Source organism: Pasteurella dagmatis (assembly GCF_900186835.1).
Taxonomy (GTDB): Bacteria; Pseudomonadota; Gammaproteobacteria; order Enterobacterales; family Pasteurellaceae; genus Pasteurella; species Pasteurella dagmatis.
On sequence record NZ_LT906448.1, the window covers coordinates 1 to 114285 of the forward strand.

The 114285-nt window shown below is 37.2% G+C and carries 120 protein-coding genes, 5 tRNA genes and 1 pseudogene (1 of these 126 only partly in view); 87 read left to right on the plus strand and 39 right to left on the minus strand.

Annotation, left to right across the window (positions count from 1 at the left end; genetic code table 11):
* The 3 genes from dnaA to recF are packed head-to-tail and all read left to right on the plus strand — an operon-like array spanning position 1 to position 3567.
* Positions 1–1362, plus strand: a complete 1362-nt coding sequence (gene dnaA, locus CKV78_RS00005) for a chromosomal replication initiator protein DnaA (protein ID WP_005765004.1) — start codon at positions 1–3, stop codon at positions 1360–1362.
* 12 nt (positions 1363–1374) lie between these two features.
* Entirely contained in the window at positions 1375–2475 is a 1101-nt protein-coding gene (gene dnaN / locus CKV78_RS00010) for a DNA polymerase III subunit beta (RefSeq protein ID WP_005765005.1), read from the plus strand.
* A gap of 15 nt (positions 2476–2490) precedes the next feature.
* Complete coding sequence (recF, locus tag CKV78_RS00015) at positions 2491–3567, plus strand: DNA replication/repair protein RecF (protein WP_005765008.1); 1077 nt, start codon at positions 2491–2493, stop codon at positions 3565–3567.
* Between the two features lie 2 nt (positions 3568–3569).
* Here recF and CKV78_RS00020 read toward each other — a convergent pair whose 3' ends face one another.
* The 6 genes from CKV78_RS00020 to coaBC all read right to left on the minus strand — a co-directional run bounded on the left by CKV78_RS00020 (position 3570) and on the right by coaBC (position 7663).
* Positions 3570–4325, minus strand: coding sequence for a class I SAM-dependent methyltransferase (locus tag CKV78_RS00020; protein ID WP_005765010.1), 756 nt, complete (start codon positions 4323–4325; stop codon positions 3570–3572).
* Between the two features lie 135 nt (positions 4326–4460).
* Entirely contained in the window at positions 4461–5102 is a 642-nt protein-coding gene (gene crp / locus CKV78_RS00025; protein ID WP_005765014.1) for a cAMP-activated global transcriptional regulator CRP, read from the minus strand.
* Between the two features lie 39 nt (positions 5103–5141).
* The gene (locus CKV78_RS00030; protein WP_005765015.1) at positions 5142–5360 is read right to left on the minus strand and encodes a YheU family protein; all 219 of its coding nucleotides are present in this window, start codon (positions 5358–5360) and stop codon (positions 5142–5144) included.
* A gap of 21 nt (positions 5361–5381) precedes the next feature.
* Positions 5382–5981 (minus strand): nucleoid occlusion factor SlmA, encoded by a 600-nt coding sequence (gene slmA / locus CKV78_RS00035; protein ID WP_005765017.1) that lies wholly within the window; start codon positions 5979–5981, stop codon positions 5382–5384.
* 2 nt (positions 5982–5983) lie between these two features.
* Entirely contained in the window at positions 5984–6439 is a 456-nt protein-coding gene (gene dut, locus CKV78_RS00040; protein ID WP_005765021.1) for a dUTP diphosphatase, read from the minus strand.
* A gap of 18 nt (positions 6440–6457) precedes the next feature.
* Positions 6458–7663, minus strand: coding sequence for a bifunctional phosphopantothenoylcysteine decarboxylase/phosphopantothenate--cysteine ligase CoaBC (coaBC, locus tag CKV78_RS00045; RefSeq protein ID WP_005765024.1), 1206 nt, complete (start codon positions 7661–7663; stop codon positions 6458–6460).
* A 175-nt stretch (positions 7664–7838) separates the two neighbouring features.
* Here coaBC and radC point away from each other — a divergent pair, with 175 nt between their 5' ends.
* The 4 genes from radC (at position 7839) to mutM (ending at position 10034) form a co-directional block, all read left to right on the plus strand.
* On the plus strand, positions 7839–8504 hold the full coding sequence (gene radC, locus CKV78_RS00050; protein ID WP_032855667.1) for a RadC family protein: 666 nt from the start codon (positions 7839–7841) through the stop codon (positions 8502–8504).
* A gap of 233 nt (positions 8505–8737) precedes the next feature.
* Positions 8738–8974 carry a 50S ribosomal protein L28 gene (gene rpmB, locus CKV78_RS00055; protein WP_005717521.1) on the plus strand — a complete coding sequence of 79 codons (237 nt, stop codon included), beginning with the start codon at positions 8738–8740 and terminating at the stop codon, positions 8972–8974.
* A gap of 11 nt (positions 8975–8985) precedes the next feature.
* Positions 8986–9156: a 50S ribosomal protein L33 gene (gene rpmG / locus CKV78_RS00060; protein WP_005733905.1), complete on the plus strand. Its 171-nt coding sequence runs from the start codon at positions 8986–8988 to the stop codon at positions 9154–9156.
* A 65-nt stretch (positions 9157–9221) separates the two neighbouring features.
* A complete protein-coding gene (mutM, locus tag CKV78_RS00065; RefSeq protein WP_005765027.1) occupies positions 9222–10034 on the plus strand; it encodes a bifunctional DNA-formamidopyrimidine glycosylase/DNA-(apurinic or apyrimidinic site) lyase in 813 nt (270 codons plus the stop codon).
* 2 nt (positions 10035–10036) lie between these two features.
* Here the strand turns inward: mutM and CKV78_RS00070 are convergent, their stop codons facing one another.
* From CKV78_RS00070 to rpmE, 3 genes are all read right to left on the minus strand, one after another.
* Positions 10037–11068, minus strand: a complete 1032-nt coding sequence (locus CKV78_RS00070) for a glycosyltransferase family 9 protein (protein ID WP_032855705.1) — start codon at positions 11066–11068, stop codon at positions 10037–10039.
* Between the two features lies 1 nt (position 11069).
* Positions 11070–11738 (minus strand): glycosyltransferase family 25 protein, encoded by a 669-nt coding sequence (locus CKV78_RS00075; RefSeq protein ID WP_005765032.1) that lies wholly within the window; start codon positions 11736–11738, stop codon positions 11070–11072.
* A gap of 72 nt (positions 11739–11810) precedes the next feature.
* Positions 11811–12023, minus strand: coding sequence for a 50S ribosomal protein L31 (gene rpmE / locus CKV78_RS00080; protein WP_005757276.1), 213 nt, complete (start codon positions 12021–12023; stop codon positions 11811–11813).
* Positions 12024–12233: 210 nt separating this feature from the next.
* Here rpmE and CKV78_RS00085 point away from each other — a divergent pair, with 210 nt between their 5' ends.
* The 4 genes from CKV78_RS00085 to CKV78_RS00100 all read left to right on the plus strand — a co-directional run bounded on the left by CKV78_RS00085 (position 12234) and on the right by CKV78_RS00100 (position 16125).
* On the plus strand, positions 12234–13079 hold the full coding sequence (locus tag CKV78_RS00085) for a glycosyltransferase family 25 protein (protein WP_155811620.1): 846 nt from the start codon (positions 12234–12236) through the stop codon (positions 13077–13079).
* Positions 13080–13093: 14 nt separating this feature from the next.
* Positions 13094–14098, plus strand: a complete 1005-nt coding sequence (locus CKV78_RS00090; RefSeq protein ID WP_005765037.1) for a glycosyltransferase family 2 protein — start codon at positions 13094–13096, stop codon at positions 14096–14098.
* 109 nt (positions 14099–14207) lie between these two features.
* On the plus strand, positions 14208–15215 hold the full coding sequence (locus tag CKV78_RS00095) for a glycosyltransferase family 2 protein (RefSeq protein WP_032855668.1): 1008 nt from the start codon (positions 14208–14210) through the stop codon (positions 15213–15215).
* Between the two features lie 7 nt (positions 15216–15222).
* Positions 15223–16125: a glycosyltransferase family 8 protein gene (locus tag CKV78_RS00100; RefSeq protein WP_005765044.1), complete on the plus strand. Its 903-nt coding sequence runs from the start codon at positions 15223–15225 to the stop codon at positions 16123–16125.
* Here CKV78_RS00100 and CKV78_RS10565 read toward each other — a convergent pair.
* Positions 16122–17297, minus strand: coding sequence for a glycosyltransferase (locus CKV78_RS10565; protein ID WP_005765047.1), 1176 nt, complete (start codon positions 17295–17297; stop codon positions 16122–16124). The genes CKV78_RS00100 and CKV78_RS10565 overlap by 4 nt on opposite strands.
* A gap of 107 nt (positions 17298–17404) precedes the next feature.
* On the opposite strand from CKV78_RS10565, the gene priA reads away from it, so the two are divergent.
* From priA to acrB, 6 genes are all read left to right on the plus strand, one after another.
* Positions 17405–19618: a primosomal protein N' gene (priA, locus tag CKV78_RS00110; protein ID WP_005765049.1), complete on the plus strand. Its 2214-nt coding sequence runs from the start codon at positions 17405–17407 to the stop codon at positions 19616–19618.
* Positions 19619–19690: 72 nt separating this feature from the next.
* Entirely contained in the window at positions 19691–20533 is an 843-nt protein-coding gene (gene ftsN / locus CKV78_RS00115) for a cell division protein FtsN (protein WP_005765052.1), read from the plus strand.
* A gap of 160 nt (positions 20534–20693) precedes the next feature.
* On the plus strand, positions 20694–21257 hold the full coding sequence (locus CKV78_RS00120) for a TetR/AcrR family transcriptional regulator (protein WP_005765054.1): 564 nt from the start codon (positions 20694–20696) through the stop codon (positions 21255–21257).
* Positions 21258–21287: 30 nt separating this feature from the next.
* Complete coding sequence (gene acrA / locus CKV78_RS00125; protein WP_005765055.1) at positions 21288–22499, plus strand: multidrug efflux RND transporter periplasmic adaptor subunit AcrA; 1212 nt, start codon at positions 21288–21290, stop codon at positions 22497–22499.
* A 27-nt stretch (positions 22500–22526) separates the two neighbouring features.
* On the plus strand, positions 22527–22958 hold the full coding sequence (locus CKV78_RS00130) for a GAF domain-containing protein (RefSeq protein WP_005765058.1): 432 nt from the start codon (positions 22527–22529) through the stop codon (positions 22956–22958).
* Between the two features lie 21 nt (positions 22959–22979).
* Positions 22980–26114, plus strand: coding sequence for a multidrug efflux RND transporter permease subunit AcrB (gene acrB / locus CKV78_RS00135; RefSeq protein ID WP_005765059.1), 3135 nt, complete (start codon positions 22980–22982; stop codon positions 26112–26114).
* 74 nt (positions 26115–26188) lie between these two features.
* Here acrB and CKV78_RS00140 read toward each other — a convergent pair whose 3' ends face one another.
* Positions 26189–27256: an AI-2E family transporter gene (locus CKV78_RS00140; protein WP_005765062.1), complete on the minus strand. Its 1068-nt coding sequence runs from the start codon at positions 27254–27256 to the stop codon at positions 26189–26191.
* A 79-nt stretch (positions 27257–27335) separates the two neighbouring features.
* Here CKV78_RS00140 and arsC point away from each other — a divergent pair, with 79 nt between their 5' ends.
* The 9 genes from arsC (at position 27336) to CKV78_RS00185 (ending at position 31976) form a co-directional block, all read left to right on the plus strand.
* Entirely contained in the window at positions 27336–27686 is a 351-nt protein-coding gene (gene arsC / locus CKV78_RS00145; RefSeq protein ID WP_005765064.1) for an arsenate reductase (glutaredoxin), read from the plus strand.
* A gap of 74 nt (positions 27687–27760) precedes the next feature.
* Positions 27761–28039, plus strand: coding sequence for an alternative ribosome-rescue factor A (locus tag CKV78_RS00150; protein ID WP_005765066.1), 279 nt, complete (start codon positions 27761–27763; stop codon positions 28037–28039).
* A 4-nt stretch (positions 28040–28043) separates the two neighbouring features.
* A complete protein-coding gene (locus tag CKV78_RS00155; RefSeq protein WP_005765068.1) occupies positions 28044–28337 on the plus strand; it encodes a DUF5377 family protein in 294 nt (97 codons plus the stop codon).
* Between the two features lie 244 nt (positions 28338–28581).
* Positions 28582–28905, plus strand: coding sequence for a hypothetical protein (locus CKV78_RS00160; RefSeq protein WP_005765071.1), 324 nt, complete (start codon positions 28582–28584; stop codon positions 28903–28905).
* Between the two features lie 362 nt (positions 28906–29267).
* Entirely contained in the window at positions 29268–29489 is a 222-nt protein-coding gene (locus CKV78_RS00165; RefSeq protein ID WP_005765073.1) for a YceK/YidQ family lipoprotein, read from the plus strand.
* Positions 29490–29497: 8 nt separating this feature from the next.
* Positions 29498–31513 (plus strand): DNA helicase Rep, encoded by a 2016-nt coding sequence (gene rep, locus CKV78_RS00170; RefSeq protein ID WP_005765076.1) that lies wholly within the window; start codon positions 29498–29500, stop codon positions 31511–31513.
* Between the two features lie 106 nt (positions 31514–31619).
* Positions 31620–31712, plus strand: a tRNA-Ser gene (locus CKV78_RS00175).
* A gap of 46 nt (positions 31713–31758) precedes the next feature.
* Positions 31759–31835, plus strand: a tRNA-Arg gene (locus tag CKV78_RS00180).
* Between the two features lie 64 nt (positions 31836–31899).
* Positions 31900–31976, plus strand: a tRNA-Arg gene (locus tag CKV78_RS00185).
* A 151-nt stretch (positions 31977–32127) separates the two neighbouring features.
* On the opposite strand, the gene CKV78_RS00190 is transcribed toward CKV78_RS00185, so the two are convergent.
* Entirely contained in the window at positions 32128–32508 is a 381-nt protein-coding gene (locus CKV78_RS00190; RefSeq protein WP_005765079.1) for a PRD domain-containing protein, read from the minus strand.
* 121 nt (positions 32509–32629) lie between these two features.
* Here CKV78_RS00190 and CKV78_RS00195 point away from each other — a divergent pair, with 121 nt between their 5' ends.
* The 4 genes from CKV78_RS00195 to purT all read left to right on the plus strand — a co-directional run bounded on the left by CKV78_RS00195 (position 32630) and on the right by purT (position 35666).
* The gene (locus CKV78_RS00195) at positions 32630–33229 is read left to right on the plus strand and encodes a beta-phosphoglucomutase family hydrolase (RefSeq protein ID WP_005765081.1); all 600 of its coding nucleotides are present in this window, start codon (positions 32630–32632) and stop codon (positions 33227–33229) included.
* A 28-nt stretch (positions 33230–33257) separates the two neighbouring features.
* Positions 33258–33737 carry a YqaA family protein gene (locus CKV78_RS00200; protein ID WP_005765083.1) on the plus strand — a complete coding sequence of 160 codons (480 nt, stop codon included), beginning with the start codon at positions 33258–33260 and terminating at the stop codon, positions 33735–33737.
* Positions 33738–33928: 191 nt separating this feature from the next.
* Complete coding sequence (gene luxS / locus CKV78_RS00205; protein ID WP_005765086.1) at positions 33929–34435, plus strand: S-ribosylhomocysteine lyase; 507 nt, start codon at positions 33929–33931, stop codon at positions 34433–34435.
* Positions 34436–34484: 49 nt separating this feature from the next.
* Positions 34485–35666, plus strand: a complete 1182-nt coding sequence (gene purT / locus CKV78_RS00210; RefSeq protein ID WP_005765088.1) for a formate-dependent phosphoribosylglycinamide formyltransferase — start codon at positions 34485–34487, stop codon at positions 35664–35666.
* 69 nt (positions 35667–35735) lie between these two features.
* On the opposite strand, the gene bcp is transcribed toward purT, so the two are convergent.
* Positions 35736–36203 carry a thioredoxin-dependent thiol peroxidase gene (gene bcp / locus CKV78_RS00215; protein WP_005765090.1) on the minus strand — a complete coding sequence of 156 codons (468 nt, stop codon included), beginning with the start codon at positions 36201–36203 and terminating at the stop codon, positions 35736–35738.
* Between the two features lie 174 nt (positions 36204–36377).
* On the opposite strand from bcp, the gene dapA reads away from it, so the two are divergent.
* The 3 genes from dapA to ppiD all read left to right on the plus strand — a co-directional run bounded on the left by dapA (position 36378) and on the right by ppiD (position 40493).
* Positions 36378–37274 (plus strand): 4-hydroxy-tetrahydrodipicolinate synthase, encoded by an 897-nt coding sequence (gene dapA, locus CKV78_RS00220; protein WP_032855669.1) that lies wholly within the window; start codon positions 36378–36380, stop codon positions 37272–37274.
* Between the two features lie 113 nt (positions 37275–37387).
* Entirely contained in the window at positions 37388–38395 is a 1008-nt protein-coding gene (gene bamC, locus CKV78_RS00225; protein WP_005765094.1) for an outer membrane protein assembly factor BamC, read from the plus strand.
* Positions 38396–38615: 220 nt separating this feature from the next.
* Positions 38616–40493, plus strand: coding sequence for a peptidylprolyl isomerase (ppiD, locus tag CKV78_RS00230; RefSeq protein WP_005765096.1), 1878 nt, complete (start codon positions 38616–38618; stop codon positions 40491–40493).
* A gap of 160 nt (positions 40494–40653) precedes the next feature.
* Here ppiD and CKV78_RS00235 read toward each other — a convergent pair whose 3' ends face one another.
* Positions 40654–41358 carry a 7-cyano-7-deazaguanine/7-aminomethyl-7-deazaguanine transporter gene (locus CKV78_RS00235; RefSeq protein ID WP_005765097.1) on the minus strand — a complete coding sequence of 235 codons (705 nt, stop codon included), beginning with the start codon at positions 41356–41358 and terminating at the stop codon, positions 40654–40656.
* Between the two features lie 187 nt (positions 41359–41545).
* Here CKV78_RS00235 and CKV78_RS00240 point away from each other — a divergent pair, with 187 nt between their 5' ends.
* The 3 genes from CKV78_RS00240 to CKV78_RS00250 all read left to right on the plus strand — a co-directional run bounded on the left by CKV78_RS00240 (position 41546) and on the right by CKV78_RS00250 (position 44547).
* Complete coding sequence (locus tag CKV78_RS00240; protein ID WP_005765100.1) at positions 41546–42016, plus strand: DMT family transporter; 471 nt, start codon at positions 41546–41548, stop codon at positions 42014–42016.
* An 83-nt stretch (positions 42017–42099) separates the two neighbouring features.
* Entirely contained in the window at positions 42100–42312 is a 213-nt protein-coding gene (locus tag CKV78_RS00245) for a heavy-metal-associated domain-containing protein (RefSeq protein WP_032855670.1), read from the plus strand.
* Between the two features lie 75 nt (positions 42313–42387).
* The gene (locus CKV78_RS00250) at positions 42388–44547 is read left to right on the plus strand and encodes a heavy metal translocating P-type ATPase (RefSeq protein ID WP_005765104.1); all 2160 of its coding nucleotides are present in this window, start codon (positions 42388–42390) and stop codon (positions 44545–44547) included.
* 55 nt (positions 44548–44602) lie between these two features.
* On the opposite strand, the gene folA is transcribed toward CKV78_RS00250, so the two are convergent.
* Genes folA through CKV78_RS00265 form a run of 3 tightly spaced genes read right to left on the minus strand, consistent with a single transcriptional unit; the run spans position 44603 to position 46376 of the window.
* Positions 44603–45088: a type 3 dihydrofolate reductase gene (folA, locus tag CKV78_RS00255; protein WP_005765106.1), complete on the minus strand. Its 486-nt coding sequence runs from the start codon at positions 45086–45088 to the stop codon at positions 44603–44605.
* Positions 45089–45124: 36 nt separating this feature from the next.
* Complete coding sequence (locus tag CKV78_RS00260; RefSeq protein ID WP_005765107.1) at positions 45125–45586, minus strand: threonine/serine exporter family protein; 462 nt, start codon at positions 45584–45586, stop codon at positions 45125–45127.
* 1 nt (position 45587) lies between these two features.
* Positions 45588–46376, minus strand: a complete 789-nt coding sequence (locus tag CKV78_RS00265) for a threonine/serine exporter family protein (protein WP_005765109.1) — start codon at positions 46374–46376, stop codon at positions 45588–45590.
* A 156-nt stretch (positions 46377–46532) separates the two neighbouring features.
* Here CKV78_RS00265 and proB point away from each other — a divergent pair, with 156 nt between their 5' ends.
* Both proB and CKV78_RS00275 read left to right on the plus strand, forming a co-directional pair.
* Positions 46533–47645, plus strand: coding sequence for a glutamate 5-kinase (gene proB / locus CKV78_RS00270; RefSeq protein WP_032855706.1), 1113 nt, complete (start codon positions 46533–46535; stop codon positions 47643–47645).
* Between the two features lie 146 nt (positions 47646–47791).
* Complete coding sequence (locus tag CKV78_RS00275) at positions 47792–48118, plus strand: hypothetical protein (RefSeq protein WP_005765112.1); 327 nt, start codon at positions 47792–47794, stop codon at positions 48116–48118.
* A 50-nt stretch (positions 48119–48168) separates the two neighbouring features.
* Here CKV78_RS00275 and CKV78_RS00280 read toward each other — a convergent pair whose 3' ends face one another.
* Positions 48169–48801, minus strand: coding sequence for an FKBP-type peptidyl-prolyl cis-trans isomerase (locus CKV78_RS00280; protein ID WP_005765114.1), 633 nt, complete (start codon positions 48799–48801; stop codon positions 48169–48171).
* A 41-nt stretch (positions 48802–48842) separates the two neighbouring features.
* Positions 48843–49730: an archaetidylserine decarboxylase gene (gene asd, locus CKV78_RS00285; protein WP_005765116.1), complete on the minus strand. Its 888-nt coding sequence runs from the start codon at positions 49728–49730 to the stop codon at positions 48843–48845.
* A 152-nt stretch (positions 49731–49882) separates the two neighbouring features.
* Here asd and bioA point away from each other — a divergent pair, with 152 nt between their 5' ends.
* The 6 genes from bioA to CKV78_RS00315 all read left to right on the plus strand — a co-directional run bounded on the left by bioA (position 49883) and on the right by CKV78_RS00315 (position 55308).
* Positions 49883–51190: an adenosylmethionine--8-amino-7-oxononanoate transaminase gene (gene bioA / locus CKV78_RS00290; RefSeq protein ID WP_005765118.1), complete on the plus strand. Its 1308-nt coding sequence runs from the start codon at positions 49883–49885 to the stop codon at positions 51188–51190.
* Positions 51183–52346 (plus strand): 8-amino-7-oxononanoate synthase, encoded by a 1164-nt coding sequence (gene bioF, locus CKV78_RS00295; protein WP_005765120.1) that lies wholly within the window; start codon positions 51183–51185, stop codon positions 52344–52346. The genes bioA and bioF overlap by 8 nt, the downstream gene beginning before the upstream one ends.
* Positions 52343–52990 carry a pimeloyl-ACP methyl esterase BioG family protein gene (locus tag CKV78_RS00300; RefSeq protein ID WP_005765122.1) on the plus strand — a complete coding sequence of 216 codons (648 nt, stop codon included), beginning with the start codon at positions 52343–52345 and terminating at the stop codon, positions 52988–52990. Before bioF ends, CKV78_RS00300 begins: the two co-directional genes overlap by 4 nt.
* Positions 52991–52992: 2 nt before the next feature.
* Entirely contained in the window at positions 52993–53748 is a 756-nt protein-coding gene (gene bioC, locus CKV78_RS00305) for a malonyl-ACP O-methyltransferase BioC (RefSeq protein WP_032855671.1), read from the plus strand.
* A gap of 20 nt (positions 53749–53768) precedes the next feature.
* Positions 53769–54413, plus strand: coding sequence for a dethiobiotin synthase (bioD, locus tag CKV78_RS00310; RefSeq protein ID WP_005765126.1), 645 nt, complete (start codon positions 53769–53771; stop codon positions 54411–54413).
* Positions 54414–54549: 136 nt separating this feature from the next.
* A complete protein-coding gene (locus CKV78_RS00315; protein WP_005765128.1) occupies positions 54550–55308 on the plus strand; it encodes a carbonic anhydrase in 759 nt (252 codons plus the stop codon).
* Positions 55309–55419: 111 nt separating this feature from the next.
* On the opposite strand, the gene oppF is transcribed toward CKV78_RS00315, so the two are convergent.
* The 5 genes from oppF to CKV78_RS00340 all read right to left on the minus strand — a co-directional run bounded on the left by oppF (position 55420) and on the right by CKV78_RS00340 (position 61022).
* Positions 55420–56409 carry a murein tripeptide/oligopeptide ABC transporter ATP binding protein OppF gene (gene oppF / locus CKV78_RS00320; protein ID WP_005765130.1) on the minus strand — a complete coding sequence of 330 codons (990 nt, stop codon included), beginning with the start codon at positions 56407–56409 and terminating at the stop codon, positions 55420–55422.
* Positions 56409–57398: an ABC transporter ATP-binding protein gene (gene oppD / locus CKV78_RS00325; RefSeq protein ID WP_005765132.1), complete on the minus strand. Its 990-nt coding sequence runs from the start codon at positions 57396–57398 to the stop codon at positions 56409–56411. The genes oppF and oppD overlap by 1 nt, the downstream gene beginning before the upstream one ends.
* A gap of 21 nt (positions 57399–57419) precedes the next feature.
* Complete coding sequence (gene oppC, locus CKV78_RS00330) at positions 57420–58331, minus strand: oligopeptide ABC transporter permease OppC (RefSeq protein WP_005765134.1); 912 nt, start codon at positions 58329–58331, stop codon at positions 57420–57422.
* Positions 58332–58358: 27 nt separating this feature from the next.
* On the minus strand, positions 58359–59279 hold the full coding sequence (gene oppB / locus CKV78_RS00335) for an oligopeptide ABC transporter permease OppB (protein ID WP_005765136.1): 921 nt from the start codon (positions 59277–59279) through the stop codon (positions 58359–58361).
* Positions 59280–59375: 96 nt separating this feature from the next.
* Positions 59376–61022 carry an ABC transporter substrate-binding protein gene (locus tag CKV78_RS00340; RefSeq protein ID WP_005765138.1) on the minus strand — a complete coding sequence of 549 codons (1647 nt, stop codon included), beginning with the start codon at positions 61020–61022 and terminating at the stop codon, positions 59376–59378.
* 286 nt (positions 61023–61308) lie between these two features.
* Here CKV78_RS00340 and yceD point away from each other — a divergent pair, with 286 nt between their 5' ends.
* The 8 genes from yceD (at position 61309) to CKV78_RS00380 (ending at position 67912) form a co-directional block, all read left to right on the plus strand.
* Positions 61309–61833, plus strand: a complete 525-nt coding sequence (gene yceD, locus CKV78_RS00345; protein WP_005765140.1) for a 23S rRNA accumulation protein YceD — start codon at positions 61309–61311, stop codon at positions 61831–61833.
* 17 nt (positions 61834–61850) lie between these two features.
* Positions 61851–62021: a 50S ribosomal protein L32 gene (rpmF, locus tag CKV78_RS00350; protein WP_005765142.1), complete on the plus strand. Its 171-nt coding sequence runs from the start codon at positions 61851–61853 to the stop codon at positions 62019–62021.
* A 29-nt stretch (positions 62022–62050) separates the two neighbouring features.
* Complete coding sequence (plsX, locus tag CKV78_RS00355; protein WP_032855672.1) at positions 62051–63073, plus strand: phosphate acyltransferase PlsX; 1023 nt, start codon at positions 62051–62053, stop codon at positions 63071–63073.
* A 75-nt stretch (positions 63074–63148) separates the two neighbouring features.
* On the plus strand, positions 63149–64102 hold the full coding sequence (locus CKV78_RS00360; protein ID WP_005765146.1) for a beta-ketoacyl-ACP synthase III: 954 nt from the start codon (positions 63149–63151) through the stop codon (positions 64100–64102).
* 66 nt (positions 64103–64168) lie between these two features.
* On the plus strand, positions 64169–65107 hold the full coding sequence (gene fabD / locus CKV78_RS00365; protein ID WP_005765148.1) for an ACP S-malonyltransferase: 939 nt from the start codon (positions 64169–64171) through the stop codon (positions 65105–65107).
* Positions 65108–65129: 22 nt separating this feature from the next.
* Positions 65130–65858 carry a 3-oxoacyl-ACP reductase FabG gene (gene fabG, locus CKV78_RS00370; protein WP_005765150.1) on the plus strand — a complete coding sequence of 243 codons (729 nt, stop codon included), beginning with the start codon at positions 65130–65132 and terminating at the stop codon, positions 65856–65858.
* A 257-nt stretch (positions 65859–66115) separates the two neighbouring features.
* Entirely contained in the window at positions 66116–66346 is a 231-nt protein-coding gene (gene acpP, locus CKV78_RS00375; protein ID WP_005725021.1) for an acyl carrier protein, read from the plus strand.
* A 225-nt stretch (positions 66347–66571) separates the two neighbouring features.
* Positions 66572–67912 carry an anaerobic C4-dicarboxylate transporter gene (locus CKV78_RS00380; protein WP_005765152.1) on the plus strand — a complete coding sequence of 447 codons (1341 nt, stop codon included), beginning with the start codon at positions 66572–66574 and terminating at the stop codon, positions 67910–67912.
* Positions 67913–68048: 136 nt separating this feature from the next.
* Here CKV78_RS00380 and rho read toward each other — a convergent pair whose 3' ends face one another.
* The gene (gene rho / locus CKV78_RS00385) at positions 68049–69311 is read right to left on the minus strand and encodes a transcription termination factor Rho (RefSeq protein ID WP_005765155.1); all 1263 of its coding nucleotides are present in this window, start codon (positions 69309–69311) and stop codon (positions 68049–68051) included.
* A 213-nt stretch (positions 69312–69524) separates the two neighbouring features.
* Here rho and rhlB point away from each other — a divergent pair, with 213 nt between their 5' ends.
* The 11 genes from rhlB (at position 69525) to CKV78_RS00440 (ending at position 82251) form a co-directional block, all read left to right on the plus strand.
* A complete protein-coding gene (gene rhlB / locus CKV78_RS00390; RefSeq protein ID WP_032855673.1) occupies positions 69525–70799 on the plus strand; it encodes an ATP-dependent RNA helicase RhlB in 1275 nt (424 codons plus the stop codon).
* A gap of 55 nt (positions 70800–70854) precedes the next feature.
* Positions 70855–71166, plus strand: coding sequence for a ribosome silencing factor (rsfS, locus tag CKV78_RS00395; RefSeq protein ID WP_005765158.1), 312 nt, complete (start codon positions 70855–70857; stop codon positions 71164–71166).
* A gap of 27 nt (positions 71167–71193) precedes the next feature.
* A complete protein-coding gene (rlmH, locus tag CKV78_RS00400) occupies positions 71194–71661 on the plus strand; it encodes a 23S rRNA (pseudouridine(1915)-N(3))-methyltransferase RlmH (RefSeq protein ID WP_005765160.1) in 468 nt (155 codons plus the stop codon).
* A gap of 1 nt (position 71662) precedes the next feature.
* Positions 71663–73588: a penicillin-binding protein 2 gene (gene mrdA, locus CKV78_RS00405; protein WP_005765162.1), complete on the plus strand. Its 1926-nt coding sequence runs from the start codon at positions 71663–71665 to the stop codon at positions 73586–73588.
* Positions 73588–74703: a rod shape-determining protein RodA gene (gene rodA, locus CKV78_RS00410; protein ID WP_005765164.1), complete on the plus strand. Its 1116-nt coding sequence runs from the start codon at positions 73588–73590 to the stop codon at positions 74701–74703. The genes mrdA and rodA overlap by 1 nt, the downstream gene beginning before the upstream one ends.
* A gap of 43 nt (positions 74704–74746) precedes the next feature.
* Positions 74747–75631 carry a septal ring lytic transglycosylase RlpA family protein gene (locus CKV78_RS00415; RefSeq protein ID WP_032855674.1) on the plus strand — a complete coding sequence of 295 codons (885 nt, stop codon included), beginning with the start codon at positions 74747–74749 and terminating at the stop codon, positions 75629–75631.
* Positions 75632–75659: 28 nt separating this feature from the next.
* On the plus strand, positions 75660–76847 hold the full coding sequence (locus tag CKV78_RS00420) for a serine hydrolase (protein WP_005765168.1): 1188 nt from the start codon (positions 75660–75662) through the stop codon (positions 76845–76847).
* 108 nt (positions 76848–76955) lie between these two features.
* The gene (ybeD, locus tag CKV78_RS00425) at positions 76956–77252 is read left to right on the plus strand and encodes a DUF493 family protein YbeD (protein WP_005765170.1); all 297 of its coding nucleotides are present in this window, start codon (positions 76956–76958) and stop codon (positions 77250–77252) included.
* A gap of 5 nt (positions 77253–77257) precedes the next feature.
* Positions 77258–77914, plus strand: coding sequence for a lipoyl(octanoyl) transferase LipB (gene lipB, locus CKV78_RS00430; RefSeq protein ID WP_005765171.1), 657 nt, complete (start codon positions 77258–77260; stop codon positions 77912–77914).
* 67 nt (positions 77915–77981) lie between these two features.
* A complete protein-coding gene (gene lipA / locus CKV78_RS00435) occupies positions 77982–78944 on the plus strand; it encodes a lipoyl synthase (protein WP_005765173.1) in 963 nt (320 codons plus the stop codon).
* Positions 78945–79197: 253 nt separating this feature from the next.
* Positions 79198–82251, plus strand: a complete 3054-nt coding sequence (locus tag CKV78_RS00440; RefSeq protein WP_005765175.1) for an autotransporter domain-containing protein — start codon at positions 79198–79200, stop codon at positions 82249–82251.
* Positions 82252–82334: 83 nt separating this feature from the next.
* On the opposite strand, the gene CKV78_RS00445 is transcribed toward CKV78_RS00440, so the two are convergent.
* From CKV78_RS00445 to CKV78_RS00455, 3 genes are all read right to left on the minus strand, one after another.
* Positions 82335–82757 carry a DUF417 family protein gene (locus CKV78_RS00445; protein WP_005765177.1) on the minus strand — a complete coding sequence of 141 codons (423 nt, stop codon included), beginning with the start codon at positions 82755–82757 and terminating at the stop codon, positions 82335–82337.
* Positions 82758–83076: 319 nt separating this feature from the next.
* Positions 83077–83153: transfer RNA gene (locus CKV78_RS00450), tRNA-Arg, on the minus strand.
* A gap of 32 nt (positions 83154–83185) precedes the next feature.
* A tRNA-Pro gene (locus CKV78_RS00455) sits at positions 83186–83262 on the minus strand.
* A 158-nt stretch (positions 83263–83420) separates the two neighbouring features.
* Here CKV78_RS00455 and folD point away from each other — a divergent pair.
* The 9 genes from folD to CKV78_RS00500 all read left to right on the plus strand — a co-directional run bounded on the left by folD (position 83421) and on the right by CKV78_RS00500 (position 90635).
* Positions 83421–84269, plus strand: coding sequence for a bifunctional methylenetetrahydrofolate dehydrogenase/methenyltetrahydrofolate cyclohydrolase FolD (gene folD / locus CKV78_RS00460; protein WP_005765179.1), 849 nt, complete (start codon positions 83421–83423; stop codon positions 84267–84269).
* A 130-nt stretch (positions 84270–84399) separates the two neighbouring features.
* Entirely contained in the window at positions 84400–85533 is a 1134-nt protein-coding gene (locus CKV78_RS00465; protein WP_005765183.1) for a patatin-like phospholipase family protein, read from the plus strand.
* 152 nt (positions 85534–85685) lie between these two features.
* Positions 85686–86690, plus strand: coding sequence for a DUF4332 domain-containing protein (locus CKV78_RS00470; RefSeq protein WP_032855675.1), 1005 nt, complete (start codon positions 85686–85688; stop codon positions 86688–86690).
* A gap of 38 nt (positions 86691–86728) precedes the next feature.
* A complete protein-coding gene (locus tag CKV78_RS00475; RefSeq protein ID WP_005765187.1) occupies positions 86729–87403 on the plus strand; it encodes a hypothetical protein in 675 nt (224 codons plus the stop codon).
* Between the two features lie 31 nt (positions 87404–87434).
* Positions 87435–87947 (plus strand): hypothetical protein, encoded by a 513-nt coding sequence (locus CKV78_RS00480; protein ID WP_005765188.1) that lies wholly within the window; start codon positions 87435–87437, stop codon positions 87945–87947.
* A gap of 82 nt (positions 87948–88029) precedes the next feature.
* On the plus strand, positions 88030–88626 hold the full coding sequence (locus tag CKV78_RS00485; protein ID WP_005765190.1) for a hypothetical protein: 597 nt from the start codon (positions 88030–88032) through the stop codon (positions 88624–88626).
* A gap of 154 nt (positions 88627–88780) precedes the next feature.
* Positions 88781–89554: a hypothetical protein gene (locus tag CKV78_RS00490; RefSeq protein ID WP_005765192.1), complete on the plus strand. Its 774-nt coding sequence runs from the start codon at positions 88781–88783 to the stop codon at positions 89552–89554.
* A gap of 20 nt (positions 89555–89574) precedes the next feature.
* Positions 89575–90024, plus strand: coding sequence for a hypothetical protein (locus tag CKV78_RS00495; protein ID WP_005765194.1), 450 nt, complete (start codon positions 89575–89577; stop codon positions 90022–90024).
* Between the two features lie 14 nt (positions 90025–90038).
* Positions 90039–90635 (plus strand): tetratricopeptide repeat protein, encoded by a 597-nt coding sequence (locus CKV78_RS00500; RefSeq protein WP_005765197.1) that lies wholly within the window; start codon positions 90039–90041, stop codon positions 90633–90635.
* A 197-nt stretch (positions 90636–90832) separates the two neighbouring features.
* Here the strand turns inward: CKV78_RS00500 and CKV78_RS10710 are convergent.
* Positions 90833–90967 (minus strand): annotated as a pseudogene (locus CKV78_RS10710) (type VI secretion system tube protein Hcp); the annotation flags it as partial.
* Positions 90968–91105: 138 nt separating this feature from the next.
* Here CKV78_RS10710 and CKV78_RS00510 point away from each other — a divergent pair.
* The 10 genes from CKV78_RS00510 to CKV78_RS00555 all read left to right on the plus strand — a co-directional run bounded on the left by CKV78_RS00510 (position 91106) and on the right by CKV78_RS00555 (position 95667).
* On the plus strand, positions 91106–91324 hold the full coding sequence (locus CKV78_RS00510; protein ID WP_005765199.1) for a hypothetical protein: 219 nt from the start codon (positions 91106–91108) through the stop codon (positions 91322–91324).
* Positions 91305–91961: an HNH/endonuclease VII fold putative polymorphic toxin gene (locus CKV78_RS10665; RefSeq protein ID WP_005765202.1), complete on the plus strand. Its 657-nt coding sequence runs from the start codon at positions 91305–91307 to the stop codon at positions 91959–91961. The genes CKV78_RS00510 and CKV78_RS10665 overlap by 20 nt, the downstream gene beginning before the upstream one ends.
* 4 nt (positions 91962–91965) lie before the next feature.
* Complete coding sequence (locus CKV78_RS00520; protein WP_032855676.1) at positions 91966–92367, plus strand: Imm50 family immunity protein; 402 nt, start codon at positions 91966–91968, stop codon at positions 92365–92367.
* Positions 92363–92503, plus strand: a complete 141-nt coding sequence (locus tag CKV78_RS00525) for an RHS repeat-associated core domain-containing protein (RefSeq protein WP_081442250.1) — start codon at positions 92363–92365, stop codon at positions 92501–92503. Before CKV78_RS00520 ends, CKV78_RS00525 begins: the two co-directional genes overlap by 5 nt.
* Before the next feature lie 235 nt (positions 92504–92738).
* Entirely contained in the window at positions 92739–93167 is a 429-nt protein-coding gene (locus tag CKV78_RS00530; protein ID WP_005765208.1) for an RHS repeat-associated core domain-containing protein, read from the plus strand.
* Between the two features lie 4 nt (positions 93168–93171).
* A complete protein-coding gene (locus tag CKV78_RS00535; protein WP_005765210.1) occupies positions 93172–93468 on the plus strand; it encodes a hypothetical protein in 297 nt (98 codons plus the stop codon).
* Between the two features lie 13 nt (positions 93469–93481).
* Positions 93482–94057, plus strand: a complete 576-nt coding sequence (locus CKV78_RS00540; RefSeq protein WP_005765212.1) for a hypothetical protein — start codon at positions 93482–93484, stop codon at positions 94055–94057.
* A 137-nt stretch (positions 94058–94194) separates the two neighbouring features.
* The gene (locus tag CKV78_RS00545) at positions 94195–94422 is read left to right on the plus strand and encodes a hypothetical protein (protein ID WP_005765214.1); all 228 of its coding nucleotides are present in this window, start codon (positions 94195–94197) and stop codon (positions 94420–94422) included.
* Positions 94423–94536: 114 nt separating this feature from the next.
* The gene (locus tag CKV78_RS00550) at positions 94537–95025 is read left to right on the plus strand and encodes a hypothetical protein (protein WP_155811621.1); all 489 of its coding nucleotides are present in this window, start codon (positions 94537–94539) and stop codon (positions 95023–95025) included.
* Between the two features lie 9 nt (positions 95026–95034).
* Positions 95035–95667 (plus strand): hypothetical protein, encoded by a 633-nt coding sequence (locus CKV78_RS00555; protein ID WP_005765218.1) that lies wholly within the window; start codon positions 95035–95037, stop codon positions 95665–95667.
* Between the two features lie 630 nt (positions 95668–96297).
* On the opposite strand, the gene CKV78_RS00560 is transcribed toward CKV78_RS00555, so the two are convergent.
* Positions 96298–96813: a single-stranded DNA-binding protein gene (locus tag CKV78_RS00560; RefSeq protein ID WP_005765219.1), complete on the minus strand. Its 516-nt coding sequence runs from the start codon at positions 96811–96813 to the stop codon at positions 96298–96300.
* A 168-nt stretch (positions 96814–96981) separates the two neighbouring features.
* Here CKV78_RS00560 and uvrA point away from each other — a divergent pair, with 168 nt between their 5' ends.
* Both uvrA and sodC read left to right on the plus strand, forming a co-directional pair.
* Entirely contained in the window at positions 96982–99813 is a 2832-nt protein-coding gene (gene uvrA / locus CKV78_RS00565) for an excinuclease ABC subunit UvrA (RefSeq protein WP_005765221.1), read from the plus strand.
* Between the two features lie 46 nt (positions 99814–99859).
* Positions 99860–100447, plus strand: coding sequence for a superoxide dismutase family protein (gene sodC / locus CKV78_RS00570; protein ID WP_005765223.1), 588 nt, complete (start codon positions 99860–99862; stop codon positions 100445–100447).
* Between the two features lie 92 nt (positions 100448–100539).
* Here the strand turns inward: sodC and rlmB are convergent, their stop codons facing one another.
* Together rlmB and rnr are read right to left on the minus strand one after the other, a co-directional pair.
* On the minus strand, positions 100540–101277 hold the full coding sequence (rlmB, locus tag CKV78_RS00575; RefSeq protein ID WP_005765225.1) for a 23S rRNA (guanosine(2251)-2'-O)-methyltransferase RlmB: 738 nt from the start codon (positions 101275–101277) through the stop codon (positions 100540–100542).
* Positions 101278–103671: a ribonuclease R gene (rnr, locus tag CKV78_RS00580; RefSeq protein ID WP_005765227.1), complete on the minus strand. Its 2394-nt coding sequence runs from the start codon at positions 103669–103671 to the stop codon at positions 101278–101280.
* A gap of 269 nt (positions 103672–103940) precedes the next feature.
* On the opposite strand from rnr, the gene CKV78_RS00585 reads away from it, so the two are divergent.
* The 3 genes from CKV78_RS00585 to mreD all read left to right on the plus strand — a co-directional run bounded on the left by CKV78_RS00585 (position 103941) and on the right by mreD (position 106644).
* Positions 103941–104996, plus strand: a complete 1056-nt coding sequence (locus CKV78_RS00585) for a rod shape-determining protein (protein WP_005765230.1) — start codon at positions 103941–103943, stop codon at positions 104994–104996.
* Between the two features lie 74 nt (positions 104997–105070).
* The gene (mreC, locus tag CKV78_RS00590) at positions 105071–106156 is read left to right on the plus strand and encodes a rod shape-determining protein MreC (RefSeq protein WP_005765232.1); all 1086 of its coding nucleotides are present in this window, start codon (positions 105071–105073) and stop codon (positions 106154–106156) included.
* The gene (mreD, locus tag CKV78_RS00595; protein WP_005765234.1) at positions 106156–106644 is read left to right on the plus strand and encodes a rod shape-determining protein MreD; all 489 of its coding nucleotides are present in this window, start codon (positions 106156–106158) and stop codon (positions 106642–106644) included. Before mreC ends, mreD begins: the two co-directional genes overlap by 1 nt.
* Before the next feature lie 171 nt (positions 106645–106815).
* Here mreD and leuD read toward each other — a convergent pair whose 3' ends face one another.
* From leuD to ulaR, 7 genes are all read right to left on the minus strand, one after another.
* On the minus strand, positions 106816–107421 hold the full coding sequence (gene leuD, locus CKV78_RS00600; protein WP_005765236.1) for a 3-isopropylmalate dehydratase small subunit: 606 nt from the start codon (positions 107419–107421) through the stop codon (positions 106816–106818).
* 167 nt (positions 107422–107588) lie between these two features.
* Positions 107589–108995: a 3-isopropylmalate dehydratase large subunit gene (gene leuC, locus CKV78_RS00605; RefSeq protein ID WP_005765238.1), complete on the minus strand. Its 1407-nt coding sequence runs from the start codon at positions 108993–108995 to the stop codon at positions 107589–107591.
* Positions 108996–109212: 217 nt separating this feature from the next.
* A complete protein-coding gene (leuB, locus tag CKV78_RS00610) occupies positions 109213–110292 on the minus strand; it encodes a 3-isopropylmalate dehydrogenase (protein WP_005765240.1) in 1080 nt (359 codons plus the stop codon).
* Positions 110293–110478: 186 nt separating this feature from the next.
* Positions 110479–112038, minus strand: a complete 1560-nt coding sequence (gene leuA, locus CKV78_RS00615) for a 2-isopropylmalate synthase (RefSeq protein WP_032855677.1) — start codon at positions 112036–112038, stop codon at positions 110479–110481.
* A 511-nt stretch (positions 112039–112549) separates the two neighbouring features.
* Positions 112550–113242, minus strand: a complete 693-nt coding sequence (gene araD, locus CKV78_RS00620; protein WP_005765621.1) for an L-ribulose-5-phosphate 4-epimerase — start codon at positions 113240–113242, stop codon at positions 112550–112552.
* Positions 113236–114096 (minus strand): L-ribulose-5-phosphate 3-epimerase, encoded by an 861-nt coding sequence (locus CKV78_RS00625; RefSeq protein WP_095075274.1) that lies wholly within the window; start codon positions 114094–114096, stop codon positions 113236–113238. The genes araD and CKV78_RS00625 overlap by 7 nt, the downstream gene beginning before the upstream one ends.
* 18 nt (positions 114097–114114) lie before the next feature.
* Positions 114115–114285, minus strand: the 3' end of a protein-coding gene (ulaR, locus tag CKV78_RS00630) for an HTH-type transcriptional regulator UlaR (protein WP_005765244.1). The gene runs 576 nt beyond the window's last position; the window shows 171 of its 747 coding nt (coding positions 577–747); its start codon lies beyond the right edge, outside the window — the gene reads right to left on this strand; the stop codon is at positions 114115–114117.

Below are 114285 nucleotides of genomic sequence, written 5' to 3' on the forward strand. Positions count from 1 at the left end.
ATGAAACCAGACCTGTCTTCTCTCTGGCAGCAATGCCTTTTACAGCTTCAAGACCAAATTTCACTAACAGATTTTAGTACGTGGTTACGTCCTTTGCAGGCCGATTTTAATACGCCAAATAGTATTATTTTATATGCTTCTAATGTTTTCATTAAACAGAAAGTGGATGAAAGCTATCTAGAACAATTAACTAAGATCGCACAAGAATTGAGTGGTAATAGTGACTTAGTCGTACAGGTTAGAGTGGGGGTGAAACCTGAGGAAAAAACTGTTCAACAAGGTATTAATCAAACAGCAGTAACAGAGGATAAAGTAGGAAGCAAGCCACAGATGGTAGTGCGTTCTTATTTGAACCCAAAACATGTGTTTGAAAACTTTGTAGAAGGTAAATCAAACCAATTAGCTCGTGCAGTGGCGCAAAAAGTGGCTGATAATCCAGGGGAAACAAGCTCAAATCCGCTTTTTCTTTATGGTGGTACAGGTTTAGGTAAAACTCACTTATTACATGCAATAGGTAACGGTATCTTAGCTAATAAACCGAATGCGAGAGTGCTTTACATCCATGCAAATAACTTTATTCAACAGCTTATCAATGCGATTCGTGATAATAAAATGGATGAATTTAAAAAATTCTACCGCTCTTTAGATGCATTGTTAGTAGATGATATTCAATTCTTTGCGGAAAAAGAAAAAACGCAAGAGGAGTTTTTCCATATTTTCAATAATTTATTTGATGCTGGTCGTCAGATTATTTTGACATCGGATCGTTATCCGAAAGAAATTGAAAAGTTAGAAGAGCGCCTAAAATCACGCTTTGGTTGGGGATTAACAACAGCAATTGAGCCACCTGAACTTGAAACTCGTGTAGCAATTTTATTGAAGAAAGCGGAAGAGAAAAATATTCATTTACCTGAAGAAGTAGCCTTTTTTATTGGTCAGAAACTACGTACTAATGTGCGCGATTTAGAAGGTGCGTTAAATCGTGTTGGTGCAAATGCAGAATTTATGGGAGCGCCAATAACCATTGATTTTGTACGCGAAACCTTAAAAGATATGTTAGCGTTACAAGATAAATTGATTACTGTTGAAAATATTCAGAAAACGGTAGCTGAATATTACCGCATTAAAGTATCTGATTTAAAAGGAAAAAGTCGTTCACGCTCAATTGCACGACCAAGACAGCTTGCAATGGCGCTGTCAAAAGAATTAACTAACCGCAGTTTGCCAGAAATTGGTAAAAGTTTTGGTGACAAAGATCATACGACTGTATTACATGCTTGTCGTAAAATTGCAGAACTCAGAGAGCAAGAACATTCTTTGGAAGAAGATTGGTCAAATTTAATCCGTACACTATCTGTGTAAAAAGGGGAAAATATGCAGTTTATTGTTTCAAGAGAAAATTTATTAAAGCCATTGCAACAAGTGTGCGGTGTGTTAAGTAGCCGTCCAAATATACCAGTGCTTAATAATGTGCTATTACAAATTAATGGCGATTGTTTAGTCATTACTGGTACAGATTTAGAAGTTGAGCTTTCAACTCAAAGTGCTTTATTAAGTACTGACGTAAAAGGTAATTTCACTATTCCTGCGAAGAAGTTTTTAGATATTTGCCGCAGTTTGCCTGAAAATGCTGAGATCTCTGTGAGTTTTGAAGAAGATCGTGCGATTGTGAAATCGGGACGTAGTAAATTTAATTTATCCACATTGCCTGCGGAAGAGTATCCAAACTTAACTGATTGGCAGTCAGAAGTGGATTTTACGATTGAGCAAAGCACGTTGCGTCGCTTGATTGAAGCGACTCAGTTTTCAATGGCAAACCAAGATGCTCGTTATTTCTTAAATGGAATGAAGTTTGAAACGGAAGGCAATTTATTGCGTACCGTAGCGACTGACGGCCACCGTTTAGCAGTTTGCACCATCGCATTAGAGCAAGATTTACAGACCCATTCTGTAATTTTACCTCGTAAAGGTGTATTGGAATTAGTGCGTTTGTTAGAAAATACAGATTTACCGGCGCGTTTACAAATTGGTACGAATAATTTGCGTATCGAATTGGGTAATATTATTTTCACTTCAAAATTGATCGATGGTCGTTTTCCTGATTATCGTCGTGTGTTGCCACGTAATGCAACACGTATTTTAGAAGCGGATTGGGACGTGTTAAAACAAGCGTTTGTGCGTGCAGCGATTTTATCGAATGAACGTTTCCGTAGTGTTCGTTTACAATTAAGTGAAAATCAGTTAAAAATCACGGCAACCAACCCTGAGCAAGAGGTTGCAGAAGAAATTATTGATGTGTCTTACATTGGAGAAGAAATGGAAGTAGGTTTTAACGTGAGTTACATTTTAGATGTGTTGAATGCGTTAAAATGCCAACGTGTGCGTATGCGCTTGACTGATGCATCTTCAAGTTGCTTAATTGAAGACTGTGAAGATGCAAGCGCTGAATATGTTATTATGCCAATGCGTTTATAATTTATTTTTTCGTGTATGGCAATTTCTCGTTTACTGATTGAGAATTTTCGTAATTTAACAGCCGTTGATCTTGAATTTGATCGCGGCTTTAACTTTTTAGTAGGTAATAACGGTAGCGGTAAAACCAGTTTGCTGGAAGCTATTTTCTATCTCGGCCACGGTCGCTCTTTCAAAAGTGCGGTCAGTAATCGCATAATTTCTTACGAACAACCTCATTTTATTCTTCACGCCAAAATTCAAGAACAAAACCACCAATGGTCTGTTGGTCTACAAAAGTTACGTCAGGGTAATTCCCTCGTTAAAGTCAATGGTGAGGATGGCAATAAAATTTCGGATCTTGCCCATTTGTTACCAATGCAGTTAATTACACCCGAGGGCTTGATCTTATTGAATGGGGGGCCAAGTTATCGTCGTGCGTTTTTGGATTGGGGATTATTTCATCATCATAATCATTTCCATTTAGCGTGGGTAAACTTAAATCGCCTTTTAAAGCAACGTAATGCGGCATTACAACAAGTAACACATTATTCTGAGCTTGAAATTTGGGATCGTGAGCTAGTCAAATTAGCTCAACAAGTGAGTGAATGGCGAAAAGAATATGCGGAAGCATTACGCCCTGAAATTGAGCAAACTTGTCGATTATTTTTACCTGAATTAGAGATTAGTGTGAGTTTTCATCAAGGTTGGGAGAAGGATCGTGATTATGCAGAGTTATTAGCCACTAACTTTGAACGTGATCGTGCTATTGGTTATACGGTTTCAGGACCACAAAAAGCAGATTTTCGTTTTAAAGCCAATGGGTTACCAGTGGAAGATGTGCTTTCTCGTGGGCAATTAAAATTATTGATGTGTGCTTTGCGTTTGGCGCAAGGGGAGCATTTAATGAAGCAAAAACAACGCCATTGTTTATTCTTGATTGATGATTTTGCTTCCGAGCTTGATGAACATAAGCGTGCACTTTTGGCAGAACGCTTGAAACAAAGTGGCTCACAGGTGTTTGTGACTGCAATTACTGAATCGCAGTTAAAACAAATGCAGCCAGAAAAACACCGCACTTTTCGGGTGGAGAATGGCTGCATTTCTGTGCTTTGATCTTATTTTTGGCTACATACCGCAATAAAATTCAATTTATCTTTTGGATCATTAAATGTTTTGAACATTTTTTTAAACTGTTTGCGATTTTCTGACTTCAATGCGTTTTTAATGATTTTGAATGTGCCAAGAACGCCTTCATCGTAAATCAACCCTTTTGGAGAAAGTAAGGTCATTTCACCTGAATAAGTCTCCACATTGCGGAAACCACATTCACTAAATAAATTTTTCCAGCCTTCTTTTGTGAGAGGAGTTACTGTCACATTAATTGCATCACGAATATTTTCTAAGATTTGTTGCTGGTTATCAGTGACTAACATCACATCGTGTGTAAGTAAGAAACCGTTGGGTTTTAATACACGTAAATATTCTGCAATAGCTTTTTTTTTGGCTTCGATAGGCAACATTGTTAACATTGCTTCATTCACAACAATATCAAAACTATTGTCAGGAAATGGTAATTTCATTGCATTTGCACGTTGTACGTGAATGAGGTCTTGTAGCCCTTCATTGACGATATTCTCTTTTGCTTTTTCTAGTGCGTGTTCGTCTAAATCAACACCTTCAATATGACAACCATATTGTTTTGCTAAACCAATGGCGGTTGTTCCCATATTACAGGCAACCTCAAGCACTTTTTTATCTGCACTAAAATCACCATTTGCGATAAGCCAATCAGTGGCTCTTTTACCGCCTGGACGCAAACGGGTTTTCCCTAAACGAGCGAGAAAATTGTGTCCAACTTCTTCTTTACTCATAGTTTACTCCTTAAGGTTAGTCAATTTTCCTTTAGCTTATCATTTTCAAATGAAAATAAGAATGATAATTAGTCTATTATTTTTAAATAAAAAATGCGGTCATAATTGACCGCACTTTCCTGATATTAAAATAGATTATCTTGTACCATAAACGACAATGGTTTTGCCGTGTGCAGAAATCAAATGTTGATCTTCTAGCATTTTTAGGATTCGTCCGACAGTTTCACGAGAGCATCCCACCATTTGCCCAATTTCTTGACGAGTAATTTTAATTTGCATTCCATCAGGGTGAGTCATCGCTTCGGGCATTTTTGCTAGATTTAATAAGGTCTGTGCAATACGCCCTGTTACATCTAAGAATGCTAAGTTACTCACTTGTCTGGAGGTGTTTTGTAGGCGACGTGCTAGTTGTGCTGATAAATGCATTAAAATTTCAGGGTTTACTTGGATAAGTTGACGGAATTTTTTATAAGAAATTTCAGCAATTTCACAAGGGCTTTTAGCTTTAATCCACGCAGAACGTAGCTGGCCTTCGTCGAAAAGACCTGCTTCACCAAAAAAATCACCTTGACTTAGATAAGTTAAGATCATTTCTTTACCATCTTCGTCTTTTACTAACACTGCAACTGATCCTTTAATGAGATAATACAGTGTTTCGGCTTTTTCTCCTGCATGAATTAACGTGCTCTTTGACGGATATTTATGAATGTGGCAATGAGATAAAAACCATTCCAACGTAGGATCCATTGAGAGTGTTGACTGTATTTGTTCTTGCATGGAAGACCTCCATAATTACATTTTCCGACAAAGTAAAAATTATTTTAAAAAATCCATTTTATCTTTTATATCGATAGATTCGTGCAGTTCTGACCAAACTATTACGGCACTTCCTTTTTGTATTTTTAATCGTAAGTTTTCTTTTTTTTGTTCTAAGGAAAGTTCTTGTGAACCATAATCCGTTCCTTCACGTAGGATAAAACTTTCTATGATGTTATCTAAAGTTTCACTTTCCAATTCTTGCCAAGGAATGAGCATATTTTCACCTAAATTGATTAATTATGCAAATAAGGTTTCTAACAAGCGCCATTGCTGCTCAAAACCTTGGTTTGGTGCGTGACGAAAATTAGAACGTACATAGCGCATAAATTGCCCTTCACAGACATTTACAAGGTGAGATGCAAGTATGCGTTCATCATACGCAAAAGATCGTCCTTCTCGTAGTTTACGCATTTGTAAAATGTTCACAAATTGTAGCTCTAAGCGATCGAAGAACTGTGCGACTCTGGCTTGTAATTGGGCTTCTTCAAACATCAATGCGTGACCTGTCAATATGCGTGTTAGGCCGGGATTCTTACGGGCAAAATCTAAAATCATCTGCAAAATGTTATGCACACGTGTTTGCGTATTGGTTTCATTTTTGACAACTTGACTAATGCGTGTGAAAAGATGGCTTTCAAGGTTGTCTATGAGAGCCTCAAACATTTTGGTTTTACTTGGGTAATAACGATAGAGCGCTGCTTCTGATACTCCGACTTCCTCGGCAATACGTGCGGTTGTCATACGTTCCATTCCACGTTCAGAATGGAGCATATGAGTCAGTACAGTAAGAACTTGTTGGCGTCTTTCCTTGAGGCTACGTTTTACTGGTTGTTGCATATTTAGTTTTTACCTGAATGTCCAAACCCACCTTCGCCACGATCTGTTTGTTCAAACTCGCTTACGATATTAAATTCTGCTTGTACGACAGGTACAAAAACGAGCTGTGCAATACGATCGCCAACTTCTACTTTAAATGGCTCTGTGCTACGGTTCCACATTGATACCATCAATGGGCCTTGATAATCTGAATCAATTAAGCCCACTAAATTGCCTAATACAATCCCATTTTTATGACCTAAACCAGAACGAGGTAAAATCACCGCCGCTAAGTTTGGATCGCCGATATAAATGGATAAACCCGTAGGGATTAATTTGGTTTCACCTGGTTGTAATTCAAAACCTTCGTCAATACAAGCACGCAAATCTAAGCCCGCTGAACCGCTAGTGGCATAAGCAGGAAGAGGAAATTGGCTACCAATACGTTGGTCGAGAATCTTTACATCGATTTTTTTCATTTGAGTATCCTTTACAGATTATTTGGATTGACGAAAACGGTCAAAAATGTGTTTAACTACTTGTTTTGCTATATTTTTCTTATCATCTAACTCTAATATAATGTTGCCATTTCGCCAGAATAAGTGAAGGCTGTTTTGATCTTTACCAAAGACTTTCCCGCTGGACACATCGTTTGCACAAATCATATCTAAATTTTTGCGTTGTAATTTATCTTGCGCATATTGCTCAATATTTTGCGTTTCAGCTGCAAATCCCACGGTAAAAGGGCGTTTAGATTGTAAATGAGCTACATCAGCAATAATGTCAGGATTTTTGATTAATGTGAGTGTGATCTCATCACTCGATTTTTTGATTTTTTGTTCTGCTACTTGAGTAACACGATAATCGGCAACTGCTGCACAGCCAATAAATATTTGATTTTCGACCGCACTTTTGAGTGCTTGTTGATGCATTTCTTGTGCGGAAGTCACATCAATTCGATGTACATTTGCCGGTGTTGCTAAATTAACAGGGCCTGAAATTAGGGTGACATTTGCACCACGTTCAGAAAAGGCTTGAGCAATCGCAAAGCCCATTTTGCCAGAACTGTGGTTACTTATATATCGCACTGGGTCAATAGCTTCTTGTGTTGGTCCCGCAGTAATTACGACGGATAGGCCCTTCATATCCTGCTTCTGAGCAAAAAGATCTTCAAGTGAGGCATAAATTTCTTTTGGTTCGGACATACGTCCAAATCCCATATCTCCGCAAGCTTGCTCACCTGAGTTTGGACCAACAAACCGATACCCTCTATTTGAAAGTGCGGTTAAATTTTGTTGAGTTATGCTTTGGGCAAACATCTGTTGGTTCATTGCTGGTGCAAGAAGAATGGGGGCTGCTGTAGCTAGACAAATCGTAGCAAGCAAATCATTCGCCATTCCGACAGTCAATCGAGCGAGAAAATCAGCACTTGCGGGTACAATCACAATCGCATCTGCCCATTTGGCAAGTTCAATATGCCCCATTGCGAGCTCTGCTTGAGGATCTAATAAGGAATGCGAAACAGCGTTGCCTGAAATGGCTTGTAAGGTTAATGGTGTGACAAATTCAGCTGCTGCTGGTGTGAGAACAACACGCACTTCAGCGTGACTTTTACGTAATAAGCGAATGAACTCAATGGCTTTATAAGCGGCAATACCACCTGTGATACCCACGATAATGCGTTTGTGTTGAAGAATTGTCATTGTGAATCCTTGCGCTGAATTTTTACACAAAATAACTAAGGGGACTATTCTACTTTAATTTTGTGCAATAAAGAATGGTATTTTTGCGATCCTCTTTCCAAAACTAGCCAGACTCTTTTGGCAAAGTAAGAAAATTTTGCTTCACTTTTATTTTTTGTATTGAATAGGGTGTTATATGTCAGAACATCATTCGTTGATGCCACGAGAAAAGTTGCTTACATTTGGGGCAAACACATTAACAGACAGTGAGTTACTCGCTATTTTTTTACGCACAGGGATAAAGGACTGCCCTGTAATGCAATTATCGACTAAGGTACTTGATCATTTTGGATCTTTACGTGGACTTCTTTCAGCAAACCAACAGTCTTTTTGCCAAGTAAAAGGTATTGGTATTACTCAGTTTATTCAGCTACAAGCTTGTATCGAAATGACGAAACGTTACTTACAAGAAGAATTACATCAAATGCAGGTGTTTGATAATCCCAACAGTGTCAGATTATATTTACAAGCATCATTACAACATAAAGAAAGGGAAGTTTTCCTTGTCCTTTTTTTAGATAATCAACAGCGTTTAATTAAACAAGAAGAAATGTTTTTAGGTACTATTAATATGGCAACTGTTCATCCTAGAGAAATCATAAAAGCGGCATTATATTGTAATGCGGCAGCGTTGATCCTTGCGCATAACCATCCTTCGGGTATTGCGGAGCCGAGTGAATCAGATAAACGTATTACGCAAAAAATTAAAAATGTAGCAGAATTAATGGAGATCCGCATTTTGGATCATTTTATCATTGGTAAAGGTTGTTATACCTCTTTTGCTGAAAATGGACTGCTATAAAATTTTCCGCTACAATCCTTCGTTGTTGTGCAAAATATTTGCATTTATTTGGTGAAATGTTGTATTTAGTCTTGAGAATAAAACATAAAGTGAGTATAATTCACCACCTTTAATATAGTATGCGGGTCGGTTACAGCGACCTGACGAGGTAGCTATCAAAATTACCATTTATTTAATTTTGAAGTAATCCGAACCCTAAGCTCGAGCTTATATTTGATTTATTGGAGATTAATATGTCTAGAGTCTGTCAAGTAACAGGCAAGCGTCCGGCAGTTGGTAACAACCGCTCACACGCAATGAATGCGACTAAACGTCGTTTCTTACCAAACCTTCATACCCACCGTTTCTGGGTTGAAAGCGAAAAACGTTTCGTAACTTTACGCTTAACTGCGAAAGGTATGCGTATCATCGATAAAAAAGGCATTGATGCAGTTTTAGCTGATATCCGTGCTCGTGGCGAGAAAATCTAAGGAGCTAAAAAATGGCAGCTAAAGGACCTCGTGAGAAAATCAAATTAGTTTCAACAGCAGAAACTGGTCATTTTTACACTACAACTAAAAACAAACGTAATATGCCTGAAAAAATGGAAATCAAGAAATATGATCCTGTAGTGCGCAAACACGTTGTTTATAAAGAAGCTAAAATCAAATAATTTTAGTAATATTTTGAAAGCCCGACTTTGTTCGGGTTTTTTTATAACAGAAATTTGAGGATCTTATGCCAGAGTTACCGGAAGTTGAAACAACAAAAAATGGGATTAGCCCTTATCTGGAGGGTTTTATCATTGAAAAAATTGTTGTTCGCCAACCAAAATTACGCTGGATGGTGAGTGAAGAATTAAAACAGATTACTCAGCAAAAAGTGACAGGACTGAGTCGCAGAGCAAAATATCTTATTATTCACACAGAACAGTGTTATATCATTGGACATTTGGGTATGTCTGGCTCATTGCGTATTGTATCTCCTCAAGATACGGTCGATAAACACGATCATTTAGATATCGTGATGAACAATGGTAAGATCTTACGTTATAACGATCCTCGTCGTTTTGGTGCGTGGTTGTGGACAGATAATTTAGAAGAATTTCATCTGTTCCTAAAATTAGGACCTGAACCTCTTTCTGAGGAATTTAATGCCGATTACCTTTGGAAAAAAAGTCGCAAAAAACAGACCGCACTTAAAACCTTTTTAATGGATAATGCAGTGGTGGTGGGCGTAGGCAACATTTACGCCAACGAAACTTTATTTTTATGTGGATTACACCCTGAAAAAGCAGCAGGAAGTCTCACGAAAGCACAATGTTCACAACTTGTTGAGCAAGTCAAACAAGTACTAACAACTGCAATCCAGCAAGGTGGCACAACTTTAAAAGATTTCTTACAACCTGACGGACGTCCAGGCTATTTCTCACAAAAATTGTTAGTATATGGCAACAAAGACAAACCTTGTCCAAAGTGCGGTACAAAAGTTGAAAGTTTAATGATAGGACAACGGAATAGTTTCTATTGCCCTAAATGTCAGAAGAAATAAACCTATTTTACTAGCCAATCGGGATTAATCTGTGTAGGTGACAGTTCATTTATATTTTCTTTATAAAAAAGAATATGTGTGTCTGCTTGGCTTTTTGGCTGCCAGTTCGTAAAATTGGCTTTTTCTTTCTTATAGAATGCAATGATAGGTTTATTAAAACCTGATGCGATATGAACAGTTGATGTATCTGGTGAAATTAGCTGATCACAATATTTAATAAGCTCTATTGTATGGAATATATTTTTAGTTGGATATAAAAAAACGCTACTCTGTTGACTTATTGTTTCTTTCAGAGTTTCATATATGCTAGGGTAGTTGAGCAATATAATAGGCTTATTATTAGTTATTGTACTTATTCTTGATAAGAATGCTTTAATATTTTCATTATTAAATCTTCTCGAACTAGATGCGCCATGAAAATTTATAGCAATATAATTTTGTAGTCTATTTTCTCTTAAGAATTGAGCGATTTCAGTTGCACTTTGATTATCAAATGGAACATCGTAACTTATATCTTTCACCGGAATATTCGCTTTCTCTAAAGCTAATTGATATAACTCAGAAAAGTGAAATTCTCCTTCAAGATTAATGTTGAATAGACCATAATTTGCTTTTTGGTAGCCAATATAATTTTTAGCATTAATTAAACGTAGAAGTAATAAGTCACGGTTACGAATCATTACTGTTGGATCTATAACAAGATCGTATTTTTCTTTAGCTACGCTCAAGCCACATTTAATATAGTTAATAATGCTTCTTTGCTTTACATAGTAAAGTTGGTCAATATACTGATTTTGCTGAAAAAGGTAAGCATTTTTCTTAGTACAAATCACCCCTATTTTGATTTGAGGGTTAAATTTTTTAATTTCGCGAAAGACAAATGAGCTGACAATATAGTCACCAATTTTTCCATCTTGACGTAGAAATAAGATGCTTTTTATAGCTTTTTCAGCTTGATGTGGAGCTATTTTTTTATCAAAAAAAACAGCTCCAATTTGTAATCGTAGATGGCGTAATTTGTCTTTGATTTTCATCTTAACGAGGTTCCATTGCATCTATTTCAGAAATAGTTCCTTTGAATACGCAAGGAGGTTCTACTCCATAAGCCTTAAGTTTAGTTAACTGTAATGCACCAGTTAAGTAGTCTGCAGGCATTCGAAGCGGATAAGCTACCTTGAGTAGTTTTTGTGCTCCAGATAATGTGATTAAATATGCTGTTGCACATATAATGACACGCTTAGAGTTTTTGGAAGGTCTTCTATAATGTACTAACCTGTAATTTTCAGATATAGTTTTTCTCCAACAATAGCTTTTGGCCTTACCATGATCATAAAAGATAATTTCAGTATTATCTGGACTTTTTCTGATAGAGTCTTTAACAAGTGATTCGAAAACTTGTGATACAATAGCATCATCTTCCAGAATGATTGCTTTTTCTATCTTATTTTGAACAATCATTTCATAAATTGATAAGTGGCTTAGAGCACAGCCAACTTCTCCTATAGTTAATGGTTTACGGCTATTAAATCGTTTGAGATAAAATTCATAATCAACTTTATTTAATTCATCTTGTGTAAGCTCTTTTCCATTAATTCCATCAATGAATCTAAAGTTTAAGTTTAAACCATTTAAACGTTGAGAAATAACATCTCGTCTAGGTGATCCTTTTAAGCTAATCACGAAGATTGGTGGCATTTGTTCCATACTTTAACCCTTTTATACCCCTATATAGAATTAAACCCTGTAAAAAACAGGGTTTAATTCTATTCCGTCAACTTATTTTGTGCTTGGAATGCTGAAACGTTTGTTGAAGCGTTCTACACGACCACCAGTATCAACAACACGTTGTTTACCCGTGTAGAATGGGTGGCAGTTTCCACAAACGTCTAAGTTTAAATCTTTACCCACTGTTGAGCGAGTTTTAATTACGTTACCGCAAGAACAAGTTGCTGTAACTTCCACATAATTAGGGTGAATACCTTGTTTCATAGAAAACCTCAAATTGAAGCCACGCCGCTATCAAGCTCAAAACCGACACCGCGTGTAGTTAATATTACGCCAAAAGGCAGTTTGTATGTAAGATGGCGAATTGTACAAAAAAAGCGATAAAGTTGCAAGTCCGATGGGACTGGGGTTGATAGACAAGTTTCGTGTCAAATGATATATTTTGTCATGTTATATTCAATTAAGATGAATTTTATGAGTTTATTAAAAAACTATGTGATCAGTCTTTCTAGCGCAACAGATCGTAGAAAGCACATTTTGGAAGAATTTTATCAACATAATATTCCTTTCCTCTTTTTTGATGCATTAAGCCCTTCTTTAGAGTTCAACCAATTAGTTGAACAGCTTATACCAAATCTATCACGATGTAATTTAACTAATGGAGAAAAAGGCTGCTTGATGAGCCATTTATCATTGTGGCATAAGTGTGTTGAGGAAAATTTGCCATATATCGGAGTTTTTGAGGATGATATTCTCTTAGGTAAAGATGCGGAGGAATTTCTCGCTAGTGATGAGTGGATTCACTCTCGTTTTCAGCATGGCGATAATTTTATTATTCGTTTGGAGACTTTTCTACAGAAAGTATTGTGTGATGCTACAAATATATCTCCTTATTTAGATAGGGATTTTCTCAAATTGAGATCTACTCACTTTGGTACGGCTGGTTATATTATTTCTTTTTCGGCTGCTAAATATTTCTTAAATATTTTTGCAAATATGAAGGAAGATGAGATCGAGCCAATTGATCAACTTATTTTCGATAGATTTTTACCAATGGATAATTTTCAGGTTTATCAGCTTTCACCAGCAATCTGTATTCAGGAGCTACAGGTAAACCAAGAGCATTCTTTGCTTTCTAGTCAGTTAGAGGATGAGAGAATCATAGCGAGGCTAGATAGAGATCGAAAAAGGAAACAGAAGAAAATTAAAGATTTGTTTATACATTTTTTGAAGAAGCCTCAGAGAATGATTGAAAAGAGTAAAAAGAAAAGAATACAGTTAAAAAATAATGAAAATTCTGTAGTAATAGAATTTAAATGATTGGAAATTAAGTTATGCTAGAATTACCTTTAGTTTCAGTTTTGATTTGTGCTTATAATGTTGAAAAATATATTGAAGAATGTATCAATGCAGTAATTAATCAAACATATAAGAATTTAGAAATTATCGTAGTTAATGATGGTTCTTCTGATAATACTTATTTTCTATTAAAACAATTAGCTAAAAAAGATAATCGTATCAAAATATTAAACTTAGAGAATAATGTAGGAATAATATCTGCGTTAAATGAAGGATTAAAAGAAGTTAGTGGTGAGTATATTGCTCGAACTGATTCCGACGATATAACTAAACCTGATTGGATTGAGAAAATATTAACCTGTATGGAAAATGATCCTGAAATTATTGCGATGGGATCTTATCTTACTGTCTTATCGGAAGAAAATAATGGTAGTGTGCTTGCTAATCACCATAAAGATGCGGTTGAATGGAAAAATCCTTTAGAACATAAAGATATAGTGGAAAAAATGTTATTTGGCAATCCCATTCATAATAACTCAATGATAATGAGAAGTAAGATATATACTAAGCATAAATTAATTTATGATTTAGATTATCCTTATGCTGAAGATTATAAGTTTTGGTTGGAAGTGAGCAGAATTGGTAAATTAGCGAATTACCCTGAATCTCTAGTCTATTATAGATTGCACCATAATCAAACATCTTCTATTCATCATGATCAACAAGAAAGAATTAGTAAAAAACTACGATTGGAAGCTCTTAATTATTATTTAAAAGCTCTTGGTATTGATTACTGCTTACCTGAGAAATTTTTATTCAAAGATATAGCCACATTACATGAAATATTTTATAAAAATGGGGCTTTACAAGAAAATATAATAAAACGTATCATCTACGAATGTTATCTTTCTTTGACTGAATATCATTATAAAGATATTTATTGTTTTTTAATAAGTGAGAATAATTGTTTTTCTATCAAGGAGAGGTTTAAAATTATAAAGAAGTTCCTTCGTCCAAGTAAATATTCATCTACTTATTAGAATGATTTTTATTTCAAAGTGGATTGGTTAATATTTAATGATAAAGTATTTTATAAATATATTATGAAATTTCTTCTATATTACAATCTAAATGTGTGGAAATGAATTTATGTTAAATGAACCTTTGGTCTCAGTTTTGATTTGCGCTTATAATGTTGAAAAATATATTGAAGAATGTATAAATGCAGTAATTAATCAAACATATAAGAATTTAGAAATTATCGTAGTTAATGATGGTTCTTCTGATAATACTTTATCAAAACTTCATTCACTTTCTAAAAAAGACACTAGAATTAAGATTATTAATAACTCTAAAAATTTAGGTTTTATTAGTTCCTTAAATATAGGTATTGAACATGTAAGTGGAGATTACATTGCGAGGACGGATGCGGATGATATTACTAAGCCTGATTGGATTGAAAAAATTTTAGGTTATTTGGAAAAGGAAAAACATATCATTGCTATGGGGTCTTATATCCAAGTTTTATCGGAACAAGGTAATGGCAGTAACCTTTCTAATTATTATGCAGATGGGCAGATATGGAAAAATCCAACAGAACATAAGGATATTTTTGAGCAAATGTTATTTAGAAATCCTATTCATAATAACTCTATGATTATGCGGAGTAGTATTTTTAAGCATTATGGCTTGAGATTTGATAGCTCTTATAAACATACGGAAGACTACAAGTTTTGGTTGGATGTTAGCAGACTTGGCGATTTAGCAAATTATCCCGAGCCTTTAGTTTATTATAGATTCCACTCTAATCAAACATCCTCATTGCATAATGAGTATCAGAACTTAATGGCTAAAAAGATTCGGCGCATCGCTATAAATTATTATTTATTAGATCTTGGTGTAGAGGGCTATGTTGGGGATACACACTCTTTTGAGGATGTAGTTAAAATTCAGTCCCAACTATCTCACCTAAATTTGCTAAAAAATGATATAGTCAGAAAAATAATATATGACTTGTATTTTTCTTTAGAGAGTTATTCTTTTTTTTATATATTTAATTTCATATCTAATAAAGATAATTATATTTTTTCTAGAAAACAGAAAATTAAAATTATAAAAAAAATGATTAGACCTTATAAATACCATTCACCTTTGTGAGCGTTTTATGAATATTCTTTTTTCTTCAGATGATAAATATGCTTATCATCTTATGGTAAGTATAAAAAGCATTTTGAGTTTTAATGATAAATGCATAAATTTTTACGTGTTTGATCTAGGTATTAGCACAGAAAATAAGAATATAGCTTTACAAATATTGAATTCATCAAAAAGCAATATAATTTTTATTCCAGTTGATATAAATGATTTTAAAAACTTTCCTGAGAATATAGGATATATATCATTAGCAACTTATGCAAGATTGAAAGCAGTTGATTATTTGCCTACTGATCTTAACAAGATTATTTACTTAGACGTTGATCTCTTGGTGTTTGATGATTTGACTCCATTATGGGAAATTAATATTGAAAAATATGGAGTTGCAGCTTGTTTTGACTCATTTATTGAATATGAGAGACCAGAACATAAGTATACAATCTCTTTATCTCGCCAAAATTATTATTTTAATGCTGGTGTAATGATTTTTAATTTGGATCTTTGGAGAGAAATTGATGTATTTAATAGATCTTTAGATTGGCTAGCGAAGTATGGAGAAAAAGCAATATATCAAGATCAAGATATTTTAAATGGTATTTTTAAAAATAATGTATATTATTTAGATTGCAGATTTAACTTTATGCCTAACCAACTTGAGAGAATTAAGAAGTATCGTTCAGGAAAATTAGATATCTTAGATGATATAGAAAAAACAACTATGCCTGTTGCTATTTCTCATTTTTGCGGACCAGAAAAACCTTGGCACTCTGATTGCCATCATTTTAAAATGCATTATTATTATATTTTATTATCTAAAATAAAATATATTAAAGGTGCTAAATTACCTATTATTCTTTTTATTCGTTCAGTAATTAGGGATTTTAAACGTAAGTTAAAATATAATGTTTATTAATTTTTTATAGTATTTAAAATTTTTATTAATGATAGTTTAATATCATCAAAATGGAAAGGACTCACCGCAAGGTCTAATTTATTCTTGTAATCATTATATTCTCGTCCATCTTTAAGGATGGATAATGTCTTTTGTATAAAAGCTTGTTCATTTTTTAATGGGATTAGAGCTCCAAATTCTCCATCATTTAGTATCTCTTTTGGTCCGGTTGGACAATCCATTGAAATAACAGGAACACCGCATACCATGCTTTCAATAAGAACTGTAGGCAAACCTTCTTTAAGTGAAGTGCTTAAAAATAGTTTTGCTCTTTTCATAAAAGGGTATGGGTTATTTTTATTACCTAATAAAATACAGTGTTCTGACAAATTTAATTCTTTGATATACTCTTCAATTTTACTTCGATATTCCCCATCTCCGATTATATAAAGTTTTTCTGTTACACCTCGCTTTCTAAGTTGATAATAAATATTAATCATCTGTATGTGATTTTTATTTTCATCTAATCTGGATACGTTAATTAAATAATCTTTATCCATAAAATCAAGGTCAAAGTTAGCTTTTTCTTGAATAAGATTTATATCAATAGGGTTATATAACATTTGAACTTGTTCTGGCTGAATGCCATAATTGCTTAATATTTCTTGTGAGCTTTTTTGCATTTCTCTATTGATAGCAAAAAAATAAGTATGTTGAGGTAATATGTTCTTATAGTATTCTCTATCTCTTTCCCAGCAATCTAAATGTGCTTGACCATGAATCCAACGGAAAAGTGGATAGTTGATTTTATGTTCCCTAAGAAAAATATCTAAGTGCGAGTTAAAATTTATGACGAGATCGATAGGTGTGTTGTGTAAATAATGCCCTATTCTTTCTATAATTTTTTCATTAGTTTTTCTGTATTGATATTTATAATATTTTCTGAAAAGACTTTTGTTTTGAATTTCATTTTCTGATTTAGCATATTTTTCTGATTCTTTTGTATTCAAAATGAATTGAATATTAATATTTTTATTAATATCTTCGATATTTATATTCTTTTCCCCTCTATTTTCTAATAAAAGTAAAGTGATGTTTAAGTTTTCAACAGAAGATAATAAATTTAAATAATTGATCAAAATTCTTTCAGCACCACCGGTGACTAAACTTTTGTGTACAAAGGTTATATTCATTTATACTATATCTCTTGCTAGATATGTAAGATATTTATGGTTGTTACTATTGTGCATTAGATAAAAAAATATCACAATAATTCAACATTTAATTTTTAACTCAGACTATGCAACTCATCCGTGTGGCACTAGCAGTGCCGTTATTTCGTTTTTTTGATTATCTTTTACCTACTGATTTAAAAGCTGTGATTGGTGGGCGGGTTGTTGTGCCTTTTGGAACGCAGAAAAGAGTTGCTATTGTGGTGGATTTCCCTACTGAGTCGGAGATTGACCCGAAACAGTTAAAGGCGGTTGTTGAGGTATTAGATAACGAAAGCTTATTTAACACAGAAACTTGGAAGTTGTTGCACTGGGCTTCGAGCTATTACCAGACAGCATTAGGTGAAGTGTTGTTTCAAGCGTTACCAGTGAAATTGCGTCAGGGGGAAAGTGCGGTAGAAAAAAGTAAAATTTTTTGGAAATTGACCGCACTTGGTGAGCAAGCATTTGCTCAACAGTTTGAAACAGGCGAATTTAAACACGCTAAGAAACAACTTGAAGTGCTCCATACTCTTTTACAAATGCCTTTAGAAAAGGGCAATAATCCTTTTAGTGCTGCAATTTTTTCTACTCTTAAACAAAAAGCTTTTATTGATGAAGTGGAAGTTGCACCAATTGCACAAATGTGGCTGGAAAGTTTAGGGGATTTGCCAATCACGAATGCTGAAAATCGTTTAACGTTTAATAAACAGCAGGCATTAGCGTTTAGCCAGCTAACATTTCAGCAGGGTTTTTCTGCTTGGCTGTTAGATGGTGTAACGGGATCTGGTAAGACCGAAATTTATTTGCAGTTTATTGAAGAAGTATTGAAAAAAGGTCAGCAAGTGTTGGTTCTGGTGCCTGAAATAGGTTTAACTCCTCAGACAGTACAGCGTTTTCGCATGCGTTTTAATGTGGTGATTGATGTGTTACATTCCAACGTGAATGACACTCAACGATTAAATGTATGGCAACGAGCAAGAACGGGTCAGAGTGCGATCGTTATCGGAACAAGATCAGCCCTGTTTACGCAATTTTCAGATCTTGGCTTAATTGTGATTGATGAAGAGCACGATGCCTCATTTAAACAGCAAGATAGTTTCCGTTATCACGCGCGTGATCTGTCATTGGTGTTGGCAAAACAATTGAATATTCCGGTTTTAATGGGATCGGCTACGCCAAGTTTGGAAAGTCTTAATAATGTCAAAAATGGTAAATATCGCCATATTGTCTTATCAAAAAGAGCGGGAAATTCGACCGCACTTCGCCATTCTGTGATTGATTTAAAACAGCAAACCGTACACAACGGCTTGTCAGAACGTTTGTTGAAACAAATGGAAGTGCATTTGCAAAAAGGCAATCAGGTTTTACTGTTTTTAAATCGTCGTGGGTTTGCGCCTGTAATGTTATGCCACGAATGTGGGTGGATGGCGGAATGTCATCACTGCGAAAAGCCTTATACCTATCATCAACATCAACGTGCTTTACGTTGTCATCATTGTGCTTCTCAAAAGCCAATTCCTATGCAATGTGGACATTGTGGATCTACGCATTTAATTACGACGGGGCTGGGTACAGAGCAGTTAGAACAGACATTGGCAGAGTATTTTCCACAGTACCAAATTACACGAATTGACCGCGACAGTACAGCAAGTAAAGGTAAGTTAGAGAGATATTTATCAGATATTCAGCAAGGTAAAAGCCAGATTTTAATTGGTACGCAAATGTTGGCGAAAGGTCACCATTTCCCTGATGTGACATTAGTGGCGTTGGTGAATGTGGATAGTGCATTGTTTTCCGTTGATTTCCGTGCAGAAGAGCGTTTAGCACAGTTGTATGTGCAGGTGGCTGGTAGAGCAGGAAGAATGGAAAAGCAAGGCGAAGTAGTGTTACAAACGCATTATCCTGATCACCCGCTTTTACAAACTTTACTCATACAAGGCTACGACAAATTTGCGGAGCAAGCCTTGCAACTTCGACAGAATATGGGGCTACCGCCTTTTAGTGCACAGGCGTTGTTTAAGGCACAAAGCCGATATTCTGAAGAAGCAGAACAACAGTTACAGAAAATTGCAGATTATTTTTACCAATGGAATGCGACAACCAATAATCAATTGCAGATTTTAGGGCCGATTACTGCACCGTTTAGTAAAAAAGCAGGACAGTTCCGTTGGCAATTGTTATTACAACATCCTTCACGAATGTTGTTACAACAAGCCTTAGCACAATTTCAACAAGCGAATATTGTGACCTCAAGCAAAGTGCGGTGTGTTTTAGATGTGGATCCAATCGATTTAAGTTAGCTTAATTTGAGTTAAAAAGGATTTTTCAGTAAAATTGTTCAGATTTTTTGATTATTTTGAAAAGGTAATATCGTGGCAAGACGCAATCATCCCGCAAGAGGCGGTAGTAAAAAGAAGAAAGGAACAAGTAAAACAGTGCTATTTTTAATTGCAGGTGCTGTGATTGTTGTTTTTGCTTTGGTGTTATTTTTTATGAAAGAAAAAGCACCAGAAGTCGTTGTTCCTAAGGTAGAGAAAACAGCACCGAAAAGCGTATTACCAAATCGTCCAGAAGAAGTGTGGAGTTATATTCAGGCTTTAGAAACTCGCACGGTACCAGTAGATGATAATGCAAAAAATTTAGATAAAAATATGCGCTTAACCGAAGAACAAAAGAAAATTTTGTTAGCAATGGAAAAAGAGCAAAAAGAAGCAGAACAAGCGCGCTTGAAACAACAGGAAGAACGTCAGAAAGCAGAAGAAATGGCGAAGAAAGAAGCCGCACTTTCTACACCTAAAGCTCCTGAAACACCAAAACAAACTAAACCACAAAATACACCGGCAACGGTTGTCGAAGCGAAAGCAAGCGAGTCGAAAAAAGTGGACATTGTAAAAGAAGTGCCAAAAACAGAAACGCCAAAAGCAGAAGTCGTGAAAAAAGTGGAAAAGCCGGTAGAGAAACCTGCTGAAAATCCAGCGCCAATAAAAACGACAACGAACGGAAGACAATATGGTTTGCAATGTGGTGCGTTTAAAAATAAAGCGCAAGCTGATAATTTACAAGCACGCCTTGCTTTAACGGGCTTAAATGCTCGAGTCAATTCAAGTGCCGAATGGAACCGAGTTGTCGTGGGGCCTTTGGGCGATAGAGCCTCTGCGGTTCGAGCGCAAGAAAAAGCAAAATCAGTGATAAATTGTGTTGTTATCGGCATGTAATTAGTTAAAAAAACGTGGTGTAAAAACTGCGTTTTTTTGTTTTTGAACTTGCTTAAATTTTAAAACTCTTTAAAATGAACGAACGTTCATTCAGTTAGTGCATACATCATATGTGCTGATTGTTCCCTTCTAAATGTAAATCAATTGAGTGAATTTTATTATGCGTCAATCTGATACAGATATGACCGAGCATATTTTTACGGCAATAGATCATCTGATGGCGAAAGATGGTTTACATAATTTGTCGATGCATAAAATTGCAAAGGCAGCCAATATTTCGCCAGGTACAATTTATATTTATTTTAAATGTAAAGAAGAATTGCTAGAACAATTTGCTCGGCAAGTATTTGCACGTTTTCAGCGTGAATTAGAAAAGAATTATGACGAAAGTCAGTCACTTTTCGGACAATATCGTCAAATGTGGTGGAACATTTGGCATTTTTTAGGTGAAAACCCAAATATTATATTGAATATGCATCAATATCAGTCCTTACCGGGATTTGATAAGGTGATAAGAGAGTGGGATCGTAGCCACTGGACATTATTCTGTGAAAAAGGGCAGAAACTCGGTGTGTTATGTGATTTACCAAGTAATATTCTCTTTTCTTTAGGGTTAGAAAGTGCGATGAAAATTGCGTGGAAACAAATCTATTTTAAAGAATCGTTTTCTGAAGGATTACTGGAGTCGGTAATTCAATGCTCTTGGCGAGCAATGCAAAAATAGTTTATTTTTTGATATTAATGGAGTTTTTGTATGAGTGGGACTCAAGCAAATCAACCTAAACGATCTCATTCGGTGATGATGAAAATCATTTTAGGGATCATTGTATTTTTATTTGCAGTGGTGATCGTTTTCAATGTGATCAAAGGGAAAATGATTGAGAAAGCCATTGCTGGAATGGGAGAAAAAATTTATCCCGTAACGGCGATGACAATTCAACCACAACAATGGACACCTGTGATTGAAACAACGGGCTTGGTGCGACCAAATCAGGGCGCAATGTTAAGCTCGCAAACATCAGGTACTGTGAGCGAAGTGTTAGTGCAATCTGGTCAAGAAGTTAAAAAAGGTGACATCTTAGTGGTGTTAGATAGTTCAGTAGAACAATCTAACTTACGTGCGTCGCTTGCACAATTATCTTCTGTCAAAGCGACTTATCAACGCTATTTGAATTTGTATAAAACCAAAAGCGTTTCTCAACAAGAACTAGATAACGCAAAAGCGGCTTATGAAGCATTAGAGTCTAATATCGCTGCATTAAAAGCGGGGATTGCTCGTCGCCAAATTGTTGCCCCCTTTGATGGTAAAACTGGTATTGTGAAAGTCAACGTTGGGCAATATGTAAATCCAGGTTTTGAGATTGTGCGTGTTGAAGACACAAGTAGTATGAAGATTGATTTTGCACTTTCTCAAACTCAATTAGAAAACTTATACATTGGTCAAAAAGTCACCGCAACTGCGGATGCAAGAAGTGGTGAAACCTTTGCAGCAAAAATTACAGCGATTGAGCCCGCAATCAGCTCAACAACTGGTTTAATTGATGTGCAAGCGACTTTTGATGTAGAAGATGGCCGTAAATTGTTGTCTGGAATGTTCACACGTTTGCGTGTGGCATTAGCTACAGAATATGACCAAGTTGTCGTGCCACAAGTGGCGGTTAGTTACAATATGTATGGTGAAATTGCTTATGTATTGATACCTCTTTCAGACGAAGATCGTGAAGCATTAAGTCATCGTAAAGATTTTGACCCTAACAATTTAGACAAAACGTATCGTGCAAAACAAATCACCGTATTTACTAAAGATCGCCAAGGCATTTATGCACAGTTAAAAGGCGATGACGTGAAAGTTGGCGATAAAATTGTGACAGGTGGTCAACAAAATTTAAGTAATGGTAGCTTAGTTATCGTGGCTGACAAAGCTGGCGTAGGTACACAACAACCTGCGAAGAAAAATAACCTATAAAGTGCGGTAGAAAATAGGAAAGATTTTATGAATTATTCATTATTACTCAAACAATTAGAGCAAATTTTAGAGACTGAAACTTATATTATTTCAAGAATGGCAAACACCTCCGCATTTATTTATGAACATATGCCAGACTTGAACTGGGTTGGCTTTTATATTGTGAAAGACGGCGTGTTAAAAGTAGGTCCATTCCAAGGGAAAGTGGCTTGTTCAGATATCGGCTTTGGCAAAGGCGTGTGTGGCTATACGTGGAAAACTGGCACAACAACGGTGGTGGAAGATGTGCATCAATTTGATGGGCATATTGCTTGTGATAGCGCATCACAGTCAGAAGTTGTTGTTCCGATTTTTAAAGACGGTGAAATGATTGCAGAGTTAGATGTAGATTCACCTCGTTTAGCGCGTTTTTCAGCGGAAGATGTAGAATTTTTAGAAAAATGTGCCGCACTTATCTGAATGAAAAAGTAGGAAACTAAAATGCGATTTACCGATATTTTTATTCGACGTCCTGTCTTGGCGGTGTCAATTAGCTTGTTAATCATTATTCTTGGTTTACAAGCTATTGCTAAGCTTGCAGTACGAGAATATCCAAAAATGACAACGACGGTAATCAATGTCTCGACGATTTATCCCGGCGCAGATGCAAGTTTAATTCAAGCGTTCGTAACGTCGAAATTAGAAGAGGCAGTTGCTCAAGCGGATAATATTGATTATTTGTCATCGAAAAGTTTGCCAAATAGTTCGTTAATTACGATCAAAATGAAATTGAATACGGATCCTAATGCGGCATTGGCAGATGTGTTAGCCAAAGTAAACTCTGTGCGTTCTCAGCTACCTAGAGGGATAGATGATCCTGTAATTACTTCATCAACCGGTGGTACGGGTATGATGTATATCCAATTTAGCTCGGCGAAATTGGATGCAAGTCAAGTTACTGATTATATTGAGCGTGTGATTAAGCCACAATTCTTTACGGTAGAAGGTGTGGCAGAGGTGCAAATATTTGGTGCGTCTGATTATGCGTTACGTATTTGGTTAGATCCAGCCAAAATGGCATCACAGAACTTATCCGCAATGGCTGTGAGAAGTGCATTGTCATCGAATAACGTACAAACTGCGGCAGGTAATGACAATGGTTTTTATGTTACTTATAAAAATAAAGTGGAAACCACAACAAAATCTGTTGAAGAATTGGGTAATTTAGTGATTTCATCGAAAGGCAATAAGCTGGTACGTTTACGTGATATTGCCGAAGTGGAATTAAATAAATCCAGTGATAGTACTCGAGCAGTTGCCAATGGCTTGGAATCTGTAGTGCTTGCAATTAACCCAACTTCGTCAGCAAACCCATTGGTAGTAGCCGAAAATGTTCGCCCCTTGTATGAGCAAATTAAGCGTAATTTGCCAGACAGTATGAGCGCAGAAATTCTGTATGATACCACAATTGCGATTAATAATTCGATTGATGAAGTAGTGAAAACCATTCTAGAAGCAACCATCATCGTATTGGTAGTAATCACTTTATTTATCGGATCATTGCGAGCGATTTTAATTCCAGTAATTACAATTCCTATCTCGTTAATTGGGGTAATAATGCTATTACAAGCGTTTGATTTCTCCATTAACTTAATGACCTTGCTAGCATTGATTTTAGCGATTGGCTTGGTGGTAGACGATGCGATAGTTGTACTTGAAAACGTTGATCGCCACATTAAACTCGGTGAAACACCATTCCGAGCAGCAATTATTGGTACACGAGAAATTGCAGTACCTGTTATCTCAATGACAATCGCATTGATGGCGGTATATTCACCGATGGCATTGATGGATGGTATTACAGGTTCATTATTTAAAGAATTTGCTTTAACACTTGCAGGTGCAGTGTTTATTTCAGGTGTGGTGGCATTAACACTTTCACCAATGATGAGTAGTACTTTATTAAAACCGCATACTGATCCAAGTAAATTAGAAAAATGTATCGAGCATATGTTGACCAAAATGAATAATGGTTATAACTATGCGTTAAATCTAGTGATGGCTAGCCGCAAATGTATGTTGGCATTTGCTGCAATCATCTTTGCAACTTTACCGTTCTTATTTAATTCTCTGGCTCATGAATTAACGCCAGCAGAAGATAGAGGCGCATTTATGGTGGTCGGTCGTGGGCCTTCAAACGTGAATGTGGACTATGTTCAAGAGGGAATGCGTGAGTTCGAACAGATTTTAAAAAATACGCCAGAAGTGGATTTTTCAATGGTGATTTCTGGTGCAATGGGTAGCAACCAATCATTCAGTGTAGTGACATTAAAAGATTGGAGCGAGCGTGATCGCAAACAATCAGAAATTCTGAATGAGCTTAACAAAAAAGCGGCGCATATCCCAGAAATTGCTCTTACTGGTTTTAACTTCCCAGAAATTAATACCGGTGAGCAAGGACCTCCAATTGGTTTTGTAATCAGTACAGCCAATGACTATAAAGACTTAGCCAATGTTGCAGGCGAGTTTTTAGATAAAATGAAAAAATCAGGTAACTTCGTTTATACTGCATTGGATTTAAAATTTGATACAGCACAAATGCGTATCAAAATAGATAAAGAAAAAGCGGGGACTTATGGTGTCACAATGCAGCAAATTAGTGCAACATTAGGTAGTTTCTTATCTGCGGCGACGATTGAACGTGTAGATATTGATGGTCGTGCGTACCGCATTATTATGCAAGTAAAACGTGACCAGCGTTTATCGCCAGAAAGCTTGAATAATTACTATGTGACAGCAAGTAATGGTAAATCTGTGCCATTAAGTAGCTTTTTAACTGTAACGTTAGAACCACAACCAACTTCATTACCTCGTTTTAGTCAGTTAAACTCGGCGGTAATTAGTGCGGTGCCTTTACCAACGAAAAGTATCGGTGAAGCGGTTGAATGGTTGAAAGCGGCTGCGCAAGAAAATTTACCGCAAGGTTATAACTATGACTTTACAAGCCAGGCTCGACAGTTAGAACAAGAAGGCAATGCTTTAGCATTTACTTTCGTGTTAGCAGTCATCATCATTTTCTTAGTGTTAGCGATTCAATTTGAATCAATTCGGGATCCACTTGTGATTATGATTTCTGTACCGTTGGCAGTCAGTGGTGCATTATTGACGCTCAACATTCTGAGCAATACAGTTCCGGGTCTTTTAAGGGCGTTTGGTATCGTGATGAGCTTCCCTGGCACAACCTTGAATATTTATTCTCAGGTTGGTTTAATTACTCTTGTGGGCTTAATTACTAAACATGGTATCTTGATGTGTGAAGTAGCAAAAGAGCAACAATTGCATTACGGCAAAAATCGTACCGAAGCAATTATGGAAGCAGCGAAGGTGCGTTTACGTCCAATCCTTATGACAACAGCTGCGATGGTGGCGGGTGTAATCCCATTATTATATGCAACAGGTGCAGGTGGTGTTTCACGTTTTAGTATCGGGATTGTGATTGCTTCTGGTTTAACCATTGGTACGCTATTTACCTTGTTCGTTTTACCAGTGATTTATAGCTATATTGCAACTGAACATAAACTGTTGCCAGAGTTTGATGAAAGTATCAAACCATTGACGGATAATTCTTCTCACTAAGCTTGAGAAAACTTGATAAAAAAAGACCGCACTTTTAAACGAAGTGCGGTCTTTTTTTATGATCTTTTTTATCGCTATGCGTGTGGTGTTTGTTCTGATGAAGGCCATGCATTCACAACGGCTTTCACTAATGTTGCTAATGGAATCGCAAAGAACACGCCCCAGAAACCCCATAAACCACCGAAAATTAAAACCGCAATAATAATGACAAGCGGATGTAAGTTTACAGCCTCTGAGAATAAGAACGGCACTAATAAATTACCGTCTAAAAGCTGACTCACAATATAAGCAATAAGGATATACCAAAATGTTGGGCTAATACCAAATTGCGCTGCAGCCACTAACGCTACTGGAATAGTCACTAACACCGCACCGATATAAGGCACAAGCACAGATAAGCCCACAGCAACCGCTAATAACAAGGAATAATTCAAACCAAAGAACAAGAAAATTGCATAAGTTACTGCGGTTACAATGATAATTTCAAATAATTTTCCACGAATATAGTTAGCAATTTGTTGTTGCATTTCTTGCCAAACGTTAGAGGCAAGGGTGCGGTTTTTCGGTAGGAAACGGCTTACGCCAGTCATCAATTCTTTTTTGTCTTTTAATAAAAAGAACACCATTAACGGCACTAAGAAAGCATAAATGCCAAGTGTCACCAAACTTAATAACGAGGTAAGAGAGAATTTTAATGCAGACTCACCGAAGCCAAGAATTTTGGCTTTCACAGAGTTGAGTACAGAATCAATAGTTTGATAATCCACAAGTTCAGGATAATGCTCAGGCAAAGAAAGTAACCACACGTTAATCGTATTGAACATATGCGGAAGATCACTGACTAAGTTAACAGTTTGTGTCCAAAGTGTTGGAATAAGCACAAGCACAATCACTAAAATCAAGCTAAGAAAACCGCCAAAAATCAGTGCGGTTGATAATAAACGTGGGAATTTAAGTTTATCGGTCAGAAAACGAATTGGCCATTCTAAAAGGTACGCCAACACAATTGCAATCAGTAACGGTGCGATTAAATGACTGAAAAAATAAATAGAAATAAAACCAAATAACAAGATAGCAAACAACCCCATCGCCTGCGGATCGCTAAAACGGTTGTTATACCAACTTTTTAACATTTCGATCATAATATTCCCTTAAGGTAAGCATTTTGAGCGATTATAAGTTAAAATCTAACGAGATCATATTATTAAGCGAGGAAATTCTATGACAATCACGATTTATCACAATCCACGTTGTTCCAAAAGTCGCGAAACATTAGCACTTTTAGAACAAAAACAATGTGAGCTTGACGTACAAGCCTACTTAAACCATCAATTCACTACTGAAGAATTGCAATCAATTGCAAAAAAATTAGGCGTGAAAAGTTTTCGTGAAATGATGAGAACCAAAGATGAATTATTTGCCACTTTAGGCTTAAATCAACCTGATGTGACAGAACAACAATTGTTAGACGCTTTGGTAGCAAATTCCGCATTATTAGAGCGTCCAATCGTGGTCAACGGTGAGCGTGCTAAAATCGGTCGCCCACCAGAATCTGTACTTGAGATTCTCTAATTTCGCTTTATAATGTTGCCCGTTTGTTAATTAAAATAAACGGGCAAATGTTAATTACTTTATAAGGAAAAATTATGGCAAAAAAACATCAGCCACAAAGTGCTCAGCCTTATCAGCACAAGCGTGGAACAATTAAAGATAATGCCATTTGCGCATTATTACACGATCCGTTATTCCGTCAGCGAATTGAGAAAAAACGCAAAGGAAAAGGCAGCTATCAGCGAAAAGCGAAACATGTAGGGAAATTTTTTGAAAAGCCCGATTATAAAATTTTTGATTTGAAAGATTTTATAATCGGGTTTTTCTTAAACAACATTTACAACAATGCAACTCATTTAAACTCAGCGAGGTAAATTTATGACTATGCAAACGGAAGTACTTTTTAGTAATAATTGGAATGTAAGAATTAGTGACCCTGGTGAAGAAGGGGCGCAAAGCCACTTTTTTGAAACCATTTATATCACACTTGAAGCGCATATTAAGGGTGATGAAATTGCTTATGAATTTACACGTAAAGTAGAAGATCAAGTAAAAATCAACCGCACTTTTACCGATTTAAGTGAGCTTTTCAAATTCCTCGGTGACTACCTTGACCCAGTGAGTATGGGCTTTTTAGGTATCAAAATCGGCAACTTAGGCGTTAAGGCTTAAGTTTCATTCCTTCTAGAAAAACGATGCCCCTTGAAATTCTCATCTCAAGGGGACTGAAAATATTGCTATTTGAGCAATAGAATATATTTCTTAATGCTTAAATACATAAATAACATAAAATACTTTCGGGATTTTTATATAAAGCTATAAAATAGCGAAATAAAAATTCATAAGAAAGCAATTTAAAGCCAATAGTTATTGATTTAGTTAAAAAATAAATATTAGAACGGCAAGGAGAATATCTATGAAATTAAAAAAATTAGCCTTTTCAGCTTTAGTTGCATTGACGTTAGTTGGGTGTAATGAACAGTCTATTACAGGGACCTACTCAAACCCAGAAGAAAAGAATTTAACAATAGATCAAGACGGTAAAAAATACATTGTAGCAACATGGATTAAAGGCACAGCAATGATAAGTGGCAGACCAACTTTAGGAGGTTATAAAGTAGTTACTTACAAAAAGAATAATGTTTTATACCATATAAGTGATGACTCAGAGGTTGGAACAATCAACGGCGATAGTTTTACGCTAAATAAAAATGGCAAAGTATATAAGAAGAAACTTTAATTTTAAAAGAAGCTTATCTAAAAATAGAATTTATAGTTAAATGTTTTTTTCAAATTTAGGAAACAAAAATCCGCACTTAATATTGCGGATTTTTGTTTTTAAGATTTTATTTGTTAATGTGTAATTTAAAAGTCACAAGTATCTAGTAGAGCTTCCTACATTTAGACACTTCCCAAAAGGACTATTTCACCTTTCTGCTTGCGTTTAGGGCGCCTCATCGTTTTTCAAATAATCGATAGTTCAAATTTATCCCTATTTCATTTTCTAATCAACAATCAACTCAGCTCAACCCCCTCAATTTCTTATCGCATTTTCTTTGTATTGCTTATATTATTAGCCCATCTTTTTTATGGGCAGAGATGATGCAAAAAATTTTGTTAATTTTGACCGCACTTTGGGGGCTTCAGGGGTGTGGGACTGTGGTGAAGTTGTTAGACCCTACAGCACCCTATACAGCCTATGCGGGCACAAAATATGATTTTGAAATGGCGAAGAAATGGGGATTGCCTATCTTAGATTTGCCTTTATCTTTTTTACTTGATTCCGCACTATTGCCTTATGTGTGGGCGCAAGAATCTGAATAACGAATACGATGAAATTAAATTCACAACAACAGCAAGCCGTTGAATATGTCACAGGCCCTTGCCTTGTATTGGCTGGGGCTGGCTCTGGCAAAACACGTGTTATCATTAATAAAATCGCACATTTAGTTGAAAAGTGCGGTTATTTACCACGTCAAATTGCCGCAGTCACTTTTACGAACAAAGCCGCACGTGAGATGAAAGAGCGTGTCGCTCAGTCTATTGGTAAAGAGGCGAGTCGTGGCTTGATTGTGTCAACTTTCCACACCTTAGGTTTCGATATTATCAAACGTGAATACAAACATTTGGGTTTTAAATCCAATATGACGTTGTTTGATGAACACGATCAGCTTGCGTTACTCAAAGAACTTACCGCAGATTTGCTTTCGGAAGATAAAGATCTTCTGCGTGAGCTGATTTCAACGATTTCCAACTGGAAAAATGATCTGATTTCACCACAGAAAGCGAAGGCACAGGCAAGGGATGCAAAAGAACATACTTTTGCACACTGTTATGAACGTTATAGCCAGCAAATTCGAGCTTACAATGTGTTGGATTTTGATGATTTGATTATGTTGCCGACCTTGTTGTTCAAGCAAAATGAAGAAGTGCGGTCGAAATGGCAGCAGAAAATTCGTTATTTGCTGGTGGATGAATATCAAGACACTAATACGAGCCAATATGAATTGATCAAATTATTGGTGGGCGATCGAGCTTGCTTTACAGTGGTGGGTGATGATGATCAGTCCATTTATTCGTGGCGTGGTGCTAGACCGCAAAATATGATTCGCTTAAAAACGGACTTCCCACAATTAAAAGTGATTAAACTTGAGCAAAATTATCGCTCAACGCACCGCATTTTACATTGTGCCAATATTTTGATTGATAACAATGAACACGTGTTCGATAAAAAATTGTTTTCTAATTTGGGCGAAGGCGAAAAGTTGCAGGTGCTGGAAGCAAAAAATGAGGATGATGAGGCCGAACGTGTTGTGGGGGAGTTGATCGCACATCGTTTTATGCGGAAAACCAAATATAAAGATTATGCGATTTTGTATCGCGGTAACCATCAATCCCGTTTATTGGAAAAAGTGTTAATGCAAAACCGTATTCCTTATAAAATTTCAGGTGGCACTTCGTTTTTCTCGCGTGCTGAAATTAAGGATATGATGGCGTATTTGCGCTTGTTGGTGAATCAAGATGATGATGCAGCATTTTTGCGTATTGTGAACACGCCAAGGCGTGAAATTGGTACTATCACGCTGCAAAAGCTAGGTGAGCTAGCACAAGAAAAACACACGAGTTTATTTGATGCGATTTTTGATTTTGAGCTTATTCAACGGATCACCCCTAAAGCCTACAATGCATTGCAAAATTTTGCGCAGTGGATTGTGAACTTATCAGATGAAGTGGCGCGTTCTGAACCGGCTCAAGCCATTCGTACAATGTTGGCTCAGTTGCATTATGAAGAATATCTTTATGAATATGCAACCAGTCCCAAAGCGGCTGAAATGCAAAGTAAAAACGTTGCAACTTTGTTTGACTGGGTTGCAGATATGCTGAATGGAAATGACGTTGATGAGCCAATGAGTTTGAATCAAGTTGTTACCCGTTTAACGTTGCGCGATATGTTAGAGCGTGGCGAAGATGATGACGAAAGCGATCAAGTGCAATTAATGACATTACACGCTTCAAAAGGGTTGGAGTTTCCTCACGTGTTTTTAATTGGAATGGAAGAAGGCATTTTGCCTCACCAAACTAGCATTGATGAAGACAATGTGGAGGAAGAGCGTCGCTTAGCTTATGTTGGGATTACGCGCGCACAACAAACATTATGTTTTTCATTGTGTAAAGAGCGTCGTCAATTTGGTGAGATATTAAAAACTGAACCGAGTCGCTTTTTAGCAGAATTACCGGCAGACGATATTCAATGGGCTCGTAATAAGCCACCAATGAGTAAAGAGCAAGAAAAACAAAATACAGCTAATCAATTGGCTAACTTACGTGCTATTTTGCGTGGGAAATAGGATTTCTTATTTTTTTGTAGAGAAATTATTCAGTCGAATAATTTTTTGTAAAAATGATTTGACTTATTTTTATAAAACCGTATTATACCGCCCACAAACCGATTGCGGTGAGATGGCCGAGAGGCTGAAGGCGCTCCCCTGCTAAGGGAGTATAGGGTCAAAAACTCTATCGAGGGTTCGAATCCCTCTCTCACCGCCATTTACTCAGGTTTTACTCACTAAATTAGTGAATGTAAAACGATGCTGCACCCGTAGCTCAGCTGGATAGAGTACTCGGCTACGAACCGAGCGGTCAGAGGTTCGAATCCTCTCGGGTGCGCCATTTCCAAATAGGCTCTAATATTTGAAATGGTTAATGCAAGTAAATAAATGGGAATCAAATATACGCACCCGTAGCTCAGCTGGATAGAGTACTCGGCTACGAACCGAGCGGTCAGAGGTTCGAATCCTCTCGGGTGCGCCATTTCATAATCCACATCCTGATACTTCATTTTAAAATTCATTTCATTTATAGATATTAAGTATTTATAACTCTAAATTTTTTTATTGCTTTGAGCATTTTAAGCTTAAAAGTGCGGTCAATTTTTTATGATTTTTCATATCCTAAAGCTTTCTTATTGTAACTTATTTAAAATTTCAGGTTGATCTAATAACAGCGCATAATAATTGGCGAGAAAATAAGTTTGTTCGTTTGCTGGAATTGGGAAAGGAATAAGCTGAAGAATTTCTTGATGCATTGCAGAAACTATTGGAAAACAGACTGAGCTTTGAATTTTATGTTGAAAGTCTTTATGTAATGGGGATGCACAATGCTGTCTTTTAATACGTCCGAGCGCATTTGCTAAATGCACTAACATTGTTTGTACTTGCGATGTTTCAACGTTAACGTGCCAATGTTCAGCTAAATGTGTTTTGGTATTGAACACAATTTCTACTATTTGCTCATCAATTAATTTTCGCACTTGTAACATTTCTAAATGTGCTTGAATATCCATACAACCCTCGCATCTGAGTCTAGTGAAGTCTAGCTTACTTTGAACAAATTAAACAGTGCAGAGATCACAAATTTATAGCAAAATAAGCTTACTTTTCATTAATGTTTAAAAAGAGTGAGTAATGTTAGATTCAACAGTTCTTGAGCAATATGATGGATTAATTTTTGATATGGACGGCACCGTGATTGATACAATGCCTTGCCACGAGCGTGCGTGGATAATGGTCGCAGAAAGAATGGGTTATCCTTTATCGCCTTCAGTAATGTACGAATTAGCTGGTGCACCATTAAAAACCATTGCTGAAGAAATGATGATGAGGGCTAATATGCCGTTGGAACATTTAAAAGAAGTCATGACATTAAAACGTCAGTTTGGTTCAGCTTTAATTCTAAGTGAAGCGACTTTATTACCTGCCGCAAATATTGTACAACGTTATTATGGTAAGAAACCGATGGCGTTAGGCACAGGATCTCATCGAGAAATTACGCATAAATTATTAAATAAACTGGAAATTGCACATTGTTTTGGTGCAGTTGTCACTTCTGAAGACGTTGCACAACATAAGCCCGCACCAGATACTTTTTTACGCTGTGCTGAATTAATTCATGTTGATGCGAAAAAATGTTTAGTGTTTGAAGATGCGGATTTTGGTATTCAAGCTGCATTGACTGCAGGTATGCATGCCTTTGATGTGCGCACAGAAACTTTAATTACAGGTTAATTGTAGTACTTCATGAGCGTAGAATAAGATGTGGGATTGGCTTTCATTACAATGGTGGGAAAGTGTTTCGCCGCAATATGACTTGTGGTTAATGTTTGCCAGTGCATTTCTAAGCTCGACAATTTTACCAGGTAATTCCGAAATCATTTTTGTTGCGTTGTTAACTAAACAAATCGATCATGTTTCGTATTCTTCGATTGCAAATTTATTTGCTATCGCAGTTTTGGGAAATAGCTTAGGTAGCTTAACAACCTATTGGCTTGGGCGTTTAATGCCAAGAGCTCAACAAAAACAGCAACAAAATCCTCGCTTTGAGATAACAATTAGATTATTACAACGGTATGGTATATGGGCATTGTTGTTCAGTTGGTTGCCGGTTATTGGGGATTTGTTTTGTGGTATTGCAGGTTGGTTAAGATTAAATGTGTTTGGGGCATTTATTTTAATCTTTATCGGGAAAATGGTTCGATATGCTTTTTTACTATTTTTAACGATAAACTTGTTTTAAATTGTGAAGAAAATTGGTCTAATTGGGTATTAGACATAAAAAAACACCACCCAAGATGGGTGGTGAAATAACCTAAGGAACCAATTTTATTAAAAACAACTGCAAGTTGCTGTAATTTAAGACTAGTAGTTTTTTAGAAAGTTCAATAAATTTATCAAAATTTAATCAAAACTAAAATAAAAGGAAGAATTATGCCATTACTTGATAGCTTCAAAGTCGATCATACAAGAATGAATGCGCCTGCAGTGCGTGTCGCAAAAATTATGAAAACACCCAAAGGTGATGAAATTACAGTGTTTGATTTACGTTTTTGTGCACCAAATAAAGCGATTCTTTCTCCACAAGGTATTCACACATTAGAACATTTATTTGCAGGTTTTATGCGTGATCACTTGAATAGTGAAAGTGTAGAAATTATTGATATTTCTCCAATGGGATGCCGCACAGGGTTTTATATGTCATTAATCGGCACACCAACAGAACAGCAAGTGGCAGAGGCGTGGCTAGCATCAATGCACGATGTATTAAAAGTGGAGAAACAAAGCCAAATTCCCGAATTAAACGAATATCAATGTGGTTCTTATAAAGAACATTCTTTGCCTGATGCACATCAAATTGCTAAAGATGTGATTGCAAGTGGTGTAGGTGTTAATAAAAATGACGATTTATTGTTGGATGAAAAATTATTAAATCCTTAATCTATTATTATTCAAATTATCCAAACACAATATCCAGAAGGAAATAAAAATGACAAAAATTGGTACCGCACTTACAGCTAAAGCCACCAAAGTAATGATGTTAGGCTCGGGGGAATTAGGTAAAGAAGTGGTCATCGAGCTACAGCGTTTAGGCGTTGAAGTTATTGCAGTGGATCGTTATGAAAATGCACCAGCACAACAAGTTGCTCATCGTGCTTATACTATTTCAATGCTTGACGGAGAGGCATTAAAGGCTTTAGTTGAGAAAGAAAAGCCAGATTATATCGTGCCAGAAGTGGAAGCGATTGCTACAGCCACTTTAGTTGAATTAGAACAAGCGGGTTTTAATGTAATCCCAACAGCAAAAGCAACACAATTAACAATGAACCGCGAAGGTATTCGTCGTTTAGCTGCGGAAGAATTGGGTTTACCGACCTCAAATTACCAATTTGTAGATAATTTTGAGGACTTCAAAGGTGCGGTAGAAAAAATTGGTATTCCTTGTGTAGTAAAACCTATTATGTCTTCTTCTGGACATGGGCAAAGTATTTTGAAATCCGCTGATGATATCCAAAAAGCGTGGGATTATGCACAACAAGGTGGTCGTGCTGGAGGTGGTCGTGTTATTGTTGAAGGTTTCGTCAAATTTGATTATGAAATTACGCTTTTAACAGTACGTCACATTCACGGCACATCATTTTTAGCACCAATTGGGCATATTCAAATTGATGGTGACTATCGAGAGTCTTGGCAGCCACAAGCAATGTCAAAGATTGCATTATTGAAAGCACAAGAAATTGCAGAAAAAATCACAGGTGCATTAGGCGGGCGTGGCATTTTCGGTGTGGAAATGTTCGTATGTGGTGATGAAGTGATTTTCAACGAAGTGTCACCACGCCCACATGACACAGGGATGGTAACTTTAATTTCACAAGAATTATCAGAGTTTGCATTACACGCACGTGCGATTTTAGGATTACCAATTCCTGAAATTAATTTAATCAGCCCGTCAGCATCAAAAGCAATTGTGGTGGAGGGTAAATCAAATCAAGTTCAATTCAGCAATTTGAACGAAGTACTTGCAGAACCAAATACCAATATTCGTTTATTTGGTAAAGGTGAAGTGAATGGACACCGCCGAATGGGGGTGATCTTAGCTCGTGATGAATCTGTGGTGGCAGCATTAGAAAAAGCACGTAGAGCTTATGATAAATTAGAAATTATATTGTAATTAAAACTTTCTGAAAACTGACCGCACTTGATACCTTAAAGTGCGGTCAGTTTTTATTTTTTTAAGCTATTATTTTTGTGTTAAATAGTCCAACACGACTTGATGGTGGTTTGAGGTTTTAAATTGTGTAAACACTTGCTCAATTTTGCCTTGTTCATCGACCAAAAAGCTAATGCGGTGAATACCATCATAAGTTTTGCCTAAAAATTTCTTTTGTCCCCACACGCCAAATTGGTCTGCAACTTGATGCTCTTGATCGGCTAATAAATAAAAATTCAGATCTTTTTTTTCCGTGAATTTATGTAATTTTTCTGGAGTATCTGGGCTGATCCCTAAAATCACTACGCCTAATTTTTCTAATTCTGTTTTGCTGTCACGTAAGCCACAAGCTTGCGTATTACAGCCGGGTGTGAGTGCTTTAGGGTAAAAATAAATAAGCACTTTTTTGCCTTCGAATTGTCTTAGAGAGATAGGTTCATTGTATTGATTAAAAAGCGTAAATTGTGGCGCAATGTCACCAATTTGTAAGGTTTTCATTAAAATCTCCTTGTGGGAAATAAGTTTGTTCAAAAAATTGAAAAAATTGCTTGCAAATTCAAATCATTTTAGCGATCTTAAATTAATATTTACAAGCAAACTCAACAATCAATATAGTGTAATCATTCTAAAAATGATAGCTATTTAAAACTCTCAGTATCCTCAGGAGGATTTATGTCATCGCATAATTATTTATTCTCAGGTAGCATCGTGGCTATCGTCACCCCAATGGACAGTTCTGGCGAAATTGATTTTGTCAACCTGAAGAAGTTAGTGGAATATCATATTAATGCAGGAACGGATGCTATTGTTTCTGTGGGAACAACGGGAGAAGCAGCAACATTAAGTATTGATGAAAATGTTAAGACAATTTTAAAAACATTAGAGTTTGCTGATGGACGTATTCCTGTTATAGCAGGCGCAGGTGCTAATGCTACAAGTGAAGCTATTGTGATGACAAAATTATTGAACGATAGCGGTGTGGCAGGGTGTCTTTCTGTTGTGCCTTACTACAATAAACCAACACAAGAAGGGATGTTTCAGCACTTTAAAGCTATCGCAGAATGTACCGATTTACCGCAAATTCTTTATAACGTGCCAAGCCGTACAGGGAGTGATTTGCAACCAGAAACAGTGGGACGTTTAGCAAAAATTAAAAATATTGTAGGGATTAAAGAAGCAACGGGTGATGTGAGCCGTGTAGCGAAAATTAAACAATTAGCAGGCGAAGATTTCATTTTCTTAAGCGGTGATGATTCAACAGGTTTAGAATCGATGAAATTAGGCGGTCAAGGTGTAATTTCTGTTACTAATAACATTGCAGCTGCAGATATGGCGAAAATGTGCCATTTAGCGTTGAATGGTCAATTTGAAGAAGCAGAAAAAATTAATCAGCGTTTAATGGCATTGCATCAAAATTTGTTTGTGGAATCTAACCCAATCCCAGTTAAATGGGCTGCCTATCGCTTAGGTTTAATTGAAACTCCGACTTTGCGCTTGCCATTAACCACATTAAGTGAATCTGCACAGTCTAAAGTAGAAGACGCATTAAAAGCTGCGGGTTTACTTTAATTAGTCATTGATGAGGTTTAGGGTCTGGCATATCAGACCCTAAACTTTTATTCAATGTGATTGTCAAAGTGCGGTAACTTTTAAAATAAAATTAATCATTTGAGGAAATATGTATGAAGAACTGGTTATTACCCCTTGCTTTGTTAGGTACACTTGCCGCTTGTTCTACCAGTAATGAAAGTAAACAACGTGCAAATGATGCTTACCAAAATTCAGACGAAGCATTACCTGCATTTGCACCTTTAGCAACTGGTGGAGTGAATTTACCAAAAGCAGATAACACTTATCAGATTCCTCAAGTTAAGATCCAAAGAGCGGATAATGTAGATATTCGCCCACCAGAGAGCCCACGTGCGATTATTCAAAATTCCGTGGCACAATTTGATGGTGAAAGAGCATTGATTGCTTATCCAAACGATAAAAAGCAAATTTATAGCCTTGAGCAAGTGGCACGATTATTAACAGAACAAGGTGTGGAATATAAACTCACAGGAAATAAGATCACAACAGGTTGGACAGGTGCTGGGCGTACTGATGATATTGGCAATGTTCAGCTACAATATGATATTGAACAAGTTCATTCAGGTGGTTACAGTGCTTTGTTTGTGTCAGTGCTACAAGCTAAACGTGATGATGTGATTTTTACTCCAAACCTGAAAGATAAACAGCGTTATACCTCAGATCGTTTAAATCAATTAATTGGTCAGTTAAATTCGACCTATCGTAAGCAATTGCAAGATCTCAATAACTCAGGTTTTAATCCAATTCAATCAGCATTGAGCAAAGACAGCAATGGTCGTACGGCCTTGGCATTGAATGCGACATTTAATCACGCTTGGGTAAAATTAGGTCAAGTATTACCACGTTTAGATTTTGAAATTAAAGATGAAATTATTGGTCGGGGAACACGAAAGTTGGATTATCGTCCAGTTAGTAGCTCAATGTGGTGGCCGTTTAGTGGTGGCGAAGGTAATATTTTGGATAAGGGCACTTACTTTATGCAGTTAAGTGCATTAGGTAAACAAAGTGCGGTTGTTTTTACGGATGAAGGGGGCAATGAGCTCACACCAGAAAAAGCGCAAGCACTTTACCAAGCATTAAAAAATGCATTATCAAAATAATTGATTTTGAATAACAACACTGTGTGAAACTTAAGCGCAGTGTTGTTTTGGTTTTAATAGATATAGAAATCAGTAAAATCTTGGAAGATTTATTTCGGTCTTAAATATCAGTCTACAAGGTTATTTTATATTGAGTGATCTTTGCTAGTGCGAAAATGCCGACTTTCTATTATAATCGTGCTAATTTTGTGTTAATAAAAATAGTTATAGGATAACAACAATGTTAATTGAGAAACTTCACAGCATAACAAATAGTTGGGTATCAAAACTGGTGTTAGGTCTGATTGCTGTGGCTTTTGTTTTAAGTGGTATTACAGGTTATGTTTTTACCAATGTAGATACTTCTGTGGCTAAAGTAAATGGCGAAGAGATCACACAACAGGCGTTTCACCAACGTTATGAGTCTGAGTTTGAGCGTTTAAATCAACAATTAGGTTCACAATTTGCAGCAGTTGCGGGCTCCAAAGGTTTTGTATCTAATTTGAGACAAAGCGTTTTAAACAGCTTAGTTAATCAAGAATTATTACGTCAATATGCAAATGATCTAAAACTTGCGGTGAGCGATGAGCGTATTAAACAAGAAATTGTAACTAGTGAGCTTTTCCAGACTGACGGCAAATTTGATAATAATTTATATCAAAGAAGATTACAGCTAAACGGGATGAATGCGGATATGTATGCCGCTTATGTGGGTGAGGCATTACGTTTAGATCAACTACAATCAGGTTTAGCAGAAAGTGCGTTTAGCGTACCAGCACAGCAAGATCAACTAACAGAATTATTCTTTCAAACTCGTAAATTACGTTTAGCTAAATTTGATTTGAAGGATGAAATTGCACAACAACAAGTGACTGAAGAGGAAATCAAAGCATATTACGATGCGAATAAATCAGCGTTTTCGGTGCCTGAATTAGCGAAAGTTCAATATATTGAATTAACTCGTGCGGATGTTGAGAAAAATATTCAAGTGACTGATGTTGAAATCGCACAATATTATCAAGACAACAAAGCATTATATGTTTCTCAAGGTCAACAACGTATTTCTCACATTGAGTTAGCAACTGAGCAAGATGCCCAAGAAGTGTATGCTGCATTACAGGATGGCGCAAATTTTGCAGGTTTAGCAAGTGCACGTTCCTTAGATAAAATTTCTGCGGCAAATGGAGGTGATTTAAGCTGGTTAAGTGCAGGTGGTTTGCCTAAAGCCTTTGAGGATGCAGCAAATGCACTTGAAGTAGGCAAATTTAGCCAACCAGTGAAAGTAGATAGCCATTATCATATTATTTTAGTGACTGATCGTAAATCAGCAGAAGCTTTACCATTATCTGTAGTGAAAACACAAATTGCTGATCAAATCCGTCAAAACTTAGTAAATAACCAATATTTTTCTGTGGAAAAACAAATGGCTGAAAAAGCCTTTGAAAATCCTGAGAGTTTAGCGAAAGCAGCTGAAGTTGCGGGCTTAGAAATTAAAGAAACTGATTTCTTCTCAGCAAACGATATGCCTATGGAGTTGAATTATCCAAATGTGGTGTCTGCGATTTTCCATTCTGATATTTCACAAGGTGGTGTGAATTCTGAGCCAATGAATGTGGGCGACCAACATTCTATCGTAGTGAGAGTATTGAAAAATACCCCAGAAGGTGTGCGTAGCCTAGAAGAAGCGAAAGCGGATATCGAAACTTTATTAAAGCGTCAGAAAGCAGAAAGTGCGGTATTGGCGGCAGTATCTGAAATTGCTAAAAATTTAACACAAAATCCAAAGCAAGAGTTACCAAAAGGTGTTAACTTTGCTAAAGAAGAAAGCTGGGTATTTGCACAAAATAGTGATCAAACATTGGCAAATGCAGTGTTTGCAATGCCGTTTAAAGCAGGTGAAACGACTTACCAAGCAGCTAAATCAGGTAATGGTGAAATCGTGTTAATTCAATTGAATGCGGTTGAACAAGGTTCGTTAACTGAAGAACAGCGTAAAGCATTTGACTTACAAGTTGAACAAACGCGTGAGTTCGAATTACAAAACAGCCTAATTCAAGCATTACGTTCTCAAGCGAAAATTGAGGTGAATGATAAATTCTACGAATACACTGAAGAATAAGTATTAATCAATACTTTTATTAGTTTAAGGACCGAATTCAATAGAATTTGGTCCTTTTTATTTTTTATGTACTCTCTGTGCTCATTTATTTTATAAAAAATATCAGCCTTCAATATTATTTGAGGGCTGATTGATTACTTTTTTATTTATTTTTAGCACATTATATAGTTTGTAATGTTGTTGATAGTGCAGTGATTTTACGTAAAACCATATTTAATACCACACCATAAGCTGGCACGAAAAGCAAAATACCAATAAAGAGCTTAAATAAATAATCGACAAAACCTAATTCCATCCAATGTTCTGCCATAAATGGATCGCTGCTTGCATAGAATGCGATAGCAAAGAAAAGGAATGTATCTGCCATTGAGCCGAAAATCATTGAACTACTTGGAGCAATCCACCAGGTTTTCAACTGACGTAATCGATTGAAAACTAATACATCTAATAATTGTCCGAATACATAGGCAAAAAAACTTGCAATTGCAATACGGAACACAACATTATTAAAAGTGGCTAATGCATTCAGACCTTGATATTGTGAGTCAGAAAACAGTGTTGAAATTACATAGCTCATAACTAAGGCTGGAATCATCACGATAAAAATGATCCATCTTGCTTCTTTGGCCCCGAATAGACGTACTGTCAAATCAGTGGCTAAGAAAATAAATGGGAATGTTAATGTTCCCCACGTACTATGGAAACTAAAATTTTCACTTTCTCCGAATAAACTCAAAGGAAGTGTAATTTTGAAAGGGATTTGTACAAGATAGTTACTTGCAGCAATGATAAAAATGTGGAAAAAACTCAGAAAAATAAGTGCATGTCGAGTTTGTTGATTTGTAAATATTGAAAGTGTTTTCATGTTGTACCTTTTTGATATGAATTGGGGTGAGGGAACCCAAAAATGAGAAATAATAGAGTGTTCACTTTGTGAGTGCTCAATCATACTAATTTTAATCAGGATTGCAAGCCACCTTAAATGAGGTAAACGTTTGCAGTTGAAAATATTCTCGTTACAATAGGGGAGAGTTTTTTAGATTGGATAAAATATGTTTATTCTTTATATTTTAATTGCGCTAGTGGCGGGTGTTGCTTTGGCTTCTCAAGCAGCAATTAATTCCCAGCTTGCAAAGGCGATGAATAATGAGCCATTAATTGCAACTTTTATATCCTTTGGATCTGGGGCAATTTTATTGCTGATTATTGCCTCACTGAAAACTGATTTAGTGGGTAATTTAACGACGGCTCACCATCATTCTTGGTGGAAGTATCTCGGCGGCGCATTAGGTGCATTGGTCGTGTTTACTACAGTATTATTATCCCCAAAAATGGGAATTACTAATATGCTGTTTTTCATTATTGTAGGGCAGTTGATTACAGCGATGATCATCGATCATTACGGGTTAATTCATATGCCTATTCGTGAAGTCAATTTGTTTAAACTCATTGGGTTAGGGATTGTAGGTATTGGATTAATAACCTTTTTCTTTGGTGACAAATTAGTGAAATTTTTTAATTGATTGTGCACTAAGAAAAAAGTGCGGTACTTTTTATAATAACTTTGTTGTATGTTGTTCAACTAAATATGGAGAAAGGAAATAGTATGCAAACAATTATGCTTAAAGTCGAGGGAATGCACTGCAGTGGTTGCGTGAAAACTGTGACTCGAGTACTGGATGCATTAGAGGGCGTTTCAAATGTTGATGTTAGTTTGGAGAATGCCTCTGCTCAAATTCAATTTGATTCAAGTCAGGTCTCTGTGAATAAATTAATTGATGTAGTTGAAAATGCAGGTTTTGATGTATCACTTACTTAATGCCTATTTTAAATATAGACTGAAATTTTCAGTCTATATTTTTATCTATTTTTTAAAGTTTTTCGGAAAGATAATATGCAACAGAACATCATAATCCAAATACAAGGAATGACTTGCCAAGCTTGTGCGACTCGTATTGAAAAGGTCCTTAATAAAAAGCCTTTTGTAGAACAAGCTACTGTTAATTTTGCTAGTGAGCAACTGCAAGTGAGTTTTGACGACGCCCAACATTCGGCAGAGGATATTCTACAAATCATTCAAAATACAGGCTTCGATGGCAGTATTAAATCAGAAAAAACACCTCAAATTATTCAAACAAAGACACTACCTTGGCGTTTGTGTTTACTCTTATTGATTAATATTCCTTTTATCATTGGTATGTTTGGAATGATGTTTGGTAAACACCAATGGATGTTGCCTACAAAATGGCAATTTGTTTTGGCAAGTATTGTTCAGTTTTGGTTAGCAATTCCTTTTTATAAAAGTGCATGGAGCAGTTTAAAAGGTGGTTTAGCCAATATGGATGTACTTGTTAGCCTTGGTACCTTAAGTATTTATTTTTATTCTATGTTTATGTTATTAGTAGCTCCAGAGCACCACCACGAAGTCCCACCTGTGTATTTTGAAGCTAGCGTAATGGTATTAGGTTTCGTGAGTTTAGGTAAATTTCTGGAAGATCGAACTAAAAAACACAGTTTAAATAGCCTTGGACTATTAATTAAACTCACACCACAACAAGTCATGGTACAACGTAATTCTCAATGGCAAATGTTACCCTTAGATCAAGTTCGCATTGGCGATCTATTGCGTGTAAATCAAGGTGAACGTATTGCGGCAGATGGTGTGGTAGAAAACGGTACCGGTTGGGCAGATGAAAGTCATTTAACAGGTGAACTAAAACCAGAAATGAAAAAGTCCGGCAGTAAAGTGCTTGCTGGAGCAATGCTAAGTGAAGGCTCACTTGAATATCGTGCACAGCAATTAGGTAGCCAAACCTTATTAGGCGATATGATGAATGCGTTGTCAGAAGCTCAGGGGACTAAAGCACCCATAGCTCGTTTTACGGATAAAGTGGCTTCGGTATTTGTGCCTATAGTGGTACTGATTGCATTACTTACCTTTGGATTAACTTATTGGTTTAAACAAGATTCTGTAACTGCTTTAATGCATGCTGTTGCCGTGTTAGTGATAGCTTGCCCTTGTGCTTTGGGCTTAGCAACACCTGCTGCGATTATGGTAGGAATGGGTAATGCGATTAAGCACGGCATCCGTTTCAAAGATGCTGCTTCAATGGAAGAGAGCGCACGAGTAAATGCTGTAGTATTAGATAAAACGGGAACTTTAACTGAAGGAAAACCACAAATTGCAGCAGTTTGGATAGATGAAAAGTGCGGTTATTCTGAGCGAGATTTTTATCGCTTGGCTGCTTCCGTAGAACAATATGCAACCCATCCATTAGCCAAAGCTATTGTGCAAAAGGCGCAACAAAAAGGCATTACTTTATTTGAAATTTCACAAATTCAGACCGCACTTGGAGCCGGTGTCCAAGCAGATGTTGAAAGTGTGGGTTCGGTGAAAATGGGTAAGGCAGATTATTGTCAACTTCAATTGCCAGAGTTAGACGATCCTATTTGGCAGCTAGCGAGCATCGTGGCTGTTGCTGTCAATGGTCAACCTATTGGTGCATTTGCTATTGCAGATAAATTAAAACCAGATTCTGCTCAAGCGATTAAACGATTACAGGCACATAACATTGAAGTCTATGTGATGAGTGGCGATCAACAAAGTGCAGTGGAATATATTGCAAATCAATTAGGTATTCAAAAAGCCTATGGGAATTTATCACCACGCGATAAAGCAAATAGAATCGAGCAGTTAAAAACAGAGGGTAAAGTTGTTGCAATGGTAGGTGATGGAATCAATGATGCGCCTGCGTTAGCAACTGCTAATGTGAGTTTTGCAATGAAAAATGGGGCGGATGTAGCAGAACATACTGCATCGGCGACATTAATGCAACATTCTGTAAATCAAATGGTCGATGCATTGCTACTTTCCCAAGCAACATTAAAAAATATCAAACAGAATCTATTTTTTGCCTTTATTTATAATGTATTAGGGATACCATTGGCAGCGATTGGCTTGTTAAACCCAATTATTGCAGGTGCGGCGATGGCGATGAGTTCGGTGTCAGTGTTAATGAATGCGTTACGTTTGAAACGTATGAAAATAGAATGATGGCTTGTCTAAAAATAAAAGGGCAAACCAAGTAGGTTGCCCTTATTTTATTTATCTAAGCTTTACGGCGTAAAATCAGAAAACGGCAATCATAAGGATTATTTTCATCGGACTTGCGCAATTCATCGTGTTCAATTGTCCATTCATCCCACATAATTTCAGGGAAATAAGTATCGCCTTCTAATTCTGTTTGGATTTCGGTTAAATACAGTTTATCCGCTTTCGATAAATATTGTTTAAATAACTCTCCGCCGCCAATCAGCATAATTTCAGGTGAATCTTTGACAAAATCGACCGCACTTTCAAGGCTGCTTTTCCAAGTGATGCCTTCGTGTTCATAAGGTTGGTGAGACAGTACAATATTAACACGTTTAGGTAGTGGGCGACCAATGCTTTCAAAGGTTTTACGCCCCATAATCACTGGTTTGCCAGTGGTATTTTGGCGGAACCAAGCTAAGTCGGCAGGTAAATGCCAAGGCATTTGATTGTCTTTCCCAATCACGCGGTTTTTTGTTATCGCAACAATAAGACTAAATGTCATTTGAGTTTCCTGAAATAGAGCATAAAAGTGCGGTTACTATACCACAGGTTTTTGTCTATAGAACAGTAAGCCGGGTAATGCTAACCCAAAAACTAATGCACCGAGAATAAATCCTGTTTTAATAAAGTTGTCAAATAGCAGTGCTGTGAGTTCATGTGACCAACCTTCGTTATGTACTTGGACCACTGTCAACATTGCTTTATAAGCATAAACACCTGGGATCATTGGAATAATTGCAGCGACAGTAAATACTTTTGGATGTGCTAAGTAACGATGAGACAAGTGTACCCCAATAAAACCAATTAATGCAGCACCGCAAAAAGTTGCGAACACTAATGGAACATCAAAATGCACTAACAACATACGGAAGCCATGGCCTAAAGCACCTAAAATCGCACAATATTTTAAGGCATTAGGTGGAACATTGAACACAAGCGCAAAGCCGACAGCAGGAATGGCAGCAAAAAACATATCGTCTAATAAACTAAATAATAACATTTTATTTTCCCCATTCTGTAATGCCTAAAACACTTAGCGCAAAGACAATACCTAGGCATGCGCCAAAAGTTAAAATGGTTGCAATAGCCCAACGAGCAATGCCCATATTAATATGCCCTTTTAAAATATCTGCTAATGCATTGATTAAAGGGAAACCTGGTACTAATAACAAGACGCTAGATGCCATTGCTATTTGTGGTTGATTGCCAATATTATATTTGAATGAAATCCCCGCAATTAATGTGGCAACAAATGCAGTAATTGAAAATACAATAAGTGGATTGTAGTGGCGTGCTGCAAGTAATTGACGTACATACATTGCAATCGCAGCAGCGATAAATGTGATTGATGAAACAAGCGGATCTCCGCCGGATAAATGGGCAAAAGAGGCACAAGATAAGCCGATCATGAATACTACAAAATAACGGTTATATTTAAGTGGACGAATACGATCGAGTTTTTCTTTTACTTGGCGAATATCATAAATTTTGTGTTCTGCCGTGATGACAATGCGTTGAACTTCGGTGACTACCTGCATATTAATTCCTTTATCTTGGTTTTTCCGCACAGTAGTAATGCAATGATTATTATTTAAGGTAGTGAGAATAATTGCATTTGGGGTGAGGGCGCATTCAACGCTTTCAATGCCTAGGGCAAGTCCTAATCGATGTGCCATTTGTACGATAACCGCACTTTCTGCGCCGTGTTGTAGCAATAATTGAGCAACTTGAATACAAAGACGTGTGACTTCTCTTTGCCGTTCCGTGTCTAAAGGATGTGATGAGTCCATAACAAGAATCCTACGTAAAAAAGAAATGTTGTTTATTATATGCCCTTTTAGTAAAAAAAATTTGTTCTAAATCATACAAAGTGCGGTGAAAACTTGATGATTTTTCTAATTATTAGTGATAATTTACAGATTATTTTTACAAAATTAAGTTATAAAATGCAGAAAATTAAAACTGATAAAACCATTGTTGTGAAATTTGGTACAAGCACCTTAACGCAAGGTACAGCCAAATTGAATTTGCCGCATATGATGGAAATTGTGCGCCAATTAGCTCAACTTCATCACGCAGGCTTTCGTTTAGTGATTGTGACCTCTGGAGCGATTGCAGCAGGTCGTCATTATTTGAATCACCCTCAATTACCCCCAACGATTGCATCTAAACAATTATTGGCTGCGGTAGGGCAAAGCCAGTTAATCCAAACGTGGGAAAAGTTGTTCGCTATTTATGATATTCATATTGGACAAATCTTATTAACACGTGCGGATATTGAAGATCGTGAACGTTTCCTCAATGCTCGTGATACTTTGCATGCGCTACTAGATAATCAGATTATTCCAGTCATTAATGAAAATGATGCAGTAGCTACTTCTGAAATTAAAGTGGGGGATAATGATAATTTATCCGCATTAGTGGCGATTTTGGTACAAGCGGAACAGCTATATTTATTAACCGATCAACAAGGATTATTTGATAGTGATCCGCGTAAAAATCCAGATGCTAAATTGATCACTGAAGTGAGTAAAATTACGGACCATATTCGTTCTATTGCGGGTGGCAGTGGTACAAACCTTGGTACAGGTGGTATGTCAACTAAAATTACTGCCGCAGATGTTGCAACTCGATCTGGCATTGAAACCATTATTGCCCCAGGTAATCGCTCAAATGTGATTGCTGATTTAGCCTATGGTGAAACTATCGGAACAAAATTTATTGCTCAGTCTGATCGGCTTGAAAGCCGTAAACAATGGCTTTATGCTGCACCTTCAGCAGGCATTATTACTATTGATGACGGTGCAGAAAGTGCGGTATTAATTCAGCATAAATCATTATTACCTGCGGGTATTGTTAGTGTAGAAGGGCGTTTCTCTCGTGGCGAAGTTGTGCGTATTCGTACTAAAGGTGGCAAAGATATTGCTTTAGGTATGCCACGTTATAACAGCGATGCATTGAGCTTAATCAAAGGCAAAAAGTCACAAGATATTGAACAAATTCTTGGTTATGAGTATGGTTCAGTTGCGGTACATCGTGATGATATGATCGTCTTGTAAAAGTTGTAAAAGTTGTAAAAGTTGTAAAAGTTGTAAAAGTTGTAAAGGTTGTAAAGGTTGTAAAGGTTGTAAAAGTTGTAAAGGTTGTAAAAGTTGTAAAGGTTGTAAAAGTTGTAAAGGTTGTAAAAGTTGTAAGAGGAGTAAAAATGAAAGTAATTAAGTTATGTGCATTTGGGTTAATTACTCTCGTAATGGCAGGGTGTGTACAAAGTTCAGGCACATCTTATCAACGAATTGAAGCGCGTAAACCGTTTAATGTGACAAGTAGCGAAAAACGGATTAATACAGTGGAATGTTTAGATAATGATGACTGGTATTTAGACGGTTATAGAGTAGGAAAATCATTCCGTGAACATAAACAAAAATTACTTTCACAACGTAAAACTTATTGTGAAGAGCAAACCAAGCAGCCAGTGCCAGATCGATTTTTAATCTCGTGGGAAAATGCTTATAAGCGAGGTTCAAAAGCTTAACAAATAAAAAAGTGCGGTAAAAATCACCGCACTTTTTTTATGTTTCATTATTAAAGAATATCTAATAATTCAACTTCAAATACTAATGTACTGAACGGAGGAATTGAGGCACCTGCACCACGCTCGCCGTAAGCAAGGTTGTGAGGGATGATTAAGCGCCATTTTGAACCTACTGGCATCATTGATAATGCTTCAATCCAACCTGCAATGACTCCATTTACTGGGAATTCAGCTGGTTGACCACGTTTTACAGAGCTATCAAAGACTGTACCATCGATTAATGTACCAGTGTAATGAACTCGTACTTTGTCTTCACGAGCAGGCACTTTACCATTACCTTCTACTAACACTTCATATTGTAAACCTGACTCAGTGGTTTTAACTCCGCTTTTTTGTGCATTTTCTGCTAAGAATTGTTTGCCCGCAGCTTCAATTTCTTTGAATTGTGCTTGTTGCGCTTCAGCTGCTTGTTGCTGTAATGTTTGTAACGCTTGACCTACTTCGTTTAACTCAAGTGCTGGTGCATTTTGATTTAATACATCAAAAATACCTTTTGCTACAGCTTCAGCCGTCACATCAAGTTGGCTTTCTAATAATTGCTGACCGATTTGTAAACCGATACCATAGCTACCTTTTGCTGAAAGGCTTTCTAATGACACTTGGTCAAAAAATTGTTTACTCATTGTTTTTCCTATTGTTTCTATTGTAGTTAAATAATTAAGAATTATTTTTTATGTGCAAGAATTTCACCCATACGCACAGGGCTATCCACTTGCAAATGATCCGCCAGTTGCACACGATCTTTTTCAAATAAATTGATTACTGTAGAGCCTAATTGGAATGCGCCCATTTCTTGACCCTTGATTAATTTGACCGCACTTTCCCCCTCGTAAGTCCAAGTCGTGATTTCATTTGGACGAGGTGGATTAATCACGCCAGCCCACACAGTACTCATACTTGCTGTAATCGTTGCACCCACTAAAATTTGTACCATCGTACCAAATTCAGTATCAAATACGCAGATTACACGTTCATTGCGAGCAAATAAGTTTGGTACGTGCTCAGCTAAAAATGGATTGACTGAGAATAAATCGCCTGGTACATAAATCATTTTGCGTAAAATAGCATCACAAGGGATATGTACCCTGTGATAATCACGTGGTGATAGGTAAGTCGTGACAAATTCACCGTTTTTGAACTGATTTGTTAATGTTTCATCGCCTGCTAATAAATCGCTCAAGCTGAAATAATGACCTTTAGCTTGTAGTAATAAATCATTGTCGATATGACCGATTTGGCTAATGTGCCCATCCGCGGGTAAGCAAAGCGCAGTCGGATTTTGATTAATTGGACGAGCATTTTCCGCTAATTGTCGGATAAAGAATTCATTGAAGCTTGCATAATCATTAAAGTTCGGTTTTGCCGCTTCACTCATATCCACATTGTATTTTTTTGCAAATAATTTAATCACAAAATGCGTTACTACTCCCCATTGTTGTTTGGCAAACCAACCGGCAATTTGTGTTAAATAAAGTTGTGGCATAACATATTGAAAGGCAATTTTAATACGTTGCCAATAACTCATTTTTTCTTTTTTTCCTAATATATTCATAGTGATAAATCATCTTTTTAAGTTAGAATAACAGGCTTAAATAGCCAAATGCTCGGCGATTATAACAAGTTATTACGTTTATGTAAGTATTTGCGTGAATTTACGCAGTATTACCGCAAGATTACATAGTAGCGAAAAACATAGGTGAAGTAATGGACGAACAACAACTTTTAGCACTTGATCAGCAACATATTTGGCATCCTTATGCGGCAGTTAATTCAACAATGCCTTTATTTGCGGTAGAGCGTGCAGAAGGCGTATATATCCAATTAAAGAATGGCAAGAAACTCATTGATGGTATGTCTTCTTGGTGGTCAGCAATTCATGGTTACAATCATCCTCGTTTAAACCAAGCAGCTATCCATCAGATCAATGAAATGAGTCATATTATGTTTGGTGGATTTACTCATCAACCTGCGGTTGAACTTGCACAACAGTTAGTTAATATTTTACCTTCAGGTCTAGATAAAATCTTTTTTGCAGACAGCGGATCGGTAGCGGTCGAAGTAGCAATGAAAATGGCAGTACAATATCAGCAAGCAAAAGGCGAAACTCAACGTCATAAATTCGCTACAATTCGCTCGGGTTATCATGGTGATACTTGGCACGCAATGTCAGTCTGTGATCCTGTTACTGGAATGCATAGTCTGTTTGCTAAAGGCTTACCTATGCAGTATTTTTTACCGCAGCCGAGAGTGAAATTTGGAGAACCGTGGCAACAAAGTGCGGTACAACCTTTAAAAGATTTATTTGAACAGCATAGTCATGAAATTGCAGGTTTGATTTTGGAGCCGATTGTGCAAGGTGCTGGTGGAATGTATTTCTATTCGCCAGATTATTTAGTGCAAGCTAAAGCGTTGTGTAAAGAATATGGCATTTTGTTGATTTTTGATGAAATAGCCACGGGATTTGGGAGAACAGGTAAATTATTCGCTTGTGAACATGCTAATATCATTCCAGATATTATGTGCATTGGCAAAGCGCTAACAGGTGGTTATCTCACCTTATCTGCGACTATAACTAATCAAGTGGTGGCAGAAACGATTTGTTCTGGCGAGGCAAAATACTTTATGCACGGTCCAACTTTTATGGCAAATCCATTAGCTTGTGCCATAGCGGCAGAAAGCATCAAATTGTTATTAGAAAGTCCTTGGCAGCAAAATATTCAGCGCATAGAGCAACAATTGCAACAAGAATTAGCACAAGCAAAAGCATTAGATTGTGTTGCAGAAGTGCGTGTTTTAGGGGCGATAGGAGTCATTGAAATGAAATCGCCCGTCAATATGGCAAGTTTGCAGCCTCGTTTTGTTGAAAATGGCGTTTGGGTGCGCCCATTTGGTAAATTAGTCTATTTAATGCCACCTTATATTATTTCATCTGCACAACTCTCTCAGTTGATTCAAGGTACAATCAACAGCCTGAAACAAGAATATCTGCAAGAGGAAACGGGCAATGCATGATAATTATCTGCGACATTTAGATGCTTTAAAAGAGCAAAATCAATTTCGACAGCTACCTCAATTAATTCATCAAGGGCGATTTATTCAGCGAGAGGGAAAAACAATGCTGAATATGTCCTCTAATGATTATTTAGGCTTAGCTAATAATCAAGCATTGCGCCACGCTTTTTTGAATCAGTATCAAGAGCAGCTGCCTGCATTTACTTCTTCCTCATCCCGTTTATTGACGGGTTCTTTCCCAATTTATGATGAGCTTGAAAGTCTAATGGCGAGAGCTTTTAGGCGAGAAAGTGCGTTACTGTTTAATAGTGGATATCACGCCAATATTGGTATCTTACCGGCATTGTCAGATAACAAAACATTAATCATTGCAGATAAGCTAGTGCATGCCAGTATGATTGATGGCATTCGTTTGGCACAATGTGATTTTTTACGTTTTCGCCATAATGATTACGAACACCTCGAGCAAATTTTGCAAAAAAATCACCGCTCTTTTGAGCGTATTATCATTGTGACCGAAAGCGTATTCAGTATGGACGGCGATTGTGTGGATCTGACTAGGCTAGTAGCACTAAAACAGCAATTTAGCCAAGTGATGTTGTATGTGGATGAAGCACATGCTATCGGAGTGTATGGTGAAAATGGTTTAGGTATCGCAGAACAACAAGGTTGCATTGATGAGATTGATATTTTAGTCGGTACTTTTGGCAAAGCATTGGCTTCAATGGGCGCTTATGTGGTTTGTGATCAAGTGCTCAAAGATTATTTTGTTAATAAAATGCGATCGCTGATTTTTTCCACTGCATTGCCGCCATTTAATATCGCTTGGACCCATTTTTTGTTCCAACAATTGCCTAGTTTAAAAGCAGAGCGAACACATCTTGCCATGTTAAGTCAGTATTTACGCAATGCAATTGTGAACATTTTTGATACTAAAATGCCGAGTGAAAGTTGTATCGTACCTTATATTCTTGGTGATAATGAATTGACTATCAAAACAGCCCAACACTTGCAACAGCAGGGGTATTATTGCTTACCTATCCGTCCGCCAACAGTGCCTAAAGGCACATCACGCATTCGCTTTTCTCTTACAGCAGATATGCAACTCGCTGAGGTGGATCAATTAATTGCTTGTTTACAGGATTTAGCCGTATGAAAACAGAATATCTTCGACGCGCAGGAGAAAATCTAATTGTTTACTTTGCAGGTTGGGGCACAGCTCCGAGCGTAGTAGAACATCTTTCTCTGCCAGAAAATTACGATTTATTGATCTGCTATGACTATCAAGATTTGAATTGTGATTTTGACTTTTCCGTTTATCATCACATTCGTGTAGTTGCATGGTCAATGGGTGTTTGGGTCGCTGAGCGTGTAATGCAAGGTTATCGTTTGTTATCAGCCACTGCGATTAATGGTACAGGGAATCCTTGCCACGATAAGTTTGGCATTCCTGAAATGATTTTTACCGGGACGTTAAATGGTCTGAATGAGGAAAATCGTCATAAATTTGAACGGCGTATTTGTGGCTCTAAAAGTGCATTAAATAATTATCAACAGTTGGCACAACGTCCAACCCTAGACGAAATTCATGCAGAATTAACCGCACTTTATGCTTTTTTACAGCAAGATCATCGCACTGATTTGATCCAGTGGACAAAAGCCATTGTGGCATCAAAGGATAAGATTTTCCCAGTACAAAATCAGAGAACTTATTGGAAAGAGCGTTGTACCATCTGCGAAATTGAAGGTGAACATTTAGTGTTTCCACTCTTTTCTCATTGGCAAGAATGTTGGCTGTGACTATGCAACATATTGATAAAAGATTAATCAAGCGACGTTTTTCATCCGCAGTGTTGGATTACGATCAACAGGCAACCGCTCAACAAATGATTCATCAACGGCTAATTAGTTTATTAGCACAAATACAGCATAGACATTTTGCTGATGTGTTAGAAATTGGTTGTGGCACGGGCGGATTGACGAAATTATTAATGCAATATTTGCAGGCAGAATATTGGGAGCTTAATGATCTCTGCGATATGCAGGCTCATTTGCAAGAATATCTACCTAAACCTTTTCAATTCCATTGTGGTGATGCGGAAACGCTTTCATTTGAGAAAAAATATGATTTGATTGCTAGTGCATCAGTAGTACAGTGGTTTGCTGATAAAGCGGGGTTTATAGAGCGGAGTACTTTATGGTTAAAAAAGCATGGATTTTTATTGTTCAGTACATTTACTTCCAATAATTTAAAACAGATTAAGACTCTCACTGGTGTAGGGTTAAACTACCCAACTATTGATGATTGGAAAGGCTGGTTAAGTCCTAAATTTGAGATTTTAACTTTGGAGCAATCAGAAATTGTCTTGTATTTCGAAGATCCTTTGGCGGTGCTAAAGCACTTAAAACAAACAGGTGTTACAGCTACGCAACAACAAGGTTGGACAAAAGGCCAATTGCAAGTATTCTGCCAACAATACCAGCAAAATTACACTAATTCGCAGCAAAAAATTGAGCTGACTTATTCGCCATTATACATATTAGCGCGTTTAAAATAACAAACTTGACAGGAAGAAAAATGACAGCAACTGTTTTATTTGTGACAGGTATTGATACCGATATTGGTAAAAGCATCGTAACAGGTTGGTATGCCAAAAAATTAATGCAACAAGGTGCGCGAGTTATTACTCAAAAAATAATCCAAACAGGTTGCCAGGGCATCGCTGAAGATTTATTGATTCACCGTAAAATACAAGGGATTGATCTGACTGAAGAAGATAGAAATGGGGTGACTTGCCCTTATGTGTTTAGTTATCCTTGTTCACCGCATTTAGCTGCAAAATTAGAGCAGCGTGAGATTGATGACAAAAAAATCGAAAAATACACCGCACTTTTAAGTGAAAAATATGATTATGTACTGTTAGAAGGTGCTGGTGGCTTATGTGTACCCTATAACGAGGAAAAAACTACTTTAGACTATATTGCTGAACAACAATATCCTGTGATTTTAGTTACTTCTGGTAAGTTAGGGAGTATTAATCATACCTTATTGAATTTACAAATACTTCACTCCAAAAGTATAAAAATTCATTCAGTAATATATAATCTGCATCCAAAAACAGATGAAATTATTAGTCAAGAAACAGAGGCTTTTTTACGCCAATATTTAGCCAAGAATCACCCTCAAACACAATTTGAAATAATTAATTTTATCGAAATGTAAAACTCACCTAAAAAAGCAAAATGGCACTTGAAATGGAGTGTCTTTTTTCCTAAGATGGAGATGCTCTTATTAAGATGTAAGAGAGTTAAGTTGTATTGTCAATTTATTTGTCTTAACTTTAATAAGGAATCACATAATGAAAATGACCAAAATTTTTGCGATTACTTTAGGGGCATTAGCATTAACTGCGTGCAGCCAAACCATGAAGCAACCGGAGAAACATAGTCATTGGGGTTATACTGGTCATGAATCGCCAGAACATTGGGCGCAACTTTCACCAAAATTTGCAATTTGTGGTGAGGGTAAAAGCCAATCCCCGGTTAACATTGTCAATACGATCGATGGCAAATTACCGCCAATTAAAATCGATTATCGTCCGTCTAATGTTGAAATTGTCAACAATGGACACACCATTCAAGTGGACTTCAAAGATGCAAATAACATGATGCATTTGAGCGGTAACACTTATACTTTGAAACAATTCCATTTCCATGTGCCAAGTGAGAATCACATTCGTGGAAAATCTTTCCCATTAGAAGCGCATTTCGTACATGCAGATAAAGACGGCAATCTCGCTGTGTTAGGCGTGTTATATGTGTTATCGAATGAGAACCAACGTTTATCACCAATCTGGAGCAACTTCCCACAAAAAGCTGGTGAGAAATACACTCCGGATACTGCATTTGATCCATCTACACTTATTCCGGAAAAACGAGATTACTATCGTTTCAGTGGCTCATTAACTACACCACCTTGTTCAGAAGGGGTAAATTGGTTAGTACTAAAACAGTATGACAAAGTGAGCCAATCACAAGTTGATGCTTTTTCTGCAGTAATGAAAGGGAATAACAACCGTCCTGTTCAACCAATTAATGCTCGTGTGATTGTTGAATAGATAATTTTTCTCATACTGTAAGCATAAAGTGCGGTCAATTTTGCTGAAGTTTTAAATTTTAAACTCGCAAAAAAACAAACCGCACTTTTTTGTGCGGTTTAGTTTTTTGGATTAGTTTGCTTTAAAACAAGCAACAAAATGATTATTGTACCCTTTTAGAATTGGCTTATCAGCAATGCAGTGTTGATCTGCTAGTGGACAGCGTGTTCTAAATACACAGCCTGATGGTGGATTAATCGGTGAAGGAAGATCGCCTTCAAGCAATTGGATTTTTTTATTGCGTTCCAATTTAGGATCGGGAATTGGTACTGCAGACATTAAGGCTTTTGTATAAGGGTGTTTCGTATCATGATATACTTGTTCATAATCACCTAGTTCGACGGCATTGCCTAAATACATTACTAATACGCGATCAGAAATGTGTTTAACTACCGCAAGATCGTGCGCAATAAAAATTAATGATAATCCCATTTCACGTTGCAATGATTTTAGCAAGTTAACGACTTGTGCTTGGATTGATACATCCAAAGCAGATACAGGTTCATCACAGATAATCAATTTGGGTTCAACAATTAATGCGCGTGCAATTCCAATACGTTGGCATTGACCACCAGAGAACTCGTGAGGGTAGCGGTTAATCAGATTTGGTAATAAGCCCACTTTCATCATCATCGCACGCACTTTTTCCTTCACTTCATCATTGGTTAAGTGTGGTTGATAAATTTTCAGTGGCTCTGCAATAATGCTCCCAATAGTCATACGTGGATTGAGTGATGCAAGGGGATCTTGAAAGATCATTTGAATGTCACTACGTACATTTTTCCATTCTTTTGCATTTTGTCTGGTTAAATCTTTACCTAACCATAGAATGTTACCACCAGAGCTGTTCACTAAGCCTGTGATCGCACGTGCAAGGGTAGATTTACCACAACCTGATTCACCGACCACACCTAAGGTTTCCCCTTCATATAAATCGAAAGAAACATTATTTACGGCTTTTAATGTTTGATGCTTACTAAATAGTAATGACTTGGTATCTTTAATTTTGAAATGTACGCTTAAATCTCTGACTTGTAGAATCACTTTTCTTTCTGCATTCATTATGCGTTACCTCTTATTAATTGTTCAGCAGGGATAAAGCAAGCGCGTAAACGTTGATCTGGTAATAAATCTAAACTTGGTGCTTTTAAGCAACTTTCAGTTGCGTGCATACAACGTGGTTGGAACGGGCAACCACTTGGTAAATGTAACAAGTTAGGTGGGTTACCGGGAATTGTAATCAATTCTTCTTCTTGTCCATCAACACGTGGCACTGCACCAATTAAACCGATTGAATATGGGTGGCTTGGGGTATAGAAAATTTGCTCAGCAGTGCCGTATTCCATCGTACGACCCGCATACATAACCAATACGTTGTCGCAGATGCCTGCAACGACACCTAGATCATGAGTAATCATAATAATTGCGGTATTAAATTCACGTTTTAGTTCATTTAATAATGTCATAATTTGCGCTTGAACTGTTACATCTAGTGCTGTTGTCGGTTCATCCGCAATTAATAATTTGGGGCGGCAAAGTAGTGCCATTGCAATCATTACACGTTGGCGCATACCACCAGAGAATTCGTGTGGATACATATTCATACGCTTGCGAGACTCTGGCATTTTTACGGCATCAAGCATACGTACTGATTCTTCAAAAGCTGTTTTGTGATCCATTCCTTTATGCAAAATCAGTACTTCCATTAACTGTTCACCAATTTTCATATAAGGGTTAAGAGAGGTCATTGGATCTTGGAAGATCATCGCAATTTGTTCTGCGCGTAAGCGGTTAAGTTGTGTTTCTGGTAAGTTTAAGATTTCTTGACCGTTGAATTTTGCAGAACCTGAAATGCGGCCGTTATCTGCAAGTAAACCCATTAAGGCGAATGCAGTTTGTGATTTGCCTGATCCTGATTCACCTACAATCCCTAAAGTTTCACCTGCTTTTAATGAAAATGTTAAATTATTGACCGCAGTTACATCACCATCTGGGGTTTTAAAAGTAACGCGCAAGTCTTGAACATCGAGTAGTAAATCGTTTGTTGTCATTTTTCTCTCCAAGAGCTTGTATTAGCGATCTTTCGGGTCTAGCGCATCACGCAAACCGTCACCAATAAAGTTAAAACAAAATAGCGTAATAACTAAGAATAAAGCAGGGAAAACTAATAACCAAGGCGCTGCTTCCATTGATTTTGCACCATCATTTAATAATCCACCCCAGCTACTGAGTGGCTCTTGTGTACCCAAGCCTAAGAAACTTAAAAATGATTCAAATAAGATCATACCCGGTACAAGTAAAGAGGCATAAACTACCACTACACCAAGTACATTCGGGACGATATGACGCCATACAATTTGGCGAGAAGAAACGCCACATACGATAGCAGCTTCAATGAATTCTTTTTGTTTCAAGCTCAATGTCTGACCACGTACAATCCTTGCCATATCAAGCCAAGATACCATCCCAATCGCCACGAAGATGAGGAAAATATTGCGACCGAAGAAAGTCACCAACAAGATGACGAAGAACATAAAGGGAAATGAGTTGAGGATTTCAAGGAAACGCATCATAAAAGTATCCACTTTACCGCCAATATAGCCAGAGGTAGCTCCATATAAGGTACCGGCTAAAACTGCGATTAGTGCACCAGCAATACCTACTAATAATGAAATACGTCCGCCGATTGCCACACGTACAAGCAAATCACGACCAGAGGCATCAGTCCCGAAATAATGCATTGTTTCCCATTCTGGTGCGGTTGAAATGGCGCTAAAGTCTAACTCATCGTAGGGATAAGGTACCAGCATTGGCGCAAAAATCACGAAAAGGCTGATACAAAAGAGAATAAATAAACTTGCTAATGCTGCTTTATTATGGAAAAAGCGACGGCGAGCATCTTGCCATAAACTACGACCTTCAATGCTATCCAGTTTTTCTGTTACTGTTTCAAGTAGCTCAGTATCTTTTTTATTGTTTAACATTATTGTGATTCCTGTCAAAACTGCAAATTAATAACGGATTTTTGGGTCAATAACGGCGTATAAAATATCAACGATTGCATTGAAAGCGATCGTTAAAGCACCGACTAAAATCGTTAAACTTAATACCAGTGAGTAGTCACGATTCAATGCTCCATTAACGAAAAGTTGCCCAATACCGGGGATACCAAAAATACTTTCAATCACCATTGAGCCTGTAATGATGCCTACGAATGCAGGTCCCATATAAGAAATCACGGGTAATAATGCAGGGCGTAATGCGTGTTTCAATAAGATACGGCGCATTGGTAAGCCTTTGGCTTTTGCAGTACGAATAAAGTTAGAATGCAGCACTTCAATCATTGAACCACGTGTAATACGTGCAATACTTGCAATGTAAGATAAACAAAGAGCAATCATTGGCATTAACATAAACTTAAATGCACCGCCTTCCCAGCCACCTGAAGGTAGCCATTGTAATGAGATGGAAAATACTAATACGAGTAACGGTGCAACAACGAAGCTTGGAATAACCACCCCTGTCATCGCAAAGGTCATTATGAAGTAATCTAGCCACTTATTTTGATTGAGTGCAGCTATGGTGCCTGCACTTACTCCTAGTGTGAGAGCAATTAAAAAGGCAGAAATCCCCAATTTGAAAGAAACCGGGAAGGCGGAAGAAACAAGTTGATTTACAGTATAGTCTTTATATTTAAAAGATGGGCCAAAATCACCGTGAGCGAGATCTTTCAAATAAATGACATATTGTTTATAGAGCGGTTCATTTAGATGATATTTTGCTTCAATGTTGGCAATTACTTCAGCAGGGTAATTTTTCTCACTAGTAAATGGGCTACCCGGTGCTAACCGCATCATAAAGAATGAGATAGTAATTAAAATAAAAAGTGTTGGAATTGCCTGTAAAAGACGACGAAGAATTAATTTAAACATACAAGATAATCCAATCCAAACATCGCAAGCTGCGAAAATAAGAAAAGTGCGGTCGGTTCTTGCTAAGTTTTGACCGCACTAATTAAAGTATAAAAATTAATGTTTAATTAAATAAACATCTTTTAAGTAGACATTTTTACCAGGGTGGTTGATTGGGAAACCTTTAACATAAGGTTTAACCATACGAGGATCAACATAGTAGTACACCGGTACTAATGCAGCGTCTGATGCTAATTGAGCCTCTAACTTCGCATAAATTTCCGCACGTTTTTCGTCGGTTTCCGATAAGTAGGTTTCAGCAAGAAGTTTGTCAAACTCTGCGCTTTTATAAAATGCAGTGTTGTTACTACTGGTTGATAAGAAGTAGTTTAAGAAAGTACTTGCTTCATTATAGTCAGCACACCAACCTGCTCGGGTCACTTGGTAGTTACCTTGATGGCGTGTATCTAAGTAAGTTTTCCATTCTTGGTTTTCTAATGATACTTTCACTAAACCACCTAAGTTTTTCTGCCATAATGAACTTGCCGCAAGTGCAATTTTTTTATGGTTTTCAGAAGTGTTATATAATAAGGTGAAATTTAGTGGGTTACTTTTATCGAAGCCAGCTTCTTTCAATAATTCAATCGCTTTTTTGTTGCGATCTGCTTGGGATAATTCAGCCCAGTCTGGTTTTTGGATTTTTTCACCGCCGTTGATATATGGTGGAGTGAAGCTATATGCCGGTGTTTGACCTTGAGCTGTCACTTTACCTGTAATAATATCGCGATCAATGGACATTGTAAGTGCTTTTCTTACACGCACATCATCAAATGGTGCTTTCTTGTGGTTGATTTCGTATAAATAAGTACAAAGTGAAGCCGGTGTATAGACTTCGTTTGGATATTCTTTTTTCAGTTTGGTAAATAACTCAACTGGTAATGCGTGGTTAGTGATGTCTAAATCACCTGCGCGGTAGCGTGCTACGTCTGTATTTTCTGATTCGATTGGGTATAAAGTAACGTTAGTTAATACGGTTTTTGCGTGATCCCAGTAATGAGAGTTTGGCACTAACTCTAATTTTTCGTTAATGGTCCAGTTTGCTACTTTAAATGCACCGTTACCTACAATGTTTTTCACATCAGTCCATTTATCACCAAATTGTTCAACCAATTTTTTGTTTACTGGCGCTAATACATAGTGTTCACTTAATTTATCTGCGTAAGGTACGCTTGCAGATAAAGTTAATTCTAATGTGTGAGAGTCAAGCGCTTTTACCCCGAGTTCTGTGACAGGTTTTTTACCTGCAACAACATCCTCAGCGTTGAGGAGTTTCAAATATTTTAAATAGCTTGAATAAGGCGAAGCGGTTTTCGGATCTGCTAAACGTTGAAAAGAGAACACGAAGTCTTCAGCAGTAACCGGTTCACCATTTGACCATTTGGCTTCAGGACGGAGATGGAATGTCCATTTTTTGAAATCTGGGCTGTGTTCCCATTTTACTGCTGCACCAGGAATGATATGACCTTCTGCATCAGAAATTACCAGTGTTTCAAATAATTGACGAGAAGCGAAACTTTCTGGAGTACCCTCAATTTTGTGGGGGTCTAATGATGTTGGATTTGAACCAATATTCCAACGTAATTCTTGTTTTTCGGCTAATTCAGTACCAGCTGGTACATTGGCAGCAAGTGATTGTGTCGCGAACAGTGTTAATGTGCTTGTTAATGCAACACTAAGGAATGTTTTTTTCATTGTGTTTGTCATAGCCCTTCCTCTGTTATGGGTAAAGAACTTTATTAATAAATCAAAAAAACAAGGCTGTAAAGTATATGGCGTATGATTTGTGAGCTAATTTAGAAAAAAATGATAAAATCTCACCGCACTTTGTTGTTTTATTCACAAATTTGCTTTTTTTCTCAGCAATAAGTGGCGATAATATCAAAGAAAATCCTTGTAAAAAAAGAGTGTTTATGGTGGTTTGAAGGGAATTCCCGTAAAAATGATAATTTCCTTTGACTATTTTCTTCCCAAAAGGTAATATTCACGCCCTATGCAAAAGGTAAAATTACCCCTAACTGTTGACCCTGTTAAAGATGCTCAGCGCCGGTTGGATTATGATGGCTATTATGCAACCAAGCAGCTAGAACGTCTTACTGAGTCAGTGAGTAAAGTGCTCAGCGATGCACAGGTTAGATTATCGTTTTTTATTGATCCACAAAAATTAGTAGTAATGAAGGGGCAGGCCAGCGTTGATGTTGAACTAATTTGTCAGCGTTGCGGTCAACCTTTTATACAACCCCTTGATTGTACATTTTGTTATAGTCCAGTGGCTAATTTGGATCAAGCCGATGTATTGCCAGAAATTTATGAGCCAATCGAATTTGATGAGTTTGGTGAAATAGATTTACTTGGTACTATTGAGGACGAATTAATTTTAAGTCTTCCGATTGTGCCATTGCATTCATCTGAACACTGTGAAGTGTCCGTGGCTGAACAGGTTTTTGGCGAATTGCCCGAGGAGCTGGCAAAAAAACCGAACCCGTTCGCTGTATTAGCTAGTTTAAAGCAAAAGTAAATTTAGGAGTATAGCCAATGGCTGTTCAACAAAACAAAAAATCTCGTTCACGTCGTGATATGCGTCGTTCACACGATGCTCTAACCACCGCTGCTGTATCAATTGAGAAAGCGACTGGTGAAACTCATTTGCGTCACCATGTAACTGCTGACGGTTACTATCGTGGTCGTAAAGTGATTAACAAATAATTTCTAAATTCTTTAGAAAAGGTAATCACTTGAGTCGTCTAACCCTTGCGTTAGATGTGATGGGCGGGGACATTGGTCCCCGTATTACTATCCCCGCATCCCTCATTGCGTTGGAAAAAGATCCAATGCTTTCCTTGTTATTATTTGGCGATAGCCAGCAAATTCTACCACTCTTAGAAAACACGCCTTATCCAATAAAAGAACGTCTTACGATCTGTCATTGTTCACGTACAATTAATAATGAACACGGTATTTCTTATGCTTTGCGTCATAGTAAAGGCACATCTATGCGTCTTGCGATTGAAGCAGTGCAAAAAGGAGATGCTCAAGGTTGTTTAAGTGGTGGGAATACTGCAGCATTGATGGGCTTATCAAAGATTTTATTGCAACCTTTACAAGGTATTCAACGACCAGCATTAATTTCAGTGATCCCAACGGTCGAGGGTGAAAAAAGTGTGATGCTGGATCTTGGTGCAAACATTGATTGTGATGCAGAGAATCTCTATCAATTTGCATTAATGGGAGCTATTTTTGCTGAAAATATCTTGAATTTAGTCTATCCTAGAGTGGCACTTTTAAATATTGGTAGTGAAGATATTAAGGGACATAAGTCAATTCGAGATGCTGCAAGTTTATTAGAAAAAGATACCGCACTTAACTATGTAGGCTTTATTGAGGGTAACTTTCTCTTAAATGGAAAAGCAGATGTGATTGTGAGTGATGGATTTGCTGGTAATGTAGCACTGAAAACCTTAGAAGGTGCTGCGAAAAATGTTATTTCTTTATTGAAAGGGAAATCTAAGAATAGTTTACTAAAACCTGTCTTTTCATGGTTATTAACTCATATCTTTAAAGACAGCTATTTACGCTTGAAGCGTATTAATCCCGATGAATACAATGGCGCATCTTTAATTGGATTGACTTCTGTCGTGGTAAAAAGCCACGGTAGTGCAAATATTGAAGCGTTTTCTTACGCAATTGCTGATGCGGCATTTCAGGTTCGTCAGCAAATTCCTAATAAAATTTTAGTGGGTCTAGAAAAATATCAATAGACCAGTCATATAATAAAACAAAATTTATCATTAATTTAAAGTAGCGAGTTCGCTGCCTTTTTAACGAGATTTATTATGTATAGTAAAATCTTATCGACAGGTAGTTATTTACCGAAAAATATTCGTACCAATGCTGATTTAGAGAAAATGGTGGAAACTTCCGATGAGTGGATTTCTGAGCGTACGGGTATTAAAGAACGTCGTATTGCTGATGTAAACGAAACTGTGGCAACTATGGGATTTCAGGCTGCTAAAAAATGCTTAGAAATGTCTCCTATTGATGTCAATGAGATTGATTTGATCGTGGTTGCAACGACTAGTTCAACATATGCATTTCCAAGTGCCGCTTGCCAGATTCAAAAAATGCTTGATATTAAAGATGCGATTGCGTTTGATGTCGCTGCTGCTTGCTCTGGTTTCGTTTACGCATTGACTGTTGCAGATCAATTTATTCGTACGGGTAAAGTGAAAAAAGCTTTAGTGATTGGTGCAGATCTTTTTTCTCGTGCATTAAATCCAGAAGATCGTGGCACAATTATTTTATTTGGTGACGGTGCTGGTGCTGTGATTTTAGAAAGCACTAATGAGCCTGGCATTATTTCGACACATTTACACGCAACAGGTGAAAATGCAGATGTATTAACGTTAGCAAATCAAGCACGTGGTATTGAAAGCGATCCGGCCTATCTTGAAATGCAAGGCAATGCTACTTTTAAAATTGCGGTGCGTGAGCTTGCTAATGTGGTAGAAGAAACTTTAGAAGCAAATCAGTTAGATAAGAAAGATATTGATTGGTTAGTCCCTCACCAAGCGAATTTGCGTATTATTTCAGCGACAGCGAAAAAATTAGATATGGATATGTCACAAGTGGTGGTGACGCTTGATCGTCACGGTAATACCTCGGCAGGAAGTATCCCAAGTGCATTAGATGAAGCTGTTCGTGATGGACGTATTAAACGTGGTCAACTGTTGTTATTAGAAGCATTTGGTGGTGGTCTGACTTGGGGATCTGCGTTAGTTAGGTTTTAATAATAGAATTACCCCATATAAAGTGCGGTTGATTTTTACAAAGTTTTAAAGAATAAGGAAAAGAAGATGAAAAAATTCGCAATGGTTTTTCCCGGTCAAGGTTCTCAAGCAGTAGGTATGCTTGCTGAATTAGCGACTGAATATGCAATTGTAGAAGAAACTTTCAAACAAGCATCTGATGTATTAGGTTATGATTTATGGCAACTTGTACAACAAGGTCCTGCGGAAGAATTAAATAAAACTTGGCAGACTCAACCTGCGCTTTTAGCAGCTTCGGTAGCAATTTATCGTGTATGGCAACAAAAATATCCACAATTAAAACCATCCGTAATGGCAGGTCACAGTTTAGGCGAATATTCAGCATTAGTGTGCGCAGATGTGCTTGATTTCCAAGATGCGATTAAATTAGTGGAATTACGAGGTAAATTAATGCAACAGGCTGTGCCAGAGGGTACAGGTGCAATGTATGCAATTATTGGTTTAGATAACGAATCGATTATTAAAGCTTGTGTCGATGCTGAGAAAGGAGAGGTTGTTTCTGCGGTGAACTTTAACTCTCCAGGGCAGGTGGTGATTGCTGGTGCTAAAGCAGCAGTTGAACGTGCAGCGGTAGCCTGTAAAGAAGCTGGTGCAAAACGCGCATTACCATTAGCTGTGAGTGTGCCTTCACATTGTGCATTAATGAAACCCGCAGCGGATCAATTAGCAGTTTCTTTAGACAATATCGCAGTCAAAGCACCGAATACATTGGTTATCAATAACGTAGATGTTAAAACTGAAACCGAAAGTACACAAATTCGCACTGCACTTGTACGTCAACTTTACAGCCCAGTACGTTGGACTGAAACAGTCGAGGCAATGGCAAAAGATGGGATAGAGGTCTTAGTAGAAATCGGTCCAAATAAAGTATTGACGGGTTTAACAAAACGTATAGTTGCAGATTTACAAGCAGCTGCAGTAAATGATCTTACATCATTAAATGCAGTTGAAGAAGTATTAGCTTAACTCATTCAAAAGGGGATATTCAATGCAAGGTAAAATTGCGTTAGTAACGGGGGCAACGCGTGGTATTGGTCGCGCGATTGCAGAAGAATTAAGTGCAAAAGGTGCTTTTGTTATTGGTACTGCGACATCTGAGAAAGGTGCAGAAAGTATCTCCGCTTATTTAGGCGAAAAAGGGAAAGGTCTTGTATTAAATGTGACAGATCTTGCCTCAATCGAAGCAACATTAGACAAAATCAAAGCAGATTTTGGTGATATTGATATTTTAGTGAACAACGCAGGTATTACTCGTGATAATCTTTTAATGCGTATGAAAGATGAAGAGTGGTTTGATATTATGCAAACTAACTTAACATCGGTATATCATTTATCAAAAGCGATGTTACGTTCGATGATGAAAAAACGCTTTGGTCGTATTATCACAATTGGTTCTGTAGTTGGCTCAATGGGGAACCCAGGTCAAGCTAACTATTGTGCGGCTAAAGCGGGTGTTATTGGTTTCAGCAAAGCACTTGCTAAAGAAGTGGCATCACGTGGTATTACTGTGAATGTTGTTGCACCAGGCTTTATTGCAACAGATATGACAGATGTCTTAACTGAAGATCAAAAAGCAGGCATTTTATCGCAAGTGCCAGCAGGTCGTTTGGGGGAACCGAAAGATATCGCAAAAGCGGTTGTATTCTTAGCATCTGATGATGCAGCTTATATTACGGGTACAACCTTACACGTAAATGGCGGTATGTATACCAATTAATTGGTGATATAAAAAATATTAATGGGATAAAAATCATAGCCAAAATTAGAGCTTAGTGATAAAATCCCGAATGCAATGTAACTTGGTTACGCCACTTTAAGCGTAAATGAAGTAACGTAACTATATTTTCACAGTATGTGTTTTTGCTTGATTTTGAGGTTTGACCAGCAATAAAAAGCGTTGTAAGTTAAGAAAAAATACATACACTAATTAACTCGTCGCAGTGAGCGAAAAAACTAAACTATAGGAAGAAACAAATGAGCATTGAAGAACGCGTAAAAAAAATCATCGTTGAACAATTAGGCGTTAAAGAAGACGAAGTAAAACCTGAAGCGTCTTTCGTTGAAGATTTAGGTGCGGATTCTTTAGATACAGTTGAATTAGTAATGGCTTTAGAAGAAGAATTTGATATTGAAATTCCAGATGAAGAAGCTGAAAAAATCACAACAGTTCAATCTGCGATTGATTACGTTCAAAACAATCAATAATTTTTATTTAGGCGATGAAATCATCGCCTAAATTTTTTCTCTTTTTGTTTTTCTTTTTCCCCTTTCTTATCATTTTCCCTACTTTATTTTCTATTTTTTGATTTAAACTAAAGAATTGTTTAATTCCTATAAAATTTGCTTAAAATGCAAGCTAAAACGATTGTTTATAAACATAAATACAGTATTATTACCAACAGTTTTATATAACATTTTAGAGGTATAATTATGCTTTATTTAGAGTTTTTATTTTTGCTACTGATGCTATATATAGGTAGCCGTTTTGGTGGCATTGGCTTAGGGGTTGTATCTGGTATTGGATTAGCTATTGAGGTGTTTATTTTCCGTATGCCAGTTGGTAAAGCCCCTGTCGATGTGATGTTAATCATCCTTTCTGTTGTGACTTGTGCATCTATTCTTGAGGCAGCTGGTGGTTTGAAATTTATGCTACAAATCGCAGAGCGTATTTTACGTAGTAATCCAAAACGTATTACTTTACTTGGACCGATTGTAACTTATTTAATGACATTTATGCTGGGTACGGGTCACTCAGTTTATTCAATTATGCCAATCATTGGTGACGTTGCATTAAAAAATAAAATTCGTCCTGAGCGTCCAATGGCGGCATCTTCTGTTGCATCACAATTAGCGATTACTTCAAGTCCTCTTTCTGCTGCAGTGGTTTTCTATTTAGGTAAAATTGTTGAACTGCCTGGTTTTGAACATATTTCATTACTCAATATTATTGGTGTAACTGTACCAGCAACTTTTGCAGGAACAATTGCATTAGCACTATACAGTATGCGTCGTGGTAAAGAGTTAGAGGATGATCCAGAGTATCAACGCCGTTTACAAGATCCAATTTGGCGTGAGCGTATTCTAAGTACCACAAATACTACATTGAATGAAGAATTACCACCAGCTGCGAAACAATCTGTGTATTTATTCTTATTATCTTTAGCTGTAATTGTTATTATCGCGATGTTGCCAGAAATCCGTACTATAGGTGTAGGTGAGAAAGTTAAACCTATTTCAATGTCATTAATCATTCAAATGATGATGCTTTGTTTTGGTGGTATTATTTTACTTGTCACAAAAACTAACCCACAAATTGTGCCAAATGGTGTGGTGTTCAAATCAGGTATGGTAGCTGCGATTGCGATTTTTGGTATCGCATGGATGAGTGATACTTATTTTAAATTTGCGATGCCTGAATTTAGAGAAGGAATCACCTCAATGGTAAGACATTATCCTTGGACATTTGCACTTGCCTTATTTGCGGTGTCAGTGGTAATTAATAGTCAGGCAGCAACGGCCGTTATGATGTTACCAGTTGGTCTTGAATTAGGCTTACCTGCACCATTATTAGTTGGTTTAATGCCTGCAACTTATGCATACTTCTTCATTCCTAACTACCCATCAGATATTGCCACTGTGAACTTTGACGTAACAGGTACAACGAAGATCGGTAAATTCTACTTTAACCACAGCTTTATGTTACCTGGTTTAATTGGTGTAACAACAGCATGTTTAGTGGGTGTTGCTATTGCAAATGTGGTGATTGCATAACATCTAAATTTTGATATGAATAAAAAGTGCGGTCAAAAATATTAAAAATTGGACCGCACTTTTTTGTTTATTGGATTCATCTTGTTAGTAATAAAAAAGCCACATAGTTGCGGCTTTTTTATTTTTTGTTTTGGTCTTATGAACGTTTCATAATTTCGAAGAACTCATCATTGGTTTTTGCCACCATAAGTTTATCGATAAGGAATTCCATCGCTTCCACCTCACCCATTGGGTTAAGGATCTTGCGTAAAATCCACATTTTTTGCAATTCGTCTGGTGTTGTGAGTAAGTCTTCTTTACGTGTACCAGAACGGCTGAAGTCGATTGCTGGGAAGACACGTCTTTCTGCAATTTTACGAGAAAGATGTAATTCCATATTACCTGTACCTTTAAACTCTTCAAAGATAACTTCATCCATTTTTGAACCGGTATCGACAAGTGCGGTTGCGATGATTGTTAAACTACCGCCTTCTTCTACGTTACGTGCCGCACCGAAGAAACGTTTTGGACGATGTAAGGCGTTTGCATCCACACCACCTGAAAGGATTTTACCTGATGCAGGTGTTACCGTATTGTACGCACGAGCTAAACGCGTGATGGAGTCAAGTAAGATCACAACGTCTTTTTTATGTTCAACTGAACGTTTTGCTTTTTCGATTACCATTTCTGCAACTTGAACGTGGCGAGTGGCTGGTTCATCGAATGTAGAAGCAATCACTTCACCTTTTACTGAACGTTGCATTTCAGTTACTTCTTCTGGACGTTCATCAATTAATAACACTATCAATTCACATTCAGGGTAGTTGTGAGTAATGCTTTGTGCGATATTTTGTAGCAACATAGTTTTACCCGCTTTCGGGGGGGCTACAATCAAACCACGTTGACCTTTACCGATCGGTGATGCTAAATCAAGAATACGTGCTGTTAAATCTTCAGTTGAGCCATTACCACGCTCCATTCTTAAACGTGAATTGGCGTGAAGAGGGGTTAAGTTTTCGAAAAGGATTTTACTACGTGAAACTTCCGGTCTATCGTCGTTAACTTGATCAACTTTCAATAATGCAAAATAACGTTCACCTTCTTTGGGTGGGCGAATTTTACCTTCAATTTTATCACCGGTTTGTAAGTTGAAACGACGGATTTGACTTGGAGAAACATAAATATCATCAGGACCCGCAAGGTATGAACTGTCTGCTGAGCGTAAGAAACCAAAACCATCTGGTAAAATTTCTAAAACGCCGCCTCCAAAAATATCTTCACCGCTTTTCGCGTGTTGTTTTAAAATAGCAAAAACAATATCCTGTTTACGTAAACGAGCTAAATTTTCTAAGCCCATTTGACCTTCGCCGAGTTCCACGAGTTCGGAAACTGGTCTATTTTTTAGTTCTGTAAGATGCATAATTTTTGAGGGTTGTTTGATTTGATAAAAGAAATAATAGAATGAAAAATATGAATATTTAGAATGTGCGTAAATTATCACTAAAACCTATCAGTGTCTAGTTTTTGAAAGGTTTTTTTTGTAAAAAAATGAAAATGTGTGGGCAATTTTTGGGGATTTGTGTACTTCGTGCTATTCTTAGTACAATTTTTTTCCCAGAGATTCATTCTTTTTATGCAAAATAATTATTTATCGCAACTCCGATTTTCCGATTTACCCTTAAATTCCAAGGTATTAAGTGCATTGGAAAGGAAAGGTTTCGAATATTGTACACCTATTCAAGCACTCTCATTGCCAATTTCATTAGCTGGAAAAGATATTGCGGGTCAGGCTCAAACTGGGACTGGCAAGACGATGGCATTTTTAACTGCTACTTTTCACCATTTATTAACTCATCAATCTGAAAAAAACACTTCACAACCGCGAGCATTAATTTTAGCACCAACCAGAGAATTAGCTGTTCAAATTAACAATGATGCGGAGTTGCTCAGTAAAGCAACAAACTTAAAAACAGGGCTTGCTTATGGCGGTGATGGTTATGAAAAACAACTAAAAACTATTGAAAAAGGTGTAGATATTTTAATTGGTACAACGGGTCGTGTGATTGATTATGTTAAACAAGGCATTATCTGTTTAGATCAAATTCAAGTAGTAGTGCTTGATGAAGCGGATCGAATGTTTGATCTGGGATTTATCAAAGATATTCGTTATTTATTACGTAAATGTCCTGCACCAGAAGCTCGTTTGACAATGCTGTTTTCTGCAACGTTGTCATATAAAGTGCGTGAACTTGCATTTGAAGATATGAATGATCCTGAGTATGTGGAAATTGAACCATTACAAAAAACAGGTCACCGAATTAAAGAAGAATTATTTTATCCGTCTAATCAAGACAAAATGGCATTATTACTGACTTTACTGGAGGAAGAATGGCCAGAGCGTTGCATTGTTTTTGCCAATACAAAACACCGATGTGAAGAAATTTGGGGTTATTTGTCTGCAGATGGGCATCGAGTAGGATTATTGACGGGAGATGTAGCACAGAAAAAACGCCTTTCATTATTGAAGCAGTTTACGGATGGTGATTTAGATATTTTAGTCGCGACAGACGTGGCAGCACGTGGTTTACATATTTCTGATGTAACACATGTATTTAACTATGACTTGCCTGATGATTGTGAAGATTATGTTCATCGTATTGGACGCACAGGAAGAGCAGGAGAAAGTGGAGTGTCGATCAGCTTTGCGTGCGAAGAGTATGCAATGAATTTACCTGCGATTGAAAACTATATTGCGCATAGTATTCCAGTGAGCCAATATGATGCGAAAGCATTACTTGAATTACCAAAACCACATCGATTAAAACGTGCTACGCATACAGCAATGAGAAATCATTCAAAAAATGACCGCACTTTTGCTAATAAAAGAAGCGTAAAGCGTCACTTTTAAGCAACGTTAAGTCGTGGTAGAATTTGCGACTTTTTAAAATGAAGGAAACAAGATTTTGAGTACATTAGTCGATTTTATTATTGATAAATTAGATGATTTAAAAGCTACTGAAATTTTACGTTTAGATGTGCGTGGTAAGTCGCCAATTACAGATGATATGGTGATTTGCACTGGGAATTCTAGCCGTCACGTATCATCACTTGCACAGAATTTAATTACCGAATGTAAGCAAGCCGGTTACGAAACCTTTGGTGATGAAGGGAAAGATACTGCAGATTGGATTGTAGTCGATCTTGGTCAAGCGATCGTGCATATTATGCAACGGGAAAGCCGTGAAATGTATCAACTTGAGAAGCTTTGGGGCTAGTTTAGCCGAATTTTAGGAAAAAGTGCGGTGAAAATTCAGTTAATTGCAGTTGGTACAAAAATGCCTACTTGGGTGACGGCAGGTTTTGAGGAATACCAACGTCGTTTTCCCAAAGAAATGCCTTTTGAGTTGATTGAGATCCCAGCAGGGAAACGTGGTAAAAATGCGGATATTAAACGTATTTTAGAGCAAGAAGGTAGAACAATGTTAGCTGCTTGTGGTAAAAACCGCATTGTGACATTAGATATTCCTGGTAAACCTTGGCGTACAGAGCAATTGGCACAACAATTAGAAGTTTGGAAAAATGACGGACGTGATGTTTGCTTATTGATTGGTGGGCCTGAAGGTTTATCACCAGAATGCAAAGCAGCAGCAGAGCAAAGTTGGTCCTTATCTCCCTTGACCCTGCCACATCCATTGGTACGAGTGATTGTTGCTGAAAGTTTGTATCGTGCTTGGTCAGTGACCACAAACCACCCTTATCATCGAGAGTGATATGAATATAAAGAAATTGCTTTCACAACCACAGCACGAAGTGATTAGGGATAAAAAGTCAGAACGCAATTTATTTGTGCGTCGTGCTTTGTTGTCTTTTATTGGCGTATTGGTGCTGACAGCAATTTTGACGACCAATTTATATCATTTACAGATTTTAAATTACGAAACCTATCAAACTCGTTCAAATGGTAATCGCATTAAATTATTGCCGTTACCGCCAACTCGTGGCTTGATCTACGATCGCAATGGTCAATTATTAGCAGAAAATTTGACGTTCTTTGGGCTATATATCGTACCTGAAAAAGTAGAAAATTTAGACCGTACTTTTAATGAGTTGAAAGAGCTTGTCGGTTTAACAGAAGAAGATATTGAAGCTTTCAAAAAAGAGCGCAGACGTTCTTCTCGCTACACTTCTATTTTATTGAAACCGAACTTAACGGAAGAGCAAATTGCACGTTTTTCGGTGAATCAATACAAGTTTGCTAGCCTTGAGGTGAAACCCTATTTTAAGCGTCACTATTTGTATGGTGAGCCGTTAACTCATATTTTAGGTTATGTAGCTAAAATTAATGATAAAGATGTTGAGCGCCTGAAAAAAGAAGATAAATATGCGAATTATGCGGGTACACACGATATCGGTAAACTTGGCATTGAGCGTTATTATGAATCACAATTGCATGGCACCACAGGTTTTGAAGAAGTTGAAATTAATAACCGTGGTAAAGTGATTCGTAAATTGCGTGAGCAACCTGCCATTGCAGGGAAAAGTATTCACTTAACCATTGATTTAGAACTCCAACGTTATATCACTGATTTATTAGGTAATCAAAAAGGTGCAGTGGTTGTATTGGATCCGAAAGATAACAGTATTTTAGCGATGGTTTCTACCCCAAGTTATGACAATAATCTGTTTGTAGATGGTATTTCGGGAACTGATTATCGCCGTCTACTTAATGACCCAAATCGTCCTTTATACAGTCGTGTGACACAGGGAGCTTATCCGCCAGCGTCGACAGTGAAACCTTTTGTTGCTGTAGGTGCATTGCAAGAAGGGATTATTACCCAAAATATGACAATTTTTGACCCAGGCTATTGGATTTTGCCAAATTCCACTAAACGTTTTCGCGACTGGAAACGCTCAGGTCATGGTTATACCGACTTAAACAAAGCTATTGTAGAGTCTTCAGATACGTATTTTTATCAAACAGCCTATAATTTGGGGATTGATCGCTTATCTGAGTGGATGAAGAAATTTGGTTTTGGTGTGCCAACAGGCATTGATATCCAAGAAGAAACTGCTGGGATTATGCCTAGCCGAGAATGGAAACAGAAACGCCATAAAAAATCGTGGCTACAAGGGGACACTATTTCAGTTGGGATTGGGCAAGGTTATTGGATTGCCACACCGTTGCAAGTTGCAAAGGCTACAAGCATATTAGTGAATAATGGTAGAGTCAATACACCCCATTTAATGAAGTTTATTGAAGGGAAAACTTTAGAACCTTATCAAGATCCGTTGCTATATGAAGATATTACTACACCCAAGCAAGCCTTTTGGGAGGCCGCAAAACGGGGTATGTATAATGTGATTAATTCGTCAAATGGAACGGGGCGTAAAGCCTTTGTTGGTGCAAGTTATCGTGCCGCAGGCAAATCAGGCACTGCACAGGTGTTTAGTTTAAAAGAAAACCAAAACTACGATGCAAGTGGTCTTAAAAAAGAGTTACACGATCACGCTTGGTTTATGGCTTATGCACCTTATGAAGAACCTAAAATGGTAGTGTCGATTATTTTAGAAAATGCGGGTGGTGGCTCAAGTGCCGCAGCACCAGTGGTTCGTCAAATTATGGATTACTACTTGAACAAACGCTTACCGCAATTAAATAATCAACCTGAAGTGATACAAGATGAGGTCACCGAATAATGCAAGAAAAAAACATTTGGCTATCATTATGGCGCAAATTGCACATTGATTTTTGGTTATTTTTGGGCTTAGTGGTGATTTCTGCTTATGGTTTGATTGTGTTATATAGTGCATCTGGTGGTAACGAAAGTATGTTTCGTAGCCGTATTATTCAGGTGTGTTTAGGTTTTACTGTTATGTTTGTAATGGCGCAATTCCCACCTAAGTTTTATCAACGTATTGCCCCTTTGCTATTTGGTTTAGGGATCGTACTATTGATTTTAGTGGATGCAATTGGAATCACAAGTAAAGGTGCTCAACGCTGGTTAGATTTAGGGATCTTTCGTTTTCAACCCTCTGAAATTGTGAAGTTAGCTGTGCCATTAATGGTAGCGGTTTATTTAGGACAACGCCATATTCCTCCTAAACTCACTCACACTTTTATTGCTCTTGTTCTTATTTTAGTACCCACATTATTAGTGGCAATTCAGCCTGATTTAGGAACATCGATTTTAGTTAGTGCATCAGGGTTGTTTGTGGTCTTTTTAGCAGGGATGAGTTGGTGGCTTATCTTAATCGCAGTAGTCGCTCTAGCGGGATTTATTCCGATTATGTGGTTTTATTTAATGCATGATTATCAACGGACTCGAGTTTTGACTTTACTTGATCCTGAAAAGGATCCCTTAGGTGCAGGCTATCATATTTTGCAATCAAAAATTGCTATTGGTTCTGGCGGTATGTCGGGAAAAGGTTGGATGGAAGGTACTCAGTCCCAGCTTGAATTTTTGCCTGAACCACATACTGACTTTATTTTTGCTGTCCTCAGTGAAGAATATGGAATGATTGGTTTTATTATTCTAATGGCTATTTACCTTTTTATTGTTGCGCGTGGCTTGATGATTGGCGTTAATGCCCAAACAGCATTCGGGCGTATTCTTGTAGGTGCAATTACATTGATTTTTTTTGTATATGTCTTTGTTAATATTGGTATGGTGAGTGGAATCTTGCCTGTTGTCGGTGTACCGTTACCATTGTTTAGTTATGGAGGCACTTCTTTTGTCACGTTAATGGCAGGATTTGGCTTAATTATGTCGATCCATACTCATAAAGAGCACTTCTTAAAGGGAACTAATTAGTATTTTGGGTATCTTAGTTTATGGTTAAAAAATGGTAACTCTTATGAAGATACAAAAAATCTTTAAATTATTGTCCGCACTTTTGATGTTGTCTTTTGCAGGGTTTTCTCTGGCGGAAACAAAGAAGCTTTATGGGGTCAAGGGGCCCAAATTGGCTTATCAGACACATTATAAGCAAGCGGATACTTATGTAGTGAAAGGGGTGACATATTCCACAACCCCAACAGATAAAGCAAAAAATTATTCGCGTGAAGGTATCGCAAGTTTTTATCATAAAAAATTTAATGGTCGTAAAACGGCGAATGGTGAGATTTATAATGAAAATCTCTATACTGCCGCACATAAAACATTACCATTAAATTCTTATGCTTTAGTAACAAATTTACGTAACAATCGTAAGGTGATAGTCCGTATTAATGATCGTGGTCCGTTCATCAAAGGGCGAATTATTGATTTATCTCGGGCAGCAGCAGGTGAAATTGGGGCTATTGGCAGTGGATTATCGAAAGTACGTGTTGAAGCATTACACGTGAATCGGCAGGGTAAAATTTCAGGTCCTGCTACGAATACATTAGCTAAAATGGCGAAAACCGATGATGCTCGAGCAAGGCTAATTACCTTTAAGGATGCTGACACCAGAGATACTGACGATAAATATACAGAAAAGACTGACAGTAAAAATAAGAAAGCGATTGCAAGTACACAATACCAATTACGTGCGATGAGTGTTGGCTCAAAGAAGCAAGCTGAAAATTTAATTGCCAAATTAGAACACAAAAATTTGATTGCTGAAATTAAGCAAAATGGTAAGAAATACGATATTTACTTCGGTCCTTTTAAAGAGAAACGTGAAGTGGATGAATTAAAAACACAATTACGTAATATGAACTATTCAAAACCAGTAATTGTGTACTCATTTGATAATTAACCCTATTCGATTTTAGGATATAGCAATGATGTTCAGAAAAATTGTACAAAATACGCAAATCGCTTTATTAGCAGGTGCATTTGCATTACCTATAAATGCGTTTGCACAAGATGTGGATTATGGCATTACCGCACCACAATTAAATGCACAAACCTATATTTTAATGGATTATAATTCGGGCGCAGTGCTTGCATCATTGAATCCAGATCAACGCCAATATCCAGCATCACTGACTAAAATGATGACTAGTTATGTAGTGGGTGATGCTTTAAAACAAGGCAAAATCAACAATAATGATATGGTCACAATTGGTGAAAGTGCGTGGGGGAAAAATTTCCCCGGCTCATCAAAAATGTTCCTAAATTTGAACCAACAAGTCTCTGTATCTGACTTAAATCGCGGTGTGATCATTGTGTCTGGTAATGATGCTTCCGTTGCTATTGCAGAACATGTGTCAGGATCTGTACCTGCTTTTGTGGAGGCTATGAACAAATATGTGCAGCAATTTGGTTTGAAAAACACGCATTTCACAAGCGTGCACGGTTTAGATGATGACAACCAATATTCATCTTCACGCGATATGGCGATTATTGGTGCACACCTCATTCGTGATTTACCAGAAGAATATAAAATCTATGCTGAAAAAGATTTTACTTTCAATAAAATTAAACAAAATAACCGCAATGGTTTGTTATGGGATAAAACTATTCAAGTTGATGGTATTAAAACTGGGCATACTGATAAAGCAGGTTATAACTTGGTTTCATCTGCGACTAATTCAAACAATATGCGTTTGATTTCAGTGGTGATGGGGGTACCAACAATCAAAGGTCGTGAGGTCGAAAGTAAAAAACTGTTACAGTGGGGATTTGCGAACTTCGAAACTTTTAAAACTCTTGAAGCAGGAAAAGCGATTTCTGAACAGTCTGTATACTATGGTGATATTAGTGATGTTGCTTTAGGTGTATTAGAAGATAGCTTTATTACGGTGCCTAAAGGGCGTAATACTGATTTGAAAGCTCGTTATGAGTTGGATACAAAATATTTGCAAGCACCTTTAGCAAAAGGTCAAGTAGTAGGTAAAGTTGTTTACCAATTAGATGGAAAAGATATTGCAAAGGTGGATTTGCAAGTGATGCAGGAAGTGCAAGAGGGTGGTATTTTAGGTAAAGCATGGGATTGGCTAGTGTTAACTGTAAAGAGCCTACTTGATTAATTACAAATTAACCTTATATACAAAACCACAAAATTTCTTATTTTATGACCGCACTTTTCCACGCAAGTAAAAGTGCGGTTCATCTTTACTTAATTTTAGGAAGAAACAATGACAGATAAAATGATAAAACTAAATGAAGTACCACAAGCAAAGTTGAAAGATCTTTTAGAGTTTCCTTGCTCATTTACTTTTAAAGTGGTTGGGACAAACCGTCTTGATTTGATTGATGATGTAGTCGTCGTCGTTCAGAAGCACGCAAAAGGTGATTATAATCCTCGTCAGCAGTTAAGTAGCAAGGGAACTTACAATTCTGTATCTATTGATATTATTGCAGAGCATATTGAACAAATTGAAGTGCTTTATGTAGAACTAGCAAAAATTGATGGCGTGAGAATGGTGTTATAACAAAAATGAAAAATCCGATAAGCCTTATCGTGCGTCAGCTTGGTATACAAGATTACCAGACTGTTTGGCATAACATGAAAACTTTTACTGATGAACGTCATGCTGAAACACCTGATGAAATTTGGCTTGTCCAACATCCATCAGTATTTACACAAGGTCAAGCGGGGAAAGCCGAACATTTATTACAACAAACCGCAATTCCGGTTGTACAATCTGATCGTGGTGGGCAAATTACCTATCATGGATTAGGTCAGCAGGTGATGTATGTTCTGATTGATATTAAACGTCAGAAATCCCTTGGTAATAATTTGAATGTGCGTGATTTAGTGACTGGACTTGAACAGGCAGTAGTTAAGACATTAGCGGATTATGGTATCAAGGCTTATCCAAAGCCAGATGCACCAGGTGTTTATATTGATGAAAAGAAAATCTGTTCTTTAGGTTTAAGAATTCGCAAAGGTTGTTCATTTCATGGGCTCGCATTAAATATTAATATGGATTTATCTCCTTTCTATTTCATTAACCCTTGTGGATATGTAGGATTAGAAATGTGTCAATTGGTTGATTTTATTCATCCTGAAGAAGCCACTTGTGAAAAAGTTGCACCCAAATTAGTTACACACTTTGCCCAATTATTAGGATATAATGCAACAAATTTTTAACATTCCCGGAAATTGTTGAAAACTAACCGCACTTTTCGAGGTAGTCATTAGAATTTAAGGAAGAAAAATGGGTACACCTTTTAAAATGGAGCGTGGTGTGAAATACCGCGATGCTGCGAAGACATCCATTATCCCAGTAAAAAATATTGATCCTAATCAGGAATTACTCAAAAAACCTGAATGGATGAAAATCAAGTTGCCGGCGAATTCAGCAAAAATTGATAGTATCAAAAATGGTATGCGTCGTCACGGATTACACTCTGTTTGTGAAGAAGCTTCTTGTCCAAACTTACATGAATGTTTTAACCACGGTACTGCAACATTTATGATTTTAGGGGCGATTTGTACTCGTCGTTGCCCATTCTGTGACGTTGCACATGGTAAGCCCTTACCGCCAGATCCTGAAGAACCTCGTAAATTAGCTGAAACTATCCAAGATATGAAGCTGCGCTATGTGGTAATTACTTCTGTTGACCGAGATGACTTACCCGATCGTGGTGCAGGACATTTTGCTGAATGTGTCAAAGAAATTCGTAAACTTAATCCAGAAATTAAAATTGAAATTTTAGTGCCTGATTTTCGTGGTCGAATAGAACAAGCTTTGGATAAACTAAAAGATAATCCACCTGACGTATTTAATCATAATTTAGAGAATGTACCTCGTTTATATCGTGAGATTCGCCCTGGTGCAGATTATGAATGGTCATTAAAATTATTGAAAGATTTTAAAGCAATGTTCCCTCATATCCCAACTAAATCAGGTTTAATGGTAGGATTAGGTGAAACTAATGAAGAGATTTTGCAGGTAATGCAAGATTTACGTGATCACGGTGTAACAATGCTGACTTTAGGACAATATTTACAACCAAGTCGCCATCATTTACCCGTCGCTCGTTATGTCCCACCTACAGAGTTTGAAGATTTTCGTGAGAAAGCTCAAGCAATGGGCTTTGAACATGCTGCTTGTGGACCTTTTGTCCGTTCTTCCTATCATGCGGATTTGCAAGCAAAAGGTGAAATAGTTAAATAATATTTAAAAATGCTTAAATGAAAAAGGTGGAAAGGGTAATACTCTTTTCACCTTTTTCATTTAAATTGAATAAATAAGTTTATAAATAATTATTTCATATGTTCTTTATCATCAGATATCCCTCACCTCTTTTCTGTTTGAAAATTAGTCAGTTATTGATGTTTTTTTCATAAATAATTGATGAACTACTCTTTATACTTTAGAATTGTAAAGAAAGTTAAATTTATTGTATATCTTTGTAAGAGTGGACAGCATGAAAAAGAAATATCAACGAGTTATTATACCTACTTTATCCATTCTTCTCACCTCTTGTGGCGGTGGTGGGGGAGGAGGTTCTACGCCAAACTCACAAGATTACAGCTACGGTAGTAATAGTGAAGGAGGAGATAATTCAGCAGTTTCATTAACCTCGAATTTGTCATATTCTTCTTTAGATAACTATCCAAGCAGTTTGCCTTTACATTCTTTTAATACCGTTAGTAGTCCTATTAGTAGCGACATTTATAACATAAATCCTTCATTAAAAATTTTTTCTATCAATAAAGATATGGAATATATTAATGATGAAAAATTAGTGAAAAATATAGGTCTTATCGATACAGAATTTTATCTGAGTGATACTTTTAAAGATCGGTCAGGGAAATTAAGATTGATAGAACACGAGCAGAGTGCAGAATTACAACCCAATTTTCTATCGCATGGCACAATGGTTGTTGGTGTGCTAAATAGATACAATAAAACAGCAGATTTTTATGCTTATAATGCATATCATAATAAAAACAGAGAGTTTAGAGTAATCGCTACAGATTATGACCGTGCACATAAGGAAGGCGTTAGAATTTTCAATAACTCATTTGGATCTAGCGCATTTGATTATGAATACACTTTTCCGGTGAAAGCTAATATAGCTAAATATGCAAAAGAGGATAGTATTTTCATTTGGTCTGCTGGAAATGAAGGTAAGTGGCATGGTACACCTCAATCTTTGGCACCTAAAGATGATGATAACCTTAGAAATGGCTGGATTAGTGCTGCAGAAGCTGATTATAGCCAAGGCTATGCAAATACAAATCGACGGAAAATATATACAAATAATAGTGCATCTAATTATATTGGAGAAAGTGCAAAAACTTGGGGGCTAGCTGCACAAGGTACGTATCGTTTAGTATTAAAACATCAAGGCAAAGATGAATATAGCTATGTGTATACAACAGGTACATCATTTGCTGCCCCTCGGATTAGTGCAGCAGCAGCTAATGTGTGGACTAACTTCCCTTGGATGGATAACCATTTGGTTGTAGTGACTCTATTATCAACAGCGGATAAACCAGCTACCTTTTTAAAAGGGCAAGATGGAGTATGTGAAACGAGTAATCTTCAAGGATGTGGAATACCTACAACAGCTCCTGATGCTTATTTCGGTTGGGGATTATTAAATGAAAGGCGGGCTTTAAAAGGGCCGGCACTTTTTGATAAAAGATTATTGACAAATAAAGATGCAAAAACAACTGATAGAGCTAACTATTTTGAGAAAACTCAGGGAGTTTCTGGATCGAATAGTAATAAAGACTTATTAGTTGTAAATTTTAATTTTAGGAATTACAAAGATAAAAATAAACTTACTTGGAGCAATGATATTAAGGGTGATGCAGGTATCTTAAAACAAGGTACAGGGGTCTTATATCTGAATGGTAAAAATTCATACTCAGGTAAAACTATCGTAGATGGTGGAATTTTAGCCATTGGGCATTCACTAACCTCTTCTGATGTAATTATTACTAAAAATGGTAACCTTTTAGCAGAGTTTGATACTGAAAAACATAAAATTAGTTCAAGAGTTGAATTCGGTAATGACAAACAATCTTCTCTGTACAAAGTTAAAAATGAAGGCACATTAAGTGTTTATGGACTTGGTCTAAAAATTAATGGTAACTACGAAGGGGATGATAAATCTAATATTGTTATCGATATTGATAAATCGAATCTAGAAGTGACAGGAACACTTAAGTTTGGTAATAACAGCAAAATTGTTGCTGACATTAATAAGCTTGGCGTAAATGGAATCCCTAAGACAGAAACACAAAAGAGAAAAATCATTACAGCTGAATCAATAACAAACCATGAAAAAGTTACTTATGTGAAATCTGACAATATCAATGGATATATTGATATTTCTGGTTTCTATGTTGTTGACGGTAAAGATATTAATGTTGAGTATAAGAGAAACTTAACAACTTATGTCCTTAAAGAGGCAAAATACACACCAAAAAGTGCTATGAATACAGCAGAGAACATTGATAGAGTATTTAATACGCTATCAAATAATCAATCTCATCCTTTAGCACCACAAGCAGCACGTTTATTCAAAGTAGATCCGACTAGATTATCTGTTGTGATTGACTCGCTTTCAGGTGAGCTTTATGCTTCAAGCCAAAGTGCGGTTGTAAATCAAAACTTAGTTGCAAATAAATTGCTTAGTGAACGTATGATGTCTGTAAATAATGGGACAAAAGGCGGATTTTGGGTAGATGGCATTTATGTAAATAGCAATATCAAACAAAATGGCTATGCAAGTGCTAAAATGAAAATGACTGGCTCGCAAGCTGGTATTGATAGCAAGGTTTCTGATAAATTATCATTAGGCATTGCATTAAATCAGAGTTTTGGAAATGCAGACTTTAATCGTGAAGCGGGCAAAAGTAAAACGAAAAGTTTAGGTGCATTTGTTTATGGTTCTTATGATTTCGATAAAGCATATTTATCAACAATGGTGGGATTTAATCATGCAAGAAGCAATGTGAATCGTGTGATTTTTGATAAGTATACAACCTCCAAATTCCGCAGTAATATCTATAATATTTACGTTGAATTAGGTAAAAATATTAAATTTAATAAAGTGATAATTAATCCATTTATTGCAAATTCACATACACATATTCATCGTGGTAATTTCAAAGAAAATACAATATTCGGGATTGATGCAAAATCTAAGAAATATAGTATGAATTCCTTTATTACAGGGATGAGATCTGAAATTCAATTTGATAAATTAACCTTAAATTCAAACTTAAGTCATGCTTATACACCAAAACGTAATAATTTCGGTTTTGAGGCAAAATTCACAGGTTTTGACGATATTATTTATATTAATGGTGTAGAGCAAGATAAACACATTACGTGGCTTGGATTTGGTGCATCTTATTCGTTCTTTGAAGAATTTAGCTTGCAAATGGGTTATAACCTATCGATTAGAAATGGTAAGAAAGATAATGACGTCTTTAATTTGGGGGCAAGTTATCGATTCTAGTTTGTTAATATAAAAAAATAAGGCAGCTAAAAATAAAGAATGGAAAGTGCTATTTACTTTCCATTTTTTATCTCTATTAATTTTCAATTTGTTGGATAAGCACGATTGAGATCATATTTAAACAATACTAATGCTATTCCAATTAATAAAATATCTTTAAAAATAAAACCATCGAAACCCAACTGGGGAAGTAGGCTAACTGTCACTAATGCTGTTAATAAAATAAGCAGGCTACCAATTAATCCATATTTGGGTTGTCGGATACCAAGAAATAATCCTATATAAGCAATACTTTCAACAATACCTAATAAATAACTTGTGTAATGAAATCCCAATAAACTATATAGAAAACTCAGCCAGCTATTTGAAATAATAGGTTTTAATGCTTCAACTTCAAAATCAAACCATTTAATATTACTGAAAATAAAAAATAAAATAATTACACTAATTCGTAATATGAGTATATCAACATCTGATTTTTGAAAGGAGAGAATCCATTTTTTCATATCATTTTCCTAACTTAATTTGTGATCAATTAAATCATATTAGACGAGGGATAAGTTAAGTTCTTACACAAATATGAAGAATATAGGGATGAATATGCGGGATTAGATGGACTATTTATTATTCAACTAGCAATTGGTAGAAGCTAAATAAAGTACTATTTTTATTAATAAAAAAATATGTCCACTTGAAAGCTGATCATTTGTTTGAGTACGCAAACAAAGTAGAATTTTATGGTACATTTACGGCGCATGAAGCGAAAAATCAAAACCTAAGGATCATTGAGTGGCTTGTAACGTATTGATAAACAGGGGTAATTAATGGCACGCCCTATTGGATTCGAACCAATGACCTACGGCTTAGAAGGCCGTTGCTCTATCCAGCTGAGCTAAGGGCGCATTTCAAATGGATATTAAGATTAAAAAGTAAGTGGTCGGCGAGATAGGATTTGAACCTACGACCCACTGGTCCCAAACCAGTTGCGCTACCAAGCTGCGCTACTCGCCGAACAATGTGTAGCATTATAGTTTTCTTTTAATTACAGTCAATTATTTTTTTCTATTTTTCATTCAATCGTTCAAAATTATTTCAATTTTGCTTACATTAGATGGTATTTTCTGACAAAATAGCAAACGATTACTTTCACTAAAATAAAGGACAGATCAATGACTGCACAAGTTATTTCAGGTACTGAATTATCAAAAAAAATTAAATCTGAAGTTGCACAAAAAATTGAAAAATATCAACAGCAAGGGAAACGTTCTCCTGGTTTAGCTGTAATTTTGGTTGGGGAAGATCCTGCATCACAAGTTTATGTTGCAAGTAAACGTAAAAGTTGTATAGAAATAGGCATTCAGTCTAAATCTTATGATTTACCTGAAACAACAAGCGAAGCTGAATTACTTTCGCTCATTGATGAATTAAATGTGGATAATGGAATAGATGGTATTTTAGTGCAATTGCCTTTGCCTAAACACATTGATAGCACAAAAGTGATTGAACGTATTGCACCGAATAAAGATGTTGATGGTTTCCATCCATATAATGTAGGGCGTTTATGTCAACGTATTCCAACATTACGAGCTTGTACCCCTTATGGTGTAATGAAATTGTTAGAAACAACAGGCATTGATTTATATGGTCAACATGCTGTTATTGTTGGTGCTTCGAATATTGTTGGTCGACCAATGGCACTTGAGTTGTTATTGGCTGGCTGTACTGTGACAGTTACTCACCGCTTTACTAAAGATCTTGAATATCATATCCGCCAAGCAGATATTTTAGTCGTCGCAGTGGGTAAACCGCAATTTATTCCAGGGGAATGGATTAAAGAAGGAGCAGTTGTGATTGATGTTGGGATTAATCGTCTTGATGGGAAATTAGTCGGTGATGTGGAATATGATGTTGCCTTAGAGAAAGCAAGTCATATTACACCAGTGCCGGGTGGCGTGGGTCCAATGACTGTGGCAATGCTAATGTCTAATACCTTATCTGCCTATGAAAACCACCTATAATAAATGGAATAATTAAGATAAAAGTGCGGTTGATTTTTGAGGAATTTAACCGCACTTTTTTTATGTCTAAATTGTATTTTATTGTTGATTAATTGCTCATATTGTTTTAAATTTAATTTAAGAAAGCTGAATGGAGTCAACAGGTATGCAAGCTATTCAACACAGCTCTTCAGGTAATACAAAAATTGCACTTGCATTATCAGGTGGTGGTATTCGTGCGATGGTCTTTCATCTTGGTGTTCTAACTTATTTAGCAGAGCAAAAACGTCTTGAACAAGTCTCACATATTTCAACTGTATCTGGTGGTAGTCTGATTACGGGTTTAATTTTTCAGCAAAACAATATGCAATGGCCTACCTCAGAACAGTTTTTATTTTGTGTCCGACCTAAGATTAAGCAGATTTTATGCCAGAGTAGTTTAATGGGGGGGACATTAAAACAGTTCCTAAACCCCGTTAATTTACAATATGTTTTTTCTCGTGCACATGTGCTATCCAAAGCGATAAAATCAGAATGGAAGATAAGTGCTAACCTTACAGAATTACCCGATTATCCAGAATGGAGTATCAATGGCACTGTGGGGGAAACTGGTCGTCGCTTTCGATTTAAAAAAAGTGATTTTGGAGATTATGACTCAGGTTATATCAGAACGATAGAGCATGCTTTTCCGTTATGTGATGCTATGGCAATTTCAGCAGCATTTCCAGTTGGCATAGGTCCACTTTCTATCGAAACAAAAGATTATATTTGGTACAAACGTAAGTGGAATGAGCCACCAGAAAAAGCCGTTCATTGCCATCAAAAACATAAAACATTGCATTTATATGATGGTGGCGTATATGACAACCTTGGTTTAGAGCCTTTCTTTGATATTGCCAAACAAGAGAAAAAAGAAAAATTAAGTGAAGATACTATTTTGATTGCCTCGGATGCTAGTTCACCTTTAGATGAACACGTACCAAGCTTATATAAACTTGCTACACGCTTTCTTCATATTATTGATATTATCTACAATCAAAACCGTTCTTTACGTGTGCGTAGTTTGGTATCTTATTTACGTAAACATAAAGGTAAGGGGGTTTATTTACCAATTAAAACCAAAATCCCAGAATCTAATGGCATAGACGAATTTGCTATGCATTTTTCAACCAGTTTACAACAACTCTCTCAACAAGAATTCGATCGTCTTTATCAACACGGTTATAACGTCTGCAAGAAATATTATTTCTTTATTGCGGACCAAACCGAAAAAGAACTTTTTTAGTCAATTATTGTTAGCAAGACGCTAGCAATTCAAATTTATCACATCAGGGAATGAGCAATTCTGTGTATTGCCCTCATTAATGCCGTTTATTTCTGACTCCAATACAAATGAAACATGACTATTATCTCTTTACCTCTAATAAGGAGAATCATATGACAAGTAAGCTGATAAGTATTATAGGTATTGATAGCCCTTTGAAAGCAATATTAAAAGAAAAGGGGAATATTTCGACAGTCAAACAATTTTCTGATGCCACTAGAACTTCAGAAGCCAGACGTCAACTAGCTCAGAAGACGGGGATTCCTCTTGCCAATATTGCGAATTGGGCTGTACAGACCGAATTATTGAGAATAGAAAAAATGTCCCCAGAAAATGCATTTGATTTGATGAATGCAGGGGTATACAGCACATCTCAATTTAAAGCTAGCAATCCCAAAGTGATCTTGGAAAAACTAAAAGATCAAAATGCGATGAATTATATAACAGAAGCTGTGATTGAAAAATTGCAGGTTGGTAAAGTGAAGAAAGCAACTGAGTTTGATGACATTGGTATTCATGAAGAATTGATCGCAGAGAAAACCAAAGCACCAAGTATGTATGCTAATTTATCAGACATTATAGCTGAGCTAGGTAAAGGTATTGCTCAAGCACAGAGAGCTTTAGATGAAAGTGCGATTGAAACACAAAATAAAATCTTAGCTGATGACCGTTTATATTCTATGGGGTTACAAGCGACGTGGTACACAATGCCTGAAGCAGAATTCACTTTAAAAATGGATTATATGGTGACAGAAGAGAAAAATAGCTCGGGTAAGGTGCTAGGTCGTTCAATTAAAGCTGTACCATCTAACGCTACTTATAATAATTATTTTAAGTCTGAAAGACGAGAGTCTAGCAGTGTACGATTACGTTTTTTACCCATTCCAATGACAGATCGTATGCTTGAACGTGTTTATATGCCAGATCTCTCTGCGTGTAAAAGCGTGCAAGAGGTGATTGCAATACTCGAAGAGAATGGAATTACTGATTATCGATTGTTACCAGCCGATGCTATTGAATGGGGAGATAAAACGATTCAACATATTTTGCAGTCCCCAGCCGCCAATAGTGTCATCACAATTGGTGCGCCAAAGCCAGTTATTGAGGTTAAGGCTTAGCTGTTTAGAGTAAGGCTTATCAGATTAAGGAGTCGAATATGACAAAAATAAAAAGAAGTTATGCCAGCATTATTCGAGATGAAGTCGGATCAAAGTTGACTGCCAATCAGCTGGAGGTCTTGGCTGCGTTATCAAAAAAAGAGGATGACTATGAGCTAAAAGTCGAGGCGTTAAATCAGGCTAATGTTGCATTAGTAGATAAAGAGAAACATTTAGTAGAGATAGAAAAAGCCTTGCTAGATAAGACCAATTTACTTCAGAGGGCTGAATCCAAACTACTTGAGCGAGAAAAAGACCTTGTAAACATAAAGGCGCAACTTGTTGATAGAGAGAAAATAGTGGCGCAGATACGTGCTGAGTTAGAAGTGGAGCGTTTCGAAAGCCAGCAACAATTAGCTGCGTTTAAAAACCAATTGGAACATTATCACCAAGTTGAGTCAGAGCTAAAGGGTTTAAAAGAAAAAGTAAAAACATCATACAGCACTAAAGATGTATCTGATTATCTCAGTCAAGTTATAAGCACGTTCAATGAAAGTACGGCTTCTGATAACCAATATGCTAAATATGTTATCAATAACATGGATGTCGATTTAAAAGTCAGAGTATATGGTGATGATAAGAACTCTCTTCGTTTTACTGCTCCTAATGTGACAGAAACTACGGAAGAGAGCTTGAGCAGCATCAAAATCTCTATTCAGGCAATTCCTAATTAACTAGGCATCTCGTTCCTATAAGGAGGACAATATGGCAAAAAATATCGGACAAGAACTTTTGAACGTTCCATTCGGTGATATGGTTCTTCAACTTGCCACTGCGATTGCAGATGGTCAATACAAGATGGATGTAACCAGTGTTGAAATCGCAAAAAAAATGGGTAAGGAAGAAATTGTATTACCAAAAATATCTGGTAATGGAGATGTAAAAGTGACCTTATTAGGCGCAGGTTTTCAACCTACTTTCTATCAGTTCACTGATTCTATTATTGAAGTAAAAATTGCGATTACTATGGCTGAATCTCGTGAGGTCGGTATTTCTGCTAAAGCAAAGGTTGGGTTTGGTTGTTTTTCAGCCTCTGTTAATGCATCCTACTCTAGTAAATATTCTTATTCAGTCGAAGGTTCTAGTTTGCTTAGAACAAAAATTACGCCATTACCACCGAATGCATTTTTGGCAAGTTATCTTGAAGCTTATGCAGAAAATCAACAGAAAGCATTGAAAGATGAAATTGATGCTAAAAATAAGGCAGTGGCTAACTAATAATATGGATTTGGCAGCTTAGGTAAGCTATCAGAATACCAATTATATTTGCCATTTATATAATTTTTAAGGAGGCAACAGAATGACTCGTAGTGTAGGAAAAGAACTACTCAATGTGCCGTTTCCTGAGCTAGTGCTTCATTTAGGCTCAGCGATTGCAGAAGCCCAATATAAAATGGATTTAGAATCCATTGAAATCTTGAAAATGATGGGGGAAAAAAATACTGTAACTATTCCAACCCCAACATTCAAGGGGGATGAGGGTATAAAAAATGAAATTAGTACATCAATGATCGGTGCAGGTTTTCAGCCAACTTTTTATCAATTTGCTGAAACGATTATTGAGGTGAAGATGGCTATTTCGATGTCAGAAGAAAAAGAAACGGTGGAGGAAGGTAAAAAAACTTCTTTATTATGGGCTCCGTCAGTGCTTTATCGTCCAATAAAAGGAGGAAGATATATCCGAACGCGTCGAGTGCTTTATACTACGCCAATGGATGCCAAATATACGAATAAGTATTCATACCATCAAGAAGGTGAAAGTACTTTGCGAACAAGACTTGTCCCTGTACCACCAAATACGATTATCCAACGCTTTATTGATTTGAAAGCAATGGAAATTGAAGCTGAGCTACAAAAAGACCTTGATGATTTGGAAAAAAGTACTCAGCCAGCCTAGTAAAGGGTAATTAGGCAGTGAACTTAATAAAGTGTGGTGCTTTTTTTAAATTTGTGTACTACAACTTTGATTTGATAACTGCCTAGATGGGAAGGGGAGATACATAGCATTAAATTCTCCCCTTAATCTCTTATTCAGATATTAGGGGGGATAGATGGCTGATTCATCATTACCTATTAAGCAATCATTATTGCTAGAAATGGATATTTTTTCAGAAGAATACGATGATGAGGAAACTGTAAGTATTTCTGAAACAGTTGAAACTCTCATTTTGCCAGAACCTTCCATTTTTCCTACTAAAATAGTACAACCTGATGAAAATGCACCCGACAATTGTTCAATAGATTTGATGACAATGGAAATGCCTATTGAAGAAAAGGTGGTGGAGGTTGAACCAGTCATTGCTGCGAAAGCAGAGTTTTCTGCTTACATGAGAACAACGCACAAGCATAAAAAATCTAATGGTAAATACATAAAGAAAACAAAGTTAGCGTCTTTAGCGTTGGAGGAATGCACGAAAACATCATCAGTTAAGCTTCCCTTTGAGAAAAAAAACTCACTATTGGCAATATCATCTGACAATGTTCCCAAAAATTTTACAAAAGCGGACCGCACTTTTGCCTCAAAGAATGCCAAAAAATTAGGTGCTCTTCGTTTAACCACACAATCAAAATCCAGTGCATTTAGTACAACGAAGCAACACAAATCAAGCAAACCTGACCCACAGAATACAAAAAATCTTAAAGTAACCTACGCTCAGCCTACAACAAAAGTAATTAAAGGACAGAGCAATGCTCAAACAAAGAAAATTTCCATAACAGGCAGAGTTGCCAGACAATTACATTTATCACCACTGAAATTACGCTTATCAATGAATGACAGCTCATCAGATATGCGAGATTTAATGAGAATGGATATGACACTTTAACGGAAAATAGCGAGGAAATTATGGAATGGTCAGATATTATCGTGGCTAAATATAAAGAAATGTTTAACATGGCTTATGTGTTGATTGAACAAGAAAAGTATGAGGCAGCAGAATGTATTTATAACGAGGTTATTACTTTGAGTGACCTAGTTCAGTATCAAGAATCTAAACGAATGGCATATATTTGCTTGACTAATTTGATGGTTCTGCAAAAACGTATGAATGATGCGTTAATTTGTGCGATTAATGCTCGTAATTTCAGCGTCGACATGGAACAAATCAAGCAAGCAGATGAACTAATTAAATCAGTTTCTCTTACTTTACTCAAACAAGGTATTGAGTTTGAACGCGTTGGGAAATATGTAGAAGCATATCATCTTTTCCAATTAATTTATCCTTATCTTTCTAGTAAACGGCAAGAGGTTGTTAAACAAGAAATGGCTATGTTAGCTAAACATATTGCAGAATAATTTGAGGGGGTATTATGCATGAAGAAACAATCGTTACCTTACTTAAGCAACATAATAAAGATGCCATTTTATCTGTTTATGCAGGAAATTATGAGCAGGCTGTCAAATATTTTCGTAATAGCCTTGTAATTGAAGATCAACTTAATTTAGGTATTCATCGAGCAGAAACACGTATAAACCTCGCTAGTACATATTATTTATTACAAGATTATTCACAAGCTCTAGATATGTTATCAGAAGCAGAAAAAATTTTTCAGACTGAAAAATGCATTGATGAATATCAACATTGTCAAATCTTCAAGGCACAAATTTTGTTTTGTGAAAATAAAATAGACGAAGCTGAAAATATAATTAAAGATTTAATTTTAAATGTAAGAACTGAATTGGTTAGAGCTAGGGCTAGCCTAGTTTTATATAAGATTTATACTGCTAAAAAGTCAGTAAAAGCTTTGGATGTGTTAAATCGGTCTATAAATATATTTGAAAGAGTTGGTAACATTGAAGGACTTGCAGAGGCGCTTTCTTTACGTATTGAACATTATAAAAATAATAAAAAATATAATTTATCAGCTCTCGATGAGAATAAATTACTAAGTTTGTATTCTGATTAATTAATATTGTATTGAATTTATGAATGTTGATTAATAATTCATAGTTTCATCATTATTAAATAAAAAAATAACTGTACCTTAAATATAAAACATATCAACTTATATTTAAAATGCAGATAAATTTTATTATGGAGAATTTAAGCTTTTCAAGGCGCTCTTTAGTCATCTGATCCAGAAGTGCCTAGGATACCATGTCCCTAGTTGATTTTACGATATGCTAATGAAAGCTCTAATAACTGAGTAAATTCTTTTTTATTTGGATCTTGGCAGTGTGACATGACTAAATCAATAGAAACAATGGTTGCATCTTCTAAGGTTGTTGTGAAGTAATGCTCTTGTTTACCTTATACAGAAATTCTGTACCATTTTAATTCTATTTTGGGCAAGATTTCGTCTGATGCTAATGTATTATAAAGTAATAGAACTAGTGGGCGCCACAGCTATCCAACCTCTACCATCGAGACCAACTGGTGGCTGAAGCCCCAATGGAAAGAGGGGGGCAGGGCAATCTGGTGTTAGCTCAATCCACACCAACGGAGCGGGTTGAGTGGCAGGCGGCGATTTACTGGCTATATCAAGAAGATGAGGTGAGCCCAACGGCTCGTTATGAAAAAGGGCAATTACACTATACAGTGACTGACCAAGTGGGTACAATCACGGAGTTGATGAGTGAAACGGGGTATATTTGATTATCGCCAAAAACTGAGCTTGTGGGGCGAGGCGACGATTGATGGGCATCGTCACCCGGCGGCGAATGACAGTCAGGCTTTAGGTTGTCATCACCGTTTTGCGGGGCAGTATTATGATGAAGAAAGTGAGCTGCATTACAACCGTTTCCGCTATTACAGCCCGGAGACAGGGCAATATCTCAGCCATGACCCGATAGGGTTGCTGGGTGGGTTTAACCCTTATGGTTATGTGTTTGACCCAACGGGGTGGGTGGACCCGTTGGGGTTGGCGGGGTGTAATAAAAATTTTCGCTCCAGAAGAGAAGCATTAAGAGCGGCTAAACGAGATGCGGGAATTCCAATGTCGCAACAACCAGATAAAGTAACTAACCATGTTCCCCTAACAGATAGATCAGGAAAGAAAATTTTAGATCAAAATAATCGTCCAATAATGACTAGAGAATATCACTACACAACCCCAAGCGGAGAGAAAGTTGTGTTTCAGGAACATTCTCTTGGTCATGTTTACGGACCAAAGGGAACTTTAGGAAATCAAGGACCCCACTTTAATCCAAGACAATACGATCCAGCTACAGGTAACGGATATAGGAATAAAAGTTTTCCTGGAATTTCAGAACATTATAATTATGGAGGGTAGAAATATGAAATGGTTTGAAAAAGCAATAGGTAAAGAAAAAATAATTTATATGTTTAATGGAAATATTGATGTAAATGAAATCTACTTACACAAAATTTTATTCTATGACTATACATTAACAATATTTTTCCATATTTTAAATATCCCACAAGAATTCCCTAAAAAGTGGAATGATAACGATTTTAATGCGATAAGTATGCAATTAAGCTTTTCGGATGTGAACTATTTTAACGTACATGGAAAGAATTTGTTTAACAAAATAGGAAAACTAAACATTAGTGTTGATAACAATATCGTAAAAATGAACTTCGCAGGGGATGATGTAAACATAATATGTGAATCTGATTTTTATTTCATTGATAATATAACTCCAAATTTCATTAATATTGAAGAAAGTATAAATTGATGAAGAAAGTGGCTTAGCCTATAACTGCTTTCGGTATTATGACCCAGAGAGCGGGAATTATATTTCGAGTGATCCGATTGGGTTGAGTGGTCGGGAACAGCCTTATTCATATCCCCCCGATGCCGCTCGTTTATAACAAGTGGCTCACTCTTTTTCTTCACAGAAAGCGGTCACTTTCTCTAAATTTTGCACTTTTTTAGAATAAAGTGACCCCTTGTAGTCATTTACCAACAAGGGCATCAACTCAACCGTCTTAACGACAACCATTACCGCTACGACAACGCTGGCAGATTAACCGAAAAACCGAAATCCGAGATGACTTTCGCAAACAGACCACCTACTTCCGCTGGAATGCGAATAATCAACTCAGCTTGTGGGGCGAGGCGACGATTGATGGGCGTCGCTACTCGGCGGCGAATGACAGTCAGGCTTTAGGTTGTCATCACCGTTTTGCGGGTCAGTATTATGATGAAGAAAGTGAGCTGCATTACAAGCGCTTCCGTTATTACAGTCCTGAGACGGGGCAATATCTCAGCCATGACCTGATAGGGTTGCAGGGTGGGTTTAACCCTTATGGTTATGTGTTTGACCCAACGGGCTGGGTGGATGTGTTGGGACTTAAACCTAAAATTCCTCCATTTGATGCACCTTCTCTTGAAAGTGATGTTGTAAGGTATAAACCTCGAGATGTTCTAACTGCTACTGCAGGAAGTAGAGAGGATGCTATTAATTTAGCCTGGTCTCAAGAGAAACAGTTGATACAGCAAACAGGAAGAGGAACAAGACCTTGGGACTCCTGAAGAAATGGCTTTAATAACAAGTACTCCTGATTCTGAATTATTATCTGTTATGAGTAAAGAAGGATATACTGGACATCATATTACTAGTGTAAGAAATGGTCCTTTAGGTGCTAAATGGCAGGGGGATCCTAGAAATATTGTTTTCTTGGAAAATCGTAATCATCCTAATGGCGATGCTCATCAATATTCATATCAAGGGCATAGAGGTAACTACAGCAATCCAACTACAGGTCGTTTGATAGATCGTGAGGAAACATTAAAACAGAGATTAAATCAAATACAAAGTAAATGTACAGGTTAAGGAGATATACTTTATGAATGTGAATAGTCTTTTGCAAGACTTCGTTAAGCATTTTTATTTAAGCAAAAAGATGGATGGTGAACTGCATTTTTCTGAAGAAAAATTGCTTGAGAGAGATGAAAAATTATCAGGACAATTGTTGGAGTATTATCAGCACCTTTCTTTTGAGGGAGAATGTTATTTTGGTAATCGTTTCTTTAATTTAGTTTTTTTACCATATCTATCAGAAGCAACAGAACCAGAAACTTGGGCTTTAGATGATAATCAACTTTTTAACCAAAAAGATTACATGATTTTTGCACACAATATGTTAGATGAAGTTATTTTTTGTGATGTGCGAGATCAGGATTGTCCTGTGTATAGCTTAATGTCTGGAAGTAGCGAAGTGATGAAGTTAAGTAATAGTTTATTTGATTTCCTATCTTTTTATATTGAGTTAACAAATCTACAAGCATTAAAGTTTAAATATGAAGTAAGAGAACAAAATTTGAAGTTGAAAAATGAGTTTGTTGATGATGTCTATTTAATTATTAATAGATGTTTTTGTTGTGATATTAAAGAAAATTTAATAGAGTTCATATTTAATTAGTTTTATATAAATAAGAGAAATATATTTCACAGTTAAAGTCTATTAATAAATGACAATATAAAGGAATTTGCATAATGATTTCGCAAAATTTTAGAAAAACTATTGATTGGAGGTTAAGTGGAGGTTTAATTATTTGAATGGTTCAATTAGAATCTCGAGAAAGAAAGGTTAATGACTCCAAAAATAAGATTGATGAAATAGAAAATAGAATTATTTTATTAGGAGACCTTTTTCGGTTATATATGTTTTTAGATACAGTGACTATGCCACATAGTGATATTATAGAAAAACTTGAATTTAATATTCGTTATCTTCGTGATTTTATCAGAGAGAACGGTATAGATTCTCTTTTCCCATTCAAATGATATTTTGGGCTTTTTTCCTAAAGCCACTCGCTTACAATAGGTAGAAAATTCTCATTATAGGATTCCTCCGCAAAGAGTGGCTAAATTCCTTTTCAATTCCCACAACAAGCGGTGGTGTTTTCTTGGATTTTTCAGCATTTAGGGTTGCTGGGTGGGTTTAACCCTTATGGTTATGTGTTTGACCCAACGGGGTGGATTGATCCGTTGGGGTTAGCAGCTTGTCATGATAGTGGAGAATTGGGTCGCCAAAAATCTATACGCGATTTAGGCAAAAATGATTTTGAGATTGTTGGTGAAGAGGTGACGATGCGTGTGAATGGAAGTCGGATTAGGGCAGATTTTGTGGCGAGAGATAGTGATGGACGTTTACATGTTTTTGAATCTAAACACGGTAATAGTAGATTAACACCAAATCAATCAAGTAGTGGCGTTTACGATATTGGAAATCCGTCAAATAATAACGGTGTTATAGATACATCAAAAGGTAAGGTATCTAGATTTGAAATAGCCACTGGTAATCAGGATAAAATATCAGGTATTTCTCCTGATGCGGAAAAGAGCAAGATTTATGAAGCAGTTTTCCATGTTTTAAAATATGAATAAGGAAACGTTATGTCAAAAGAAACTAAGAAAGTATTTGAAGATAGTTTACGTGATAAATTTAAAGCACGTTTTGCTAAGGATAAGCATATCAAAGTCAAAAAGAATAAAATTACCATTGATAAATCTGCAAATGGTCGTGGGGAACTATATCTCCAATATTCTGTGAGTGGTAAAGGTTATATTCTTCATGTATCTGTTGATTTACCTGAATTCACGAATTTTTTAGAAATGCATGAAGTGAATTATAAAACAAGGAGCTCGCCTATTGGAGCAAAATCTTTTGCATACAGTTTATTAACAGTAAATAAATCAGACGAAAATAACTTTTCAGGTGATGACTATGGTACGGTGCGTTTGCCCGATACGTTGGATGAAGTGCCAGCCGTTGTAGATTATGTTTATGACAAAATAATGACCATTTATGTTGAGCGGATAATGGATATTCTATTATATAAAGAAAATGCGATTTATAATGTAGTTAAACATCCAGTTAATTATTCTTATCCTTTCTTATTTATTGTTTTTATTTTGATAAAAAATAATATCAAAAAAATTGACGGTGTAGATTTGTGGGTGTTAGCAGCAGATAGCAATTTTGGAAATATTGAGTTTAACCAAAACTTTTTAAAGCAGATGAGTTAAATAATATTTGTCATTGTAAAGTAAACTCTATAACTAAAAAAATAAAAACTCTCTTTCGTGGAAAGATGTGAGAGAGTTAGCTATTAAATTAAGAAATAGTTGACTCAAATTGGAAAAGCCTCATTAACACTACTCATCTGCAACGAGTGGATGAATCTCTTTTCAATCCCAACAACGAGCGGTGGTGTTCTCTTGGATTTTTCAGTATTTGCAACAGGTTTCACGAGAGCCTGTCGCTTGTTTTATTCTTCAAAAGTCCCCCAAAACCCACCGCACTTTTTCAGACTGAACTGAACTAAGTCCACCTTAAAACTGTACGCCATCCCTTCAAATTAGTACAATAAATCAGCAATTTATGTTACCTAAAGGTTCAACCATGACCCGATAGGGTTGCTGGGTGGGTTTATCTTCGATTTTTCATCATTTGAAACTGGTTTCATGAAGGACTATCGCTTGTCTACTCCTGAAAACTTTCCCCAAACTCACCTACACATTTGTTTAGTTTTATAAAGAATATATAAGCATTAGATAATAAATTCGTTTGCGAAAAAATAAATATAAAAAAGAAAAAACCTATTTATAAGGCTTCTCTTTTTATGGCTCATTTTACAGAATTTATGTATCTGCAAATTAAAACGGAATATTATCTTCCTCAAATCCCATATCCACAGGTGGTTCGTTTTGTGGGGCTGGTTTTGCTGCTGGGCGAGGTGTTGGTTGTGAACCGAAATTGCTGCTCGGTGCAGAATAAGATGAACCGTATTGTGATGTCGATGCTTGTGGTGCATAACCACCCGCTTGTTGACGTTCGTTGCGGCTGTCTAGCATTTGTAATACATCACCTTGAATCTCGGTAGTGTAGCGCTCTTGACCATTTTGATCTTGCCATTTACGAGTTCTTAAACGACCTTCCACATACACTTTTGAGCCTTTACGTAAATATTCGCCTGCAACTTCTGCTTGACGGCGGTAGAATACGATGCGGTGCCATTCTGTTACTTCACGGCGTTCGTTAGTGTTTTTGTCGATCCAGCTTTCACTGGTTGCAACGCTGATATTTGCGACTGCTTCGCCGTTTGGCATTGTGCGGATTTCAGGATCGTTACCTAAATTTCCCACGATAATTACTTTATTTACTCCAGCCATATAATCCTCTTTTTCTCTTTTAAATAGGGTGAAAATTCTTGTTATTTTGCCTCAAAATCGAAAAAAAATCTATGATAAAAATGGATCTTAACTGGATATTTGCACAGTTATTTCAGAATGTGCGATAATGATCGCAATTTGAACACTTTTTAATGGCTTTTTGTATTTATGGACAAAATTGAAGTACGTGGGGCGCGGACCCATAATCTAAAAAATATCAATTTAACGATTCCGCGCGATAAATTAATCGTAATTACAGGGTTGTCTGGTTCGGGAAAATCCTCTTTAGCATTTGATACGCTTTATGCGGAAGGGCAACGCCGCTATGTTGAATCTTTGTCTGCCTATGCTCGTCAATTTTTGTCTTTAATGGAAAAGCCAGATGTTGATCATATCGAAGGGTTGTCGCCTGCGATTTCCATTGAACAAAAATCCACTTCACATAACCCACGTTCTACGGTGGGGACAGTCACAGAAATTCACGATTATTTACGTCTTCTTTTTGCGCGTGTAGGTGAGCCTCGTTGTCCTACGCACGATGTTCCACTTGCCGCACAAACCATCAGTCAAATGGTCGATAAAGTGTTGAGTTTACCTGAAGAAAGCAAAATGATGTTGCTTGCACCGGTTGTCAAAGATCGTAAAGGTGAACACGTTAAATTATTAGAGCAAATTGTTGCTCAAGGCTATATTCGTGCACGTATTGATGGTGAGATTTGTGATTTATCCGATGCGCCAAAATTAGAGTTACATAAAAAACATACTATTGAAGTGGTGGTGGATCGCTTTAAAGTGCGGTCAGATTTAGCCACAAGATTGGCGGAGTCTTTTGAAACTGCATTGGAGTTATCCGGTGGCACAGCAGTCGTTGCTTCAATGGACGATCCTAAAGCGGAAGAATTTGTGTTTTCTGCCAACTTTGCTTGTCCACATTGTGGTTATTCCGTGCCAGAGCTAGAGCCTCGTCTTTTTTCTTTTAATAACCCTGCGGGAGCCTGTCCAACTTGTGATGGTTTGGGTGTTCAGCAATATTTTGATGAAAAACGCATTGTTCAAAATCCAAGTATTTCACTTGCCAGTGGTGCCGTGAAAGGGTGGGATCGACGTAATTTTTATTATTATCAAATGCTCACATCTCTTGCAAAACATTATAATTTTGATATTGAGCAGCCTTTTGAAGACTTACCGAAGAAAATTCAGCAAATTATTTTAAATGGTTCGGGTAAAGAAGAAATCGAATTCCAATATATGAATGATCGTGGCGATGTTGTTGTTCGTCATCATACTTTTGAAGGTATTTTGAATAATATGGCTCGTCGTTATAAAGAAACCGAGTCAATGTCAGTGCGTGAGGAATTGGCGAAAAATATCAGTACTTGCCCTTGTAATGACTGTGGTGGCTCTCGCTTACGAGCAGAAGCTCGCAATGTGTATATTGGTGCAACCAATTTGCCAGATGTAGCAGAAAAGAGTATTGGTGAAACACTTAGTTTCTTTAATGAGTTAGAGTTAAGTGGTCAGCGTGCGCAAATTGCTGATAAGATTTTAAAAGAAATTAAAGAACGTTTACAGTTTTTAGTCAATGTTGGCTTGGATTATCTATCCCTTTCACGATCTGCTGAAACTTTGTCGGGTGGGGAAGCGCAGCGTATTCGTTTAGCAAGTCAAATCGGTGCAGGATTAGTTGGTGTAATGTATGTGCTAGATGAACCGTCTATAGGTTTACACCAACGTGATAATGAGCGATTGCTCAATACGTTAGTTCATCTGCGTAATTTAGGAAATACTGTTATTGTAGTTGAGCACGATGAAGATGCTATTATGGCGGCAGACTACATTATTGATATTGGACCGGGCGCAGGTGTTCATGGTGGTCAAGTGGTGGCAGAAGGCACAGCAAAAGAGATTATGGCGAATGAAAACTCAATTACAGGTAAATTTCTATCTGGCGTTGAGAAAATTGAAATTCCGAAAAAACGCACCGCACTTGATAAGCAAAAAGTGCTTAAATTGAATGGCGCAACGGGGAACAATTTAAAATCTGTAAATCTCGAAATCCCAGTTGGATTGTTTACTTGTGTGACGGGAGTATCGGGTTCTGGGAAATCAACATTAATTAATGATACCTTATTCCCATTAGCACAAAATGCACTAAACCGTGCTGAGAATAAGCAATATTCACCTTATAAATCTATTTCAGGATTGGAGTTTTTCGATAAGGTAATTGATATTGACCAAAGTCCAATTGGGCGAACACCACGTTCAAATCCTGCAACTTATACTGGCTTATTCACACCAATTCGTGAGTTATTCTCAGGTGTACCGGAGGCGAGAGCGAGAGGCTATAATCCTGGTCGCTTTAGTTTTAACGTTCGTGGTGGACGCTGTGAAGCGTGCCAAGGGGATGGTGTAATTAAAGTTGAAATGCATTTCTTGCCAGATGTGTATGTGCCTTGTGAGCATTGTAAGGGTAAGCGTTATAATCGTGAGACTTTGGAAATTCGTTATAAAGGTAAGACAATTCATCAAGTGTTAGAAATGACGGTGGAGGAAGCGCGAGAGTTTTTCGACGCAATCCCACAAATTGCTCGTAAATTGCAAACTTTAATGGATGTAGGCTTGTCTTATATTCGTTTAGGTCAGTCTTCTACTACCTTATCAGGTGGTGAAGCGCAACGTGTGAAGTTAGCCACTGAATTATCTAAGCGTGATACAGGAAAAACCTTGTATGTGCTAGATGAACCAACAACAGGGCTACACTTTGCCGATATTAAACAATTGTTGACGGTGTTACATCGTTTGCGTGATCAAGGTAACACTATTGTTGTGATTGAACACAACTTAGATGTAATTAAAACTGCTGACTGGATTATTGATTTAGGACCGGAGGGCGGCAATGGCGGTGGACAAATTATTGCAACTGGTACGCCAGAACAAGTTGCCGAAGTCAAAGGTTCACATACGGCAAGATTCTTAAAAGGCATTTTAGCCAAAGGTTAATTGCTTTTAAGAACAGCCATTATTTTAACAAAACGAGGAGAATTCAATGAAAAAAACTCTATTAGCAGCATTGCTGTCTTGTGGTATTGGTATGGGAATGTCAATGTCAGCAATTGCGCATTCTCATGAAGGGCATGATCATAAGCATGCACATTCACACGCTGGTGAAAAAATTGAAGTTAAGGTGGAATTATTAGACCCAGTAAAAGGAAACCAAGATGCGGGTAAAGTGATTATCACTGAGTCTCCGTATGGTTTAGTGTTTACGCCAGAATTAAAAGGGTTGGCAACAGGGTTACATGGTTTCCACATTCACCAAAACCCAAGCTGTGATGCAAAAGAAAAAGACGGCAAATTAGTTGCAGGTTTAGCAGCTGGCGGTCATTGGGATCCTAAAAAAGCGGGCAAACACGGCTACCCTTGGTCTGACGAAGCTCACTTAGGTGACTTACCAGCGTTAACTGTAAACGCAGATGGCACATCAACTAACCCTGTTTTAGCTCCACGCTTAAAACATTTAGACGATGTTAAAGGTCGTTCATTAATGATCCACGAAGGTGGCGATAACCACTCAGATCATCCAGCGCCATTAGGCGGTGGCGGCCCACGTATGGCTTGTGGTGTGATTAAATAATTACATCGATAATAAAAAAGCGTAGTGGATTTTCACTACGCTTTTTTTACACCTAAATTTTCACTTAAAGTGCGGTCAATTTTCAGAAAGTTTTACGCTAAACGCTGTCTCACAATTTCAAATAGACACACACCAGTTGCCACAGACACATTTAATGAAGACACAGAACCCGCCATTGGAATGCTAATTAATTGATCGCAATTTTCACGTGTTAAACGACGCATTCCATCACCTTCCGCCCCCATTACTAATGCCAAACCACCAGTTAATTTAGCTTGATATAAGGTTTCCGTTGCTTCGCCTGCTGTACCTACCACCCAAATATTGTGTTCGTTTTGTAAATCACGTAAAGTACGTGCCAAGTTGGTTACACGAATTAATGGTATTACCTCAGCTGCACCACAAGCGACTTTACGGGCAATAGAACTTAACTGTGCAGATTTATCTTTTGGCACGATAACCGCACACACGCCAGCAGCATCTGCAGTACGTAAACACGCCCCTAAATTATGTGGGTCAGTCACGCCATCAAGCACTAATAACAATGGAGATTGTTTATTTTTTAAAATCGCATCTAAATCCGCTTCATTGAGTTCTTTAGCTGGCTGAATACGAGCAATGATACCTTGATGCACTTCACCATCTGCTTTTTTATCTAAGGTTTGACGGTTCACAAATTGCACCGAAATACCTAAGCGATGAAGCTCATTTAACAATGGTTGAAGGCGTTTGTCTTCACGTCCTTTTAACACATAAACTTCAATTAAACGCTCTGGCGCAGTGTTCAAAAAGGCACTCACAGCGTGAATACCATAAATGTTTTCACTCATCTATTTTCTCTTTTTCTCTGATTTTTTCTTACTTTTCTTAGCGGAGGATTTGCTCGAAACTTTTGATTTTCCGACCGCACTTTTACGCCCTTTGCTTTTCGAACGTTGTTTTTCGATACTTTCGGCATAACGCAGATTTTTCTTCATTTTGTCTTTCAATGTTTTACCTTCACGCAATGGCTTTCGTTCACTTGACACTAAAGAGAAATCTACTTGGCGTTGTTCAAGGCTCACTGCTTCCACTTTGATTTTGACCTTATCACCGACGCGGTAAATCATACCACTATTTTCGCCAATTAAGCGCTGTTTAGCTAAGTCAAATTGGTAATAATCGTTATCTAAGGTGGAAATATGTACAAGTCCATCAATAAATAAATCATCTAATCGAACAAACAAGCCAAAGCCCGTTACAGAGGAAATCACACCACTAAATTCCTCACCCACGTGATCTTGCATATATTCGCATTTGAGCCAATCAGCCACATCACGAGTAGCATCATCTGCACGACGTTCAGTCATTGAACAATGATCGCCGAGTAGATCCATTTCATCCAAGGTGTAATGGTATCCGCCAGTGTCAGTTGTTCTACGTTTAGAACCTTTTAATTTGGTTAAAAGATATTTAATACCACGGTGTAAGGTTAAGTCCGGATAACGACGGATTGGCGAGGTAAAGTGAGCATATTCTTCCAACGCTAAACCAAAATGACCAATATTCTCTGGGGAATAAACCGCTTGGCTTAATGAACGCAATAACATAGTTTGAATTAATTCGTGATCAGGACGTTCTCTCACTTGTTCTAGTAACTCGGCGTAATCAGAGGTGCTTGGCTTTAAGCCCCCACCGAGTCCTAATCCACATTCATTTAAGAAACTGCGAAATGCGGTAATTTTTTCTTCGCTTGGCCCAGCGTGAATACGGAATAACGCTGCCTCTTGGTGTTTTTCTACAAAGTTCGCTGCTGCAATATTGGCGAGAATCATACATTCTTCAATGATTTTGTGTGCATCGTTGCGGATAACTGGCTCAATGCGCTCAATACGTCCCATTTCATTAAAGACGAATTTGCTTTCAATCGTTTCAAAATCAATCGCACCACGTTGATGGCGGGCTTCAACTAATGATTGATACATTTTGTGTAATTCAAGCAAGTGCGGTACTAAATTGTGGTAGCGTTCGCAAAGCTCTTCATCGCCCTCTAAAATGCGAGCGACTTTGGTATAAGTTAAACGGGCATGAGAATTCATCACCGCTTCGTAGAACTCATAGCCTGTAATTTTACCTTTTGCTGATACATTGAGCTCGCACACCATACACAGGCGATCAACTTGTGGGTTTAATGAGCAAAGTCCATTAGAAAGCACTTCTGGCAACATCGGTACCACTCGATTTGGGAAGTAGACCGAATTACCACGAGCGTGAGCCTCAGTGTCTAATGCAGTACGTTGGCGTACATAGTAGCTCACGTCTGCAATAGCTACCCAAAGTTTCCAACCGCCACCACGTTTTTTCTGACAGAAAACCGCATCATCAAAGTCGCGTGCATCTTCGCCATCGATTGTGACTAAAGGCAATTGACGTAAATCAACGCGCCCTTCTTTGGCTTCTTCAGGCACTTTTTCACTAAGTTTTGAAACTTGTTTTAATACTGCATCAGGAAACACGTGTGGAATATCGTGGTTACGGATCGCAATTTCCACTTCCATACCTTTAGCCATATTTTCACCCAAAATTTCAGTGATCACTCCAACGGGTTGGCTAAAGGTAGCTGTGCGAGGTTTTAATTCAACCACTACAACTTGCCCCATACGAGCACCTTGTCGAGATTCATTTGGGATTAAAATATCACGATTGATACGGCTATCATCTGGCACGACATAGCCAATGCCATCTTCTAAGAAAAAGCGACCAACGATTTGTTTTTTACGTTGTTGGAGTACGCGAACAATCCGGACTTCTTGGCGACCACGGCGGTCAAAACCACTTGGTTGTGCAAGTACATAATCGCCATGCATCACTTTTTGCATTTGGTTATTAGGAATAAACCAATCGCTGTCTTTGCCTTCTACCTGTAAAAAACCATAGCCGTCACGATGCCCTAAGACAGTACCTCTTAATAAATCCAATTTATCTGCAAGCGCATAGCGTTTACGTTTAGTAAAGACAAGTTGCCCGTCATTTTCCATCGCTCTTAAACGGCGACGCATACCTTCTTGTTGTTCTTCATCAGTAATCTTTAGTGTCGTCAAAAGTTCCTCTTTTGACATCGGGGCATTGTGTTGACGGATAATATCTAAAATAAATTCGCGGCTTGGGATAGGGTTTTCGTATTTTTTAAGTTCTTGCTGATAATTAGGATCCTGCATTGGTTTGATTTTTTTTGGTTTTGGCATAAGCACTCCTTATCGAATGAGGAATAACATTCGTATATCCAGTAAGTTTGACATTCTCAACCTATTAAAGCAAGGGAAATACCAAAGATTGCTTAATTGATGATAAATGTTCTATTAAAGGGGAATTGGCACAGAAAAGCCAAGGGATTTTCGATAATTTACAGAAAATTTTCTGTTATAAAGGCGCATTTTTTGATACATTTAGCACAATTTTTTTCAATACTCAAAGACAGAGTAGTTCTTGTTCAATTTAGTTCAGCGGAATTCTTATGTTACTCAAAAAAATTCGTGGTTTATTTTCAAATGATCTTTCGATCGATCTTGGTACTGCTAATACATTAATCTATGTAAAAGGGCAAGGCATTGTGCTGGATGAGCCTTCAGTAGTGGCTATTCGTCAGGATCGTCTAGGCTCATTAAAAAGCATTGCGGCTGTTGGTAAAGAAGCAAAAATGATGTTAGGCCGTACTCCAAAAAGCATTGTGGCAATTCGTCCGATGAAAGATGGTGTAATCGCAGACTTCTCTGTGACTGAAAAAATGCTACAACACTTCATTAAACAAGTTCACAGCGGCAATTTTATGCGTCCTAGCCCACGTGTTTTAGTGTGTGTGCCAGCTGGTGCGACTCAAGTTGAACGTCGAGCAATTAAAGAATCTGCATTAGGTGCAGGTGCACGTGAAGTGTATTTAATCGAAGAGCCAATGGCTGCGGCAATTGGTGCGAGATTACCAGTTTCAACAGCAACAGGTTCAATGGTAATTGATATTGGTGGTGGTACAACTGAAGTTGCGGTAATTTCATTAAACGGTATTGTTTATTCTTCTTCTGTTCGCATTGGGGGTGACCGTTTTGATGAAGCGATCATTTCTTATGTACGTAAAACTTTTGGTTCAATCATTGGTGAACCGACCGCAGAGCGTATTAAGCAAGAAATCGGTGCGGCTTACTTACAAGAAGGTGATGAAGTGCTTGAAATGGAAGTTCACGGTCATAACCTTGCAGAAGGTGCCCCACGTTCTTTTAAATTGACTTCACGTGATGTTTTAGAAGCAATTCAACAGCCATTAAACGGTATTGTTGCAGCAGTGCGTACTGCACTTGAAGAATGTCAGCCAGAACATGCGGCAGATATTTTTGAACGTGGAATGGTATTAACAGGGGGCGGTGCATTAATTCGTAATATTGATGTGTTGCTTTCAAAAGAAACCGGAGTACCGGTAATTATCGCTGAAGACCCACTTACTTGCGTAGCACGTGGTGGTGGTGAAGCCTTGGATATGATTGATATGCACGGTGGCGATATTTTTAGTGACGACCTGTAATGAATAGCGAAAAGTGCGGTAAAAAAGACCGCACTTTTTAATCATAAGCTTAAATTGACTATTCTGATGTCTATATGAAACCCATTTTTGGAAAAGCCCCTCCACTTGGTCTTCGCTTAATCCTTGCTGTTATTGCATCGATTATTTTAATCGTGTCTGATGGTCAGACAAATGCGATGATTAAAGCACGCAGCATAATGGAAACAGCAGTTGGTGGTTTGTATTATCTTGCAAACACACCTCGTACTGTATTAGATGGCGTTTCTGATAACTTAGTCGATACCAATAAGTTACAAATTGAAAATAAAGTATTGCGTGAGCAGTTGCGCGAAAAAAATGCTGATTTATTGCTATTAGATCAACTCAAAGTTGAAAATCAACGATTACGTTTACTTCTTAATTCTCCTTTACGTACTGATGAATATAAAAAAATTGCTGAAGTGCTAACAGCACAAACAGATGTATACCGTAAACAAGTGGTTATTAATCAAGGTGGGAGTGATGGTGTTTATGTTGGCCAACCTGTTATTGATGAAAAAGGTGTAGTAGGGCAAGTGATTTCAGTAGGAGAAAATACTAGCCGTGTGTTGTTATTAACTGATGTAACCCACTCTATCCCCGTTCAAGTCTTGCGTAATGATGTGCGTTTAATTGCAAGTGGTACAGGGGAAACAGAAGAGCTTACCTTAGATAACGTCCCTCGTTCAGTAGATATCGTAAAAGGCGATTTGTTGGTAACTTCGGGGCTAGGAGGACGCTTTTTAGAAGGTTATCCAGTGGCGATTGTAGATTCAGTTTCACGTGATGGACAAAATTATTTTGCTACGGTGACAGCAAAACCACTCGCTTCCATGGAACGCCTGCGTTATGTCTTATTATTGTGGCCGACAAATGAGGAATCACGCAATGTGAATACTATTTCACCTGAAGATATTCGTCGAACTGTTCAAGAACGTTTAGAGAATCAAGGCAACGAATCTCGTAATGTGAGAAAAGCTCTTGTGCAGGAAGAACAAGAAAGTGCGGTTAATAATCATGGGAGTAATACGGAAGATATACAATCCTCATCAAATGAAGAGTCAGTACCAACAGATACCCCAATAGAGCCGAATATTGACACAAGCGAACCTGTTGAGCAGCAATACAGGGAGGAACATTAATGCAAAAACGTTTTTTATTGCAATTATTGATCGTGGTCTGCATTTTTATTGTTGCTCTGGTAATGGAAATTGCACCTTGGCCAACGGATTTTCAGGCATTTAAACCGGCTTGGCTCGTTATGGCATTGGTTTACTGGGTACTTGCGATTCCAGAAAAAGTCAGTATTGGAGTGGCGTTTGTACTTGGTTTAATTTGGGACTTAGTGCTAGGCTCAATTTTAGGAGTTCATGCACTTGTGCTCTCTGTATTCACTTATATCATTGCGTGTAATTATCTGATTTTACGTAACCTATCCCTATGGATGCAAAGTTTACTGATTGTTCTCTTAGTCTTTGCAATTCGCTTGAGTATTTTCTTGATTGAATTATTTATCCATAGTGCTGCATTTAACTGGCAGGAAATTTATGGTGCACTGGCGAGTGGATTGCTATGGCCTTGGGTATTTTTATTACTCAGAAAAATTCGTAGACAATTACATTTACGCTAATAAATTTAGATGCAATACACAAATTTTGTGTTGCTGTATAAATAGTTAATCCACATAACTTTTCTTTTTGATAAAATTAGAGCTTTCTTTTAAAGGATAATCCATTATTAAGCGATGAATTATGTGGGTGAAAAATAAATGCCAAGTAGGGTTTTACTTGGCATTTACTATTTAACGTAAGAAATTCGGTATGTTGCTTTCGTACTTTGCGATTTTATCTTCGTGTTGTAATGTTAAACCGATATTATCTAACCCATTCAATAAACAATGACGACGGAAGCTATCAATTTCGAATCGGTAAACTTTACTATTTGCAGTCACTGTTTGCGCTTCTAAATCGACAGCAATCGTAGCTCCTTCATTTGCTACTACATATTGGAATAATTCATCGACTTCCTGTTCACTTAAACGAATAGGCAGCATTTGGTTATTCAAACTATTACCGTAGAAAATATCAGCAAAACTTGGGGCGATGATGACACGGATACCATAATCATCTAATGCCCAAGGGGCGTGCTCACGGGAAGAACCACAACCAAAATTTTCACGCGCTAATAAAATACTTGCACCTTGATAACGAGGGTAGTTAAGTACGAAGTCAGGATTTGGTTGTTTTCCTTCTTCGTCTAAAAATCGCCACTCATGGAATAGATGAGCGCCAAAGCCAGTACGAGTAACTTTTTGTAAAAATTGTTTGGGGATAATGGCATCCGTATCTACATTTGATGCATCAAGTGGAATTGCGATACCAGTATGTTGTTTAAATTCTCTAGGCATATATTTTCTCTCTTAATTAAAGTGATCCTAGTCTTTTATGTTTATCTGTTTAAAGAAAACCTGTTTATATTCAGATAAAAGCGAAAGTGCATTGTTTGAATATAAAATAAAAGTGCGGTACTTTTTTTAATATTTTCTTTTTTTACTTTATTAAAGCGCAGGGGCGATTAATTTAATTCGATATTGCGAATATCGACAAATTTACCATAAACAGCAGCAGCTGCTGCCATAGCAGGACTGACTAAATGAGTGCGCCCACCACGTCCTTGACGTCCTTCAAAGTTACGATTACTGGTCGAAGCGCAACGCTCTCCTGGCTCTAAGCGATCATTATTCATGGCTAAGCACATTGAACAGCCTGGTAAACGCCATTCAAAACCAGCTTCAATAAATATTTTGTCTAAGCCTTCTTTTTCAGCTTGTTCTCGTACTAATCCTGAACCAGGTACAACAAGGGCTTGAACTCCAGCAGCAACTTTACGTCCTTTTGCGACTGCGGCCGCAGCGCGTAAATCTTCGATACGTGAGTTTGTGCAAGAGCCAATGAATACTTTGTCAATGCTAACATCTGTTAACTTAATACTATGTGGTAAATCCATATAGGCTAATGCTTTTTCTGCAGATTGACGTTCTATCGGATCACGCATTTCTTCTGGATTTGGAATAGTTTGATCAATTCCAATAACTTGACCAGGATTGGTTCCCCAAGTAACCTGAGGCTGAATTTCACAGGCATCTAACGTGACGACAGTATCAAATTCAGCATCTTCATCGCTATACAAATTTTTCCAGTAGCCAACAGCCGCATCCCAATCTTTACCTTTAGGTGCGTAAGGTTTATCTTTTAAATAGGCAAAAGTGGTTTCATCAGGTGCGATCAAACCTGATTTTGCGCCTAACTCAATAGCCATGTTACACACTGTCATACGTCCTTCCATAGATAAGTCGCGGATCGCTTCGCCACAAAACTCAACTACATGCCCTGTACCACCACCCATTGTAGTTTTACCAATGATTGCCAATACAATATCTTTGGCAGTAATGCCTTCTCCTACTTTACCGCGTACTTCAATTTTCATTTTTTTTGCACGAGCTTGTTTGACTGTCTGTGTCGCTAATACATGTTCGACTTCAGACGTACCAATCCCAAATGCTAATGCCCCAAAAGCGCCATGTGTTGCGGTGTGAGAGTCGCCACAGACAATCGTCATACCTGGTAGCGTTAAGCCCTGTTCTGGCCCCATGACATGCACAATACCTTGGTTAATATGGTTAATGTCGTAAAGCTTGATCCCAAATTGATCCGTATTTTTAGCTAATTCGACCATTTGAATCCGTCCCATTTCACCAGAACCAGCTAAATCACGACTATCTGTAGGCACGTTATGATCCATCGTCGCAACGGTTTTACTTGGTTGGCGAACGATACGCCCCATCGCACGTAAGCCATCAAAAGCTTGAGGTGAAGTCACTTCATGCACTAAATGACGATTAATATAAATTAAAGGTGTTTCGCCTTCTGCTTCATGGACAACGTGGGCATCAAAGAGTTTTTCGTATAGGGTTTTGCTCATTTTTTATTCCTTATTAGGGGGGCTTTCTATGTGTTATTCAAGAAAGCCAATCCAGCTAAGCCTTTTTCTTTTCTATTACATTGTTTAACGCAGAGCGTATAAACTTGTTACGCTATACTCAAACAATATAACAGTTCCTAAAATTTAAATTCCTTCGATGGCTTAGAAGGGATTTTTTGTTTTAAACAGTAAAAGTACGGTCAACTTTATAACAATTTTATTTTACCGCTTGGGCGATTAAATCACCCATTTCTTTAGTCGAAATCGGTTTGCTTTCGTCCGCTAGGTCCATAGTACGGTAGCCTTCTGCGAGCACTTTTTTCACCGCATTCTCAATCGCTGTTGCTGCATCATCTAAGTTAAAACTATGACGTAGCATCATGGCAGCAGAAAGGATTTGTGCAATTGGATTTGCGATACCTTTTCCAGCAATATCGGGAGCAGAGCCACCAGCAGGCTCATATAATCCAAAACCTTGTTCATTCAGACTAGCTGAAGGTAACATCCCCATTGAGCCTGTAATCATGGCGCATTCATCTGAAATAATGTCGCCAAAGATATTAGAACAGAGTAATACATCAAAAAACTCAGGCTGTTTGATCAATTGCATCGTCGCATTATCAATATAAATATGATCTAATTTCACATCAGGGTAATCTTTTGCGACCTCAGTCACCACTTCACGCCATAAGACTGAGCTTATTAATACATTCGCTTTATCGACAGAAGTGACATGCTTGCTACGTTTCATTGCTGTTTCAAACGCAACTCTTGCGATACGTTCAATTTCATAACGATGATACACTTCGGTATCAAATGCTTTTTCATTCGCGCCTTCACCTTCACGGCCTTTTGGTTGACCAAAGTAAATACCACCTGTTAATTCTCGGACAGTCACCATGTCAAAACCTTTGGCAGCAATATCGGCGCGTAATGGACAAAATTTTTCTAAACCTTGATACAGGGTGGCTGGGCGTAAATTACAAAATAGAGCAAAATGTTTGCGTAACGGTAGTAAGGCGCCCCGTTCAGGTTGCTGATTAGGGGGTAAATTTTCCCATTTCGGACCACCAACTGAACCAAATAAAATCGCATCGCTTTCTTCGCAACCTTTCAAGGTTTCAAGTGGTAATGGCGTGCCGTGATTGTCAATGGCAATACCACCTACATCAAAAGTGCGGTAATTTAACTTGAAACTGTATCTTTGTTGTACAGCATCTAATACTTTGATGGCTTCTGCCATGATTTCTGGACCAATTCCATCGCCACTTAAGACGGCAATATTGAATGTTTGCATTTGTTTTTTCCTTTATTTGAGCAATTATTTAATTGTTATTTTTACTTTTTTGCATTGTTATCTCAGTTGTGTTCGTTTTATTTATACAACTTTATTTTTCTAAAATTTTTTGTGCTCAGGCAGTTTACGTGAGGATAAACAGCCTGTTTACGAGCCGAAAAGTGCGGTGCTTTTTGCGAAAGTTTTTTATACCCCTGCAATTTTATGTAATTTTAAATCTGCCACTTTTTGTGAGCGGTAAATTGCATTGATAGCATGGATTAATGCCCTAGCGGAAGATTCAACGATATCTGTGGCTAAGCCTACACCATGGAAACGTCTCCCGTTATGTTCGACGACGATATCCACTTGTCCTAAGGCTTCCGCACCTTCACCTTTAGCTGTTAAGTGATAGTTCAACATTTTCACATTTAAGCCCGTAATTGTTAAAATCGCGTTGTAAACTGCATCTACAGGGCCATTTCCGCCGTTTGAAACTTGACTGATTTTCTTACCATCTAATTCTACCTGTACAAAGGCTGAGGCTGGTAAATGGCTGATACATTGAGAAGTGATGACGTCTAAAGTTAAGCGATCTTCATCACCTTGTTGCATATCAATAAACGCTAATGCCTCTAAATCGTAATCAAATACTTGTCCTTTTTTATCGGCTAATTTTAAGAAGGCATCATAAAGCTTATCTAAATCGTAGTCGTGGTCTTGGTAGCCCATTTCTTGCATATGATTTTTCACTGCAGCACGGCCTGAACGTGCAGTCAAATTTAATTTTTCTTTTTTCAAACCAATGGTCTCTGGTGACATAATTTCGTAGGTATTTTTATGTTTCACCATACCGTCTTGATGGATACCTGATGAGTGAGCAAACGCATTAGAACCTACGATAGCTTTATTCGGCTGAATTGGCATATTACATAATTGACTCACCATTTGACTTACACGATGAATTTCTTGGGTATTGATACGCGTATCTAAACCATTGAACATATCTTGGCGTGTCTTGATTGCCATGACTACTTCTTCTAATGCCGTATTTCCCGCACGTTCACCAATGCCGTTAATCGTACATTCAATTTGTCTTGCGCCATATTGCACAGCGGTTAATGAATTGGCGGTAGCCATACCTAAGTCGTTATGGCAGTGTACTGAAATAGTCGCTTTATCAATATTAGGTACACGGTTCATCACATTGTGAATAATCTCACCAAATTGAGTAGGTAACGTATAGCCAACTGTATCAGGAATATTGATAGTCGTTGCACCAGCATGAATTGCAGCTTCTACAATACGACAAATGTTATCAATTCCTGTACGCCCTGCATCTTCGCAAGAAAACTCTACATCATCAGTATAATTTCTCGCACGTTTCACAGCATGGATCGCCATCTCAACGACATCATCAAACGTGCGACGCAATTTAGCCTCTACATGTAATGCTGAAGTGGCGATGAAAGTATGAATACGAAAAGCTTCCGCCACTTTTAACGCTTCGGCAGCGACATCAATGTCTTTATCTACTGCACGAGATAATGCACACACTCGACTGTTTTTGATGTGGCGAGCGATGGTTTGCACTGATTCGAAATCCCCCGAAGAAGAAACGGGAAAGCCTACCTCCATTACATCAACGCCTAAACGTTCTAAAGCCAAGGCAATTTGTAATTTTTCTTTTACTGTCAAACTGGCTTTTAAGGCTTGCTCGCCATCGCGCAATGTTGTGTCAAAAATGATGATGTTGTTGTTTGCCATATTGTTTATCCTTGCTTTTATTTTTTGACTAAAGTGCGGTGTAGTTTTAGAAAATTTCAATAAAAAACCCGCCAAGTTAGTGCGGGTTAATTGCTTTGGATTTTTTATTCACTGTATTTTATCCACAACCTATCCGCACACGACTGTGAGAGCAGAATGTTGAGAGATAAAATACTAATGTTAAACATAAGTTAAATCCTTGTTTGAAACTGTAACGTTTTTTATCTTACCGATTAATATCATGCTGTCAAATTAATTTTTAGCATTTAATTTTAAAAAATGGCGTTTTTTTAGTTTTAGAATAGAGTTAAATTCTTTTTTATTTGGGTGTTAAAGTGTTTGTTTCTACATTATGTGAAAGCTACGATTTTTTATGCTAACTTTTGCTAAATAGATAAAAAATAGCACTTTTTTGATCTTCTGTCAGATGAATGGCATTTATAGAAAGAAAAAGTGCGGTAAAAATTTAAGAATTTCCACCGCACTTTTTTATTATAATAATCTAAAAGTATTACTGCCCATAATACGCATTCTTACCGTGTTTACGTAAGTAATGTTTATCTAATAGTTCTTGTTGCATAGATTGTAGATTTGGGCGAAGTTGGCGAGTGAATAAATTCATATAACCAATTTCTTCCAATACGACGGCGTTATGTACCGCATTGTCAGCATCAGTACCCCAAGCAAAAGGACCATGAGAGTGAACAAGGACAGCAGGCACATCTTTCGGGTCGATGCCCCGTTCACGGAAGGTTTCTACAATTACTTTGCCCGTTTCAAGCTCGTATTCCCCTTGAATTTCAGCAGGTGTCATTTTACGCGTGCAAGGAATAGAACCGTAGAAATAATCCGCGTGGGTAGTGCCCGCAGCGATTAAATCTTCCCCCGCTTGTGCCCAGATGGTGGCGTGGCGAGAGTGAGTATGCACAATCCCGCCAATAGTAGGGAATTGACGATATAGCTCTAAGTGTGTTGCGGTATCCGAAGAAGGTTTTTTCGTTCCCCATACACGATTGCCGTGTAAATCTACAATCACGATATCTTCAGCGGTCATTACATCATATTCCACCCCCGACGGCTTGATTGCCACAAGTCCGCTTTCACGGTCAATCGCACTAACATTCCCCCAAGTAAAGGTGACTAAATGGTGTTTTGGTAATTCTAGGTTGGCTTTTAAAACTTTCTCACGTAATTCTTTTAACATACAAATCCCCCTTCTTGCATTTTTTGTTCAATCCAACGGCGTGCTTTGATAATTTCTGCAATTGGCTCTTCGGCTTTTTCAGTCCACATTTCAATTAAGAAGGCACCGCGGTAATTTAGTTCTGCCAATGTTTTAAAACATTGCACGAAATCCACACATCCCTCACCAAAGGGAACATCACGGAATTGCCCTTTACAGGTTTCAGTGACTTTATAAGCGTCTTTCAAATGAATAGCGGAGATTTTATCTATGCCCAGTTTTAATTCTTCTACGACATTATCATTCCACGCTGAAAGATTGCCTAAATCAGGATAGACTGTAAACCAAGGGGATTTAATAATATCATCCCATTTTTTCCAACGGCTAATGGAGCTCATAAACTGGGTATCCATAATTTCTACTGCGATGGTGACTTGATGACTTGCTGCGAGCTCAACAGCCCATTCTAAACCTTGTTGGAAACGTTGAATGGTGCCTTCATCTTGCTCTTCGTAATAGACATCGTAGCCTGCTAATTGGATGGTACGGATACCTAAATCTACGGCGAGCTGAATCGCTTTTTGCATAATCTCATAGGCTTTTTGACGAGTGGCTTCATCACGGCTACCAAATGGGAAGCGGCGATGGCCAGATAAACACATAGATGGAATGGTCACGCCGGTATTTATCATGGCTTTGACCAGATTGATACGTTCTTTTTTGCTCCAATCTAAGCGTGCCAAGCGTTCATCGGTTTCATCAATAGAAATCTCGACAAAATCAAAGCCACAGGCTTTGGCGATAGAGAGTCTGTCTTGCCAGCTGATATTCTTCGGCAAGGCTTTTTCATAAATACCTAGTTTATGTTTTCTCACGATATTGTCCTTTGTAAGTTATGCTAAAAGAACATTTAATCCTTTGTTTCTTAGCATTGAAATAATTTCAGGATCTGCTTCTTTACCAGTGATTAATAAATGAATATTATTTAGTTCACTAAACAGCATACCTGCTTGTTTGCCAAGTTTTGAACTATCTAATAAAACGACTAGTTTACCTACTCGAGA

Excerpts from the sequence above, each read along its gene's own strand:
- dnaA (WP_005765004.1), top strand. The coding sequence starts at position 1 with ATGAAACCAGACCTGTCTTCTCTCTGGCAGCAATGCCTTTTACAGCTT.
- dnaN (WP_005765005.1), top strand. The coding sequence starts at position 1,375 with ATGCAGTTTATTGTTTCAAGAGAAAATTTATTAAAGCCATTGCAACAA.
- recF (WP_005765008.1), top strand. The coding sequence starts at position 2,491 with ATGGCAATTTCTCGTTTACTGATTGAGAATTTTCGTAATTTAACAGCC.
- CKV78_RS00020 (WP_005765010.1), bottom strand. The coding sequence starts at position 4,325 with ATGAGTAAAGAAGAAGTTGGACACAATTTTCTCGCTCGTTTAGGGAAA.
- crp (WP_005765014.1), bottom strand. The coding sequence starts at position 5,102 with ATGCAAGAACAAATACAGTCAACACTCTCAATGGATCCTACGTTGGAA.
- CKV78_RS00030 (WP_005765015.1), bottom strand. The coding sequence starts at position 5,360 with ATGCTCATTCCTTGGCAAGAATTGGAAAGTGAAACTTTAGATAACATC.
- slmA (WP_005765017.1), bottom strand. The coding sequence starts at position 5,981 with ATGCAACAACCAGTAAAACGTAGCCTCAAGGAAAGACGCCAACAAGTT.
- dut (WP_005765021.1), bottom strand. The coding sequence starts at position 6,439 with ATGAAAAAAATCGATGTAAAGATTCTCGACCAACGTATTGGTAGCCAA.
- coaBC (WP_005765024.1), bottom strand. The coding sequence starts at position 7,663 with ATGACAATTCTTCAACACAAACGCATTATCGTGGGTATCACAGGTGGT.
- radC (WP_032855667.1), top strand. The coding sequence starts at position 7,839 with ATGTCAGAACATCATTCGTTGATGCCACGAGAAAAGTTGCTTACATTT.
- rpmB (WP_005717521.1), top strand. The coding sequence starts at position 8,738 with ATGTCTAGAGTCTGTCAAGTAACAGGCAAGCGTCCGGCAGTTGGTAAC.
- rpmG (WP_005733905.1), top strand. The coding sequence starts at position 8,986 with ATGGCAGCTAAAGGACCTCGTGAGAAAATCAAATTAGTTTCAACAGCA.
- mutM (WP_005765027.1), top strand. The coding sequence starts at position 9,222 with ATGCCAGAGTTACCGGAAGTTGAAACAACAAAAAATGGGATTAGCCCT.
- CKV78_RS00070 (WP_032855705.1), bottom strand. The coding sequence starts at position 11,068 with ATGAAAATCAAAGACAAATTACGCCATCTACGATTACAAATTGGAGCT.
- CKV78_RS00075 (WP_005765032.1), bottom strand. The coding sequence starts at position 11,738 with ATGGAACAAATGCCACCAATCTTCGTGATTAGCTTAAAAGGATCACCT.
- rpmE (WP_005757276.1), bottom strand. The coding sequence starts at position 12,023 with ATGAAACAAGGTATTCACCCTAATTATGTGGAAGTTACAGCAACTTGT.
- CKV78_RS00085 (WP_155811620.1), top strand. The coding sequence starts at position 12,234 with ATGAGTTTATTAAAAAACTATGTGATCAGTCTTTCTAGCGCAACAGAT.
- CKV78_RS00090 (WP_005765037.1), top strand. The coding sequence starts at position 13,094 with ATGCTAGAATTACCTTTAGTTTCAGTTTTGATTTGTGCTTATAATGTT.
- CKV78_RS00095 (WP_032855668.1), top strand. The coding sequence starts at position 14,208 with ATGTTAAATGAACCTTTGGTCTCAGTTTTGATTTGCGCTTATAATGTT.
- CKV78_RS00100 (WP_005765044.1), top strand. The coding sequence starts at position 15,223 with ATGAATATTCTTTTTTCTTCAGATGATAAATATGCTTATCATCTTATG.
- CKV78_RS10565 (WP_005765047.1), bottom strand. The coding sequence starts at position 17,297 with ATGAATATAACCTTTGTACACAAAAGTTTAGTCACCGGTGGTGCTGAA.
- priA (WP_005765049.1), top strand. The coding sequence starts at position 17,405 with ATGCAACTCATCCGTGTGGCACTAGCAGTGCCGTTATTTCGTTTTTTT.
- CKV78_RS00120 (WP_005765054.1), top strand. The coding sequence starts at position 20,694 with ATGCGTCAATCTGATACAGATATGACCGAGCATATTTTTACGGCAATA.
- acrA (WP_005765055.1), top strand. The coding sequence starts at position 21,288 with ATGAGTGGGACTCAAGCAAATCAACCTAAACGATCTCATTCGGTGATG.
- CKV78_RS00130 (WP_005765058.1), top strand. The coding sequence starts at position 22,527 with ATGAATTATTCATTATTACTCAAACAATTAGAGCAAATTTTAGAGACT.
- acrB (WP_005765059.1), top strand. The coding sequence starts at position 22,980 with ATGCGATTTACCGATATTTTTATTCGACGTCCTGTCTTGGCGGTGTCA.
- CKV78_RS00140 (WP_005765062.1), bottom strand. The coding sequence starts at position 27,256 with ATGATCGAAATGTTAAAAAGTTGGTATAACAACCGTTTTAGCGATCCG.
- arsC (WP_005765064.1), top strand. The coding sequence starts at position 27,336 with ATGACAATCACGATTTATCACAATCCACGTTGTTCCAAAAGTCGCGAA.
- CKV78_RS00150 (WP_005765066.1), top strand. The coding sequence starts at position 27,761 with ATGGCAAAAAAACATCAGCCACAAAGTGCTCAGCCTTATCAGCACAAG.
- CKV78_RS00155 (WP_005765068.1), top strand. The coding sequence starts at position 28,044 with ATGACTATGCAAACGGAAGTACTTTTTAGTAATAATTGGAATGTAAGA.
- CKV78_RS00160 (WP_005765071.1), top strand. The coding sequence starts at position 28,582 with ATGAAATTAAAAAAATTAGCCTTTTCAGCTTTAGTTGCATTGACGTTA.
- CKV78_RS00165 (WP_005765073.1), top strand. The coding sequence starts at position 29,268 with ATGCAAAAAATTTTGTTAATTTTGACCGCACTTTGGGGGCTTCAGGGG.
- rep (WP_005765076.1), top strand. The coding sequence starts at position 29,498 with ATGAAATTAAATTCACAACAACAGCAAGCCGTTGAATATGTCACAGGC.
- CKV78_RS00190 (WP_005765079.1), bottom strand. The coding sequence starts at position 32,508 with ATGGATATTCAAGCACATTTAGAAATGTTACAAGTGCGAAAATTAATT.
- CKV78_RS00195 (WP_005765081.1), top strand. The coding sequence starts at position 32,630 with ATGTTAGATTCAACAGTTCTTGAGCAATATGATGGATTAATTTTTGAT.
- CKV78_RS00200 (WP_005765083.1), top strand. The coding sequence starts at position 33,258 with ATGTGGGATTGGCTTTCATTACAATGGTGGGAAAGTGTTTCGCCGCAA.
- luxS (WP_005765086.1), top strand. The coding sequence starts at position 33,929 with ATGCCATTACTTGATAGCTTCAAAGTCGATCATACAAGAATGAATGCG.
- purT (WP_005765088.1), top strand. The coding sequence starts at position 34,485 with ATGACAAAAATTGGTACCGCACTTACAGCTAAAGCCACCAAAGTAATG.
- bcp (WP_005765090.1), bottom strand. The coding sequence starts at position 36,203 with ATGAAAACCTTACAAATTGGTGACATTGCGCCACAATTTACGCTTTTT.
- dapA (WP_032855669.1), top strand. The coding sequence starts at position 36,378 with ATGTCATCGCATAATTATTTATTCTCAGGTAGCATCGTGGCTATCGTC.
- bamC (WP_005765094.1), top strand. The coding sequence starts at position 37,388 with ATGAAGAACTGGTTATTACCCCTTGCTTTGTTAGGTACACTTGCCGCT.
- ppiD (WP_005765096.1), top strand. The coding sequence starts at position 38,616 with ATGTTAATTGAGAAACTTCACAGCATAACAAATAGTTGGGTATCAAAA.
- CKV78_RS00235 (WP_005765097.1), bottom strand. The coding sequence starts at position 41,358 with ATGAAAACACTTTCAATATTTACAAATCAACAAACTCGACATGCACTT.
- CKV78_RS00240 (WP_005765100.1), top strand. The coding sequence starts at position 41,546 with ATGTTTATTCTTTATATTTTAATTGCGCTAGTGGCGGGTGTTGCTTTG.
- CKV78_RS00245 (WP_032855670.1), top strand. The coding sequence starts at position 42,100 with ATGCAAACAATTATGCTTAAAGTCGAGGGAATGCACTGCAGTGGTTGC.
- CKV78_RS00250 (WP_005765104.1), top strand. The coding sequence starts at position 42,388 with ATGCAACAGAACATCATAATCCAAATACAAGGAATGACTTGCCAAGCT.
- folA (WP_005765106.1), bottom strand. The coding sequence starts at position 45,088 with ATGACATTTAGTCTTATTGTTGCGATAACAAAAAACCGCGTGATTGGG.
- CKV78_RS00260 (WP_005765107.1), bottom strand. The coding sequence starts at position 45,586 with ATGTTATTATTTAGTTTATTAGACGATATGTTTTTTGCTGCCATTCCT.
- CKV78_RS00265 (WP_005765109.1), bottom strand. The coding sequence starts at position 46,376 with ATGGACTCATCACATCCTTTAGACACGGAACGGCAAAGAGAAGTCACA.
- proB (WP_032855706.1), top strand. The coding sequence starts at position 46,533 with ATGCAGAAAATTAAAACTGATAAAACCATTGTTGTGAAATTTGGTACA.
- CKV78_RS00275 (WP_005765112.1), top strand. The coding sequence starts at position 47,792 with ATGAAAGTAATTAAGTTATGTGCATTTGGGTTAATTACTCTCGTAATG.
- CKV78_RS00280 (WP_005765114.1), bottom strand. The coding sequence starts at position 48,801 with ATGAGTAAACAATTTTTTGACCAAGTGTCATTAGAAAGCCTTTCAGCA.
- asd (WP_005765116.1), bottom strand. The coding sequence starts at position 49,730 with ATGAATATATTAGGAAAAAAAGAAAAAATGAGTTATTGGCAACGTATT.
- bioA (WP_005765118.1), top strand. The coding sequence starts at position 49,883 with ATGGACGAACAACAACTTTTAGCACTTGATCAGCAACATATTTGGCAT.
- bioF (WP_005765120.1), top strand. The coding sequence starts at position 51,183 with ATGCATGATAATTATCTGCGACATTTAGATGCTTTAAAAGAGCAAAAT.
- CKV78_RS00300 (WP_005765122.1), top strand. The coding sequence starts at position 52,343 with ATGAAAACAGAATATCTTCGACGCGCAGGAGAAAATCTAATTGTTTAC.
- bioC (WP_032855671.1), top strand. The coding sequence starts at position 52,993 with ATGCAACATATTGATAAAAGATTAATCAAGCGACGTTTTTCATCCGCA.
- bioD (WP_005765126.1), top strand. The coding sequence starts at position 53,769 with ATGACAGCAACTGTTTTATTTGTGACAGGTATTGATACCGATATTGGT.
- CKV78_RS00315 (WP_005765128.1), top strand. The coding sequence starts at position 54,550 with ATGAAAATGACCAAAATTTTTGCGATTACTTTAGGGGCATTAGCATTA.
- oppF (WP_005765130.1), bottom strand. The coding sequence starts at position 56,409 with ATGAATGCAGAAAGAAAAGTGATTCTACAAGTCAGAGATTTAAGCGTA.
- oppD (WP_005765132.1), bottom strand. The coding sequence starts at position 57,398 with ATGACAACAAACGATTTACTACTCGATGTTCAAGACTTGCGCGTTACT.
- oppC (WP_005765134.1), bottom strand. The coding sequence starts at position 58,331 with ATGTTAAACAATAAAAAAGATACTGAGCTACTTGAAACAGTAACAGAA.
- oppB (WP_005765136.1), bottom strand. The coding sequence starts at position 59,279 with ATGTTTAAATTAATTCTTCGTCGTCTTTTACAGGCAATTCCAACACTT.
- CKV78_RS00340 (WP_005765138.1), bottom strand. The coding sequence starts at position 61,022 with ATGACAAACACAATGAAAAAAACATTCCTTAGTGTTGCATTAACAAGC.
- yceD (WP_005765140.1), top strand. The coding sequence starts at position 61,309 with ATGCAAAAGGTAAAATTACCCCTAACTGTTGACCCTGTTAAAGATGCT.
- rpmF (WP_005765142.1), top strand. The coding sequence starts at position 61,851 with ATGGCTGTTCAACAAAACAAAAAATCTCGTTCACGTCGTGATATGCGT.
- CKV78_RS00360 (WP_005765146.1), top strand. The coding sequence starts at position 63,149 with ATGTATAGTAAAATCTTATCGACAGGTAGTTATTTACCGAAAAATATT.
- fabD (WP_005765148.1), top strand. The coding sequence starts at position 64,169 with ATGAAAAAATTCGCAATGGTTTTTCCCGGTCAAGGTTCTCAAGCAGTA.
- fabG (WP_005765150.1), top strand. The coding sequence starts at position 65,130 with ATGCAAGGTAAAATTGCGTTAGTAACGGGGGCAACGCGTGGTATTGGT.
- acpP (WP_005725021.1), top strand. The coding sequence starts at position 66,116 with ATGAGCATTGAAGAACGCGTAAAAAAAATCATCGTTGAACAATTAGGC.
- CKV78_RS00380 (WP_005765152.1), top strand. The coding sequence starts at position 66,572 with ATGCTTTATTTAGAGTTTTTATTTTTGCTACTGATGCTATATATAGGT.
- rho (WP_005765155.1), bottom strand. The coding sequence starts at position 69,311 with ATGCATCTTACAGAACTAAAAAATAGACCAGTTTCCGAACTCGTGGAA.
- rhlB (WP_032855673.1), top strand. The coding sequence starts at position 69,525 with ATGCAAAATAATTATTTATCGCAACTCCGATTTTCCGATTTACCCTTA.
- mrdA (WP_005765162.1), top strand. The coding sequence starts at position 71,663 with ATGAATATAAAGAAATTGCTTTCACAACCACAGCACGAAGTGATTAGG.
- rodA (WP_005765164.1), top strand. The coding sequence starts at position 73,588 with ATGCAAGAAAAAAACATTTGGCTATCATTATGGCGCAAATTGCACATT.
- CKV78_RS00415 (WP_032855674.1), top strand. The coding sequence starts at position 74,747 with ATGAAGATACAAAAAATCTTTAAATTATTGTCCGCACTTTTGATGTTG.
- CKV78_RS00420 (WP_005765168.1), top strand. The coding sequence starts at position 75,660 with ATGTTCAGAAAAATTGTACAAAATACGCAAATCGCTTTATTAGCAGGT.
- ybeD (WP_005765170.1), top strand. The coding sequence starts at position 76,956 with ATGACAGATAAAATGATAAAACTAAATGAAGTACCACAAGCAAAGTTG.
- lipB (WP_005765171.1), top strand. The coding sequence starts at position 77,258 with ATGAAAAATCCGATAAGCCTTATCGTGCGTCAGCTTGGTATACAAGAT.
- lipA (WP_005765173.1), top strand. The coding sequence starts at position 77,982 with ATGGGTACACCTTTTAAAATGGAGCGTGGTGTGAAATACCGCGATGCT.
- CKV78_RS00440 (WP_005765175.1), top strand. The coding sequence starts at position 79,198 with ATGAAAAAGAAATATCAACGAGTTATTATACCTACTTTATCCATTCTT.
- CKV78_RS00445 (WP_005765177.1), bottom strand. The coding sequence starts at position 82,757 with ATGAAAAAATGGATTCTCTCCTTTCAAAAATCAGATGTTGATATACTC.
- folD (WP_005765179.1), top strand. The coding sequence starts at position 83,421 with ATGACTGCACAAGTTATTTCAGGTACTGAATTATCAAAAAAAATTAAA.
- CKV78_RS00465 (WP_005765183.1), top strand. The coding sequence starts at position 84,400 with ATGGAGTCAACAGGTATGCAAGCTATTCAACACAGCTCTTCAGGTAAT.
- CKV78_RS00470 (WP_032855675.1), top strand. The coding sequence starts at position 85,686 with ATGACAAGTAAGCTGATAAGTATTATAGGTATTGATAGCCCTTTGAAA.
- CKV78_RS00475 (WP_005765187.1), top strand. The coding sequence starts at position 86,729 with ATGACAAAAATAAAAAGAAGTTATGCCAGCATTATTCGAGATGAAGTC.
- CKV78_RS00480 (WP_005765188.1), top strand. The coding sequence starts at position 87,435 with ATGGCAAAAAATATCGGACAAGAACTTTTGAACGTTCCATTCGGTGAT.
- CKV78_RS00485 (WP_005765190.1), top strand. The coding sequence starts at position 88,030 with ATGACTCGTAGTGTAGGAAAAGAACTACTCAATGTGCCGTTTCCTGAG.
- CKV78_RS00490 (WP_005765192.1), top strand. The coding sequence starts at position 88,781 with ATGGCTGATTCATCATTACCTATTAAGCAATCATTATTGCTAGAAATG.
- CKV78_RS00495 (WP_005765194.1), top strand. The coding sequence starts at position 89,575 with ATGGAATGGTCAGATATTATCGTGGCTAAATATAAAGAAATGTTTAAC.
- CKV78_RS00500 (WP_005765197.1), top strand. The coding sequence starts at position 90,039 with ATGCATGAAGAAACAATCGTTACCTTACTTAAGCAACATAATAAAGAT.
- CKV78_RS00520 (WP_032855676.1), top strand. The coding sequence starts at position 91,966 with ATGAAATGGTTTGAAAAAGCAATAGGTAAAGAAAAAATAATTTATATG.
- CKV78_RS00535 (WP_005765210.1), top strand. The coding sequence starts at position 93,172 with ATGGCTTTAATAACAAGTACTCCTGATTCTGAATTATTATCTGTTATG.
- CKV78_RS00540 (WP_005765212.1), top strand. The coding sequence starts at position 93,482 with ATGAATGTGAATAGTCTTTTGCAAGACTTCGTTAAGCATTTTTATTTA.
- CKV78_RS00545 (WP_005765214.1), top strand. The coding sequence starts at position 94,195 with ATGGTTCAATTAGAATCTCGAGAAAGAAAGGTTAATGACTCCAAAAAT.
- CKV78_RS00555 (WP_005765218.1), top strand. The coding sequence starts at position 95,035 with ATGTCAAAAGAAACTAAGAAAGTATTTGAAGATAGTTTACGTGATAAA.
- CKV78_RS00560 (WP_005765219.1), bottom strand. The coding sequence starts at position 96,813 with ATGGCTGGAGTAAATAAAGTAATTATCGTGGGAAATTTAGGTAACGAT.
- uvrA (WP_005765221.1), top strand. The coding sequence starts at position 96,982 with ATGGACAAAATTGAAGTACGTGGGGCGCGGACCCATAATCTAAAAAAT.
- sodC (WP_005765223.1), top strand. The coding sequence starts at position 99,860 with ATGAAAAAAACTCTATTAGCAGCATTGCTGTCTTGTGGTATTGGTATG.
- rlmB (WP_005765225.1), bottom strand. The coding sequence starts at position 101,277 with ATGAGTGAAAACATTTATGGTATTCACGCTGTGAGTGCCTTTTTGAAC.
- rnr (WP_005765227.1), bottom strand. The coding sequence starts at position 103,671 with ATGCCAAAACCAAAAAAAATCAAACCAATGCAGGATCCTAATTATCAG.
- CKV78_RS00585 (WP_005765230.1), top strand. The coding sequence starts at position 103,941 with ATGTTACTCAAAAAAATTCGTGGTTTATTTTCAAATGATCTTTCGATC.
- mreC (WP_005765232.1), top strand. The coding sequence starts at position 105,071 with ATGAAACCCATTTTTGGAAAAGCCCCTCCACTTGGTCTTCGCTTAATC.
- mreD (WP_005765234.1), top strand. The coding sequence starts at position 106,156 with ATGCAAAAACGTTTTTTATTGCAATTATTGATCGTGGTCTGCATTTTT.
- leuD (WP_005765236.1), bottom strand. The coding sequence starts at position 107,421 with ATGCCTAGAGAATTTAAACAACATACTGGTATCGCAATTCCACTTGAT.
- leuC (WP_005765238.1), bottom strand. The coding sequence starts at position 108,995 with ATGAGCAAAACCCTATACGAAAAACTCTTTGATGCCCACGTTGTCCAT.
- leuB (WP_005765240.1), bottom strand. The coding sequence starts at position 110,292 with ATGCAAACATTCAATATTGCCGTCTTAAGTGGCGATGGAATTGGTCCA.
- leuA (WP_032855677.1), bottom strand. The coding sequence starts at position 112,038 with ATGGCAAACAACAACATCATCATTTTTGACACAACATTGCGCGATGGC.
- araD (WP_005765621.1), bottom strand. The coding sequence starts at position 113,242 with ATGTTAAAAGAATTACGTGAGAAAGTTTTAAAAGCCAACCTAGAATTA.